Origin of the sequence: Dyella monticola (assembly GCF_003363155.1) — a bacterium.
GTDB classification, from domain to species: Bacteria; Pseudomonadota; Gammaproteobacteria; order Xanthomonadales; family Rhodanobacteraceae; genus Dyella_B; species Dyella_B monticola.
Genome location: NZ_QRBE01000001.1, coordinates 1 through 115,343, shown reverse-complemented (window position 1 = coordinate 115,343; position 115,343 = coordinate 1). Strand labels below are relative to the sequence as shown.

The following is a 115,343-nucleotide window of genomic DNA, read 5'->3' as shown; positions in this document are numbered from 1 at the left end:
GCCGAAAACAGCAGGCCCGTGTGGCTGGTTTCCACCACGCAGTGGGCGGCCAGACCCGGTACCCGGGTTTCCTCCACGGCCACGGTACCATCGTGCTCGCCCGTAATCGGGCTGAGCATCGCACCCAGGCCGATTGGCATGGAGCCGGCGATTACCCCAACCTCGCGCGGACCCTTCCAGGTCTCAAGGCCTACTTCCAGCAGATGACGGTTATGGCCCAGCAGGACCTCGCCGCCGCGCCCCAGGCGACCGAAGGCACGTGCCGCCGCGCTGCCTTTCAGCGGCGAGCCCAGGCACACGATGCGTCCGGGCGGCAGATCCTGGACTTCCAGGCAGGCGCGCAGCGCCAGCAGCCCCCCCAGGCTGTGACCCACCAGGTGCACCGGACCAGGCGCGTAATGGCGAATGTTCGCGTTCAGCCGCGCCAGAATGTGCTCCTGCGTTGCCGCCACGCTCATATAGTCGAAGCGATGGACGCGAAAGCCCTCTTCCATCAGGCGGCGATGCAACATGCCCAGCGCGAAACCACGCATCCACAGGCCGTGCAGCAGGATGACGTGTTCGGTCATGAGGTCGGGGCAGTCACACGATGATCGGCAAACTTGAAGGCCGTCATTCCCGCGCAAGCGGGTACGTGGGGAAGGCACATGGATATGCCCGGGCTTGAGAAGCGAGGAATCCATGTTTGCTTCGTGCGTGAAAGCATCATGGATTCCCGCCCCCGCGGGAACGACGGCTCAATGTAACCTCACTCCGGCGTTTTCACTGCGACGTGCAACTCTTTCAACTGCGCATCGCTGACCGGCGAGGGCGCATCGGTCATCAGATCCTGCGCGCTGGTGGTCTTGGGGAATGCGATCACGTCGCGGATCGATTCGGTACCAACCATCAGCGCTGCGATGCGGTCGATGCCGAAGGCGATGCCGCCGTGGGGCGGCGCACCGAGTTTCAGCGCCTTGAGCAGGAAGCCGAACTTCATCTGCGCTTCTTCCGCGCCGATGCCGAGCAGATCGAACACCGCGCTCTGCATGTCGGGGCGATGGATACGGATCGAACCACCGCCGATCTCGTTGCCGTTGAGCACCATGTCGTAACCGCGGCTCACGGCGATCCCAGCGTTCGCACGCAACTCGGCGATATCGTCCACCTTGGGCGCGGTGAACGGGTGATGCAGGGCGACGAAGCGCTTTTCTTCCTCATCGTATTCGAACATCGGAAAATCGGTAACCCACAGCGGCTTCCAGCTGTTTTCCACCAGACCGCGATCCTTGCCGACCTTCAGGCGCAAGGCGCCCATGAAATCGGTGACGGCTTTCCACTTGCCTGCGCCGATGAACACCATGTCGCCCGACTGCGCACCGGTGGCCTTGAGCACGGCATCGAGCGCCGCGTCGTCGAGGAATTTGGCGACCGGCGAGTTCACGCCTTCACGACCCTTGGCGAGGTCTTCTACCTTGATCCAGGCCAGCCCTTTTGCGCCGTACTTGGCGACGTAGTCGGTGAGCTGGTCGATCTCTTTGCGGCTGAGCGCGGCACCGCCCGGCAAGCACAGCGCGGCGATGCGGCCGGCCGGATCGTTCGCCGGCTCGGCAAACACTTTGAACTCAACGTTCTTGAGCGCGCCGGCAACGTCGACCAATTCAAGCGCGATGCGCAAGTCCGGTTTGTCGGAACCATAGCGGCGCATCGCTTCGTCCCAGGTCATGCGCGGGAACGGCTCGGCGAGCTCCACGCCCACCACCTCCTTGAACACGTGGCGGATCATCGCTTCCACGAAATCCTGCACGTCCTTCTCTTCGACGAAGGCGAATTCCATGTCGAGCTGGGTGAATTCCGGCTGCCGATCGGCGCGCAGGTCTTCGTCACGGAAGCAGCGAGCAATCTGATAGTAGCGGTCGAAACCGGCCATCATCAGGATCTGCTTGAACAACTGCGGCGACTGCGGCAATGCGTAGAACTGGCCCGGATGCACGCGGCTGGGCACCAGGTAGTCGCGCGCACCTTCCGGCGTGGCCTTGGTGAGGATGGGCGTTTCGACATCCTGGAACGCACGTGCATCCAGATAACGGCGCAGCGCCTGCACCAGCTTGATGCGGGTGCGCATCATGTGCTGCATGTCCGGGCGGCGCAGATCGAGGTAGCGGTAGGTCATCCGCATGTCCTCGTTGGGGTTCTCGTGCAGCGCGAAGGGTAGATCCTTCGCGGCGTTGAGAATCTCCACCTGCTCGGCCAGGAGCTCCACCGTACCGGTCTTGAGCTTGTCGTTGGCCGACAGGCGCTTGCGGATACTGCCGGTAACGCGCACGCAATATTCGTAACCCAGTTCGCCGGCGACAGCGAAGGCGCCCGCGTTTTCGCGCTCGATCACCACCTGGGCAATGCCCTCGTGGTCGCGCAGATCGACGAAGGCAACGTGACTCTGCAGGCGAAGGGTATTCACCCAGCCGCACAAGGTGACGGTCTGGCCGATCAGCGACTCGTTGATGAGGCCGCAGTAATGCGTGCGCATACGAAAAGGAACTCCGGGCCGCCGGGGCGGCGAATTGGGCATGGAAAAGGCCCGGAATCTTAGCATTCCCCCCGACATTGCGCCGCGCGGGGCGTCAGCCGGCGATTTGCTCCAGCGCCAGGTGGCGCGTGCGCGGGCCCATCAGCCCAATCACGGCCACCACGATCAGCATGGCCCCCGCGATCAACACGAACACACCCGCTGTGCCCGCCCACTTCAGCATGTCGGCGATCACGAAGGCGGTGAAAATCGCGGAAAAGCGGCTCCACGCATAGACGAACCCGACGGCCCGCGCGCGTATGGCGGTGGGAAACAGCTCGGCCTGATAGGCGTGATAGCTGTAGGACATGATGTTGTTGGCCAGGGTCAGCCCGATCCCAAGCAGCACCAGCAGCAGCGCCGTAGAGACCTGACTGAACAGCAGACCGCAGACGATGATGGCGCAGGCCATGGCGATGATCACGTGCTTGCGCTCGTAGCGATCGCCGATGCGCAGCCCGATCAGCGGCCCCACCGGTGCGGCAAGCGCGATCAGGCTGGCATAGAGCAGACTGCTGGTGACGGTGACGCCGCGGCCGATCAGCAACGTCGGTACCCAGTTGGCGAAGCCGTAGAAACCCACCGTCTGGAACAGGTTGAAGATCGACATCATCAGTACTCGCCGACGATACGGTGGCACGAGCATGCTCGCAGGGCGACGACGCACGAAGCCCGATTCCGGCAGAAGCAACGGCGCGGGCAAAGGCCGACCGTATTCCGCCTGCACGCTCTGCTCCAACGCGCGCAACACGCGGTCGGCTTGCTCCAGGCGTCCGCGCTGAGCAAGCCAGCGCGGGCTTTCGGGCAATCCGCAGCGAATCCACCAGACGAACAACGCTGCCGTTGCACCGATCACCACCACCCAGCGCCACCCATCCCAACCCAGCGGCGCACGCGGCACAAGCAGATAGGCGAGCAAGGCCACCACCGGTACCGCGGCAAAGCCGATCGCCTGCACGCAGGCAAACGCACGGCCACGAATCTGTCGCGGCACCAGCTCGGACAAATAAGTGCCGATGGTGACCATCTCCACACCCAGCCCAAGGCCGGCCACGAAACGCCACGCATTCAGTCCCGTCGCTGTGTGCTGGAACGCCATTGCCAGGTTCGCCGCGGTGTACCACAGCAAGGAAGCCGTGAAGACCGCACGCCGGCCGAATCGGTCGGCAAGAAAACCGCACGCCAAGGTCCCCACGAACAAGCCGCAAAACAGCGCAGCGATGAAGCTCGCGACGCCGTGGGTGCCGAACAGGCCGGGCGTGGTTGTGCTGAGCATGCCGCTCTTGACCAGGCCCGGCGCGACGTAACCGCTGTACAAGAGGTCATACAGCTCGAAGAAAAACCCCAGGCCGACCAGCCACACCCACTTCCACACGCTGCGCGTAGGCGGCAAACGGTCGAGTCGCGCGGCAATCGTCGCCGCGTCAAGGGTCTGCTGGTGCTCGTTTAAAGATGGCGTCATCCCTGACCGGCTCCGCTACGTCGCGCAATTATGCAAGATGAAACGCCGCCACATGCGGGCCTGCGCGCCGAGTTTAGCCAGCCGGCGCTGTCAGGTCGTAGACGATGAGGGTGTGGGCGCAGGCGCAGCAGTCGGTGTGGGTGATGGGCTGGCGCTTTTGTCAGCAGGCGAAGCCGTCGCCGTTTCGCCAGCGAGGTTGCGCTTCTTGTCGCCATTTTTCTTGAAGTCGGTCTCGTACCAGCCACCGCCGGCCAGCCGGAACTGCGGCGCACTCAGCTGCCGCTGCACCTGCGGTGCCGCGCAGCTCGGGCAATCGGACGGATCGGGATCGGACAGTTTCTGCAAGCGGTCAAAGCGATGGCCGCAAGCGTTGCATTGAAATTCGTAGATAGGCATAGGCAAAGGCCTCCGTTTAGCTGCCAGCGGAGCTCTGGACGACGGGAGTATCGGGACGAACCGGCCGAATTCAACGGCGGGCTCAGCGGACTGCCAAGACTACCAGCACTGCGACCTCGACCATTTCGGCCAGTGCGCCGGCGGTGTCGCCCGTGAATCCGCCCAGCCGTCGCAGGCAAGCCCGGCGCCCGAGCGCCAGCACCAACGCCGCCAAAGCCAGCGCCACTATCCCGCGCCAACCGAGCAGCACGCACCCCACCGCGCTGAGTACGAGCGCCGCCATGCAGGGCTGACGCGGCGCATCCGCCAGCGCGGCGCCCAGGCCGCCACTGCGAACATAAGGCGTGGTGAGAAACAGTGCCGTCAGGCTGGCTCGCGCCAGCCAAGGTGCCAGCAGCAGCGCCACCCAGGGCGCCGGGCCGAGGCTTGCCACCGCGGCGAACTTCAACATCAAGGTCAGCACCACCGCCACCACGCCGACCGGTCCGCAGCGCGGGTCCTTCATGATGGCCAGGGTTTTTTCGCGGTCACCCATGCCGCCGACCCAGGCATCGGCGGTATCGGCCAGGCCATCCAGATGCAAGGCCCCGGTGAGCGCAACCCACGCAGCAACCAGCATCGCCGCCGACAACAGCGAGGCCGTGTCGCGCAGCAGCCACGCCAATACCCCAAGCAGCAGCCCGAGCAGCAGGCCGACCAGGGGATACCACGCCAGCGAGTCGGCCCGTGCGCGCGGATCGTCGTACGCATGCGCCGGCACCGGCAGCCGGGTCAGAAAACCCATCGCGATCAGCAAACCGCGCATCACGCGCTCACCGCAACCGGCCACGACAGCGGATGCAGCGAGGCATGCGGTACCTCGATGCCGGCCATGTCGCCATAACTACGCCGCTCAACCAGGCAGCGCAGCAGGCGGATCGCGCCGCCATGCGTGATCACCAGCACGCGTCGCCCCGGTGGGTCCGAGGCGACGTCATCGAGTGCGGCGCAAAGCCGATCACGAAACGCTTCAAACGTTTCCGCGCCCGGCGGTGGACAGGCCACCGGATCGGCCCAGAACCGCGCGAGCGCATCACCCTGCTCTTGCGCAATCTGCTCAATGGGCACGCCTTGCCATGCGCCAAAATGGTATTCGGCCAGTCGCGCATCGATACGCAGTGGCCATCCACGCGCCAGCGAAAGCTCCCGCGCAAACGCGGCACAGCGTTGCAACGACGAGGAAACAATGGCATCCCATGCATGCCCTTCGACGGCGCCGCGTAACTGGCTCCAGCCCAATTCGCTCAAGGCGTCATCCAGCTGACCGCGATAACTGCGCTGTGCGGTATCACCATGCCGTAGCAATTGAATCTCGATGTTCATGCGGTGGATACGCCGGCTTGTTCGAACGTGGCCATGCCGTTGTGCAAAGCGCAGGCCAGTCGCAGCAACGGTACCGCCAGCGCGGCGCCACTGGCTTCGCCCAGCCGCAAACCAAGGTCGACCAGCGGCGCAGCATCCATCGCCGCCAGCAATCGCGCATGGCCGTGCTCTTTCGAACGGTGCGCGAACAACAACCAAGGGCGCACATCCGGCTGAATCGTCACCGCGACCAGCGCCGCGGCAGTCGTGATGAAGCCGTCGACCAACACCGGCATGCCCGCCTGCGCCGCGGCCAGATAAGCACCTGTCAACGCGGCGATTTCGAAACCACCCACGCAACGCAATTGCTCCAAAGCGTCCTTGGCAGTGCCGTGCAACGCCAACGCGCGCTCCAGCACCGAGACCTTGTGCTGGATGCCGGTCGCATTGAGGCCGGTGCCCGCACCGGCAAGGCAGGATGGCGGTTCATCAAGCAACGCACTCGCCAGCGCGGCGGCCGATGTGGTGTTGCCGATGCCCATGTCGCCACCGATGAAAAGCTGCGTATCGGCGGCCTTCGCCATGCGTACGCTTTGTGCGCCCGCCGCCAGCGCCGCCTCGAGCTGCGCGGGGGTCATCGCCGCTTCGCGGCAGAAGTTCGCGGTTGAAGGCGCGATGATCGCACGACGCACGCCGGGGATTTCGCCCGGATCGTTCACCGTGCCCAGATTCACCACATCCAGCGTTGCTTCCAGGCTGCGCGCAAGCACGCTGATGGCCGCGCCGCCGCTGGCGAAGTTGCGTACCATTTCGCCCGTGACCACTTGCGGAAACGCCGATATGTTTTCTTCCGCCACACCGTGGTCCGCGGCGAACACGCTGATCCACACGCGATCCACCGCCGGATGCTTCGTGTGCTGCAAGGATGCAAGCTGGATCGCAACCGCTTCCAATTGACCGAGCGACCCCGGCGGCTTGGTGAGTTGCAGTTGATGCGCATGCGCCGACTCGGCGATATCGGCATCAGCGTGGACACAAGGTGCGTAAAGCCAGTCGAGGCTCATGGGAGCGTTCCTTTAAGTGCAAGAGGTAAACCCGCGGCGACGAAAATAACGCGCTCGCTCACGGAAGCAATCGCCTGGTGCAGGCGCCCGGCCTCATCCACGAAGCGGCGCGTCAGTGCACCCATCGGGATGATGCCCAGACCCACTTCATTGCTGACCATGATCAGGTCACCGGGCAACTGCGGCAACGCTTCCAGCAACTGTGCGCGCTCGCGCTCGAATCGTTGCGGGTCGTCATGGGCGAGCAGATTGCTCAGCCATAGCGTGAGGCAATCGACCAGCAGGCAGCGAGCGTCGCCCGCGTTTTCGCGCAATACATCCGCCAGTCGCAGCGGCTCCTCGATGCACCGCCACTGCACTGGGCGGCGCGCGCGATGATGCGCGATGCGCGCCGCCATCTCACCATCCCCCGCTTGCGCGGTGGCGATGTAGAGGACATCCCGCTCACTGCCACCGGCAAGCCGTTCCGCCAGCGCGCTTTTGCCGGAGCGAGCACCGCCGAGTATCAAGGTACGCATGGCGTGACCCCCAGCCACCGTGACAAGCATGCCGTATCGAGGTGCTTTTCCACGACGTCCGCCAGTCGCTCGATGGACGCTTCGCGCAAGGCGCGCACATCCAACGCTGTGACGTGACGCAAGCCCGCCCACTGCAGCAACGCCGCCAACGCGCGCGGATGATCAAACACGCCGTGCAGATAGGTGCCCATCACGTTGCCATCGTGCGAAACGGCACCGTCGTCGCGGCCGTCGTCGAGTCGAGCGCAAGGATGCGCAAGCGCCGCACCACGGCTTATACCGCAATGGATTTCATAGCCCTGCACGGCGGCATCGGCAGCAGCATCGGCAAAGCTAAAGTGGCCCTGCACGCGGTGAAGCTGCTTGTACGGCGCAAGCGTGGTTTCCAGGTCTAGCCACCCCAAACCTTCGCTCGATCCGGGCGCGCCTTCAATGCCGTGCGGGTCATGCACGGCCCGCCCCAGCATCTGCAAACCAGCACAAATGCCCAATACTTTGCCGCCATAGCGCACATGTCGTGCGATGGCGGTGTCCCAGCCTTGCGTGCGCAGCCAGGCCAGGTCAGCACGCGTGGATTTCGAACCGGGTAGCACGATGAGATCGCACGAAGGCAGCACATCACCTGGCCCAATCATGCGCAGATCCACGTCCGGATGCGCACGTAGCGCGTCGAAATCCGTGTGATTGCTGATACGCGGCAACGCCGGCACCACCACGCGCAAGGATGCCTGCGGCTTCTCTTCGCGCGCACGCGGCAATGCATCTTCGGCCTCCAGCTGCAGACCATGCAGATACGGCAGAACACCTAGCACGGGCTTGCCTGTTTCCTGCTCCAGCCAATCGAGCCCCGATTGCAGCAAGGCAAGATCGCCGCGAAAGCGGTTGATCACGAAGCCGGCCACACGCGCCCGCTCGCTCTGGGAAAGCAATGCCAGGGTGCCGACAAGATGCGCAAATACACCGCCACGATCGATATCGGCCACCAGGATCACCGGGCAGTCCACCGCTTCGGCATAACCCATGTTGGCGATATCGCGGTCGCGCAGATTGATCTCGGCAGGGCTTCCCGCACCCTCCACGATCACCGCCTCAAACGCATCCACCAGCCGCTGGTGCGAAGCTAATACCGCGTCGAATGCGCGTCGTTTGTAGTCGTGATAATCGCGCGCATCCATATCGGCCACCGGCCGGCCATGCACGATGATTTGTGCACCGATGTCACTGTTGGGTTTGAGCAGCACCGGATTGAAATCGATGCGCGGCTCCAATCCGCATGCCTGCGCCTGCACCGCCTGTGCGCGGCCGATTTCGCCCCCATCACTCGTCACCGCCGAATTCAGTGCCATGTTCTGCGGCTTGAAAGGCGCAACGCGCACACCGTGCCGACGCGCCCACCGACACAGTGCCGTCACCAGCGTGCTTTTGCCTGCATCGGACGTGCAACCCTGCACCATCAACACGCGCGCGCTCATCGCATCACCTCACTCAATGCCGCATTGAGGCGATCGAATGCGGCATCATCCGCGGGCAAGCCGAAGCGAAGACTCGGTGGCGTGTCGAACAAACGCGTAAGAATGCCGCGCATAGCCAGCGCACGGTGGATGGCCGCCGCATCATCCCGTCGGCACCAATGGAACAATCCGCAGCCCGCCGTCGGTTGCAAGCCATGTCTGCTCAACACGCCTGCAAGACGTTCACCGGCATGCGCCAGGCGTGCGCGTGCCTGCGCCTGCCACAAACGATCGGCCAGCGCCTGTTGCAGTACATAGCGCGTGGGGCCACTCAATGCCCACGGACCGAGTGCCTCACGCAACTCGCCGAGCCGTTGCGGCGAGGCACACACAAAGCCAGCCCGCGCACCGGCAAGCCCGAAAAACTTGCCGGCCGAGCGCAGCACAATCAACCCTTCGCGCAAGGCATAGCGACACAGACTGTCTGCTGGCGTGAGATCCATGAAAGCTTCATCGATCACCAACCAACCGCCCCGAGCGGCGAGTTCGGCATGCGCGCGCAACAGCGCTTGCGGATCAAAGCGTTCGCCACCGGGGTTATTGGGATGAATCAGCACCAGCACATCCCATGCCGTGACGTCCGCCAGCAGGATGTCGGCAGGCAGGCACGTCACTTGGTGACCCGCGCGTCGCCAGGCATGCGCATGCTCAGCGTATCCGGGCGCAATGATGCCCACCCGGGCTGTCGGCCGCAGCCATGGCAACGCTTGAATAGCCGCTTGCGAACCGGCCACGGGCAAGACATGCGCTGCCTCGTAATACGCGCATGCCGCGTCGTTCAAGCCATCCTCATCTTCAGGAAGCCGTTGCCATATCGGCGGCGGTACATCCGGCACTGGCCAGCCGAATGGGCTGATGCCGGTAGAAAGGTCCAGCCACTGCGCTGAAGCAATACCGTATTCCTGCGCTGCGCGCTGCAACCGGCCGCCATGCTCAAGCATGCGCACTCCCCCACATGCCAAAGCCAATCAGCAATGCCACCACCAACCAAAGAACCACGCCACGACGCACCAGGCCCAATGCGCGTTCGATACTCATGGCATCGGCGCAAGCACCTGCACCGAGTTCCGGGCGCAAAACCCAGGCACCGTGATACGGCGCCGCTCCACCTAACTTGACGCGCAATGCGCCGGCACCGGCGGCCATCACCGGACCTGCGTTGGGGCTTTTCCAGCGGGGTGCCTGCGTGTGCCAGCAACGCACCGCACCATCGAAATGACCGCACATTGCGTAGGTAAACGCCGTAAGGCGCGCGGGGATGAAGTTCAGTACATCATCCAGGCGCGCCGAGGCCCAGCCGAATCGCGTGTAACGCGGCGTGCGATAGCCCCACATGGCATCGAGTGTGTTGGCCAACCGATACAACAGCGCGCCGGGTGCGCCCAGCACCGCAAACCAGAACAAGGCGCCGAACACCGCATCGGCGCCGTTTTCCAACACCGATTCGGTCGCTGCGGTGGCGACCTGCTCTGCGCTCAAGGCGGCGGTATCGCGGCTAACCATGCGCGAAACCGCTACGCGTGCTGCATCGAGATCATCCGCCACCAATGCGCTCGCAACCGGTTGCGCGTGTTCGCCCAGACTGCGCAAACCAAGCGCAGCGTAAAGCACGATGACCGCCATGCACCACGCAAGCCACATCGGCGCGTAGCGCTGAACGATAAGCAGCACAACCACGCAGGGCAGCACGGCAAGCGACCATGCGAGCCCCCCGCTTATGCGCCGGTCCGCGTAGGTGCGTTGCTCGATCCAATTCGCCATGCGACCGAACAACACCAACGGATGCGCGCGACGCGGCTCACCCCACACGTGATCGAGCAACACGGCAGCGAGCATGGCCAACACCGTGCTCATGGCAGGAACAGCCGCAGCGCGGCTTCGGGCTGGGAAGGAAAGTAGAAATGCACGAAGCTCGCGGTAAGCCGGCGATCGCGATAGACAGCTTCCTTGCAAGGACCCTCGTTCGGATTCAATGCATGGGCCAACGGCTGCGCATCGACAGTGGCTCGCGCGTAGTGGAAGGTATGCCCACGCAAGTCGCCTTCGGGCAGGTTCACGTGTTGCAAGCCCAAGGCGCTCAATCGCGGTTGTATCGTCGCACTCCCCGGCAACAGGCCGGCCATGTGTGCTTCGTTGCCATCACGATCGGCAAGCGTATCCAGCGCAAACAACAAGCCGCCGCACTCGGCCAGCATGGGCTTGCCCGCATCGCGATGCGCACGCAATGCAGCGTGCAGATCATGTCGTTGCGACAAGCTCTCCAGATGCAATTCCGGATAGCCACCCGGCAACCACACCGCGTCGCAATCGGGCAACGCATCACCGGCCAGGGGTGAAAAGAAGTGTAGATCAGCGCCCGCTTCACGCAGTAAATCCACGTTGGCCGGATAGATGAAGCAAAACGCATCGTCTCGCGCTATCGCAATGCGTTGCCCTTGCAGTAATCGCGGGCACACGCTCGTCACAGGCTGTTCGAACCTGACGGCTGGCGGCAACGCTGTGCTCGCATGCTGTGCCCAGGCATCCGCCAGCGCGTCCAGGCGCGCATCGATATCCGACAATTCGTCCGCGGAAACCAGGCCCAGATGTCGTTCCGGCAACCCAAGCCGTTCGTCGCGCGGCAACGCACCCAACCAATGCAAAGGAGCGGGCAGGCTCTCTTTCAACAATTGCGCGTGATACGCACTGCCGATGCGATTGGCCGCCACACCATACAGCGACAGCCCTTCGCGATAGTTCGCCAAGCCAAGTGCCAGCGCGCCAAAGGTCTGCGCCATCGCCGAACCGTCGATCACGGCCAGCACCGGCAATCCTAATTGCCGGGCAAGATCAGCGCTGGACGGCGCGCCGTCGAACAGTCCCATCACGCCCTCGACCAGGATCAGATCCGCATCGCCCGCTGCATCGAACAGACGCTTGCGCACATCCGATTCCGTGCACATCCATAGGTCGAGCTGATAGACCGATGTACCGGCCGCGCGGGCAAGCACCATGGGATCGAGAAAATCCGGCCCCGTCTTGAATAGCCGCACGCGTCGACCTTGGCGCGCATGCCAGCGCGCCAGCGCCGCCGTCACCGACGTCTTGCCTTGCCCCGACGCCGGTGCGGAAACCAGCAGAGCCGGCACCTGGCGAACACTCACAGCTCGATGCCTTTTTGCGCCTTGATGCCGGCGTCGAATGCGTGCTTCACCACGCGCATCTCCGTCACCGTGTCGGCCACGGCGACCAAGCCATCGGGCGCGCCGCGCCCGGTGATCACTACGTGCTGGCGCGGTGGACGCGCACTCACTGCGGTCAATACTTGCTCAAGCTGCACATACTGCTTGGTGAGCGCGATGTTGAGTTCATCCAGCAGCACGAAGTCATACGCGGAATCGGCCAGCATACGGGCCGCCACAGTCCATGCAGCCTGTGCCGCCGCGATGTCGCGTGATTTGTCCTGCGTTTCCCAGGTGAAGCCTTCGCCCATCACGTGGTAATCGAGCTGATCGCCGCCGAGGCGACGAAAGAACGCTTCCTCGCCGGTGGAGAAGGTGCCCTTGATGAACTGCACCACGCCGCATCGAAAGCCGTGGCCCAGCGCGCGCGCCAGCATGCCGAAGCCCGAAGAACTCTTGCCCTTGCCGTTACCGGTGTTCACCACCAGCACGCCGCGATCGATGGTGGCGCGGGCGATCTTGCGATCGACCAGCTCCTTCTTGCGCTGCATGCGCTCGCGGTGGCGCTCTTCCGGCGTCATGTCCTCGCGCGGTGGACGCTCGCTCATGCACGCACCTCGTCATGGTGGGCGCAGGAAACAAAGAACGCGTGGCACTGCATGTCGACACTCCTTAAGCACGTCATTCAGACATGCATCAAAACGCAAGGAGGACGACGACGGCGGCACCGGCACTGACGCAGCGGCCCGCGACATGGCCCTCCGCCCGTCCGGTTTGGAACGCCTGGCTACCGCAAGCCCACATTGCGTTCGAACAATGGTGGGCGTGGCGGAGCAGGTTCTGTGCCGAGGCCGGTCTCCGGACTTGCGAGCGAAGGGTTCATGCCTTCCGATCCACGCCTTCCCGTGCGCGGGCACAGTGGCCATATGCGGATCGTTTTGCTCGCCTACCGTTGCGGGGGCAGCTCCGGCTTGAGTCGCATGGATGTGCGGCGCACCGGATTCCCGTTTCAACCGCCGGCAAACACCGGCAGTCACCTCAGTCGCTGCATCTTAGAACCTGGCCACCCGTGCGCCTAGCCTGTGCTCTATACCGGCTCTACACCTACGGTTGACGATGCTCCCAGGTGGTGCGTTTGGGGGCGTATCTCGGCACAAGGGCGAGCCAACTACCCATCCTGCTTACATATTTCTGTTTGGACTTACCGAAGCCCAATCGTCCGTTGTCGACCAGCGCTGTTGTCACTAACCTGAAATTGTTGCTACGCAACAACCTTTTGCCCAGGGGAATTACCACGCAATGAAGAACGACAACCATCGGCCCCGTTCAGAGGGCCTTCGCACGAACGCCACGTCGATACTGACCGCCTCCCTCCTGCTTGCACTCACCCCCCACGCTGCCGCGCAGGACACTCCGCAAGCGTCCTCCCAACCCAGCAATGGCAATACGAAAAATCTGCAGGCGGTAATCGTCACCGGCACGCGTGCGCAGAACCGCACCGATAGCACCTCGCTGTCGCCGATCGATGTAGTGCCGGCTTCCGCCTTGCAGAGCACGGGTACCAATGAACTCTCCACCGCGCTGGCGCGCCTGATTCCATCGCTGAATTTTCCCCGCCCCGCCGCGACCGACACCACCGACTCGCAGCGCCCGGCGCAGTTGCGCGGCCTCGCACCGGATGAAGTGCTGGTGCTGGTCGATGGCAAGCGTTGGCACACCAGCGCAATGGTGAATGTGGACGGCACTATTGGCCGCGGCTCGGCGCCGGTGGATTTGAACACCATCCCGCTCTCGGCGATCGATCACATCGAAGTGCTGCGCGACGGCGCGTCGGCGCAATACGGTTCGGATGCGATCGCCGGCGTGATCAACATCATCCTCAAGCATGGTGCGCAAGGCGGTTCGGTCGAACTGGACGGCGGCCACTACCAGACCGGTGGCGGCAAGCAATGGCAGGGTTCGGCCAACGTCGGCATTCCGCTCAATGGCGACAAGGGCTGGCTGCGCATCAGCGTGGATGATGATCATCAGGATCCGACCAACCATGGCGGCGTGGATGTGCGCTATCCACAACTGGGCGAGAAGCAGGTATTCGGCGACCCCACCGTGAGCCAGCACAACCTGTTCCTCAATTCGCAGTACGACATCACCCACAACATCCAGTTCTACGCGTTTGGCAGCTATCACGAGCGCAACGCGATTTCCGATGAGCTGTATCGCAACCCGTATGGCTACCCATCGTCGGTGAGCACGCTGCTCAGCGCGCTCTATCCCGGCGGCTATCAGCCGCTGCTGCAGTCGCGCAGCACCGACGAATCACTCGTGGCCGGTGTGCGCGGCACCACCGCCAGCGGCTGGCGCTGGGATGTGAGTGCCAACTATGGCGGCAATCGTGTGTCGCTCGATACGATCAACACGGCCAACTATGCCTTCCTGCATGATTTCGGCTACACGCCCACGCATTTCTTCGACGGCATCGTGTCGTCTGCTCAGCAGGTGGCGGATGTCGACATTGCGAAGGACTTCAACCTGAGCTGGCTGCCCAACGCGGTGACGCTCGCTTTTGGCGGCGAATACCAGCGCAACACCTACTCGATCAGCGCGGGCGACCCCAGCTCCTATTACGTGGGTACATCCGGCCTGACGGGCGGCGCCCAAGGCTTCAGCGGCTACAGCCCGGTGAACACCGGCGCGTGGAGCCGCAGCGACGTGGCGCAATACGTGAGCCTGGAAACCAACCTCACCGACAAGCTCGGCACGTCGCTCGCCGTGCGGCATGAGGATTACAACGATTTCGGCAACACGGTTTCCGGTGCTTTCGCGGCACGCTACGACTTCACCGATCGCTTCGCCCTGCGCGGCAGTGTATCGAGCGGCTTCCGCGCGCCCTCGCTGGCACAGGAGGATTATTCGCAGATCGGCTCGTTGTACCTCACGCCGAGCAGTGCCGGCCCCGGTGTTGCGCCGGGTATCTATCAGACGGGCCTGTTGCCGGTAAGCAACCCGGTGGCGCAGTTGCTGGGCGCGCAGGCGCTGCGGCCGGAGCGGTCGCACAACTACACGGTGGGCGCGGTTTTCAATCCGATCGATCCGCTGACGCTGACGTTCGATCTCTATCAGATCAACATTTACAACCGCATCGTGCTGTCCAGCACGCTGAGCGGGTTGAACACACCGGTGGTGGTGGATTACCTGGCCGCCAACGGCATTACCGACGTGGCGTACAGCTCGGCGCAGTACTTCACCAATGCCGTGAACACGCGCACGCAAGGCGGTGACCTGGTCACGAGCTATCACTCCGATTTCGGCAACGCCGGCTCCCTCGATAGCACCTTGAGCTACAACTACAACCGCACTCAGGTGACGCACGTGGCCGCCAACCCATCGCAGCTGGATGCGTTAGGCCTGCAGCTGGAGCGTGTCACGTATCGCGATATCAAAGGCCTCCTGGCCAATTCCACACCACGCAGCAAGCTGATCTTCAATGAGAACTACACACTGGGCCACTGGGTATTCAACGGCAACCTCATCCGCTATGGCAGCTTCACCGCGTACAGCAACAGTACGTATCTGCTCAATCAGACCTACAGCCCGCAATGGGTGCTGGATGTGGCCGGCAGTTACAACTTGGACAACTGGACCTTCTCGCTGGGCGTGGACAACGCCACCAACAGCTATCCGGACAAGGTGATCGCGGCGAACAGCACCAACGGAACGATTCCGTATTCAGAATTTTCACCCGCGGGCTTCAATGGGCGTTACTATTACACCAAAGTGATCTATCACTGGTGATCCAACAAGCCCACTGCCAAGTACTCGTGCGATGCATGCACGCAAAAATCCCGGCCAATGAGCCGGGATTTTTTTGTGGTGCGTAGCGTACGTTCGAAAACTCTTTCCTTGCCTCAGCGTCATGCCGGCCAAGCCGGAATGACGAGCAGGTAATTTTTCGCCAGGGCGAGCCCTCACCCCGACCCTCTCCCCTGCCGGGAGAGGGAGTGGAATGGCGTTACGCGTGTTTGTGGAAAACCAGATGCCCACCTTCCGCAGCCACGGCAATGGTGTCGCCCGCCGCGAAGCGTCCTTCTAGAATTTCCCTCGCCAACGGGTTCTCAAGCTGCTGCTGGATCGCTCGCTTGAGCGGACGCGCACCGTACACCGGATCGAAGCCGACGTTACCCAGCAGGTCCAACGCCTTGTCGTCGATTTCCAGCTTGAGCTGACGTTCGGCCAAGCGCTTTTCCAGGTATGTGAGCTGGATCAGCGCGATCTTGCGAATCTGCTTTTTCTCCAGCGGACGGAACACCACCAGCTCGTCCAGGCGGTTGATGAATTCCGGACGGAAGTGCGCCTGCACCACGCCAAGCACCGATGCTTTCATCTGCACGTAGTCGGCTTCGGAGTCGCCTGCATTTTCCTGGATGAGCTGCGAGCCAAGGTTGGAGGTCATCACGATCACGGTGTTGCGAAAATCCACCGTGCGACCCTGGCCGTCGGTGAGGCGGCCGTCGTCCAGCACCTGCAGCAACACATTGAACACATCCGGATGCGCCTTCTCAACCTCGTCCAGCAGGATCACGCTGTACGGCCGGCGACGCACCGCCTCGGTGAGATAACCGCCTTCCTCGTAACCGACGTAGCCAGGAGGTGCGCCGATCAGGCGGGCCACGGAGTGTTTCTCCATGAACTCGCTCATGTCGATGCGCACCATCGCTTCCTGTGTGTCGAACAGGAATTCGGCCAGCGCTTTGCACAATTCGGTCTTGCCCACACCGGTGGGGCCCAGGAACAAGAACGAACCGTACGGACGATTCGGATCGGACAAGCCCGCACGCGCGCGACGGATCGCGTCGGACACCGCACGCACGGCTTCATCCTGACCGACCACGCGCTTGTGCAAGGCTTCTTCCATGTGCAGCAATTTCTCACGCTCGCCTTCGAGCATCTTGCTGACCGGAATACCGGTCCAGCGCGACACCACTTCGGCAATTTCTTCCTCGGTGACGCGATCCTGCACCAGTTTGAAATCCTGTTTTTCGGCGGCCTGCGCTGCAGCAAGCTGCTTTTCCAGCTCGGGCAGACGCCCGTACTGGATCTCGCTCATCCTGGCGTAATCCTGCCGCCGCTGCGCCGCCTCCAGATCGAGACGTGCCTGCTCAAGCTGCTCTTTGACCTTGGTTGCGCCTTGCAGTGCAGCCTTCTCCGATTTCCACACTTCGTTGAGATCGGAAAATTCGCGTTCCAGGCGTTCGATATCGGTATCCAGATCGGCGAGCCGCTTCTTGGAGGCCTCGTCGGTTTCCTTTTTCAACATCTCGCGCTGGATCTTCAGTTGGATCAGGCGGCGTTCGAGGCGGTCGAGCTCCTCGGGCTTGGAATCGATTTCCATGCGGATGCGCGAGGCCGCTTCATCCATCAGATCGATGGCCTTGTCCGGCAACTGGCGGTCGGTGATGTAGCGATTGGAGAGCGTGGCGGCGGCAACCACCGCCGGGTCGGTAATTTCCACGCCGTGGTGCACGGCGTAACGCTCTTTCAAGCCACGCAGAATGGCGATCGTGTCTTCCACGCTCGGCTCGCCGACGAACACTTTCTGGAAGCGACGCTCCAGCGCGGCATCCTTTTCGATGTATTTGCGATATTCATCCAAGGTGGTGGCGCCGATGCAATGCAGCTCACCGCGCGCCAGCGCAGGCTTGAGCATATTGCCGGCATCCATCGCACCTTCGGCTTTACCGGCGCCGACCATGGTGTGCAGCTCATCGATGAACAGGATGATCTGACCTTCGTTTTTGGCCAGGTCGTTGAGCACCGCTTTGAGGCGCTCCTCGAACTCGCCGCGGAATTTTGCACCGGCAATCAGCGCGCCCATGTCCAGTGCAAGCACGCGCTTGTCGCGCAAGCCTTCGGGTACTTCGTTCTTGACGATACGCTGCGCGAGGCCTTCGACGATGGCGGTCTTGCCCACGCCGGGTTCGCCGATCAATACCGGATTGTTCTTGGTGCGACGCTGCAGCACTTGCACCACGCGTCGGATTTCTTCGTCGCGGCCGATCACCGGATCGAGTTTGCCGCTCTCGGCGCGCGTGGTGAGATCGATGCAGTATTTCTCCAACGCTTGGCGCTGGTCTTCGGCATTTTCGCTCTGTACTTTTTCGCCCCCGCGCAATTTGTCGATGGCCGCTTCAACGTTGGGCTTGGTGGCGCCGGCGGCTTTCAAGGCGGCGCCGAGTTCGCCTTTGTCGTCCAGCGCGGCCAATACAAATAGCTCGCTGGCGATGAACTGGTCGCCGCGCTGCTGCGCGAGTTTGTCGGTGAGGTTGAGCAGGCGTGTCAGCTCGTTGCCGGCGTGGATGTTGCCTTCCTGCCCGCTGACTTTCGGCAGGCGATCGAGCAGTTCAAACACGCGCTGACGGAACGTCGGCACATTGACGCGCGCCTGCGTGAGCAGCGGCGCGGTCGAGCCGCCCTGCTGATCGAGCAGCGCCGCCATCACGTGCGCCGGTTCGAGCATATTGTTGTCGCGTCCCAGAGCCAGCGACTGCGCATCGGCCAGCGCCTGTTGGAAACGCGAAGTGAGTTTGTCCATTCGCATCGGTGTATCCCCAAAAGGTATTTGGCGGACGTGCCGCCACTGCCAGGAGAGATGCGGACTCGGCGGGGCGATTCAAGCGTGGGCGAGGGTTGCGTTAAGGCTATGTGGGCGCATGGTTTCCGCGAAATCCTCAGCGCTGCCTTACCGTCATTTCGGCGAAGGCCGGAATCCAGTTCAAATGCGTCGTGCGAAGCACGCAGCATTCAAGGATGCTGTGTCCTCCGGACGCAAATCGAGACTGGATTCCGGCCTTCGCCGGAATGACGATGAGGGGAATGGAGGCTTATGGCTCAAGCCAAATCAAGCTGGCGAACCGCCCGCTATGGACGCCTTCCCGGCGATAGGAATAAAAGCGTTCGTCCGCGTGCGTATCGAAGCCGCCACCGTAAATACGCGTGATGCCCGCCGCCGTAAGACGCAGCCTGGCGAGCGCGGCCAGATCGCACAACCAATGGCCGGGGCGCGTGGGCGTGAACGCGGATGCCGCATCGGCGGCATGCTGAAGAAAGGCCTTGTGCACTTGTTCACCCACTTCATACGAAGGGCCGCCGATACAAGGACCCAGCCACGCCAGCAGGCTCGCGGCCGGACGCTGCATTTGTTCGATCGTTTCCTCCAGCACCCCGGCAGCAAGCCCGCGCCAGCCCGCATGTGCCGCGCCGATCGTGCGGCCATCGTCCGTGCAAAGCAGCACCGGCAGGCAGTCGGCCGTGAGGATGGCGAGCACGGTACCGGGCAAGTGCGATACCGCCGCATCGGCCTCGGGTTCTTCGGGAGAGGGCAGTGGACCGAGATCGGCGACGGTGACGCCGTGCACCTGCCGCAACCAGCGCGGCTCCGCCGGCAACGCGAGCGACTGGCGCAATGCGCTGCGATTGCTGTGCACAGCCTGCTCGCCTTCACCGCTGCGCAACCCCAAGTTGAAGCGCCCGAATGGCGGCTGCGACACACCCGGGCCATCGCGCGTAGTGACCGCCGCATGCACACTGCACGGCGCAGGCCAGTCCGGAAATATCCAGGCGTCGGTCATCGTGGGCACGTGGGTTACTCGTCCTGTCCGTTGGCCGCCAGATCGGCGCGCAGCGCCCCGATCAAGGCATTCATATCGTCGGGGCGCGGCGCCTCGAATGCCATCGTTTCGCCGCTGACCGGATGTTCGAACGCCAGCCGCTCGGCATGCAGCGCCTGACGGCGGAAACCACGCAACGCGAGCACGAGTTCCGGCGTCGCCCGCTTGGGCAGTTTCAGGCTGCCGCCATAGAGCGGATCGCCTATCAGCGGATGGCCGATGTGCGCCATGTGCACGCGGATCTGGTGCGTACGTCCGGTTTCCAGGTTGCACTGGATGAGGCTGTGCACGCGAAAACGCTCGCGCAGGCGATAGTGCGTGACCGCGTGCTTGCCGTCGTCTTCATCGCGTACGGCCTGGCGCAGGCGATCGCTGTGATGGCGGCCGATGGGCGCATCCACGGTGCCACCGGCGATCAGCGCCCCCAGCACGATGGCCTCGTACTGCCGTGCAACGGCGTGGCGGGACAGCATGTCGACCAGGGCCGTGTGGGCGGGGAGTGTCTTGGCCACCACCATGAGGCCGGAGGTGTCCTTGTCCAGCCGGTGCACGATGCCGCCGCGCGGCAGTTCCGCCAGCTTCGGATCATGGTGCAGCAGCGCGTTGAGCAACGTGCCGGCCGGATTGCCGGCGCCCGGATGCACGACCAGGCCGACCGGCTTGTTCAGCACCAGCACGTGTTCGTCCTCATGCACGATGTCCAGTGCGATGGCCTCCGGCTGGCTGGACACTTCCGCCTCGAGCTCGGCCTCGAGGCGAACCTGCTCGCCGCCCTTCAGCAGTTGCCGTGGCGCCGCCGGAGCCCCATCCAGGGTGGCCGCACCGGCCTTGATCCAGGCGGTGAGGCGCGAACGGGAGTAGTCGGGGAACATCTCGGCCAAAGCTTGGTCGAACCTCCGGCCTGCTGCAGACAGGGGCACGACCGCCTCGTGGCGGATGAGGGAGCCGGTTGTTCTCATCCCTGATCCTCCGGCTGGGCGCCGGTTTCGGCTATGATCCCTTTTCGCTCAAACATCTGAACCTCTTACTCATGCGCGTAATCAAGCTGCCGGCCAACCCGACAACTGTTCTTAAAGTACTGATCGTGCTGATCCTGGCACTGACGATGAGCGCCTGCTCATGGTTCCGGCGCGGTGGCGACCCGCTCGACACCATGCCACTGCCGCAGCTTTACGCCAAAGCCCACACCGATCTGATCCACTCCGACTATTCGGCAGCCGAGAAAGCGTACCAGCGCCTGATCGCCCGTTTCCCGTCCGGCCCGTTCAACGAGCAGTCTCAGCTTGAACTGGCTTACGCGCAGTACAAGAACAACAAGCCGGACGACGCGTACTCCACGATCAACCGCTTCATCAAGTCCAATCCGCTCAATCCACATGTGGATTATGCCTATTACTTGCGCGGCTTGATCAATTTCGATCGCACGGCCGGCGTGATCGAGCGCACGTTCAGCAGCCAGGAAATCGGCAAGCAGACGCGCCGCGACCAAGGCTACAACCTCAAATCGTTCGATGATTTCGCCGAGCTGAGCCGTCGCTTCCCCGACAGCGCCTACGCCGCGGACGCACGCCAACGCATGATCTACCTGCGCAACGTGCTGGCGCAGTACGAAGTCAACGTCGCCGAATTCTACTTGCGCAACAAAGCCTATATCGCCGCCGCCGACCGCGCGCAGTACGTAATCGAGCATTACCAGGAATCGCCGCAGTCGGGCGACGCGCTGGCGATCATGTGCCGCAGCTATCTGGCCCTCAATCAGAAGCCGCAGGCCGAGCAGGTCCGTCAGGTGCTGGCGCTCAACTATCCGAACCATCCGTACCTGAAGGACCCGAAGTGGCCGCATGCGCCCTCGACCCTGCGTAAGATGATTCCGTTTTCAGGGCATTATTGAGTTCGTAGTTCTGCTCCATGCAAAAAAGCCGGTGCGCGTAAGCCACCGGCTTTTTTTATGGGCTGATTCGATTCATCTGGCTAACCAGCGCATCAATTCGCCGGCAACTCCGATCAGCCCGACTAGAAACTGTGCGTCGGCTGCAAGCGACCAATGGCCCAGGCCTACGTAAGGCAAGCTAACGACAGCACGCAAGGATTGCCCTGCATACAACAAAAAATGCTTTTTACACCATATGGCCCTCATCAAAACCCACCATGAGGGACTTTCGTATGGCAATCCCTGCACACCTTTGGCTTACTGACGAACGTGGTTCGCCCATCAAAGGGGAAAGCCGCGTTCTAAAACGCGAAGGAAGCATTGAAGTCTTGCGTTTTTCCCATGGCGTCCATAACCCATCCGATGGCGTGACGGGTAGCTTGCTGGGAACCCGCAACCACAGCCCGATCAGGATCGAAAAGGAATTCGACCGCAGCTCTCCCTACCTCTACAGAGCGGTCGCCGCAGGAATGCCGCTGCAAGTGGCCGAACTCAAATGGTACCGGCTGGATGAAGCTGGCAACGAGCAGGAGTACTTCAACATGAGGATGGAAAACGTGCGAGTGGCTTCCGTCGCCCCACTTATGCATCACGCGACAAATCTGAATACAACCACTTGGAAGTGGTAGAGCTTCGTTATCAAAAAGTCACCTGGAAATACTGCGATGGGAATGTGCAGTACTCGGATGATTGGCGATCGTTCTATTGAATGCGAAGACGATGCCAACTGTCATCTATGGCCGATATCACGCTTCCGATCAGCGCTTGCAGAATATGCTGCAGCATATTGCCGAAACAATTGGAAGGGACGTCCGAGTCACGAGCGCCGATCGAATCAACATCGTAAAAGGAAGTAGCGTAAACAGTCTGCACCTCATCAATGAGGCGGTAGATTTTCACGTTATTGGGCTAAGCGACGCAGAGGCATTTCGTGCACTGCGGGAGAATCGCGTTGCCATCTTTGGACCTGAAGTAGGCGATGACTATCGGTGGCAGCTTATTCAACATGGTCCTTACACCTCGACCGGAGGACCCCATCTTCATCTGGGTTATTCTCCGAAAGGAAAACCACCTCGTGTGAACTGAGGATTCCTTGTCGAAGGGTTAGCGCCAGGTCAGCGCTATACCATCGTAGAAGGAGCCTAGATTCACTCTCCCCCCACAGGAAAACTCCATTCCCCCAGAATGCCATGGTTTGTCCGAATGGTCACGGGCGCAGGACCGTAGCCACTGTCAGTCGCATCACCTATCGTTTCGATCGCTTCCTCGGGAAGATAACGACACTTGCCGCCTTTAATCAGTGCGTCCAGTACTGCTTGATTTGGCTTCTTTCCTTCATCACCAACTTTCCACACGTCTGCTGCCATCCATTTAACCATTGAGGCTTTTGTACGGCATACGGGAACAGGAGGATTTGGTTGGTAATGGGCTTGCGGAGCCATGGGTGCCATCGAAAGGACGTGATACCCCCACAGTTGCGTGACACCCTGGCTTGTTTGCACCGTTACTTTGGCCGGCCCCTTCCCGTTGTCCGTGGGGGTAGAGGCATCCTTTATGGCTTCGTCCGAAACCAAGAGACAATCATCGGCCCTGATCAGCTCGGTTATCAGCCTCGGGCTACCTCCGGAATCCATTACCTTGCGCATTGCGGCTTTGGAATGACAAACGACATCAGTAGGGATGTCATTGCTGTCTTGCATCTGGACGGGCTTTGTCGGCTCCTGTGCGCAAGCGATTCGCGCCGCACTGGATAAAGCCAAGGCAGAGAGAACTAAGTAGCTCCAATTTCTTTTCATATGCATCCTTTCATATGCATCCTTACCTGCCAAGGACGGCAGCAAGGACTGTCAACCGTCACTTCCAACCGGACGTAATCGGATACCGCCGCTCACGCCCGAACGCACGCGTGGTGACACGCGGGCCTGGCGCGGACTGCCGCCGCTTGAATTCGTTCGCCAGCACCAATCGCACCACACGATGCACCGTCGCCTCGTGGTAACCCGCCGCAATGATTTCCGCCTGCGATTGCTCTTCTTCGATGAAGCGGGCGAGGATCGCGTCCAGCTCGTCATAGGGCGGAAGCGAATCCTGATCGGTCTGGTTGTCGCGCAATTCGGCTGAAGGCGGACGCTCGATGACCGCGGGTGGAATCACCCATGCATCGCCACCGTGCTCGCGCTGCTCGACCAGGTTGCGCCAACGGGCGAGACGATAGACCTCGGTCTTGTAGACATCCTTGAGCGGCGCATAGGCCCCGCACATGTCGCCGTACAGGGTGGCGTAGCCCACCGCCATCTCGCTCTTGTTGCCGGTGGAGAGCAGCAGGCGGCTGTGCTTGTTGGACAGCGCCATCAGCATCACGCCGCGTGTGCGCGATTGCAGGTTTTCTTCGGTGACGTCCGGCGTCTTGCCTTCGAACAAGGGTGTCAGTGCGGTCATGAACGCCGCATACACCGGCTCGATGCCTACGGCGTGATACGCCACGCCCAAGCGCTCGGCCTGCCCGCGCGCACCGTCGAGCGAGAGCTGCGAGGTGTAGCGCATGGGCATCATCACCGCCGTGACGCGGTCGGGGCCGAGCGCATCCACGGCCAGCGCGAGCGTGAGCGCCGAATCGATGCCGCCGGAAAGGCCCAGCAGCACGCCGGCGCTGAAACCGTTCTTATCGATGTAATCGCGCACGCCACGCACCAGCGCGGCATAGAGCGTAGCTTCGCGCGACGTATCGGCCGCGACCGGCCAATCGCGCGCATGCAGCGTGCGGCTGGCGCTGTCGAAATCCGCCCATAACAACGCATCCACGAAGTTCGGCGCGCGCGCAGCGATGCTGCCATCGCCATTCACCAGCAGCGATCCGCCGTCATAGACCACTTCATCCTGGCCGCCGACGAGATTGAGATACACGAAAGCGCAGCCGGTTTCCTTGGCACGCGCCACCACTACTTCTTCGCGCCCAGCCTGTTTGGCGTCATCCCACGGCGAGGCGTTGATGACCACGATCAGTTCCGCACCCGCCGCGGCGGCGGCAGCGGCCGGCTCGGCCTGCCAGACGTCCTCGCAAATCAGATAGCCCACGCGCACGCCGTCGATGACCTCTACGGCGCTGGTGCGTCCAGGGCGGAAGTAGCGCTTGTCGTCGAACACACCGTAGTTGGGCAGGATGCGTTTGTGCGTGATCTGGGCAATCGCGCCGCCGCGCAACAGCGCCGCGGCGTTGTACACCTCGCCCAGGCTGTGCGGAAAACCGACAATGGCGGCCAGGCCGTTGGTGTCGGCTGCAAGCGCCTGGATGGCTTGCTGGCACGCGGCAAGAAAGCTGGGCCGCAGGAGTAAATCCTCCGGCGGATAGCCGCTGATGGTGAGCTCGGGAAACACCGCCAGCGCCGCGCCGCCAGCGCGGGCGCGCGTCATCAGCTCACGGACTTTGGCGGTATTGGCGGCTACGGCGCCAACGGGGAAATCGTATTGGGCCAGGGCCAGGCGGAGAACGGCCATGTCGTGCGTGTTCCAGTTTGACTGGGCGCTACATGGTAGTGGATGCGCCGCGTCACAAGGTGCTCCCGGCATAACCCCTCGGGGCTGGCGGTGTCATGAAAAACGTGGGAGGTCCGTCGCCGCGATGCGCGCGGAGAAAGGCTATGGATGACCCTGCGTCAAAGAGCGAGGAAAACCGGGAGTCGGTGGGCAAAGTCACTGGGGCCCCGGCGTTCGCTGGGGCGACGGCATCGATTTTTAACGCTTTAAAAGAAAAGGGCCGCATTTGCTGCGGCCCTTTCTTCTAATCGCTGTAAATCGGCCGATTACTTCTTCAGCAAACCAGCCAGCGTCTTGCCCAGATCCGCCGGGGACTTCACCGTGGTGACGCCCGCCTTCTCCAGCGCCGCGAACTTCGCCGCCGCCGTGCCCTTGCCACCGGAGATGATGGCGCCGGCATGGCCCATGCGCTTGCCGGCCGGAGCCGAGGCACCGGCGATGAACGACACCACCGGCTTCCTGACGTATTCGCCGATGAATTCAGCGGCTTCTTCCTCGGCGCTGCCGCCGATTTCGCCGACCATGATGATGCCTTCGGTCTGCGGATCGTCCTGGAACAGCTTCAGGCAGTCGATGAAGTTCAGGCCGTTGATGGGGTCGCCGCCGATGCCGATGCAGGTGGACTGGCCCAGGCCTTCGTTGGTGGTCTGGAAGACCGCTTCATACGTGAGCGTGCCGGAGCGCGAGACGATGCCGACCTTACCGGGTTTGTGGATGTGACCGGGCATGATGCCGATCTTGCATTCGCCCGGGGTGATGATGCCGGGGCAGTTCGGGCCGATCAGCACAGTTTCCGGATGCTGCGCCAGCACGTTCTTCACGCGCAGCATGTCGAGCACCGGAATGCCTTCGGTGATCGTCACGATCACGCGCACGCCGGCGTCGATCGCTTCGAGGATCGAGTCGGCGGCGAACGGCGGCGGCACGAAGATCACCGACGCATCGGCGCCGGTTTCGTCGACCGCTTCGGCCACGCTGTTGAAGACCGGCAGGCCGATGTGTTCGGTGCCGCCCTTGCCCGGGGTCACGCCACCGACCACCTTGGTGCCGTAGTCGATCGCCTGTTCGGCGTGGAAGGTGCCCTGCTGGCCGGTGAAGCCCTGCACGATCACCTTGGTGTTCTTGTTGACCAATACGCTCATGACTTAAAGCTCCTCACTTCGCGGCAGCCACGGCTTTCTTCGCCGCGTCGTTGAGATCGTCGGCCGGCGTGATCGCCAGGCCGGAGTTGGCCAACAGTTCGCGGCCCTTCTCCACATTGGTGCCCTGCAGGCGCACCACCACCGGAATCTTCAGACCCACTTCCTTCACCGCGGCGATGATGCCTTCGGCGATGAGGTCGCAGCGAACGATGCCGCCGAAGATGTTCACCAGGATGGCGCGCACCTTGTCGGAGGACAGAATCAGCTTGAACGCTTCGGTGACACGCTCTTTGGTGGCACCGCCGCCGACGTCGAGGAAGTTGGCCGGCTCGCCGCCTGCCAGCTTGATCACGTCCATAGTGGCCATGGCCAGACCCGCACCGTTCACCATGCAGCCGATGTTGCCGTCCATGGTCACGTAGTTGAGGTTGTGCTGTACGGCGGCTGCTTCGGCGGCGTCTTCCTGCGAGAGGTCGCGCATGGCGGCCAGATCCGCATGACGGAACTCGGCGTTGTCGTCGGAGTTGACCTTGCCGTCGAGCGCGGCGAGGTTGCCGTCCTCGAGAATGGCGAGCGGGTTGAGCTCGACCAGCGACAGATCCTTCTCGTTGAACAGCTTGTACAGGCCCAGCATGATCTTGGTGAGCTGCGAGACCTGCTTGGGATTGAGATCCATCGCGAAGCCGAGCTGGCGGCACTGGTAGGGCTGCAGGCCTTCGACGAAATCCACCACGATGGTGTGGATGTCTTCGGGCGTTTCCTTCGCCACCTGCTCGATGTCCACGCCGCCGTGCTTGGAAGCGATGAAGGTAACGGCCTTGCTGTCGCGGTCGACCAGGATCGACAGGTACAGCTCCTTGGCGATGTTGGTGGCGTCGGTCACCAGCACCAGGTTCACCGGCAGCGCGCGGCCGGCGGACTGGTAGGTTTCCATGCTCTTGCCCAGCATGCCTTTGGCGGCGGCATGGACGTCATCCAGGCTCTTGCAGAACTTGACGCCACCGGCCTTGCCGCGGCCACCTGCGTGGATCTGGGCCTTGACCATCCACTGCGAACCGCCCAGGTGCTTGGCGACATCGACGGCGGCGTCGGGGGAATTGGCGATTTTGCCCGGTGGCACGGCAATGCCGTACTTCGCGAACAGCTCTTTGGCCTGGTACTCGTGGAAATTCATTCGATACCTCGAGTGAATGGGGAAGGATCGAGCCTGCGCGGTAGCCACAGCACAGGCCTGGGAGAACGGACGGCGGTGATACGGCACTGCCGGCGTGCAGTGCGCCTCAGCCATGTCTGCACATGACCAAAACCGCGCAATACGGCCAGCTATTTTCGCGGAAGCGGGGTGGGATGGAAAGGGGCGTCCCGTTAAATTCGCCTTTCTCTCTCGCTGGAGAGACAATTGAGGTGCGGGGGCAATCTTGCGAAAGTGGCGTCTAAGCGCCGCCATTTCGGCGCAGCCCCGTGCAAGATTGGCCCCTCCCTCTCGTCCCCTCCACGGAGGGAAGAGAGGGAGGTAGCGACCACCGTCCTCGCGAGTGTTCAACCCGTGTCCAGCCGCGCGATCATCGATTCGCCCAATAGCACGACCACCCGCCACGAGCTGTTGTTTCTCAATTATTTCAGACTGGCCCAGGCGCTGGTCTACGTCGGGCTGGCCTTCACCCCCACCGGCGTGGGCTGGCCGCATTTGGACAACAGCAACCTCGCGCGCCTGGTGGCCGCCGGCTACCTATTGTTTGCGCTGGCGGTGGTGTCGATCACGCATCTGGCCAAGGCACTGGGCTGGCTGGGCATCCTGGGTACGCTGCTGGTGGATATCGTGGCGGCGGTGCTGGCGATCGCGGCGATGAACGACGCACGCATCGGCATCGCCATGATGCTGGCGGTGAACCTGGCCGCCGGCGCGCTGCTGCTGCCACTACGCCTGGCGCTCTTCCTGGCTGCGCTTGCCACGCTGGGTGTGCTGGGGCGAACGTTGTTCGCCACGCCCCATGCCGTCTCGGTCGACGATCGCGATTTTCTGGAGTCGGGCCTGTTCGGCATGGCCTACTTCGCGATCGTGGTGTTGTGCAACGTGCTCGGCCGCCAGTTGCGCGCCAGCGAGGCATTGGCCGAACAGCGCAGCATCGATCTGGTCAACCTGGCCCAAGTCAACGAACTGATCATCCGGCGCATGAAAACCGGCGTGATGCTGGTGGATGACGCCAACCGCATCCACCAGATCAACGAATCGGCGTGGATGCTGCTGGGCAATCCCTCCTCCGATCAACGCGACCTGGGACGCGTGGCGCCGGAACTGTCGCGCCGCCTGTATCACTGGATCACATCGGGCAAGCTCGACGAAACCGCCACACAACTGGCCGACGGCATGCCCGAAGTGGTACCGCGCTTCAGCCGCCTGGCGCCGAACGACGATTCGCTGGTGCTGATCTTCCTCGATGACACCTCGCTGGTGTCACGTCGCGCGGAAGAACTCACGCTCGGCTCGCTCGGCCGGCTCTCGGCGTCGATCGCGCACGAGATCCGTAACCCGCTCGCGGCGATTCGCTACTCCGCGCAGTTGCTGGCCGAGTCCAATGAGATCGGCACCACCGACCTGCGCATGGTGGAAATCATCAACAACCATTGCAGCCGTCTCAACGACATCATCGAGAACATCCTGCAATTGTCGCGGCGCGAACGCTCGCGTCCGGAGACGCTCAATCTCGGTGACTGGGCGCATGACTTCATCGAGGAATACAAGCTCGGCAACGACCTCGGCAACGATTCGCTGCGCGTGATCGACAACAGCGCCGGCCCCGTGGTCGCGGTGGCTGATCCGCAGCAATTGCATCAAGTCGTGTGGAACCTAGTGCAGAACGCCTTGCGCTACGGCCGCATGCCGGGTGAACCGGCGCGCGTGCTGGCGGTGGTGCGACATGGCGAACACGGCGTGCCGATTCTGGAAGTGATCGACCGCGGCCCCGGCATCGCACCCAAAGTCGCCGCGCAAATCTTCGAACCGTTCTACACCACGCACGAATACGGCACCGGCTTAGGGCTGTATCTGGCTCGACAGATGGCCGAAGCCAACCAGGCGGTACTGGAGTACGTGCGCGTGGCCGGTGGCGGAAGCTGCTTCAGGTTAGTGCTGACGCCGCCGGTGCGCATCGAGCCGGCGGTTTAGTCCTTTTTAAAAAACGAAGGAGCCGCTTATCGTTTTTTTTGCGCGACAGTACCAATAGCACCTCACCATTAAGACATAAATTATGGCGGAGGAAATTGAACTTATAACAATGCCAAGCAACATATCAAACAGCTCAATATCGTGAAATCCTATAGCGTGGGAAAATAACAAGTGAGTAATGCCCATACCATACCGGCATAAAGAGCAGAATCGGATAGATATATCGCGCAGAAAACAAGAACAGAAGAAAAAGTAAAAGTATCTTTAAAAGCCTACGGGCAAGAGGTGCCATACGCGACCACCTCAATCCAGCCATATGCATTTAGCCCAGTATTCCCAATCGCAATAACATTTGTGTGCAGCAGGGCTTTCCGAATAGCGTGGAAATCGGTATAACTTGGTAACGTGATGCATCCCAGTGAACGCCCATAGCCGCCCGCCGGATGCAGCCGAAAGTTACCGCGCCTGATTCCGTTTACCCGCGTGTAGTCATCAATCGAACCATCATCCCGATACAAGGCAAACCATTCGGAATGATGGGAAGACACCCCCTATGGAGCCGTTTCAAGCGTCTTTAGCCCACGCTATTACTTGAGACCTGACACCACCGGCAGGACGGTCAAGGATCCAATAGCGACCAGCCGGTATCGGCCCATTATCCCGAACAGCCGTACACCCTCCATCAGCGAAACCGATTCAACATGGTTGATTTCCGACATTCCGGCGATTTTCGTGTTCGGCATGCCTGGATTTATCCCCGTTACCTTTACGTTCTCAAAAAGCATAATGAAATACACTCGCTCGCGACCCGAGTCGTCGATTCTGTACCAGTGAAGCTCTGCTGATTTGAGAGTCTGCCCTTTTGCCACCGCCTTATAAAGATACGGCGATGACGCATCAAATTCCTTTTCGAGGCTCATTGGAGAATGCACGCGCGTACCGGTAATTTTTCCGTTATTGCTCGCGACGGGAAGATTCAGGCCATGGCTGAAGCCGATCACTTCTATGCTGCCTTCTCGCCCTGTAACCGTCGAAGACCCCTTGATCTCCGCACCACCATCATCTTTCAACCATAGATAGGCCGGAATTGCCATGCTCTTCCTCTTTAGGGTTGTAACGTCTGTTCGAGGAGGGCAACGATGGCAGTCATACAGCCGGCGCATATCAGATGTATCTAATTACCGCCTAAGCGCAGACCTCGCCCGCACTTCAGCGATTGCCTTGAAGGGAAGTCATGCCCCGGACAAAGCGCTCCGGCTGCGCCTAACAAAAGCTCGGCATATTTCAGACAACAGAATCAGGTAGCCCGCACCACCAACGTCGTCGCCATCATCTGCGACTGCACCGGCTGTCCGTGAATCATCGCCAGCACTTTGCGCGCGAGCAGCACACCGCCTTCCTGCCAGTTCTGGCGCACAGAGCTCAAAGGCGGCAGAAAACTTGCGCCTAAGGGCGTGTCGTCATAGCCGATAACGGAGACATCATTGGGTACGGTTTGCCCGAGTTCGACCAGTGCGCGGATCGCGCCCATGGCGAGCAAGTCGCTGCACGCGAAGATGGCATCGAAACGCACCTTGCGCGCCCACAGGGAGCGCACCGCATCCACGCCCGATTCTAGGGTGAAATCGACACGGCGCAGCAACAGCGGCTTGATGCCATGCCGTGTCAGTTCGTCGATAAAGCCGAATAGGCGTTGCGCCATTTCAGGGTGATCAGGATTGCCGATAAACACCGGATGGCGCCGACCGATGGACAGGAACCGCTCGGCCACCTCGACGCCACCCTGGTGATTGTCGCTACCGACCACGGTGTGGTTATCGCCACCGTCCCCGGCGGCGCCCCACACCACCATCGGTAATCCCAATTTGTCATAAAGCCGCACGGCATCCTGACGGGCGCCTTGGCCGAGCAGAATCAAGCCGTCGGCCGCCTGCACCGCTGCATGGGATGCGCCTTGGCGGGTTGTCAGCAAAACGCTGTATCCAGCCGAGGTAAGTTCCTGCGAAATGCCGCCCAAGAGCGACAGGGGATACGGGTCCCACATGGTGCGCTCGGTGCTCGGCTTCATTTCCACGATCACCGCGACTGTATGACTGCGGCGCAAGCGCAGGTTGCGCGCACTCACGTTCAACTTGTAGCCATGTTTGCGCGCCAGTGCCTGCACGCGCTCGCGCGTTTCGGCATTGACCAGCGGGCTCTCGCTCAATGCGCGCGAAACGGTGATCTTGGAGACCCCGGCCAGTTCGGCCAGATCAGCCATGGTGAGGCTGGGACGTTGCGCAAGAGGTTGTTTCTTCTTGGTCTGCGTCAAACGACGATCCCCTGGTAAATAACGTGTGCACTGTAATCGGGCATGTCCTGACAAGTGTGCCCGAGGCCGGCCCAGGGCTCCAATGCCACCACATTTCCGACACGCCCACGGTCGCATCATGTTGCGACGCAACGATGATATCGATATCTTGATATCGATATCATTCACCTCTTATGCTCGCGCCCCACAAGGCCGGACAGGCCCGCGAGAACACCCAAACACAAGATGCCAAGGGGAGAATGCGTGCACAGCAACGACGCACAAGCCATAGCCATGGAACCGGCGCACCAGGCATCTCCCGATCCCTGGCGAGTAGTGCATGCACGACGTCCAGCCGGATTTGAATTAGCCAAGTTCGAAAGCCTGTTCGCACTGGCCAATGGCACGCTCGGCGTGCGCGGTGGTCTGGAAGAAGATCGCAGCCCCACCCATGGCACATTCCTTACCGGCGTATGGGAACGCACGCCGATCGAATATCACGAGCGCTTTCCCGGCTTTGCGCGCAGCACTGACACGCGCATCCCGGTACCCGACGGCGTACGTATCGGCCTACGTTTGGGTGAAGCGCCGGTCCACTTGCGCGAAGGCGAATGGCTGGCGTTCGAACAGTGCCTGGACCTGCGCACCGGCTGCCTGGAAAGAGGCTTGCGCTGGCGCTCACCTTCCGGCAGCACGATCCAGATCGACGCCGAACGCATCGTTCCGATGCAGACCCCGAATCTGTTGTGCATCCGCTATCGCGTTACCTCCGTCGATTACAGCGGACCGATCACGCTGGAGTCGGAGCTCGTCGCCAGCATGAGTGCCGCCGAACAGGGCGACGACCCACGCATCGGCACGCGCATCAAGGGTGGCCTGAGCATCACTGCCGTCGATGCGGACCGCACGCTGGCGTCGATCTGCCAGCGCACGCAAAACAGCCATATCCGCCTGGCCTGCGGCCAGCGGCATCGCATGGTGCGCAATAACCTCGCCTTCGCTCGCGCCGTGTGCGACGAGAACGAAGGCGTGCAGCAGCACTATGTTGCAGAGTTGCGCCCCGGCGAAAGCGTGGTGCTTGAGAAATTCGTGGCTTACGCGTGGAGCCGTCCTGAAGGCGGTGATAGCGAAGCCGCCCTGCTCGATCAGGTGGCCATCACGCTCGAACGCGCGCTCACGCTGGATTTCGACACGCATCGTGCGGAACAGGCACGCGTCTACGCAGCGTTCTGGCAGGACGCGGACCTCGAAGTCCATGGCGACAGCGCGGTCGAGCAGGCATTGCGTTTCAATCTATTTCACTTGATGCAATCCACGCCGCGCGATGGCAGCGGCAGTGCGGCGGCGAAAGGTCTCACCGGCGAAGGTTACGAGGGTCACTATTTCTGGGATGCGGAAGCCTTCATCCTGCCGGTGCTCGCGCTCACATCACCCGAACGTGCGCGTGGCATGCTTGAGTATCGCATCAACACACTCGACCGCGCGCGCAACCATGCACGCGAAATGAACCACCCTACCGGCGCGCTGTATGCATGGCGCACGATCAGTGGCGATGAGTGCTCGGCTTATTTTCCTTCTGGCTCAGCGCAATATCACATCAACGCCGCTATCGCCTTCGCGATTCGCCTTTATGTGGAAGCCACCGACGACGTCGATTTCCTGGTGCGTGGCGGCGCCGAGATGCTGTTCGAAACCGCGCGCCTGTGGCACCACGTGGGCTACTACAACCCACGCCGCAACAATGCATTCTGCATTTGCCAGGTCACCGGTCCGGACGAATACACCGCGCTGGTGGACAACAACTACTACACCAATCACATGGCGCAGCAACATCTGCGTTATGCTGCATCCGTCGCTTCGCTGCTCGGCCGCGAAAGGCCGCAAGACTATGCGCGGATCGCTGCGACGCTGGAATTGTCAAACCGCGAAATCGCCGCGTGGCTAAGTGCTGCCGATGCGATGTATCTCCCCGTCGACCCGGTACTTGGCGTCTTTCCGCAGGACGATGATTTCCTCGACAAGCCGCGCCTCCCCATTGCACGCCCGGGCGAGCACGGCCAGCGTCCGCTGCTGTTGCAGTTGCATCCGCTGACGATCTATCGCCATCAGGTATGCAAACAGGCCGATGTGCTGCAAGCGTTCGTGCTTGCCGGCAACGACATCGACAAGGACAGCAAGCGACGCAACTTCGACTATTACGAGAGCGTCACGGTTCACGACTCCACCTTGTCCGCGTCGACCTTCAGCATCGTCGCCGCCGAAGTGGGTTATGCGCAGAAGGCGTATCGCTATTTCCTCGATACGCTGCGCGTGGATCTGGACAACCTGCACGGCAATACCTCGCACGGTGTGCACATGGCGGCCATGGCTGGAAGCTGGCTGGGACTGTGCTGGGGTTTTGGCGGCATGCGCGTAGTGGATGGACGCCCCTCGTTCGCGCCCACGCTTCCGGCGGCGTGGAGCGGCTACCGTTTCGGCGTGCGTTGGCGCGATCACCATGTTCGCGTCGCGGTGAAGAAAGATCGCGTGGAATACACGCTTACGGAAGGCGCACAACTGGATATTTTCCATCGCGGCACGATGGTGGCGCTGTATGGCGGTCACACGATCAACTTGCCGCTGCACGCCTCCGCTCGCCCCACGATGAAAGGCGTGATCTTCGATCTGGATGGTGTGATCGCCGATACAGCCATCGTGCATCACGCGGCCTGGAAACGACTCGCCGCGGACATCGGCATCGCCTTCGACGACCGCATCGGCGAACGGCTCAAGGGCGTCGATCGCCGAGGCTCTTTGGATATTCTCCTGGAAAAGGCGCCGCGCGCGTATTCCGAAGACGAGAAAGAAGCGCTCGCTTCGCGCAAGAACGATTACTACCGACAGCAGATCGAAACCTTCGGTCCGCAGCACCTGTTGCCCGGCGCGCGCAATGCCGTCGAGTCGGTACGACGCGCAGGCTTGAAAACCGCCCTGGCTTCGGCCAGCCGCAATGCACCGCTTTTGCTGGAAAGGCTCGGCATCGCCGAATTGTTCGACTACGTGGTGGATGCCAACCACATCGGTCGTGCAAAACCCGATCCCGAGATTTTCCTGGCCGCCGCGCGCGGCCTCGGCTTGGAGCCGAGCGAATGTCTTGGCGTGGAAGACGCCGTGGCAGGGATCGCCAGCATTCACGCTGCAGGAATGAAAGCTGTAGGTATTGGCCATGCGCAAGCACTGGCTGAAGCGGATCTGCTGCTGCCGAACGTTGCCGCGTTCGACATCGGTTTGTTCATAAGCGGCTAACAGTCGCGGTCACGCCGCGTCGTCACAACAAACAGTTGGGGAGAACGTTTGATGAAGACCAAGCCTTCCACACGCCTAGCATTATCGGCGGCCATCTCGGCCACGCTCATGTCCGGCGCGATCTATGCACAGGACACCGGGCAAACCCAGTCACCACCCGCCACGCAGTCAACCGCCACGCCAAGCTCCGCCCCGCGCGCACCGCAAGGGACCAACGCCAAGAACGCGCAAACCCTGCAACAGGTGGTGGTGACCGGCACCGCTACGTTTGGCGGTATCAAGAAGATCGACGCCGCCTACTCCATCACTTCGTTGTCCGCGCAGCAAATCAAGGAAGCCAATCCCAAGAGCGCGGCAGACCTGTTGAAAGCGTCGCCGGGTGTCTATCCGGAATCGTCCGGCGGCCAGACCGGTGCGAACATTGAAGTGGCCGGTTTCCCGGGCGGCGGCGACGCGCCCTACGCCACCTTCCAGCTCAATGGCAGCCCGCTGTATCCACTGGCGAGCCTGTCGTTCTTCGAGAACTCCTCCATGTTCCGCCTCGATGACACCATCGACCACGCCGAAATCGTGCAAGGCGGCACATCCGTGTTGTATGGCAACGGTCAGCCGGGCGTTACCGCCAACTTCCTGCTCAAAGAAGGTACGGATGTGCCTTCGGGTGATCTCGGGTTTACGTACGGCTCGGAAGACATGGAGCGTCTGGACGGCTTCTTCGGCTTCAAGATCGCCAACAACTGGTACGGCAGCATCGGTGGCTTCTGGCGTCGCTCCGATGGCGTACGCGACCCGCAATTCCCGTCCGACAACGGCGGCCAGCTCACCGCAACGCTGTCGCGCGACTGGGATAGCGGTTCGTTGATGTTCTACGCCCGTGAACTGAAGGACCACAACCAGTTCGTTACCGACACACCGATCTTAAACGCGAGCAAGGGTGACTTTTCCAATTATCCCGGCTTCAGCCCGCTGACCGGCACGTTCGGCAGCAAGGCCGATCAATACGAATTCATTCAAATGAATCCGTGCGGCACCCCTGGCTGCACGCCCGGTGGCCAGGACGTCAACCTCGCCAAGGGACGCGGCGCGGACATGCACATGTTTGGCGCCAACTTCGATTGGGATTTCGGTAACGGCATGTCGCTCTCGGACAAGCTGAACTTCACCGGCGGCCAGATGAACACCATTTCGTTCTTCAGCACCGGCGCCAACCCGACCACCTTGGGCGATTACATTGCCAGCGAAGAAACCGCCGACAAATTGCCGGCCGGACTGACCGCAACGGCCGTCTATACCAATAACGGCCAGGGCGCCGACATGAACCAGAACGTCACCACGCAGGGATTGTGGTACGTGCACAAGCGCATTGCTTCGGTTAGCAACGAATTCCACTTCAGCGCGGAACTGTTCGACGGCAACACGTTGACCGTAGGTAACTACAGTGCCATCTATAACGATCACGACACGTGGTACCTGGGCAACAACATGCTGCTGCAGGCAATCACCAACCCGAACCCGATCGCGGTCGATCTCACCAATGGCGTCAACACGTGGCAGCTGAGCAGCCCGCAGGGTTTCGTCAGTGGCCCGACCACAGCGATCTATCAGCGCTGGAATGGTTTCAACACCGCGTTGTTCGCCACCGACTCCTGGAAACTCGATCAATGGCTGTTCGATGGCGGCATTCGCTGGGAGCGGCAGCAAGATAGCGGTGGCATTGCCAACACCGCCACGGGCGACCTCGATGACAACCCGTACACGCTGTACAACAATGGCTCGCAATATCTGGTACCGGGTTTGAGTTACATCAAATACCAGAAGAGCGCGCCATCCTGGACACTCGGTGCCAACTATGAATTTACGCCCAGCATGAGCGCCTACCTGCGACTCAATGACGGCGTCCACTTCCCTGGCTTCGACGATTTGCGTGGCTTGCCCAGCACGCCGGTGGAAAAAGTGCACAACCAGGAAATCGGTTTCAAGTATCAGGCCGACTGGGTCTACCTCGACGTCAATGCGTATCACCGTATCTTCTTCGGTGTGCCCTATACCTATACCGATCCGCAGGGCCAGCAGATCTCGCTGCTCTATGGCAGCAGCACCAAGGGCGTCAACGTAAGCACTACGTTCAAACCGGTCGACCACTTCACGCTCACCTTGAGCGGCGATTACATGAATGGCCATTACACCAATACCGGCCTTGAGTCCTACACCACGCAAAGCGGCGCCGCCGCCTTCGCCAGCATGTACGGCAAAATGCTGCAACGTCAGCCGCGCGTGCAGTTCCGTCTAACGCCGGCGTATACGATGCCCACCAGTTGGGGCAGCCTGCGCGCCTGGATCACTTACGAGTACGTGGGCAACCGCTATGGCGACCTGATCGAGCAGCAGCCGCTGGGCTATTACTACGATCTGAGCTTTGGCGTGCAGGCGAACGTGGGCTCGCATTGGCAGTACAGCGTCCAGGGCACCAACATGACCAACCAGATCGGCATCACCGAAGGCAATGCCCGCCTGTTCGGTTTTGCCAGCTCTGGCGGCGTGATCCTGGCCCGCTCGATCGAAGGCCGCGAAGTGAACGGTCAGATCAAGTACAACTTCTGATCGCCCCGCAAGGCTCCCTCTCTTCGCCCAGAGAGGGAGTTGAAGTGAATCGTTAGCCGCCCTCCCCTCCTTTGGGCAACCATGGCCGGGCGCTCATCCGGCCATGGATTTTCCAGGGAAATGGGAACCGCACGGCAGCAGTTTTTTAGAAACGACCCGATCGAACAGTGGCCGCTGGGTACGTCTAGGACCCGAGTTTGGCGTACAGGCGAACGTTGCTCGCATTGGGTCTGCAGTGTTGCAGGGAACCGATATGACTCATCCGCTTGGCACTTGGGACAGTGGGCGCGTATCCGGTTTCGCCCGCGGCGGCGGCACGATGCGGGTTTGCTCACCTAAGGGCAGTGCAGTTCAACGGCGAGTCGGGTACAACTTCTAACCAGCCTGATTCAGTCGTACCTATTACATAAAGGACAGACCGTGAATCGATTCCGCATGATGGCCGCCCTTGCGCTGATCTATATGGTCTTCGCAATCCTGCTCAATAGCGTCGGGACGGTCATCCTGCAATCGATCTCTACCTTCGGCGTGGACAAGCCGCAGGCGAGCATGCTGGAACTGTTCAAGGATCTGCCGATCGCAGTTACGTCTTTTTTGGTTGCTTCGTTTCTTCCCCTGCTTGGCTATCGGCGCGCGATGATGGTCGCGCTGGGCATAGTTGCCTGCGCATGCGTGCTGATGCCGTTGTATCCGAGTTTCAAAACGACTGAGCTGTTATTCACCTGCGTGGGCGTGTCGTTCGCGCTCACCAAGGTGGCGGTGTATTCCTCCATTGGCCTGTTGACGAACGATCGTAGCGAACATGGACGGCTTACCAACACGATCGAAGGTTTGTTCATGGTCGGCGTGCTGGCGGCGGGATGGCTGTTCAGCGCGTTCGTCGATCGTGCGGATCCGGCCAATCCCGCATGGCTCAATGTGTACTGGGTGTTGGCGGTGATCTGCGTGCTGGTGATCGTATTGCTGGCAACCTCGCAGTTGGACGAATCGGCCGCGCGTACCGAGGAAACCAAGTCGATCCATGGCTCGATCCTGGAAATGATGCATCTGTTTCTGCGTCCGCTGGTGTACGTCTTCCTGGCCTCGGCCTTTCTTTACGTGCTGATCGAGCAGAGCTTCAGCACGTGGCTGCCGACGTTCAACAATGAAATTCTCAAGCTGCCCAACGCCATGAGCATCCAGCTCGCCACCATCCTTGCCGGCGCTACCGCCATCGGCCGGATCGCTGCAGGCCAGGTGTTGCGCCGCATGCGCTGGTATACGCTGCTGAACTTCTGCGTGCTCGGCATGGGCCTGCTGGTGATGCTCACGCTACCGCTCGCACAAGGTGTTGTGCAGCGCGCCCATGTCGGCTGGCTGAACGCACCGGCAGCCGCCTATCTGATTCCGCTGATCGGCGTGTTGATGGCGCCGATTTATCCGGTGATCAATTCGGTAGCGCTGAGCTCGCTGCCCAAGCCCTCGCACGCGGCGATGACCGGCCTGATCGTGATCTTTTCCGCGCTCGGCGGCACGCTCGGCTCGCGCATCACCGCCATTGTGTTTTCACGTTTCGACGGCATCCATGCGTTTTACTTTTCGCTGGTGCCGATGTTGCTGATCCTGATTACGTTGTTTTTCTTCAAGCGTGAAACCGATCGTGCCGGCATCACGACCGCCACCATCACCCTGGCCACCGAATGATTTGAGTGAATCCCATGCGTCACGCTGCACGGAAGACGTTTTCACGCGTTGCGGAAGGGGTCCGCAGGGCACGGTGATGACGATGCCGACACTCTCTCCCGCGCTTCTCGCCGCCATGCAGCAGGTCGTGCACATGTTGCAAGCCGGCGATCTTCGCCGTGCGCATGATCAACTGCAGTCGATTGTCGAGCAGCATCCCGATTACGCCGAAGCCTTGCGCATGCTCGGTGGCATCGAACAAACACTCGGTGATATCGATGGCGCCGAAGCGCTACTGCGCAAAGCCATGGCCGCCGATCCAGGCTGGGCGCCCACGTGGGCGTCGCTCGGCGAACTGCTGCTCAACAGCGGCCGCCCGGACGAAGCATTGCCCCTGCTACGGCGCGTGGCGCCGCGTCTGCCACACGCTGCCTTACTGCTCGCACGCTATTACAACGATCAACAACGTCCGGCTGACGCGCTGGCCGTGCTTGCGCCGTTATGCGGTGCCGGGTCCGTTCCCCCAGAGCTGACCGCGCAGCACATCGCCGCATTGGTCGCGCTTGGGCGGCATGACGAAGCCATCACCTTTTATCGTCAGCGGTCGGACGCCTCGCCCGACGATCCCGCCGCCGCACACGCATTGGCCATGGCGTTGACGGCGGCCGCAAAGCACAGCGAAGCCGAACGCGCCGCCCATCACGTCATCGAACGCGGGCACCGCACGGCTGCCGCGTATTTCACGCATGCAAACAGCCTCATTGCCCTGGGCAAACTCGAATCGGCCGAAGCAGCCCTGCGCGACTGCCTGCATCAGGATCCGCGGCATATCGAGGCACACGATCATCTCGCTCGGCTGGTATGGATGCGCACGGGTGATCGCGCGCACACCACAGCCGTACTCGATCAGGCCTTGCAGCGGTTCCAAGGCGATGAGGCGTTGCTCGCGGCCAAGGCAGCTATTTTGCAGGGCGCGGGCGATGCGCGCGGTGCGTATTTATGCCTGGCGACCTCGGCGACGCATGCACAGGCCACGCCGACGCTGCTGGTACGCGCCGGACTGGCCGCACTGGAATGGGACCCACCCATCGCGCTGGCACTGGCCGAGCGCGCATTGCAACGATCGCCCTCTGCGGCAGCCGCGCAAAACTTGCTGGCTGCCGCGCTGCTGGGCACGGGCGATGCGCAACGCGCGTTGAGCTACTGCGAAGCACTGCTGACCAACAACCCGGATGATCAGTATCTGATCGCACTGCAAACCACCGCGTGGCGTCTGCTCGGCGACGAACGCTACAGCGTGCTTTGCGATTATCCGCAGCTGGTTCGTGCACAAACCCTGCAAGCACCACCGCAGTGGTCGGATCTTCACGCTTATCTTGCCGACCTCAGACGCAGCCTGGAACGCCTGCACAATCCGCACGGCCATCCACTGTTGTTTCAATCGTTGCGCGAGGGCACGGAAACCACCGGTGACCTGACGCGCCACGCGGACCCCATCATCCAAGCATTGTTCGAGGCATTCGACGCGCCGATCCGTGCCTACCTCGCGCACATCGGCCACGGTTCGGACCCCTTGCGTCGCCGCAACCGCGGGGTTTATCGCTACAACGGTGCCTGGTCGGTACGGCTGCGCAGCGCGGGCTATCACACCAATCATGTGCACCCGCGCGGCTGGATTTCCTCGGCTTTTTACGTGGATCTGCCCGACGGCATGGCCGATGCCTCCAGCACGGATGGCTGTCTCGCGTTCGGCCAACCCAGCATCATGACGACGCCCGCTTTGCACACCCAATACATCATCCGACCCGAAGCAGGCCGGCTGGTTTTGTTTCCTTCTTATTTCTGGCACGGCACCGTCCCTTTCCACAGTGAGCAAACGCGCCTCACGGTAGCCTTCGATGTGGTTCCTGGAGAACCGGCATGACACGGCGGCACAGGCTGCTCGCGTGCCTGGTGCTGGTTGCCGGCAACGTGTTTGCGGCGACCGATCCGAGCTTTCTTCTCACCGCCTCATCCAAGAACTGGGCGAACTATTTCCCCGGCCAACTCGGCAATGGCTATGTCTCCACTCTCACCGCGCCGCGCGGCACCGAAGGCAATCTCGCCTATATGACGGCGTTCATGGATTACGCCCAGGGCGATGTGTCACGCCCCGCGGCGGTTCCGGGCTGGACCGGCATCGATTACAGCACCGGCTCCTCGCGTGCCGGAGAGTTCTGGTTGAACCAGGTGGATATCGATGGCCACCGCTTCCAGAACTATACGCAGACGCTAGATATGTATAACGGCGTGCTGACCACGCGTTACAACTACGTCGATGGCACTAAAGTCACCGGCATCGAAGTGAAGACCTTCGTCAGCCAGGCATCGCACCATCTGGCTGTGACACAGTTTTCGATCACGCCCGATTTCGATGGCGACGTAAAACTTTCCTTCCAGACTGACCTGTGGGCGCCTCATCAACCCCGCTTCGCGCTGGGCAAAATGGATGGGCCGCAGATGCAGGAAGCGGTGTTCGCCAACAATTTGAAGCTACAGCCGATTGCGCCGGCGACACCCGATCGCGCACCGCTGTGGTATCACGGCGATACGCACGTACTGAGCGCCGACGGCGACACGTCCGCCCTCACACTTTGGCTGCAGGGTAAGGCCGAACAAGGCGCACGCATGGCGCAAGCTGTGGCGCTTGGCGTCCCGAAGGACGCACATATCAGCCACGCCGAGCGCTATCGCAGCGACTACCGCCTGGCGCTGGATCTGCGCGTGGCTGTGCAAAAGGGTCGTACCTACACCTTCACCAAATACGTGGCGATGTCGCGCGATGGTTGGGGCGGCGCCGATGCCATGCAAAATCTGGCGCAGGCAACCGCCGCGCGCAACAAAGGTTTCGGCGCCTTGTTGGCCGAACACGAAGCGGCATGGCATACGCTTTGGCAGTCGGACATCGAGATCGACGGCGATCCGAAGGCGCAGCAGATGGTGCACTCCGACCTCTACTATCTACTGTCCAATGCCGCCCCCGACACGTCCTGGCCGATCGGTGCCTGCGGCATGACACCGGGCTACACCGGCCATATTTTCTGGGACAGCGACACCTGGGTTTTCCCCGCGCTGCTGCTACTGCATCCGGATCGCGCCAAATCGCTGGTCATGTACCGATCCCGCACCTTGGATCAAGCCGAGCAGCGCGCGCGTGCACGCGGCTTGCGTGGCGCGATGTATCCATGGGAAGCCGATCCGGACAACGGCAGCTCGCAAACGCCGCATTTTGCGTGGGTCTTGGACGAACGCGAAATCCACGTCAACGCCGACATAGCCATTGCTCAGTGGCAGTACTACGAGGCCACGCAAGACCGCCAGTGGCTGGTGCGGCACGGGTGGCCGGTGATTCGTGCGGTGGCTGATTTCTGGGCCAGTCGCGCCACGTACCACCCCGCCAAGCAACGCTACGACATCGACCATGTCACGTCGGTCGACGAAGACTACAGCGACGTACCCAACGACACCTTCACCAATGCCGGTGCACAAAAAGCGCTGCGCATTGCCGCGAAAGCCGCCGCCATCGTTGGCGAAAAACCTGATCCGCATTGGGCGCAGGTCGCCGATGGGCTTCACATTCCTTTCTCCAAGGAGGGCGACCATTACCTGGATTTCGATGAAACCGTCGCGCACGATCTCAATACCTGGGGCGGCAGCAGCCTGCCCGGCCTGAGTCTGCCGGCACTGGATGTGCCCATGAGCAAAGAGGTTCGCGCGCGCACCTATGACTACGCCATCACACCGATCAAGCAATCGCACCGCGAACCCAACAGCATGGGCTATCTGCCACTTTCCATCTCCGCCGCCATGGCCGGTTATACGCGTGATGCCGAGCGGTGGTTCCAAAGCTACGTCGACGCCGACGTGGTCAAGCCGCCGTTCAACGTACGCACGGAAACCGCCAGCAACAACACCGGCTATTTCATGACCGCCAGCGGGGGCTTTCTACAAAACCTGCTGTACGGGTTCACCGGCCTGCGCATCCAGGAACAAGGATTGGAGCAGGCATATCCGCCCATGCTGCCCGTGCATTGGACGGCAATGACGCTCAAGCACATCACCTTCCGCGGCAAACAGATGGACATTACGCTCAAACGCAATGCCAACGGAGAGGTCATACTCACGCGTCAGGACTTATGACGTAAACCCGTGAGCGGCAGCCAACCTGGCGCCGCTCGCTTCGTTTTGGGGAACCCGCATGAAACACCTCGATCACCGCACCCTCGCCAAATCCAGCGCAAAGCTCCTCACTTTCCTGCTCACGGCCTCGCTGGTGGCCACCGTTTGCGCCGCCCAGCAGCCCGACCCGGCCAAGACGCGCGCGTATATCGATAAAGCCTGGGCCACGCTCACGCGCTCGCAAACCGAATGCAAGTCGTTGGTCGATCCGAAGATAAGAACGCGACCGGTGCTTTATATCCCGGCCCAGTTCAAGGTGCCGCCCGAACTGCTGCAGACGCAGAAGCACTGCAATGTCGATATTCACACGCTGCCCAAGCCTATCGAACAGCTTGGCGACGTCGACGCCACCAAGCTGCCGGTGCAAGGCTTGCTGTATCTGCCGCATCCGTACGTGGTCCCCGGCGGCTTCTTTAACGAAATGTATGGTTGGGACAGCTATTTCATCGTACTGGGCCTGGTCGCCGACCACCGCATCGAGATGGCGCGCAACATGGTCGACAACGCGCTGTTCGAGGTGCAGTACTACGGCGGCGTGCTCAACGCCAATCGCACTTACTACCTCAGTCGTTCGCAGCCGCCCTTCCTCACCCAGATGATGGTGTCGGTGCTCAACGATCCGGCCAGCTTCGGTCATGCCGACGAAAAGCGCGCGTGGCTGGAAAAGGCTTATCCGCTTGCCGTGCGCAATCACGACATCTGGACGCGACCGGAACACCTCGCCGGCAACACGGGACTTGCACGCTACTACGACTTCGGCAGCGGCCCCGTGCTGGAAGCGCAAAGCAGCGAGTTCTATCTGAGTGTCATCAAATGGCTGCTTGCACATCCCTCGGAAAACCCCGGCTACCTCATCAAAGCATCCGAACATCCTGACGATGCCGAGGCCGCGCGCCTGAAAACCGAAAGCTGTGACGTGCGCGCTTCGAAAGTCTGTGCGGGCAACTGGATGGGTGGCTACCGCCTCACGGCCGACTACTACCACGGCGATCGCGCCATGCGCGAATCAGGCTTCGATACAAACTTCCATTACGGCCCCTTCGGTGGTTCCACCCACCATTACGCCGATGTGAGCTTGAACAGCCTGCTCTATCGCTATGAGATGGATCTGCACGACTTCGCGCAGCAGCTAGGCAAGACCGCCGACGCGGAGCACTGGGCGCGAGCTGCCGCTGCGCGCAAAGCCGCGATGAACACCTACCTCTGGCGGCCGGAGCTGGGCATGTACCGGGACTACGACTTCATTGCCGGCAAACCCAACGATGCACCCTATCTCACCACGTTCTATCCGCTTTGGGCCGGCGCTGCATCACCTCAGCAGGCAGCCTCCGTGCACGGCAAGCTTTCCATTTTCGAGCTATCCGGTGGCTTGGCCATGGACAACCGGCCCAGCGGCGCGCAGTGGAATGCTCCGTTCGGCTGGGCACCAACCAACTGGCTCGCCGTTGCCGGCCTGGATGCCTATGGCTTTCATGACGACGCGCACCGCATCGCAGCCAAGTTCAGCGCAACAGTGGATCGCAGCCTTGCAGCGGATGGCACCATCCGCGAGAAATACAACATGGCGCAAGGCAACGCCGATGTGAAAGTAAGCGCGGGCTACACCGCCAATGTGATCGGTTTCGGCTGGACCAATGGCGTGTACTTGAGGATGGAAGAAATTTTGAGCGGCACGAAGACGAAAGCGGCCGCTACGTCGGCACCTTCACCGTGATGTTCAACACTGCGATGTTTAAACCCGTCGCCCCCGGCACACGCGGAGAAGGGCCATGGATGGCCCTGTTTTGAGGAGCGAGGAAAACCAGGGCCTGGTGGCTTGCAGGGGTTCAGCGTTGCTGGGCCCCGGCGTTCGCCGGGCCGATGGGCCGTCAAACATCGCTTATTTTCGCGGCGCCACCATGCGCGATCCACTGGTGCAGCCGGGGTTGTCGCCGGCGTTGCTAGCCCGATTTCCGCTAATGCTGCTGATCACCGGCAGCCGCGACATGACCATCAGTTCAGTCCAGCAGTGGCTTGACAAAGCCGGCGCACAGACGGAGCTTCACGTAAGGGAGGTGTGGGACATTCGTTCTTTCCGATCCACAGCTGCCCGATTCGCAGGATGCGTATCGCGTGATCGCCCGGTTTTTCCTCAACCACCTTGGGCATTGACGTACATAAACCAACGGCGCTTTGCCACATGCAGGCAAGCGAGTATCCTGAACGGTAACCCACTTTCGCCTCCCCATCATGAGCCAACAGACCGTCCTGGTCATTGACGACGAACGCGATATCCGCGAACTCCTGACGATCACACTGGGTCGCATGGACCTTAAGGTCGACGCTGTCGGCACGGTCGCTGAAGCGCGTCAGGCGCTGTCCGAGCGAGGCTACGACCTGTGCTTCACCGACATGCGACTGCCCGATGGCAGCGGCCAGGAGATCGTCGAACTGATCGCCGCCGACTACGATGAAACGCCCGTCGCGATGATCACCGCCTACGGCAACGTTGACGCCGCCGTCACGGCGTTGAAGGCCGGGGCCTTCGACTTCGTCTCCAAGCCGGTGGACATCCAGATGCTGCGCCGGCTGGTGCGCACCGCGCTGAAGCTGGCCGAAGAGAAGCGCACCGGTGTCGGCGCCGGCCCCGTGGCAACCAACTCGGGCGAGCGCCTCATCGGTGACTCCAGCGCAATGCAGCAAGTGCGCAACACCATCGTCAAGCTGGCCCGCAATCAGGCGCCGGTTTACATCGCCGGTGAATCGGGCGTCGGCAAGGAACTGGTGGCACGACTGATCCATGAGCAGGGGCCACGCGCAAGCGGACCGTTCGTGCCGGTCAACTGCGGCGCCATCCCGTCCGAGCTGATGGAAAGCGAATTCTTCGGCCACCGCAAAGGCAGCTTCACCGGCGCGGTCGCCGACAAGGAAGGCCTGTTCCAGGCGGCCCACGGCGGCACGTTGTTCCTCGACGAAGTGGCCGAGCTGCCCTTGCACATGCAGGTCAAGCTGCTACGCGCGATCCAGGAAAAAGCCGTGCGCCCGATCGGCGCGCGCGAAGAGGTCGCGGTGGATGTGCGCATTCTCTCGGCCACGCACAAGAATCTCGCCGCCCTGGTGGACCAGGGCCAGTTCCGCCAGGACTTGTTCTACCGCATCAACGTCATCGAGCTGCGCGTACCGCCGCTGCGCGAGCGCCGCGGCGACGTGCCGCTGCTGGCCGAATACGTACTGCGTCAATTGGCCGCCAAGAGCGGCGGCGGTACGCCCGTACGGTTGCTGCCGGAAGCGCGCCAGGCGCTGGAGGATTACGACTTCCCCGGCAACGTGCGCGAACTGGAAAATATCCTGGAGCGCGCCGTGGCGATGTGCGATGGCGACCGCGTCGATGCCAGCGACCTGATGCTGCCGCAACGCCCGCCACGCCACGCGGCTGACATCGGGGCGGCTTCGCCGCACGGCCATCATGCGCCGCCGGCCTACGCGCAAGCTCAGCCATCCGCCAGCACACCGGCGGCGCAGACACCGTCCAGCGAACTGCCACTGGATGACTACATCAGCAACCTTGAGCGCACTGCGATCATGAAAGCGCTGGAGGAATCGCGCTACAACAAGACAGCCGCCGCGCGGAAGCTGGGCATCACGTTCCGCGCGTTGCGATACAAGTTGAAGAAGCTCGGGATTGATTGAAGCGCGCGCAATGAACACCCTCTCCCCTGCGGGGAGAGGGTGCAAAAAGCATTGCTAATGCCGCGGCTTTTCCTTGCCTTCGCGCAAGATGTCCTGCACCGCGCGCAATAGTGCTCGCGTGCCGACGGGCTTGTTCAAGCGGCGCACGCGGTTGCCATCGGGCATGCGCAATTTCGGTGAATCGGACAGGTCGTCCGCACGACACAGCACCACCACGCCGCTGCAATAGCCGTATTGGCTAAGCGCGGCCAGCGTACGCTCGCTGGTAAACAGGCTCATGTCCCCGTCCATCACCACCAGATCGGGCAGGCCGCAGGCTTCGATCCATTGCAGCGCGGCGGTACCGCTCTGGCTGCCATGCACTTCGTAGCCCCACGCATCGAGGGTGTCGCTGAGCAAGGTGAGCTGGCCGGCTTCTTCCACCACCAGCAAGACGTGTTCGGCATTGCCATGCAGCGCGGCATCGCCATCGCTGAGCTCAGGGGTATCGGAGGTGGGATGCAGCAGCGGAATGTACAGATCGAAACAGCTGCCTTCGCCCACGATGCTATCCATGCGCATCACGCCGCCATGGCTGTAGACGATGCGGCGGCAGGACAACAAGCCCAATCCGGTACCGCCGTCCTTGGTGGTGAAGAACGGCTCGAACAGCCGCTTGCGCACCTCGTCGGTCATGCCCATGCCGGTGTCAGTGACGGTGAGGCGCACGTAGTCGCCCGGCTGCGCATCTTCATGCTCCAGAAAGAATGCTTGCTCGAGCTTGGTCTTGCACGTATTCACGCGCAGGATGCCGCCGTTGGGCATCGCCTGGATCGCATTGAGGCAAAGATTGAGCAGGCATTGCTGCAGCTCGGTGTGGTTGCCGTCGAAGGTGAGCTGCGGATCGGCGACGTCGATGTCCAGTGTCACCGTGCGCGGCACGCTGCCTTGCAGAAGCAGCGACAGCGCATCGACCAGCGCTTGCACTTTCACCTGCTCGGCGCGTCGCGCACCCCGCGCGAACGACAGCATGGATTGCACCATTTCCAATCCGCGCCGCCCGCAATCGCGCACCAAGGCACCCAGGCGCGCCAGCCGCGGATCGTTCTGGTAATCCTGCAGACTGTCGCCGGCCAGCAGCAACGGCTGCAGCAAATTGCGCAAATCGTGGCTTAACCCGCCGGCCAGCATGGCGAGGCTTTCGAAACGCTGGATGCGAATCAGCTCCGCCTCGGCACGCGCACGCGCGCGCTGCTCATCCGCTTCTCGCATTGCACGGCGCACGGCGCTCGCCAGGCGCGCGGGATTCTGCTTGAGGATGTAGTCGGTGGCGCCTTCGCGCAGCGCCGCAATCGCCGCTTCTTCACCGAGCGTGGCGGACACGTAGATGAACGGGATATCCATGCTGTGATCGCGCAGCAGCTCCAGCGCGCGCTGCCCGGAAAAGCCAGGCATGCTCAGGTCCGATAGCACGATGTGCGGCGCGAAATCCTTCAGCGTCTGCACGTAGGCCGGTTCATCGTCGACCAGGCGTACGTCGTAATCGATGCCGTCGGCCTGCAGCTCGGTCAGGACCAGCTCCGCGTCAAGCGGGCTGTCCTCCACCTGCAGGATGCGTATCCGCGGCAACGAGCGTTGGAGATTGGACTTGTCCGGCATCCAATCATCATATGTCAATGCGCCGTAGACGGTAGGGTCCATGGGCATGCGTCTCACTGCGGGTCGGGCGATTGGTTCAAAACACCCCAGAACTGTCCAAGCGTGCGCACCGCCTCGAAAAATTGCTTCACATCCACGGGCTTGATGACGTAAGCGTTTACGCCCAGATCCCAGCTCCGCGCCAAGTCGCTTTCCTCCCGCGAGGAAGAGAGGATCACCACCGGCGTGCGCCGGAACTGGTCATCGGCGCGCATCTGCGTGAGCACGTCGAGCCCGTTCATGCGGGGCATTTTGATATCCAGCAGCACCACGATAGGGTCATCGCTGGTGCGGCCCTCGAAGGCGCCGCGCGCATACAACCAATCCAGGCAATCCACGCCATCTTCTACGTGCACCACCGGATTGGCGAGATTCGCCTCGCGCAGCGCGTCCAGCGTCATTTCGGCGTCGACGGGGCTGTCTTCGACCAGCAGGATGGGGCGCAGAGGGTTGTGCTTCATGGCGATGCCGTGGGTGGTTCGATGGCCGATAACGTGAAATGAAACCGGGCGCCGTTGCCTGGTTCGCCTTCCGCCCAGGCGCGGCCGCCGTGGCGCATCACGATGCGCCGGACGTTGGCAAGGCCAATACCGTTGCCGGGGAACTCGCTGGCTTTGTGCAACCGTTGGAATACACCAAAAAGTTTGTCTACGTAACGCATATCGAACCCTGCGCCGTCGTCGGCGACGGTGAATTCGTAGTCGCCGCCGTTACTGCGCTGCACGGAGACGTCAATATGCGCGACCTCGCGCTGGCCGGTGTATTTCACGGCGTTGCCGATCAGGTTCTGCCACACGGTGCGCAGCATGTTCTCATCGCCCACCACCACCGGCAGAGGGTCGATGCCCCAGACGATGCTGCGCCCGAGTACCTCCGATTCGGCCAGCGCACAGCTTTCTTCCACCAATGCCTGCATGTCCACCGCCTGCAGCCGCAGGGCACCACGGCCAAGGCGCGAAAAGACCAGCAGATCCTCGATGAGTTGCGCCATGCGATTGGACGCATCGCGGATCACGCCCAGGTAATGCAGCGCGGTGTTGTCGATGCCCTGGCCCAGATGCCCTTCCAGCTTCTGCGCGAAAGCGGTGATGTGGCGCAGCGGCGCGCGCAGGTCGTGCGAAACGGAATAACTGAACGCTTCCAGCTCGCGGTTGACCTCGGAAATCTGCGAAACCTTGTTCTCGAGCTGATGATTGAGTTCCTTCACCTGCTGCTCGACCAGTGCGCGTGCGGTGACGTCGCTGACGGTAAGCAGCAGCACGGGGCTCTCGCTGTCCTGCTGTTGCAGGCGGCGCGCGTTGATCACGGCATGGCGTTCCACGCCATCGATGGTGCGCTGAATCAGCTCGAAATCCCACAGTTCGCGATCGCGCAGCAGCACGTCGCGCAGGCGCTGCATCAGCACTTCATCGCTCCAGGCGCCTTGCCCCACATCTTCCAGGTAGTCGGCACGGCTCTCTTCGGACACGCCGTAGAGCTCGCTGAAGGCCGCGTTCACCAGCAGCGTGCACAAGTTGTGGTCCAGCAGCGCGATCGGTTCGCGCACGGCCTGCAGGATCATCTGCGAGCGCTGGATGGCTTGGCGTTCACGCGCTTCGGCCTGCGATCGTCGCCCGATCTGCCGCTCAGACACCACCACCACGATCATCAGCATCAGCAACTGCGCGATGGCGGTGAGCGTCAGCACGAGGCTGCTGTCGTAGGACTGTTTCCGGGCCGCGTCGTAGCGTTGCTGCAGCGTCTGCTCCGCGTTGGCGACGACCTTGTCAATGATGTCATCGATGCGGAACAACCCGTTGGCATCGCGCAGGGCCTGCTCGGCGCCAGCGCGATCATTGAGCCGATAGCGCTGGATCGCCTGATGCAGCAGCGCCAGGCGCCCGTTCTCCACCGCACCCAGTTGTTCCACCAGATGTTGCTGCGTGGTGTTGTCGCCGCTTATGCGTCGCAATTCGTCCAAGAGCCCTGGAATGGCCTCCTCGGCGCCCACTGCCACCGCTTCGGCGTGACTGTCAGGGTCATCGGCCAGCAAATGCTGGATCGCCGATTCGGCATCGTGCGTCTGATCGGCGATACGGTAAGCCAGTGCCTGGACTTCCGCCGAGCGGGTGACCAGCTCACCGGCCTGGAACGACTCCTGCGAGCTTCCCCGCGTGATCAGGTACGGCAACGCCACGATGACGATCACCGCGAGCAGCAAACCTCCGGTGCGCCAGGGTATGGCTGCCATTTGTCGCGCTCCCCCCGGAATCATCGACTGCCCTTGATCCTTACGTGCTTCGGCATGATGCATGCATTCTGAGCATGTTTTGCGCCCGCTTACCAGTGTGAGAGGGCTTCACTTACATGAAGACCTGCCTGGAGCGATTGCGCGGCCCGGCAAGCTAGTTTTCCGTCACCCAAAGGGTGAAGCACATCACAGGGCGCCTGCTTCCTGCCTGCGAGCGCGTCGGTCCTACACAGACAGACGCGCCCGCTACCGCACCCTACCGCGAGTAGGCGCTCATCGCCGCCGGACGTGCCGAAATGTCCCGGCCCCATGTCGTGTTCGGCTGCGCCTGCATCGTGAAGTGCAGCTCGCCGCCGGCAAGGATGTCCGAATGCTTCAGATACACCCGATCGAGCGGCTTGCCGTTGAGCGTGATCGCGCCCACGTAGGGGTGCGCGTCATCGAGCGGCGAGGCGGTAATCGTGAACGTGTGGCCATTGCTCAAATGAATGGCCGCGCGCGGCACGAACGGCCGGCCGATGGCGTATTCGTCGCTGGCGGGCGTGACCGGATAGAAGCCCAGCGCGGTGAAGATATACCAGGCGGACATCTGGCCCAGGTCGTCGTTGCCGATCAGGCCCGCCGGACCTGGACCGTATTCGTTGTCCATGATCTGCTTCAGGCGCTGCTGCGTTTTCCACGGCTCGCCGGCGTAGTCGTAGAGGTAGGCAATGTGGTGGCTGGGTTCGTTGCCGTGCGCGTACCAGCCGATCAGGCCGGTGATGTCTTCCACGTTCTTGAAGATGGAGGGATCGACCTTGGCGTCGAACAGCTCATCGAGTTTGTGCGTAAAGGCCGCATCGCCACCCATCGCCGTGATCAGGCCCGCAACGTCCTGCGGCACGTACCAGGAGTACTGCCAGGCATTAGCTTCGGTGTAGTCGTCGCCGTAGCCGGCGCTGGTGGGATCGAACGGTTCGCGGAACTTGCCGTTAGTCAGGCGCGCGCGCATGAACCCGGTTTTCGGATCCCACACGTTGCGCCAATTGGTGGCGCGCTTTTCGAAGGTGTTGAAGATGTCGTGCTTGCCCAGTGCCTTGGCCATCTGCGCGATGGCCCAGTCGTCATAGGCGTATTCCTGCGTCTTGGAACCACCCTCCACTTCTTTGTCGATGGGCACGTAGCCGATCTTCATGTAATCGGCCAGATCGCCGTAATCGCCATAGGTGGCGGTGGATACCATCGCCTTCATCGCCTTGTCGGCATCGAAACCGCGGATGCCCTTGATGTAGGCATCGGCAATAATCGCTACCGCGTGGTAGCCGGTCATGCACCAGGTTTCCAGGCCTTGATAGGCCCATACCGGCAACATGCCGAACGGGCTCGCCTGTTGTGAGGCGATCAAGGAGCGCACGAAATCGGTCATGCGATCGGGGTGCAGCAGGATCAGTAGCGGTTGCTGCGCGCGGTACACGTCCCACATCGACCAGCTCGAATAGAAATCGAAGCCATCGGCGTGATGCACCTGATGATCGGGGCCGCGGAATTCGCCGTTGACGTCCATCGCCAGGTTCGGCGCGATCATGGAGTGATAGAGCGCGGTGTAGAACTGCGTACGCAAGGTCTTGGAACCGTCCACGTCGATCGGCGCCAGCGCTTTGTTCCACGCCGCCGTGGCGTCGCTGCGCTGCGCATCGAAATTCCAGCCCTGACCATCCTGATCGAGGTTGGCAATGGCGTTGGCCTCGCTGATTGGCGAAATCGCCACTTTCACCAGCAACGGTTGCTTGAGCTGGCCGAAATCGAACACGCCCTCGAGCGCGCGGCCATTCTGTGCGTTGCTATCTTCCGGCTGATTGCCTGGGCCCTTGAAGCCGTTGTAGATGAGACCGGTTTCGCGGTTGTAGAGCTCGCGCGAGGTCATCGGCTGATTGAAGCGCATCGCAAAACACAGTTCACGGCCCGGTGCCCAGCCGCGCGTGGTGCGGCAACCGGTGACGGTGCCATCTGCGCGCACTTGCAGGTTCGACCACAGCACCTTGCCGGTGTAGTCGTAGATGCTGGGGCGCAGATCGAGCAGCAGGTGTGCCGGCTTGCCGGCCGGGAAGGTGTAGCGGTGCCAGCCCACGCGACGGCTGGCAGTGAGCTCGGCGCGCACGCCGTAGTCGCTGAGCGTGACGGCGTAGTAGCCCGGCTGCTCCACCTCTGTGTCGTGACTGAAGCGCGAGCGGTAGCCGCTGCCGGGCACCTTCTCGTCACCCGGATCGAGCTTCACGTCACCGGCGATCGGCATGACCAGCACATCGCCCATGTCCGAATGCCCGGAGCCGGAGAAGTGCGTGTGGGAGAAGCCCATGATGGTGGGATCGTTGTACTGATAACCCGCCGCCCATTTGTAGGCGTGCTTGAAATCGGGCATCGCCGTATCGGGCGAGAGCTGGATCATGCCGAACGGCACCGTAGCACCGGGGAACAGGTGGCCATCGCCCCCCGTTCCGATGCGCGGATCGACTTCGGAGGCGTGCGGATCGCTCGCCTGAGCTACGGAAGCGATGCCCAGCGATGTCATGATGAGCACACAGAGAGAGACGCGAATCAGGCATTGCTTCATGGGGATCGGGGCCTGTTAATGTGTTCGGTCAAGCGGATGTAGCGCCGCGAAGCGCCATGATTGGGCTTTTGTCCTTCCAGGGACAGGGCCGGTCGTGGGGTCGGGCGATTTGGATCGTTCCAAACGCCGGGCAAGCTACCATCTAGGGAGAGGGCTGGCATGCTGCAGTGCAGGATCACTAACGTGCCGGTTCGGGTACATTTGGATCGTTCCAAAAGCGAGGACCTGGCATAAATGGGGAATACACCGCCGGTCGGCCGCAAGGTCACCTTGAGCGATATTGCCGCGGGCTGCGACGTCTCGCGCGCCACCGTGTCGCTTGTCCTACGGGGCAGCCCGCTGGTCAACAAGCACACCCGAGCGCGCGTGGAGGAAGAGCTCCGGCGCCAGGGCTACGTCTACAACCGTGCCGCGGCCAACCTGCGGCGGCGTACGTCCTCGAGCATCGCACTGGTGCTCAACGACCTGGCCAACCCGTTCTTCGCTGAATTCGCGGCGGGCGTCGACGAAATTCTCGGCGACACCGGCTTTGTGACCCTGCTCGGCAGTACGGGCGAGTCGACCGAGCGTGAACTGGCCGTGCTCGGCTCGCTGATGGAGCACGGCCCGGCCGGCATCATTCTCTCGCCGGCCGAAGGCAGTGACGCGCAGCGGATTCTTTCCGCGGTGGGTTCGCAGATACCGTTGCTGTTGTTCAACCGCGAAGTGAGCGGCGATCTGGCCGCGTGCGATCACTGGGATCGTCTGTTTCTTGACAACCAACGTGGCGCGCGGCTTGCCACCGAACACCTCATCGCGCAGGGACACACGCGTATCGCGTTCTACGGCGGTCACTTGGGCTCCAGTTCGTGCCGCCAGCGCCGCGCCGGCTACACCGAGGCCATGCAGTCAGCCGGGTTGTCGGCGGACGCGAACGTGATGGTGGAATGCGTTCCCAATCGCCTGGATGCGGTGGCGCAGTGCGAGCAACTGTTCAAAGGCAAATCAGCGCCCACCGCAGCCGTCTGCTACAACGACGCGGTCGCGCTGGGGCTGATGCTTGGCCTGCATCAACGCGGCTTGCAGCCCGGTACGGATTTCGCCCTCACCGGCTTCGACGACATCGCCGAAGCCGCGGTCAGTGCGCCACCGCTGACCACGCTGGCGGTGACACCGCGTGATCGCGGCCGGCAAGCGGCGGAACTGATTCTGGAGCGCGTGCGCGATCCGTCGCCGCCGCCACGCCAGACCATCGCTCCCGTGCACTTGCTCGTGCGCGACAGCAGTTGCCCGCCTCACGCTTGATCCACGGGATTTAATCATGGCTTTTACCGCACCTACTTCGCCGTCTCCTGCTCTGTCGACGGACGTCGGCGATACCCGCTACACGTATTTTCCGCTTGCGCTCAGCGTGATTACCGCGGTGTTTTTCATGTGGGGTTTTCTCACATGCCTCAATGACATTCTGATTCCGCATCTGAAAGCAGTGTTCGAGTTGAACTACGCGCAGGCGATGCTGGTGCAATTCACCTTCTTCGGCGCGTACTTTCTGATGTCGCTGCCCGCGGGCCGGCTGGTTGCACACCTGGGCTACAAGAAAAGCATCGTGACCGGCCTGGTGATTGCCGGCATCGGTGCGATGGGCTTCTGGCCCGCGGCAGGTTTGCGTCTTTATCCCGCATTTCTTGGCGCATTGTTCGTGCTGGCTACAGGCATCACCGTGCTACAGGTGGCGGCCAACCCTTATGTAGCGCTATTGGGGCCTGAGAAAACCAGTTCCAGCCGCCTCACGCTTGCGCAGGCACTCAATTCGTTTGGCACCTTCCTGGCACCATGGTTCGGCAGCTTGCTGATTCTCTCCACGCAGGTGAAGAGCGCCACGGAAATCGCCGGCTTGTCCGCGACACAGCAGGCGCTTTACCGCACCCAGGAAGCGCAATCGGTGCAGACGCCTTATATCGGCCTGGCCGTGGTGTTGATACTGCTGGCGGTGTTCGTGTGGATATTCCGCCTGCCTCCGCTGGAGGAAAGCACCGAGAAGGCCGACACCGGCCATCACAGCCTGCTCGATGCGCTGCGCTATCGGCATGTCTTGTTCGGCGTGCTGGGCATCTTCTTCTACGTGGGTGCGGAAGTATCGATCGGCAGCTTCATGGTGAATTACCTGTCCGAGCCACAGATCGGCCACATGAGCGAGCAGCAAGCTGCCCATTACGTATCGTTCTATTGGCTGGGCGCCATGTTTGGGCGCTTCCTTGGTTCGTGGCTGCTGGCAATGCTGTCGCCGCGCAAGCTGCTGGCTGGTTTCTCCGTGATCAACATCCTTTTGCTGCTGGTCACCATGTCGACCAGCGGCATGTTCGCCGTGTACAGCATCGTGGTGATCGGTTTGTTCAACTCGATCATGTTTCCCACCATTTTCTCACTCGGTATCGAACGCATGGGTCCGCTGACGGGCAAGGCATCGAGCCTTTTGATCATGGCCATCGTGGGTGGCGCGCTGGTGCCGTGGCTGCAGGGACTGTTGGCGGACAACGTCGGCATCCAGCATGCATTCGTGCTACCGCTGCTGTGCTATGCGTACATCGTGTTCTATGGCTTGCGCGGTTCGGTGATTAACAAGGCACCTGTTGCCTCCCAGTGATGCGCGCCCTCGCGGGTAGGCCGGGAGAGATGCAACGCTCCTGGCACGGCACGCATCCACATCGATAACAACTGTTTTCCCTTTATTTTCGGTTCGGGGTTCTTGATGAAACGTTCCATCCTCTGCTTCGGCGAGGCTTTGATCGACATGCACGGCGAAGGCAGCGACGGCCACGGCTTTGCGCGGCATTTCGTTCCTTACGCCGGCGGCGCGCCGGCCAATGTGGCCGTTGCACTGGCCAAGCTCGGCAATCATGTGCGTTTTGCCGGCATGCTGGGCCTCGACCGTTTCGGCGACTTCCTGCTGCACAGCCTGCAGCAGGCAGGCGTGGATACGGTCGACGTCGTGCGTACCGGCGAGGCGAACACGGCGCTTGCGTTCGTCACATTGGATGGTCGCGGCGAACGCAGTTTTGCGTTCTACCGGCCACCTTCGGCGGACCTGCTGTTCCGTGCCGAACATTTCCGCCCGCAGGCCTTCAACGATACGGCAGTCTTTCACGCCTGCTCCAACAGCATGACCGATACGGATCTGGCCGAGGTCACGCTGATCGCCATGCGTCGCGCGCGGGACGCCGGCACGTTGGTCAGTTTCGACCTCAACCTGCGCCCCGCGCTATGGCCGCGCCATGTGGAGCCTCGCCCGCACGTATGGCCTGCATTGCTGTTGGCCGATGTGGTGAAGCTCAGCGCCGAAGAATTCGACTGGCTGGCGAACGAAGGCGAGGAGGTATTCCTCGAGCGTCTTTGGAGCGGCAACGCACGTTTGCTGATCGTCACCGATGGCCCGCAGCCTTTGCGCTGGTTCCATCCGGACGTGCAAGGCGAACTGCCATGCTATGACGTTCCGATGGTCGACAGCACCGGTGCAGGCGACGCGTTCGTCGGCGGCCTGCTGCATCAACTTGCCGAGCAAGGCATCACCGCATCCAACCTCGATGCCTGGGTCGCCACGCTGCCGCGCCTGCACGCGGCACTGCGTTATGCCAGCGCCTGCGGCGCGGTGGCGGTGACACGGCACGGTTCGTTCGCCTCCATGCCGCGTCCGGACGAAGTGGAACAATTCATGGAGACTTACGCATGACCACGCCGGCTCAACCGGATTTCCGTTCTGAAACATTTTTGCGCGGACACATCGCGCAGACGATGGCGTTCTACCATCCACGCGCTATCGATCCTGCCGGTGGCTTCTTCCACTACTTCCGCGACGACGGCACCGTCTACGACGCCAGCCACCGTCACCTGGTGAGCAGCACGCGCTTCGTCTTCAATTACGCCATGGCGGCGATCGAATTCGGCAAGCCCGAATACGTCGATGCCGTGCATCACGGCCTGCGCTATCTGCGCGAGGTGCATCGGAACCCGGCTACCGGCGGTTATGCGTGGACGATCCGCGACGGCAAACCGGAAGACCGTACCAATCATTGCTACGGTCTCGCCTTCGTGTTGCTCGCCTATTCCACCGCGTTGAAAGCAGGCATCAAGGAAGCCGCTGCGTGGATGGATGAAACCTGGCAATTGCTGGAGCGTTATTTCTGGGATGCCCAGGCCAGCCTGTATCGCGACGAAGCCGATGAGCATTGGCAGTTCAGCACCTACCGTGGCCAAAACGCCAATATGCACATGTGCGAGGCGATGCTCGCCGCGTACCAGGCCAGCGACGAGCCGCGCTATCTCGATCGCGCATTGACGCTCGCGCGCACCATGACACAACGCCAGGCGAAGCTTGCCGATGGGCTGGTCTGGGAGCATTACCATACCGACTGGACCATCGACTGGGATTACCATCGCGACGATCCCAAGCACCTGTTCCGTCCCTGGGGCTTCCAGCCGGGTCATCAGACCGAATGGGCGAAGCTGCTGATGATCCTCGAACCGCTGCTGCACGAACGCGGTCTTGAGGAAGCATGGATTCTGCCTACCGCACAGCATCTGTTCGATACCGCACTGAGCCGTTCGTGGGATACCGTCAACGATGGCATGTGCTACGGCTTCGCGCCTGACGGTAGCATTTGCGACGGCGACAAATATTTCTGGGTGCAGGCCGAATCGCTGGCCGCCGCGGCGTTGCTTTACGCACACACCGGCCATGCAAGCTACGACGCGTGGTACGAGAAATTGTGGGCCTACGCGTGGGAGCATTTCATCGACCACACCTACGGCGCGTGGTATCGCATCCTCACCCAGGACAATCGCAAATACAGCGATGAAAAGAGCCCCGCAGGCAAGGTGGACTATCACACCATGGGCGCCTGCTACGAGGTCCTGGCCTTGATCCGCAGTGGCGGCAAGCCCTGACGCCTGGTGACGCACCTGGCCACCAAGGCTGCAACGGTCTTCGTGGTCATGGTGCCAGCGGCGTACGTATCGCACGCGAAAAATCATCATCCGGCCCGGTGGCGCGCGCTCGCGCGGTGATGTCGCCCCGGGCAATCAGCTCACTGAGCGGATAACGTCGGTCCAGCGCACCGACTTCGTACAGGTAACTGGGCAGATAGGCCGTAAGCAGCAATCGATAGTCGTAGGCCAATCCGGGATCGATTTCCTTGGCCATGTCGTACACGATGGTCACGCAGTTGGACGTCACAGTGTTGTAGTACGCAGGCGTTGCCGCCAGCTCGTTGGCTTCATGCATGTAGGCAAGAAGCAGCGCGCGCATGGCTGATTTACTCATCCGCAAACGAAACAGGTGATCGTTTTCCATCCGCACATTGGTGCGGACGCGAATCAGATCCCGCTCGTCGGCGGCCACGATCGTGCGCTCGAAATGCTTGAAAAAGCCGCCGATGGACGAAAACGCCTGATTACGCCGACGGCGCACTTCCACCGAAAACACCAGATGAGAACCATGGTCGAAGCCGAACGATAGCAAGGCATGCACGATACCCGGCATGCCCCACGAGGAAAGAATCAGATCGGCGCTGATGAGGCGAGCGAGATCATAACGACGCGTTTCCCAATGGATGTCATAGTCGTCTTTGGAGCGCCACCGGAAATTGCGCACGTTGTAGAGCGTGACGAGCTTGCCTTCGACTTCGCCGGCAAGCGAACGCGCAACGTCATCCGCCCAATCACGATGATTTGACGGCATGATCGTGCGCCACCACGACAACAGCGCGATGAAAGCCAGTGCATACACGCCAAAGGCCACGCCGCTGCGGTGTACCGTTCCGATGATGAGCAGCGAAAACACGAAGAGCGCCCATGCCAGCGCCGACAAGCACCGCCCCACAATCCGGCCGGGAAACTGGTACCACAACGCCAGAGTGGCCCAGCCACCCGATAACAAGACGCCCATAATAAGCAGCACCCATAGGGCCCATCGCACCAACATCGTCACCTCCCGCACCGGCGCATGGATGATAGAACGGCAAGAACCCCCCATCCTGCGGCCGACAAACCCTGCTCCATAGAAAGACTCGCGCTGTAAGCAAACTTCTTTTTTCGCCAAAGCCCTGCCCGCTCACGTCCGCCCCGGGCTGTATCGATTGCGGCGACTGCAAATGAAAAATCATTAAAGTCAGTCGACAGTTTCGTAATTGTTTGTCAGCACTCTGTCCTATTCACTAGGCAAGCACCGAAGACCGGATATCGGGGCCCGCTTTACTTAACGCTTTTGCGGGGTCCGGCTTCTGAAGCGAAATAAAAACAGGTACCCCCTGGCGCACGCCAGCGGTGGCCTCGCACACAATGGGGAGTGACAAATAATGAAGGGTAGGATGCAAATTTCGCGTTTGCAGGAGGGGGTGTATCCGCCTTCCGGCATGGGGCTTTACAGCCGTCGACTGCCAGCCGCCGTCGCCTTGGGCCTGGCGCTGATGTATACGCCAACCATGACGCTGGCCCAGAGCGCCAATCAGGGACCCAGCACCGCGGCAACCGCGCCAGCGTCGGCCAGTGCAGCCACCGATGCCGGCAAGAAGAAAAAAGCCGACGAGCAGAAACAGATTCAGGATATGGCCGGCGTTACCGTGACCGGCATCCGTGCCAGCCTTGAATCGTCGCAGTCGCTCAAGCAGAACGCCAGCCAGATCGTCGATTCGGTCACCGCCACCGACATCACCGCCATGCCCGACCGCAGCGTGACCGAAACGCTGCAGCGCATCAGCGGTGTCACGGTCGATCACTACCTGGCCGATGACGACCCGGATCATCCGTCCGCCGAAGGTAGCGGCGTACTGATCCGTGGCCTTCCCTACGTGGCCAGCCTGCTCAACGGCGCCGAAAGCTTCTCGGCCAACAATGGTCGCGCGCTGAGCTTCGAGGACGTACCTGCCGAGCTGATGCAAGGCGTGGACGTCTACAAAAATCCGTCGGCGGAACTCATCGAAGGCGGCATCGGCGGCACGGTGGATCTGCGTACGCGCATGCCCTTCGACGCGCCCGGCCAGGTGGCCGCTTTCTCGACAGGCGTCAATGAAGGCGACACGTCCAAGAAGAGCAAGCCATCCGCATCGTTCCTGTACAGCAATCGCTGGAAGACCGAAAACCTCGGGGAATTCGGCGCGTTGTTCGATGTGTCCTACTCCGAACTGGCCTCGCGCACCGACGGCATCCAGGTCAACCCTTACGTGCTTGAACCGCAAAACAATCTTGGCAACTGTCCGTGTGAGCCCACCTCGTCCACCGGCAACGTGGCCATTCCGGGCGATATCAATTACTACGAAATGGACATGCAACGCAGGCGCACCGGTATTTACGCTGCCTTCCAGTGGCGCCCGACCAATAATCTGGAATTCGACTCGCGCTTCTTCCGTTCCACCTACAACCTTCAGTGGCAGGAGCATGAAGTCCAGACCAACGAGGGCAATTACTACAACATGATCCCGGTGCCGGGTACGTCGTTCGACTACGACAACGGCGTCTACGAGAACGGCGACATGGTGTCCGGTTCGTGGCAAGGAGGCGGCACGGGGCCTGCCAAGGCAACGCTGAACACGGGCTACCCGCCGATCGGCGGTCCGAATTACTACGCCCTCACGCGCGAGCAAACGCAGTTCGTCCGCACCACCGACTGGTCCAACACGTTCAAATACAACCTCACCGACAACATGATCTGGTCGGGCGAAGTACAACTCGTCAAATCCACCGCCAATGAAGTCGACTTCACGGTGTACGACCAGTTCTTCATGCCGCCTGCCGATGTAAACATGAACAGCGGCATCCCCAGCCTCACGCTGCTGAACAATACGAAATACGCCTACACCCCCTCGAACACCAGCAACCCCAACAGCCTGACCAACTACGCCAATTACTACCTGGGCGCGGCGCTGGACCACCTCGAGTACGACTACGCCATGATGCGCACCGTGCGCACCGATCTTGAATACAACTTCGATAACAGCAACTGGCTGCAGTACTTCCGTGTGGGCGTCCGTTTCACCAACCACGACACGTACAGCAACAACAACAGCAGCAGCTACAACTGGGGCCCCATCAGCCAGGACTGGGAAAGCGGCTACACCGGTCCCTCCTCACTGGACTGGACCAACAACGTTCCGGCGTGGATGAATCAGCAGTTCTCCTTCAGCGATTTCTTCCGTGGCCAGACCAAGCTGCCCAGCACGCTGGTGTTCCCCAGCATGGCGCTGGTGGGCAATTACTATGGCGCGATTTCTGCGTTGCGTGCGCTTGAGATGTCCGGCGGGGCGGGCGGATGGTGTCCGCAGATTTTCAGTGAGAGCGCAGGCGATGCATGTAACCCGGCCTCAGGCATGAGCGCCGACTATATGCACGAAGCGACCCAGGCCGCCTACGCCTCGCTGTACTTCGGCAACGACACGGCGCTGGGCATTCCCTTCGATGGCAACATCGGCGTGCGCTTCGTCCATACCAGCGTGAACGCGAACGGCTCCGTCACCTACCCCTCGTCGGACGCCATCCAGAATTCCGCGGGTATCACGCCCAGCGAGCGGGCTCTGTTCAACGGCGCCACGACACCGATCAACGGCGCGTATGACTACCACAACGTGCTGCCCAGCCTTAACCTGCGCTTCAAGCTGACTGACGACCTGCAGCTGCGTTTGGCCGCGTCCAAGGCGATAACCCGCCCGACCATCAGCCAGCTCAACTCGTACATGGTCATCGGCACATCGTGGAGTTCGCCCGGACCGGGGCAACAAGCACAGCTTGCCGGCTTCACCGCCACCACCGGCGGCAATCCGGACTTGAAACCGATGGAAGCCAACCAGTTCGACGCTGCGCTGGAGTGGTACTTCGCTCCCACCAGCGAGCTGTACACCACGCTGTTCAAGAAGAACATCTCCAACTACACCACCACCGAGGTCCATACCCAGACCATCGACGGTGTGCCGGTCGCCGTGAGCGGCCCCACCAACGCAGGCACCGGCACCGTCAAGGGTGCCGAAGCGGGCTATTCGCAGTTCTTTGACTTCCTGCCGGGCCCCTTGAAGGGTCTGGGCGTGCAAGCCAACTACACCTTCCTTGAGAGCAGCAAGATCTACGGCACCAACTCATGCGACCCGAACCACGGCAACGGCTCGTGCTCGACCGGCGACATCGTCACCAACCCGGGCCTGCCGATGCAGGGCTTGTCGCCGCACAACTACAACATCACCGGCATGTATGAATACGGTGACTGGTCGGCGCGCCTGGCGTGGTCGTGGCGCAGTCGCTATCTGATCACGCCGGTCGACTCAGGCGACACCTACCTGCCAATGTGGAACGCCGCTTCGGGCCAGCTCGACGCGTCGATCTTCTATCACATCAACAAGAGCATGCAGGTGGGTCTGCAGATGAACAACCTCACCAACACCGTGCAGAAGGTGCTGATGGGACCGACCACCTACATCAACGGCTATGTAGACTGGAACCTGTACACCCGCGCACTGTTCATGACCGACCGCCGTTACGAACTCGTGTTCCGCGCGAGCTTCTAATCAAGACCCGGACAGGCAAGCCGCTGGATGCTTGCCTGTCTATCGATGCTCGCTGGCGCACATGTGCGTGCCAATGGCAGCACCGCTACCTGCTTGCGACCATTGGCGGTCAAAGACGTTCTGTCGAGAACCGAACGTTCCAGTACGACACTGCGATCTAACTGTTGCCATCAAACCTGGAAAGCGGCGCCGAGATCAGGCAGTGGCTGCTCGGGCTGCGTTCGCCCGCTGGAGCGCAGTTGTTCCAGATATTGCTTGGGCGTGCAGTTGAACTCGCGCCGAAACACCGCGTACATGTATTGCAGCGAGATAAATCCGCTACGCACGGCGACGTCCGAGAGCGATATTTCCGGATCGGCCAACATTCGCCGCGCCGTCTCCAACTTATGCTCCAGGATCACCTGGTGCACGGATTTTTTCAGCTCGCGCTTGAAGTGCTCACCCAGCAACGTACGTGAAACACCCACGTAGCTGGATACCTGCTCGGTCTTGATCCCCATGCACGCGTACTGGCGAATGTAATGAAGCGCGCGCATCACATAGGGGCTGCTGATGCAGCGATGCCGACTGCTCGCCTGCACATTGATGCCCGCCGGCGCCACGAGCATGCGGGTGGCGGAGTAATCGCCACCATGCAACATCTGATGCAACAACCGCGCGGCAGTGCGGCCCATTTCCTCTGCACTTTGAATGACGGAGCTCGGGCGTATGTAGCTGAGCGTTTGCACGATGGGATCGTTATCGATACCTACAATGGCCACCTGCTCGGGAACCGGCACATCGGCCACGATGCATGCCTGCAACAGCTGCCGCGCACGCGCATCGGTGGCAGCGATGATGCCGATCGGCTTGGGCAGCGAACGTATCCATTCGACCACTTCGTTCTGCGCTCGATCCCAGCTATCGGCACTGGTCTCTAAGCCGAGATAGACGATGCCTTCCAGTCCGTCCTCGGCGGTCAGATTAAGGAACCACATTTCACGTTCATGCGCCCAGCGATTGCCGGGTGCAGGTGGCTTTCCGAAGAATGCGAAGTGTTGCAGACCGTGCTCGATCAGATGCTGATAAGCCAATTGCACGAGCTTGCGGTTATCGGTCGCCACATAAGGAATGCCAGGCGGATACTGCGACTCATCGGCATACGAACCGCCCACCGCCACGACGGGCATGGACAACATCGACACCGCTTCGGCCACCATCGGGTCGTCGAAGTCAGCGATGATGCCGTCACCGCGCCATTGGCGAATGCCAGCCGTACGGCTGCGGAAGTCCTCTTCCATAAACAGATCCCACTTCACGCGTGTGGACGTGACGTATTGCCCGATACCCGCGATGACCTGCCGGTCGTAGACCTTGTTGGCATTGAATAGCAACGCGATGCGATGAGGCGACATACAACGACCTTTAAGGAAATGGGATAGCGGCGGCTGGATTCCGATCAGGTTGGCAGGACGTTCCGATGATGGTAGAGCGATCCCCGCGCAAGTCCCCTGGTCAGAACATCACGACCGCTTACCACCAAAAGCCAGCCCCCAATATATATTCACTTGGCGCTGCGCGTGACACGTGGATAAGCCAAGGGTATGCGATAAGTGGCCGCCCCTTTGCAATTCAGGTCACACGACAAATTTGTATCGATTTAAATCAGGAATCAGGGCGATAGGCGCGCGCCTGGAGTCAGCAGGATATTGCGATCTTTCGGCGTCCGTGAAGCTTGGGTGAGAAGATGCGTCCGTTGCATTGGAACGCTTTCGCCGGACGCAGGTGGAAAACGAGGAAAACGCCATTGGGCTTTTCTCAGTCATGCTCCGATGACTTGACCGAAGCGTGTATCACAAATAGACGTCTATACGGATGGAAGTCATCTTGCCGCCTTAAACACGGAGGCAATTGAATCCTTCGCTATCGACGGCAGACATTTTGAAATACAAAAAAGCCCCTGAACGGTCAGGGGCTTTATCTTGGCAATCGATTGTTCTATCGCAGCCGTTCTTCAAAACGGGATATCGTCATCGTCAAACTGATTGCCCGTTTCCGGGGGTGGCGGGGACTGGCGCTGCGGCGCATTGCCATAGTCACCGCCGCCTTGCTGGCGCGGGTTGCCCCCACCTTGCTGGCGCTCGCGGTAGCCACCACCGCCACCACCACCGCCTTCACCACCCATGCCGCCGAGCATCTGCAGGTCGCTGGCGACGATGTCGGTGGAGTAGCGCTCCACACCGTCCTTACCGGTGTATTTGTCCGTGCGCAACGAACCCTCGACGTACACCTGGCGGCCTTTCTTGAGGTACTCGCCGGCGATCTCCGCCAGGCGGCCGAACAGTTTCACGCGGTGCCACTCGGTGCGTTCCTGCTTCTGGCCGCTCTGCTTGTCGGTCCATTGTTCGGAGGTGGCCACACTGAGGCTTGCCACCGCGGTACCGCCAGCGGTGTAGCGGACTTCAGGATCCGCGCCAAGGTTTCCGACCAGGATGACTTTATTGATGCCGCGGGCCATGAGATCCTCGAAACGATGCCTTAATCAGGGCTGGTCGGGCATGCTAGCACAGGGCCAGGACGTACATCTGGCGGGCTTTTCGCCGAGCGGCTGTCGGCATGGGGTGAAAATCCGCTCGGATCACACGTAATGCAGGCATCACCTCTATAATCGGGGTTCTATGTCCAACCCCACCCGCATGAACACTTCCGTCCTCCAGACCGTCGATCCCGCGCGCGACTTCGCCGGGGTACGTGCCCTCGCCGAAGGCGACATGCAGCGTATCGACGCCCTGGTCCGGCAGCGGCTGGCGTCGGACGTGGTGCTCATCAACCAGATCGCCGACCACATCATCGCCGGGGGCGGCAAGCGCCTGCGTCCGATGCTGCACGCCCTCGCCGCACGCACGGCCGGCTACGCGGGCGACAAGCACATCAAGCTGGCGGCGGTGATCGAGTTCATTCATACCTCCACGCTGCTGCATGACGACGTGGTGGACGAGTCGGACCTGCGCCGCGGCCGCAAGACCGCGAACGCGCTGTGGGGCAATGCGGCCAGCGTGCTGGTGGGCGATTTCCTCTATTCGCGCTCGTTCCAGTTGATGGTAGAGCTGGACGACATGCGCATCATGCGCATCCTGGCCGACACCACCAACACCATCGCCGAGGGCGAGGTGCTGCAGCTGCTGAACATCGGCAATGCCGATGTGGACGAGGCGGCCTATCTGGCCGTCATCGAACGCAAGACCGCCGTTCTGTTCGCTGCCGCCACCCAGCTCGGCGGACTGCTTGGCGGCCTGCCGGACGCCCAAGTGGCCGCGCTGCGCCGCTACGGCATGCAGCTGGGCTACGCCTTCCAGATCGCCGATGACCTGCTCGACTACATCAGCGATGCACGCACTCTGGGCAAAAACATCGGCGACGACCTCGCCGAAGGTAAGCCGACGCTACCGCTGATCTATGCGTTGCAGCGCGTAAGCGCCGAACAAGCGAACGAAATGCGTCATGCCATCGAGCATGGCGGACTGGGTTCACTCGACCACATCATCAACGCCATTCGCGAATCGGGCGCACTTGAGCGCACGCGCGAATGTGCACTCAGGCATGCTCGCGCCGCCCGAGAAGCCCTGGTATCGCTGCCGGCGTCGCCTTATCGCGATGCACTGGCGGCGCTGGCGGATTATTCCGTGCAGCGCACGTTCTGACTTGTCGCGAGTTTCTTGCTAAGTATGCATAAAAAAAACCCCGTGGTTTCACCCGGGGCTTTTTTAGGACCGATGTCCATCCTCAACCCTTGCCGGGCGTTTCCGGCGGAACGTTCAGGCGATACTCGATGCGCTTGAGGATATGCGACTTGATGGACACCAGCAGGTATTCGTTTTCCACGCCGTGAACCCACTCATAGCCGCCCAACGGCTTGTCCAGGTGGTAATGGTGATAGTTCTGGATGACATTGCTATCGGCCATGTATTGATCCGGCACAGGACGACCCGTGTGATACATCATCTCGCCGGCATGGCTGGCCGTTTCCGGAAATGCCTGCACACCGCCGACAAAAGCCATTGCGATCAAGCCGCTCAACAGGGCTTTGGAACACGTCTTCATACATGTCTCCCTCATCCACGCCGCGACTGTTTCCATACGGTTAGGCGCAGGGCATGACGTGCCGAAAAATCCCGGCTTACATCGCCATGCGATTTTTCCCCATCCGTACACACCGATCCGCTTATGAGGCCGGCCCGGTCAGGGTACGCCGTTGAATGCCGCGTGCAACCAATCGTGCATCAATCGATAGCTGCGCGCAGCCGCACGTGCATCGTACTTGCAGCCCGGCGAGTTCTCTTCGGTCTCGGTAAAGCAATGAACCGCGTTGCCGAGCACCACGAATTGCCAATCGGCCGAACTGGAGCGCATTTCGTCCATGAATTTGTCGGCATCGGGCATGGTGCCCTTGTCGTCGGCGCCATTCATGGCCAGCACGCGCGCCTTGATGTTCTTGGCAAGCGCTGGATTGTCCGTAGACAAGCCGCCATGGAAGGACACCACTGCCGCAACATCGGCACCGCTGCGGGCCAGATCGAGCACGGCAGTGCCGCCGAAGCAGAAGCCGATTGCCGCAAGTTTGCCGCTATCGATCGGTGCACTCGACGCCTGCGCCTTCAACTGTGCGAGCGCCTCAACGATGCGCTTGCGCATCAGCGCGCGATTGGCATACAGCGGCGCCGTGGCGGCTTTCGCCTGATCCGCATGACCCGGTTGCGGCCTGACGTTTTCGCCGTACATGTCGGTGAGCAGGATCACGTAATCCTTGCCCGCGATCATGTCGGCCTTCTTGATCGCCGTGTCGTTCAGGCCGTACCAGTTCGGCACCATGACCAGGCCAGGACGCTTGACATGGCTGGCATCGTCGTAGACCAGCACGCTTTTGAAATGGGTGCCATCCAGCGTCCACTCCACCGGACGATGCACCATCTTGGCCTGAGCGGCAAAGCTCAGGCAGGCGAGCAAAGCAAAGCAACCGACTCGAATGAAACGCATACACGATTCCTCGGTTTGTGAAGGGCAAGCAAAACTCGATCAACGCGTCGAGCGACGCGGCTAGAAACCGGCAGCATGCGCAGCAAGGCGACGCTTCAGCGGCAGCAGACGATCAACGATACGAACACCTAAACCACGCGCTGCCACCCACGGCGGGCCCTGCCATGCATAGATGCGCGCAAGCGCGTCGAAACCGTATGCATCGAGCGTGTCTTCGCTGCGCCGACGACGCGCATAACGACGCAATACCGATGGCAGGCCGATATCGCTGCCCGCATCGCGGGCAGCGACCAAGGTGTCGCGCAACTCGGCTACATCGCGCAACCCAAGATTCACGCCCTGCCCGGCCAGCGGGTGCACCACGTGCGCAGCGTCGCCAAGCAACACGAAACGCTCGGCGTGATACGTATTGGCAAGCTGGAGTTTCAATGGAAAAGCCGCGCGCCGCGTGGCGCCGGTGATGCGCCCGAGCCGAAAATCGCTTGCGATACCCAGTTCTGCGCGAAACGCCTCGTCATCGAGCGAAAGCACGCGTTGCGCCTCCTGCTCGGGCAGCGACCAGACGATGGAACTGCGTCCGTCGGCCAGCGGCAACAGCGCGAGCGGCCCGGTCGGCAGAAAACGCTGCCAGCAGGTGTGCGCATGCGGGCGCTCCGTGGACACGTGCGCGACCACCGCGCGTTGCGTGTAATCGCGGCCGCGCGTGGTGATACCGGCGCGCTCGCGCAGCGGGGACGTGGCGCCATCGGCGGCGACCAGCAGACGCACCGTTACACTTTCGTCATCGGCCAATGCCAGTGCGACACGATCAGCACGCGTTTCGAAGTCTTTGACAGTCGCTGGGCACAGACGCTGCACGCCGGCCGCTTCCAGCGCCTGCCAAAGCGTCCATTGCACGAGGTTGTTTTCCGCGATGTAGCCCAGTTGATCGCGGCCGTCATCGGCGGCGTTGAAATCGATGGCAGCGCCGTTCTGCGCATCCCACACGCACATATGCGCATAAGGGCACGCGCGCGCATCGCGAATGGACGTCCAGACATCCAGCTCGTCCAATAACCTGATCGAAGAAGGCGCGAGGCCGACCACGCGCAGATCGACATCATCCTCCGGCTGCCAGGGAGACGGTGGCCGTGCTTCCAGCAAGGCGGTGCTGAAGCCGGCGCGACTGAGCGCGAGTGCGGCCGCCGCCCCCACCATGCCGCCGCCGACCACGGCGATATCCAGCGCCGGTGCACGGCGTTGCGTCGCGGGGATGCTCCTCACGGCACACGCTCCAATACGGCATGCGGAGGTTCACCACGAAAGCCCATGCCGCGGCGAGCCAAGACCCGTTGCAACGGAGGCACGCGGTCATAGGCCAGCAGGGCGAGCGAACGAAAGGGTGCCAGCCACGCTTGCGGCATACAGGCGAAACGCACCAGGTCGTGGCTCATGGCCATGGTGCCTTCGCGATCCGGCGCGCGGCGCGCGGCGTAGCGTTCCAGCAGCGGATGCGACCCCGGATCGGCGGCCTGCGCAACCAGTTCGGCAAGCGTCAGGGCATCGCGCAAACCCAGGTTGAAACCCTGCGCGCCGATGGGATGCACCGTCTGCGCGGCATTCCCCACCAGTACGGCACGGTGCGCGATCAGGTTGCGCGCAGCGACCCGCCGGATGGCATAGGGATGGCGCTTGCCAGGACGACTCAACCGCCCCAGGCGCCAGCCGAAGCGGTGTTGCGCCAGCGCAATGAATTCGGCGTCGTTCATGGCCGCCACATCGGACGCCATGTCTGAGGCGACGGTGAGCACCATTCCGCAGCGGCGCTCCGCCAATGGCAGCATGGCGATGGGGCCTTCGTCGGAAAAGCGCTCCCACGCGCGGTTCGCCGGGTCCCGCTCCGGTGTAACGGTGCAGACGAAGAGCGTCTGCTGGTAGTCATGCACCTCGGCCCCGATACCTAATTGGGCACGCACGAAGGATTCGGTGCCGTCCGCCCCAACCAGCAAGGCGGCGTCGATGTGCTGCTCACCCTCCTGCGTGGTGATCTGCGCGCGCCAGCCGTCGTCGCATTGGGTAAGGCCGACCAGACTCGCCGGTGCCAGACGCACCAGACGCTGGCAGGCATCCAGTCGGCGCAGCAACGCGCTACCCAGTTCGCGCGCAGGCAAGGTCCAGCCGAGCGCATCAACACCGTGCGTTGCGGCATCCAGGCGAGCGCTACCGAATTCACCCGCGCGACTGACGTGAATATGTCGTATGGGCGTGGCCTGCGCAGCCGCCAGCGGCCACACGCCGATCGCATCCAAACCATTCACGGTGGCGCGGGCCAGCGCAAGGTTGCGCTCGTCGTAACTGGGCTGTGCATCCGCGCGCGGCGCGGCGGCTTCCACCAGGGTGACACGGCACCCGGCGGCATCCAGCGCGATGGCCAAGCTGGCGCCGACCAGCCCACCGCCGACGACCAGCACGTTGCCCTCAGGGCTGAAGGGAGGGGAGAGAGTCATGCGTGGATGATACGCGGTGCGTGTGTCACTCCGCATTCGGCTAAACTGAGCGTCTTCGTTAGGGAGTACTTCATGGCTATGACACAGACCCAGCGCCTTGGCATCTTCGCGGCGCTCGCCCTGGTGATGGCGGCAACGCGCGTGCATCTGTCACTGTTCCACCACGACATTTGGGATGCATCGTGGGGGGTGTTCTTCCTGGCCGGCTTCTGGTTGTCCGGCTCGGGGCGCTGGGCGTTCCCGTTGCTGATGGCCGAGGCGATCGTGGTGGATTACGTAGTGATCACGCACATGGGCATCAGCTTCTGGGATCACTACTGCGTGTCGCTTGGCTATTGGTTCCTGATTCCCGCTTACGGTGCGCTGTGGATCGGCGGAAGCTGGCTGGCCCGGCATCAACGCGGCCTCTCGCTGTCCATGCTGACCTTGACGGTTGCCGTGCTGTTGGTCAGCGAAGCGGCGTGCTACGTGATTTCCAACGGCAGCTTCTATTGGCTGAGCGCGCATGTGCCCTCGCCGAAGACGTTTACCGCCTGGTACGAAAACCTGGGCGACTGGTATTTGCCGTTCCTTCAGACCACGGCGGTCTACGTCGGCCTGGGTGCGGTGCTGCACGTGATGAGCGTGCAGCTTGCCCGCCTGTCGCAGCACAGCGGTCAGGCACAGCACTAATCGGCGGTTCGCAGCGTGGGTAACCGGCTTTCCAAGATTTACACCCGCACAGGTGACGATGGCAGCACCGGCTTGGGCGATGGGTCGCGTGTCGCGAAGGATTCCCCGCGCGTCGGCGCTTACGGCACGGTCGACGAGCTCAACAGCACCATTGGTATGGTGTTGGCCTGCGACGGCGTGGACGAGGCCGTGCGCGAAGCGCTCACCCAGGTGCAGCACGAGCTGTTCGACCTTGGCGGGGAGCTGTGCATTCCGGGCATGGCGATGATCGAAGATGCCGACATAGACCGGCTGGAGCAGGTGCTGGACCGCTTCAACGATCCACTGCCGCCGCTGAAAGACTTCATCCTGCCCGGTGGCGGCATGGCCGCCTCTTGCTGCCATCTGGCGCGCACCGTGTGCCGTCGCGCTGAGCGGGAAGTGATCGCATTAGGGCGTATGGAAGCCGTGCGCCCGCAGGCGCAGCGCTACCTCAACCGGCTATCGGACCTGCTGTTCGTGCTGGGCCGCGTGCTGGCTCGTGGCGGCGGCCACGGCGAAGTGCTCTGGCAGCATGAGCGCCGCCGCAAGCCGGCCGGCTAAGCACGCATGCTGCGGCTTTTCACCCACGCCATCTGCCTGCAGCACGATCCTGGCCAGGGACACGCGGAATGCCCAGCGCGCCTGCGCGCGGTGCTGGAGGCACTGGATCAGGATCGCTTCGCCACGGTGGATCGCGTGGAGGCTCCGCGCGCCACGCGCGCGCAGTTGGAGCGGGTGCATACCCCCGCCCATGTCGAACGGATCCTGGCGATCACACCCCTGGCGCAGACCGTCCGCCTGGACGAGGACACTTTAATGTCCCCAGCCTCCGCCGAGGCGGGCCTGCGCGCGGCGGGTGCGGTGGTCGCTGCCGTGGACGCGGTGATGACCGGCCAAGCCACACGCGCCTTCTGTGCGGTGCGGCCACCCGGCCACCACGCCACCCCCGATACCGCCATGGGTTTCTGCCTGTTCAACAACATCGCAGTCGGCGCCGCGCATGCCTTGGCGGCATATGGCCTCAAGCGGGTGGCAATCGCCGATTTCGATGTACATCACGGCAACGGCACCCAAGACATTTTTGAGCACGAGCCGCGTGTGCTGTTCATTTCCACGCACCAGCAGCCGCTCTATCCCGGTACCGGCAGCGCCGATGAGCATGGCGTTGGCAACATCGTCAACGCGCCGCTTTCGCCGGGCGAGGGTTCTTACGCATTCCGCGAGCTGTGGAACGACGTGTTGCTACCCAAACTGCATGCGTTCAAGCCGCAACTCGTGCTTGTCTCGGCTGGCTTCGACGCCCATCAACGCGATCCGCTGGCCAACCTGCAACTGCAGACCGAGGATTACGCTTGGATCACCGAGCGGCTGGTCGAGGTAGCGCGGGTACATGCCGGCGGAAAGCTCGTTTCCACACTGGAAGGCGGCTATGACCTGCAGGCCCTGGCGAGTAGCGCCAGCGCGCACGTCAGCGCGCTGATGGAATAGGTTCCGCTCCGCAGCGCGTGGCCTGCCCTACGGGGAGAGGGCGCCTTTATCGGGATCAAAATCCAGCGCAATGGAATTGATGCAATAGCGCAACCCGCTCGGCTTGGGCCCATCCGGAAACACATGTCCCAGGTGCGAGCCACACGCCGCGCAACGTACTTCTGTGCGATGCATGCCATGGCTTTCATCGGGCGCAAGCGTCACTGCCGTTCGCTTGATCGGTTGGAAGTAGCTCGGCCAGCCCGATCCTGAATCGTATTTGGCCTCCGAAGCGAACAACGGTGCGTGGCAGGCGGTGCAGACGTAGGTTCCCGCGTCCTTATGGCGGTACCACTTGCCGCTGAACGGCGGCTCGGTGGCGGAGCAACGGCATACGGCGTATTGCTCCGGACTCAAACTTGCGCGCCATTCTTCGTCGGTCTTGTCAGGTTTTGGCTGATTCATGCTCTCGATGCTCTGGCTGATCTGGCGTAGGTATCGGCAGTCCCTGCCTGTTCGCGGACCGCAAATGGCGCCTGCCGACATGGCAACCCGAAAGCTTGCGGACAGACTTAAGGTCGCTGGCGCCTGCAGGGGATTGAACGAGTATTTCCCATCCTCGTCAAAGACGCGTGCCGTCCACAGGGCCTTTCTGATAGCTTAACGCCCCTTCGTTCCCGATTGATTGCCTCCGTGAAGCCCAAGAGCCTGCCGCCCTCGCGTTCTCTGCCTCCACGCCGCCTGCTAGCAATCGCTGCTGCCGCCGCACTGTTTAGCAGTCAGGGCGCCCATGCTGCTTCCCAGACCAAGCATCCCAAAAGCACCCTCAATGGCGCGGAAGTGGTCTGCCCCTTGGGCACGTTCATCTGCACGCCACGCCCGGACAATTTCGCGCTCTGCCGACCCAACGGCCAGCTTGAGTTCTACGACCCGTTCCTGAGCAAGGATTCCTCACTGCGTCCCACGGCCAAGACTTACATCTCGGCCGATTACGTCCAGAGCCCTGATCAGACCATCTACCACCTGAGCGGCCATATAAAAACCATCCGCGCCGACCAGGAATTGCACGCGGACTTCGCCGACTACAACAGCGACACCAGCGATTACGACGCCCGCGGGAACGTGCACTACCAGGAATCGGAGCAGTTGCTCTCAGCCGACCACATTACCGGCAACACCGACAACAGCACGGGGCTAGCCACGGGTAACGTGCGCTTCCAGATGCTGAACTCGCACGGCAACGGCACCGCCGTGCGCGGACAGATGCTCGATGCGGATCACCATCGTTACACCGTGGCGACCTATTCCACCTGCGATATCGGCCGGCACATCTGGGAAATTCGCGCAAAACAGATCACCACCGATGACACCACCAACCGCGGTGTAGCGCGTGGTGCCACGATGAACATGTTCGGCGTGCCGTTCTTCTACTCACCTTATATGTCGTTTCCACTCAGCGACGACCGCCAGAGCGGCTTCCTGTATCCGTACTTTGAGCATACGGGTGAGGCCGGTTATCAGTTCAGGCTTCCGTATTACTTGAACCTGGCGCCCAATTACGACGCTACGCTGACGCCGCGCTATTACTCCTTGCGCGGTGCGATGCTGTCCGGCGAAGCCCGCTACATGTTCCCGAAGACGAACGGCATATTCGATTTCGAATTCATGCCGAGCGACAACTACAACGACCAGAAGATCACGCCGACATCGTTCGATACGCAGGGCCAGCAGCGCTATCTGTATCACATCCTCAACACCACCACTCTCTGGCCAGGATGGTTCGTCAGCACGAACATCCAACGCGCCTCCGATCAGAATTACCTGCACGATTTCGGCGATGACCTGTTCACCATTTCCACTGCGCTGTTGTATTCGAGCGTCTATCTGAATGGCGGCGGCAACTGGTGGAACGCTTCGTTCGGCGGCGACATGTGGCAGAACGTGGATCCGTCCGAACCCAACAGCGTGGAGCCTTACAAACGCCTGCCACGCGCCACCTTCAACATGGATATTCCATTCGCGCGCTGGTACGACTTCGGCCTGACCAGCGAAGCGGACGACTTCCACAAATTCGACAATGTGGAAGGCGCGCGATTGGATCTGACTCCGTACGTGGACGCGGATTTCCAGGGGCCGGCCTGGTTCTTCCGGCCCAAGCTCGCGTACCGCTATACCGCTTATTCGCTCGATTCGGGTTATCAGAACTACAGCTATTACGGGCCGATCAGCGCAGGTACCACCTCGCCATTCACACAGAGCAACCCCAGCCGCGCGCTACCGATTGTCAGCCTGGACCAGGGCCTGATCTTCGAACGCAGCACGTCCATGTTCGACACGAACTACACCCAGACGCTGGAACCGCGGTTGTTCTACCTTTATGTGCCGTACCGCAACCAGAACAATCTGCCCCTGTTCGACACGGGCCTGATGGATTTCGACGACTGGATGCTGTTCGCGCCTAACCAGTTCTCCGGCGCCGATCGCCAGATGAACGCGAACAACCTGACGGCCGCCGTCACCACGCGCCTGCTCGACGATGGCGGCGTGGAACGCCTGTCGGCCACGTTCGGGCAAATCCGCTACTTCACGCCGCAGTTGGTGCAGATACCCTGTTCCGGTACGGCCAGCGGCTGCTCACCCACCACCGACTGGGCCGGCTCCGACTACGTGGCCGAATTGAGCACTCAGTTGAACGACCAGTGGACGGCCAGCACCGAGTATCTGTGGAACCCCAACACCCGCCTCACGGACTTGGGCACGTTCACCCTGCAGCGTCGCCTCGGCTTCGACGGCATCCTCAACTTTTCCTACCGTTTCCGTCGCGGACTCTTGGAACAATACGACGTCTCGGCGGTCTACCCCCTCGCCGAGCGCTGGCGCCTGATCGGGGACTGGACGTATTCGGTGATGGATAAACGCACCGTGGAAGCACTGGCTGGCGTGCAGTACGAAGGATGTTGCGTGAAGATCAGCGTGGTGGCCCGCCACTATGTGAACGGCTACGACGGCGTCATCACCAACGTATCGCCGACCCAGCCCGGGCCAGGTAGCGATACCGCCGTCATGTTCGAGTTGGAATTCAAGGGCATGGGCGCCTTCAGTGGGCAGACGGACAGCATCCTGCGGCGTGATATCCTTGGCTATCAATAAGCGCGTCCAGCACGACTCGGACGCCCTCGGGAAAGCGGCCGGCCCGGCCGTTTTTCGGGACCGACACTAACCACCCCCCTTCGCCCCCGGCGACAGAAGGCTGTTCACTGATGAAGCAGATTTTTGCGTTATTCCTGCTGACGATCGTCGCGGCGATCCCGTCGCTAGCCCAGGCTCAGCTCCTTGCGCCGCCGCAGGATTCGAACACTTCTGGTCCGATCGACCGCATCGTCGCCGTTGTCGAAGACGATGTGATCTTGCAGAGCGAACTCAACGACGCCGTCGCCGCCATCCAGCAGCAGTACGCCAACCAGCCCGGACAACTGCCCCCCATCGACGTGCTGCGTCGGCAGGTGCTCGACCGGCTGGTCCTGATGAAGCTGCAGCTTCAACGTGCTGACGACCAGGGCATCCGCGTGTCCGACTCGGACGTCGACCAGGCCGTGCAGGCAGTCGCCGCACAGAACAAGATGACCCCCGACCAGCTGCGTGGGGCGGTGGAGCAAACGGGCATGAGCTATGCGGCTTACCGCCAGCAGCTCCATGACCAGCTCGTCGTGCAGAAGCTGCATCAGAGCGTCGTGCGCGATTCGGTCAGCGTGACGGAAAGCGAAATCAACAACCTGCTCAACAGCCCGACCTACAAGGCCGGCGAGGTGCATCTGGCACATATCCAGATCAGCATTCCCAGCGGCGCCAGCGCCGCCGACATTCAACAGTCGCAGCAAAAGGCCGAGCAGGCGCTCGCCGCCATCAAGGGCGGCATGACCTTCAAGGCGGCGGCCATCCGCTTCTCCGACGCCCAAGACGCGCTGGACGGGGGTGATCTGGGCTGGCGTCGCCTGGACGAAGTGCCGTCGGCCTTCGTCGATACGATCAGCTCCCTGAAACCGGGTGAAGTCAGCGGCATCCTGCATGGCCCGACGGGCTTTCATATCATCCAGCTCATCGATGAGCGTGCACCGTCCAAGCAGATGGTCACTGAGTTCCATGCGCGCCAAATTCTGATCCGTCCCAGCGAACTGGTGTCGCCCACGCAGGCCGAGCAGAAGGCGCAGGACATTTACAACCGCATCGTCAACAAGCACGCGGATTTCGCCAAGCTGGCGAAAGACGACTCCAATGACGACACCACTGCCAATAACGGTGGTGACATGGGTTGGTTCCAGCAAGCTGACTGGGGCACGCTGATTGGCGAGAAAGTGGCCGGCATGAAAGACGGCGAAGTGTCACAGCCGTTCCAGAGCGAAGCGGGCTGGCACATCGTGCAACGCCTGGGCACACGCAGCAGCGACATGACCAGCCAGATCGCACGCGATCAAGCGCGCCAGGCCATCGGTAACCGCAAGGCCGATCAGGCGTACGAAGACTTCCTGCGCGAGCTGCGTTCCAGCTCGTACGTGAAGATTCTCGTGCCGGAGCTGGAAGAACCCAGCGCAGACACCACCAAGGCGTCGTCGTAATGGCGATGCCGCACGGGTAAGCGGTGAACAGGCGCGCGCTTCCACGGCTTGCCCTTACCGCGGGCGAGCCGGCCGGTATCGGGCCCGAGTTGCTTGTGCGATTGGCCGCCACATCGTTGGCGGCCAATTTCATTGCGATCACGGATAGGCAATTGCTGGAACGCGCGGCTGCGCGTTGCGGGCTCGCCGTGCAACTGGACGAGGATGATGGCAGCGATGTCCATCACCGCCCGGCCGGCGTACTACGCGTTCGTCACATTCCGTTGGGCAACGCTGAAGTACCTGGCCACCCCGATCCGCACAACGCACAGCACGTGCTCGCCACCCTGTCGGAAGCCGCGGACGGCGCTTTGTGCGGCCGTTATGCCGCCATCGCGACGGCGCCGCTGCAGAAATCCTCGATCAACGACGCAGGCATTCCTTTCAGCGGTCACACCGAGTTCTTCGCCGAACGCAGCCACACGAACGTGGTGATGATGCTGGCCAGTCCCGAGCTGCGCGTGGCGCTAGCCACCACACACCTACCCTTGCACGCGGTATCGGCGGCCATCAATGCCGACTCGCTGGAACGCACGCTGCGTATCGTGCACAAGGAACTAAGCACTAAATTCGGTTACGCCCAGCCGCGTATTGCCGTGCTCGGGCTCAATCCGCATGCCGGCGAGGGTGGCCACATCGGGCGTGAGGAAATCGATGTCATCGTGCCGGTGATGAACCGATTGCGCGCCGAGGGTATGGCGCTGCTCGGCCCGCTGCCCGCCGATACGGCCTTTGTCCCTGCCCAGCGCGCACGTTATGACGCGGTGCTGGCGATGTACCACGATCAAGCACTGCCCGTGCTCAAGAGCGAAGCGTTCGATCGCACGGTGAACATCACGCTCGGCCTGCCTTTCATTCGCACCTCCGTCGATCATGGCACCGCGCTCGATCTTGCCGGCACAGGCAAGGCTGATCCTTCCAGCCTCATCGCCGCGACGCGCATGGCGATGGACCTTGTCTTGCGTCGTAGTCCATGAACGCCCCTGCCCGCCCCAAAAAAAGCTTCGGCCAGCACTTCCTGCACGAGCGCCGTTACATCGAACGCATCGTCGCAGCGATATCGCCACGACCGGAAGATTTCCTGGTGGAAATCGGCCCTGGCGAAGGCGCGCTGACGTTTCCATTGCTTGCAGCCGCCGGCAAGCTCACGGCCATCGAGCTGGATACCGATCTGATCCCCCGACTCCAAGCACAGGCAGCCGGTGCTGGCGAGCTGTCGATTGTGCACGCCGATGTGCTGAAGGTCGACTTCACCGCCATGGCACATCGTGCCGGCATGTCACACCTGCGTGTTGCCGGCAATCTGCCGTATTACATTTCCAGCCCCATTCTCTTTCACTGCATCGAACACGCGGCGGCCATCACCGACATGCATTTCATGCTGCAGAAGGAAGTGGTCGATCGCATGGCCGCCGAACCGGGCAGCAAGGTCTACGGGCGACTCTCGGTCATGTTGCAATTGGCGTGTCGCGTGGAGCCCTTGTTCGACGTGCCGCCGGGCGCATTCCGTCCACCGCCCAAGGTGGACTCCTCCGTGGTGCGGCTGGTGCCGCTTGCCGCCGATGCACGCCACGATGCAGATCCTGCACGCGTGTATGCCATCGTGAAGGCGGCCTTCGCCCAGCGCCGCAAGACGCTCAGCAATGCGTTGCGCCAGCTGATGGATGCAGACGCCATTCGACTGGCCGACGTCGATCCCAAGGCCCGCGCAGAGACCCTGGCGCCCATGGATTTCGTGAGGCTGGCGAAGATCGGGGAAGAAAAGGCGATGAACGTGGATAGCTGATTCATCCGCACGATTCCACCTCAGACTCGCACCAAGATCTGACACGTCGCGGGCGGTCGCAGCCCCTTCGCTCTGCCCGTTTCCGGCCGTCAAGTCCCGCTACAATGGGCACATGAACGACAAATCCCCCTACACGATAGACGTGCAGGTGCAAACCCGCTTCGTCTCGGACCAATCCGCCCCCAACGAAAACCGCTACGTCTTTGCTTACACGATCAAGCTGCACAATGCGGGCGGGGTGCCTGCGCGCCTGCTCACTCGTCACTGGGTGATCACGGATGCCAACGGCAAGATCGAGGAGGTGCACGGTGAAGGCGTGGTAGGTGAACAACCGTGGATGAGACCGGGCGACGACTACGAATACACCTCCGGTGCCGTTCTGGAAACAGCCGTTGGGACCATGCACGGCAGTTATCAAATGATGGCCGACGACGGCACACGCTTCGAAGCGCCCATTCCGCCGTTCACGCTATCCATTCCCCGCACGCTCCATTGAGCAAGGATCGCCCATGACACGCACGCGGCAGACTTCCCGGGTTACACGCTGATGGCCGTTTACGCGATCGGCGATATCCAAGGCTGCTATCCGGAGCTGCAGCATTTGCTTGAAAAGCTGCGCTTCGATCCGTCCTGCGACCGACTTTGGTTCTGCGGTGATCTGGTCAATCGAGGTGGCCAATCGCTGGATACACTGCGGCTGGTGCACAGCCTGCGCGACAACGCGGTGGTCACCCTCGGCAATCACGACTTGAGTTTGCTCGCCATCGCGCAACGCAAACAGGACGCGCAGGCACGCGTGAACCCGGAATTACGCGAAGTGTTGTTTGCAGAGGACGCACCCGTCCTGCTGGATTGGCTGCGCCAACAGAAGCTGCTGCATCACGACGAGACTCTTGGCTGGACCATGGTGCATGCGGGACTGGCCCCGAGCTGGACCCTCAAGCAAGCGCAGCGTTGTGCGGCGGAAATCGAGCGTGAACTCTCCAGCCCGCGCCATCCACGCCTGCTGAAAAATCTGTTTGGTAATCGACCCGCAGCATGGAGCAGTCGACTGCAAGGCATCGAGCGGATGCGCGCATCCATCAATACGCTCACCCGCATGCGCTTTTGCGATGTCAACGGCCGTATAGATTTCGAGGGCAAGGGCGCACCCGGCACGCAAAAGCCAGGTATGTATCCCTGGTTCGAAGTACCCGGCATACGCAAGCGCGATACGCGCATCGTTTGCGGCCACTGGTCGGCACTGGACCGCTTTGTCGGCATGGGTGTCTATGGCATCGACACCGGCTGCGTCTGGGGTGGAAAACTCACCGCGCTGCGCCTGGATAGCGAGGATCCGCAATACATCACCGTCAATGCACAGCCGCATCGCAAACGCATGCCGGGCGAGGATTGAGCTTTATTGCACTTGTTTCGAGGTCGCCGACGTATCGAATCCAGCAGCCAACCGTCACCCTGGCAAAAGCCCGGGACATGAGTCTTTTATGGATAGCTTGCCGACCTGAAAGTCACCGCACCCCGGCTTTCGCCGGGGCGACGGTTCAAGGCACTTAGCTCAACTGCCCGTGGCAATGCTTGTATTTCTTGCCCGAACCGCAAGGGCACGGATCGTTGCGGCCCACTTTCGGCCCAGTAACCACCGGTTCCGCCGCGACCGCAGCGTGCTGCGATGCTGGCGCATCCATACCCAGGGCACCACCGGCCGGCGCACCGCCACCGCTGGCCTGCATCTGGCGCGCCATGCGTTCGGCCAGGCGCTGCTGCTCGGCTTCCATCGCGGCCACTTCCTCCTCGCTGCGAATGCGGATGCGTGCCAGCATTTGCGTCACTTCGGTCTTGATGCGCGCCAACATCTGGGAGAACAGCTCGAACGATTCTTGCTTGAACGCCTGCTTGGGATCTTGCTGTGCATAGCCTCGCAGATAAATGCCCTGGCGCATGTAATCCATGCTGGCAAGATGCTCCTTCCACGCATTGTCCAACACGCTAAGCATGATGTGCTTTTCGAGTTGGCGCATGGTTTCCGGGCCGATCTGCTTTTCTTTGCCCTGGAACAACTCGTCCAGCAGCGCACGCACATGTCTCAGCATCACCTCGGCGTCGACGTCAGACTGCTGTTCCAGCCAGGACTTGAGCTGAGTCGAAATGCCGAAATCGCTTTCCAGCTCGCGCTCGAGCCCGGGGATATCCCACTGCTCGTCGATGCTGTCGGCCGGCACATAGCGACGCACCAAGTCGCTGACCACGTCTTCGCGGATATCCGCGATGGTGGCTGAGACGTCGTCTTCTTCCAGCAATTCATCGCGCTGACGATAGATCACCTTGCGCTGATCGTTCGCGACGTCGTCATATTCGAGCAGATTTTTACGGATATCGAAGTTGTGCTGCTCGACCTTGCGCTGCGCCTTTTCGATCTGCCGGCTGATCATGCGATCTTCCAGCGCCTCGTCTTCCTTCATGCCGAAGCGCTTCATCCAGCGCACGAGGCCTTCGCCGCCGAAGATGCGCAGAAGGTTGTCCTGCAGCGACAGATAGAAACGCGACGAACCGGGGTCGCCCTGACGGCCGGAACGGCCGCGCAGCTGATTGTCGATACGGCGGGATTCGTGGCGCTCGGTGCCAACGATGTGTAGGCCGCCGGCAGCAATAACCTGCTCGTGGCGTTTCTGCCATTCGGACTTGGCGCGCGCGCGATCGACCTCGGTTGTCTCTGGCGGAAGTGCCGCCAGCGCGGCTTCCAGGCTGCCGCCGAGCACGATGTCGGTACCGCGGCCGGCCATGTTGGTGGCAATGGTGACAGCGCCGGGCGTACCAGCCTGCGCCACGATGTGCGCTTCGCGCTCGTGCTGCTTGGCGTTGAGCACTTCGTGCGGGATCTTTTCCTGCCGCAGCAGGTTGGACAGCAGCTCGGAGACGTCGATCGATGCGGTACCTACCAATACCGGCTGGCCGCGCTTGTGGCAATCCCTGATGTCCTCGATTACCGCCTTGTACTTCACGTCCTGGCTAAGGAACACCATGTCCGGGTTGTCTTTGCGGATCATCGGCTTGTGGGTGGGGATCACCACCACTTCCAGGCCATAGATCGTCTGGAACTCGTACGCTTCGGTGTCGGCCGTGCCGGTCATGCCGGCCAGCTTCTTGTACATGCGGAACAGGTTCTGGAACGTCACCGTGGCCAGCGTCTGGTTCTCGCGCTGAATCGGCACACCTTCCTTCGCTTCGACCGCTTGATGCAGGCCATCGGACCAGCGGCGACCCGGCAGCGTACGGCCGGTGAATTCGTCGACGATGATCACCTCGCCATCGCGCACGATGTAATCCACGTCGCGCTGATAAATCGCGTTGGCGCGCAACGCGGCGTTGAGGTGATGCACCACGGCGAGGTTGCGCGCGTCGTACAGGCTGCCTTCCGGATCGATCACCTTGACCTGTTGCAATAGCTCTTCAGCATGCTGCATGCCCTCTTCGGAGAGGTGCACCTGCTTCTGCTTTTCATCGACCCAGTAATCCCCCGGGCCATCTTCCAGTTCCTGGCGCGTCATGCGCGGCACGATCTTGTTCACCGCGATGTAGAGCTGCGGCGAATCTTCGGCCGGCCCGGAGATGATCAGTGGCGTGCGCGCTTCGTCGATCAAGATCGAGTCCACTTCGTCGACGATGGCGTAATGCAGGCCGCGCTGCACGCGCTGGTCCTTGGACAACGCCATGTTGTCGCGCAGGTAATCGAAACCGAATTCGTTATTGGTGCCGTAGGTGATGTCCGCGGCGTAGGCAGCATACTTGTCGGCCTGATCCATGCCCGGATACACCACGCCAACCGTCATCCCCAGGAAGTTGTACAGCTTGCCCATCTGGGCAGCGTCGCGCCTGGCGAGGTAATCGTTGACGGTCACAACGTGCGTGCCCTTGCCTTCCAGCGCGTTCAGGTAGACCGGTGCGGTACCGACCAGGGTCTTGCCTTCACCGGTGCGCATTTCGGCGATTCTGCCCATGTGCAGGACCATGCCGCCGACCAGTTGGACGTCGTAGTGGCGCATGCCGAGCACGCGCTTGGCGCCCTCGCGCACGACGGCGAAGGCTTCGGGCAGAACCTTATCCAGCGCCTCGCCCTTGGCGATGCGCTGCTTGAACTCCTCGGTCTTGCCACGCAGGGCCTCGTCGCTGAGCTTCTCGTACTCAGGTTCCAGCGCATTGATGCGCGCGACGGTTTTAGAGAGCTGGCGCAGTACGCGTTCGTTACGGCTGCCAAAGAGGCTCGTCAGGGCACGGTTGAGCATCGATCTTCCGGATCAGGAAACTAAGGGAGCCTGCCGGAGCTAACCCGGACGGGCAAAGGCCTGATGATACTAGGGTCCGCCGGGTATCCCAAACGCGGGGATCGCGGCCGGTCCCACCCAGGGGTGGCGGTACGGCGGCACGCTTTCAAGGGTGCCGACGACCTGGTGCGAGCGTTCGCTCAGCGGTGGTTCTTGACGTACGCCAGCGGGTTGACCACGCGGCCGTTGTGCCAGACCTCAAAATGCACGTGCGAACCGGTAGAGCGGCCGGTGGAGCCGGCCTCGGCGATTTCGTCGCCGACACGAACGTGCTGGCCGGGATGCACCAGCAATTTGCTGTTGTGCGCATAGCGCGTCATGTAGCCGTTGCCGTGGTCGATTTCCACGACGTTGCCGTAACCATTGCGCACGCCGGCATACGTGACCATACCCTCGGCGACGGTATGTACGGGGCTGCCGTAAGGTACTGCGATATCCAAACCGGTATGGCGCGCGGCGAGGCCATCAAAAGGATCCGTGCGCACGCCGAAATAAGAAGAGATGTAGCCATCCGCCGGCATACCGGTCGGCTTGAGATTCGAATCGATGCGGGCATTGAGCAGCAGGCTTTGCATGGCGCTCAATTGCGCCTGCTGCGTCTCGAATTGGGTTGCCAACTGATTGATGCCAGCGTCCAGCGTCTGCGGCAAGGCATAGGCGCTGCTGCCATCGGTCACTTCCACACCACCCACCGGCGGCGGCTGATCGAAATTGAATTCGTTGTTGTCCAGCTTGCCGACTTGCACCAGCCGCTCACCCAAGGCGTTGAGTCGGGTGGCCTGGGCTTGAAGCTGGCCGAGCTTGATGGCGAGCGCATCCATTTGCCGATGCGCATCGTCACGCAGGTCGCCCAATTGCTGGTTCTGGGTCTTTATCTGTTGATGCAACGCGTTGATTTCAGCCAGCGCACGATCGCGCGGACTTGCTACCGCCAGCGCAAACCCCGCGCCGACGCTCGCCAAAGCCAACACCATCGCGGCGCCCATGCCCCATACACGCCAGCGAAGACGCGGGTTGGTGAGATCCAATGTTCTGGGCACCTTCCCTGCACGTGAGACGAGTATGATTTGCATGTCATTACCGGTTCGAAGTTTTTTTACTGATGCAGCGCGACGTACCCGCCTCCCACCGCACTGGCCATGGACTCCAATCCATCGCCGATGTGGGTCCTGTCGCAGCGCTGGCTCAAAAGGCCGGCAAGCTGGAGGCATTGGACCGCGCACTGCGCCAGACGTTGCCACCACCTCTGCGCGAACAAGTCAGATTCGCGAATTTCCGTGGTGACCGCCTTGTTTTCCTGGCTTCCTCACCGGCCTGGGCATCGCGCCTGCGCCTGCAACAGGCACAGATCCTCGCTGCCGCACGCGCCATCGGCGCCAATGCCAGCTCAGTCACCGTGAAAGTGGCCCCCCTTCCTCCGCCAGACCCGCCGCCGGAGCAATCAAAACCGCTTTCTGCCGCCGCGGCGCTTCACCTGAAGGCCGCTGCGAGTTCCATCCATGACCCGGAATTGCGGGCAATGTTCCTCGAACTGGCGTCCATCGCCGAACCTGCTGATTCCGACCTTTCCGCGACGCCCTGAGCTGCACGCGTCTGGACCGGGTAAGGCGAGCAATCGCCCGCGCCGGTGCGGAAGCCGGTTTTATACCATGGGATACCCCACCCCGGTCTCTATGCCGCGTGGTCATAACGTGAACCGTCGTCCGTACAAAATGTGATTTAGATCACAAAATAAGACGAAGCCCACAAAAATAAACAGACCGGGCTCCTTCGAACCCGGTCTATTGGTAGGTGTACAGGCTGTTTTAGATGGCCTGGGCGGGGTGAGCGTAGGAGATCGGCGCGGTAGCCGGGTCGTCCTGGTAGCTGACCTCTTCCCACGCGGTCACGTCGGCGATCAGCGCGCGCAACAGCTTGTTGTTCAACTCGTGACCGGACTTGTGCGCATAGTACGCGCCGATCAGGCTGTGGCCGAGCAGATACAAGTCGCCAATCGCGTCGAGAATCTTGTGTTTGACGAACTCGTCTTCGTAACGAAGACCGTCTTCATTGAGCACGCGGTAGTCATCGAGCACCACGGCGTTGTCCATCGAACCACCAAGCGCGAGGTTATGTTCGCGCAGCATTTCGATGTCGCGCATGAAACCGAAGGTACGTGCGCGGCTCACTTCCTTGACGAAAGAAGTGGTGGAGAAATCGATCTCGGCACGCGACGTGCGCTTGGAGATGATCGGATGATTGAACTCGATCGAAAAACCAACCTTGAAGCCTTCGAACGGCTCAAAACTGGCCCATTTATCGCCTTCCTGCACCTTCACCGGCTTCTTGATGCGGATGAAGCGCTTCGGCGCGGACTGTTCTTCAATGCCCGCCGATTGCAGAAGGAACACGAACGGACCGGCACTGCCGTCCATGATCGGCACTTCGGGTGCGGACAGATCGACATACGCATTGTCGATGCCCAAACCCGCCATCGCCGACAACAGGTGTTCCACGGTCGAAACACGTACGTCTCCGTTGACTAACGTAGTGGACAAACGTGTGTCACCCACGTGATCGGGACGCGCGTGAATCTCAACCGGAGGACTGAGATCGGTGCGACGGAAAACAATGCCCGTGTTCGCTGCCGCCGGACGCAACGTCATATAGACCTTGTCGCCGGTATGCAGACCGACGCCGGTGGCACGGATGATGTTTTTCAACGTACGCTGCTTAATCATTTATTGGGTACCTATAGGGGCAGCAGCCAATTCGAGTTGGGATGCTAACACAGTCTTAACCTGCGAAAAAACAAACCGTACCGTACAGTCCGGCCAACCCTTCATTTTCCTTTCATCTAGTAATGCGAGTCATTCGCATTCCAATGCTGCAAGCACTACAGGTAGATCAAGCACTTGCGATTTGACACAAAACCCCGCGCCGGGGACGGGAAAAGTCCGGCAACGGGATTTTGGACCTGTAGCATGGATTCACCTCCACGCCCGCCGATCGTGCGCCATCCTTGAGGGCGCACTGTCTATCGCATTCAAACGCACGAAAGCGACATTCGCCGACGCTGGTCAGGCCCCCTATCGCAGCCGGCGCGCCGGCGGCAATCCGTCAACGGACACGGAGGATACCCCTCCTCGCCCGGTGCAGGAAACTCTGACACGTTAGCGTGTCGTTAGTTCATGCTCTTCACATTTCTTCACACTTATTAATACGCCTCAATCGGCCTGGCGACGCAAGAAGGCCGGAATATCCAGGTAGTCGAAGCTCGGGTCAGCGCTCTTGGCGGCGGCGTCGCCCCCGCGTGGATTGCTGGCCACCCCTTCTGGGTGCGCGTAATCGACCACTTCGTTGCCGGTCCCGGTGCGCAGCACCATCGGGCGAGGCCGCTGACGCATCTCCACCTGCTGGGTGACAACCGGGCGAACCGGCTGGCGGGCCGTGGCCCGGTTCAGACCTGTGGCAACCACCGTCACGCGCACGTCGTCCTGCATTTCCGGATCGAGCGAGGTGCCGATCACCACCGTGGCGTCTTCGCTGGCGAAGTCGTGGATGATGCGGCCGATCTCGTCGAATTCGCGCATGGTGAGGTTCGGGCCGGCAGTGACGTTCACCAAGATGCCGCAGGCACCGTTGAGGTTGACGTCTTCCAGCAGCGGGTTGTTGATCGCCGCTTCGGCGGCCGCTTGCGCGCGATCGTCGCCGCGGGCGGTGCCCGAGCCCATCATCGACAAGCCCATTTCGCTCATCACGGTGCGCACGTCGGCGAAGTCGACGTTGATCAGGCCAGGGGCGGTGATCAGGTCGGCAATACCTTGCACGGCGCCGAGCAGTACATCGTTGGCCGCCTTGAACGCGTTGAGCAGCGTCACTTCACGACCGAGCACCGAGAGCAGCTTCTCGTTCGGCACCGTGATCAGCGAATCGACGTGCTGGGACAGGTCTTCGATACCCTTCAGCGCAACCTGCATGCGGCGGCGACCTTCGAACGGAAACGGCTTCGTAACCACGGCGACGGTCAGGATGCCTTTTTCTTTGGCAAGTTGCGCCACCACCGGTGCCGCGCCCGTGCCCGTGCCGCCGCCCATGCCGGCGGTGATGAACACCATGTCGGCGCCTTCGAGCATTTCCTCGACGCGCTCGCGATCTTCCAGTGCAGCCTGACGGCCTACCTCCGGATTGGCGCCCGCGCCCAGGCCCTTGGTGACGTTGGCCCCAAGCTGCAGGTGTATGCGACCGCCGCAGCCCTTCATGGCCTGCGCATCGGTGTTACACACCACGAACTCGACGCCTTCGATGTTGGAATTGAGCATGTGCGCCACGGCGTTACCGCCGCCGCCGCCCACGCCAATGACTTTGATCACCGCATTGGGTGCCAGTTTTTCGACCAGTTCAAACATTTCCCGTCCTCCGTAGAGCTTCGTTGTCGTTGTAACCGCGGTCGGACTCCTGTCTTTCCGTGGTGGTGAGCGAACCTCCATTCGCCCGAGCTGCGCCTCCTGCGCCGCCTGACCCTTCGTTTCTAAAAATTCTTGGTAATCCAAGTACGCAACTTATCGACCAAACCACCGACGCTGCCGCCGGCCGGACCACTCACACGCATGCCACCGGAACGCGCGCCATGCAACAGCAAACCCACACCGGTGGAATGCAGCGGATTGGCGATTACCTCGCCCAACCCGACCACATGTTGTGGCACGCCCACGCGCACCATTTTGTGGAAAATTTCCTCGGCCAATTCGAGTGCGCCTTCCATGCGCGCCGCGCCACCGGTAAGCACCACCCCTGCCGCGACCAGGCTGTCGTAACCGGAGCGGCGCAATTCGTCCTGCACCATTTCGAAGATTTCCTCGTAACGCGCCTGCACGCTCTGCGCGAGCGACTGGCGCGCCAGGCGACGTGGCGGACGATCGCCCACACTCGGCACCTGGATGGTTTCTTCGGCATGCGCAAGCTGAGCCAGCGCGCAGGCGTATTTGATTTTGATTTCTTCGGCATGCGCAGTCGGTGTATGCACGCCGTAGGCGATGTCGTTGGTGACCTGATCGCCGCCCACCGGCAACGACCTGGTGTAGCGGATCGCGCCTTGCGTGTAGATCGCGATATCCGTCGTGCCGGCGCCGATATCGACCAGGCACACACCGAGCTCGCGCTCATCGTCGGTGAGCACCGATTTGGCGCTCGCCACCGCCGAAGGCACCAGTTCGTCGACGGACAGGCCGCAGCGCTGAATGCACTTGCTGATGTTCTGCACCGCCGCCGCCGCGCCCGTCACAAGATGCACGGACGCCTCCAGGCGTACCCCGCTCATGCCTACCGGCGAGCGGATACCGTCCTGACCATCGATGCGGTATTCCTGCGACTCCTTATATAAGACCTTTCGATCGGCAGGAATCGCCACTGCGCTCGCCGCTTCCAGCACCTGATCGAGATCGCCGGGCGCCACCTCGCGGTCGCGGATGGCGGCCGTGCCATGCGAGTTGCGCGTCTCCAGATGGCTGCCGGAAATGGAGGCGTAGACCGAGCGGATGTCGCAGCCGGCCATCAGCTCGGCTTCCTCCACGGCGCGCTGGATCGAATGGACCGTCGATTCGATGTCCACTACCGAGCCGCGCTTCATACCGCGCGAAACGTGCGAGCCGATGCCGATCACCTCGATCGGTTCGCCCGGCTCGTATTCGCCAACAATCGCCACCACTTTCGAAGTGCCGATGTCGAGGCCGACGACCAATTGCTTTTCAGTTTTGCCTTTCATGTGCGTGGCATGCCTCCGGCAGTCGGGGCGGCCGTCGCTTGCGGCCATTTCACGGCAAAGCCGTTGGTGTAACGAAGATCGGCGTACACGAAAGCCTGGTCATGACCGGCAACCACCTCCGGATACACGTCGAGGAAGCGGCTCAAACGGCGGCCGGCCTGATTGCGATCGCCGACGACAATCTGGGCGCCTGAATCGGTGGCGACACTCCAGCTTCCGCGCTCAGTCAACGTCACGCCGCTGATTTTCAGATGCGTGCCAATGAATGCTTTCTGCGCATCGGCAAAGAAGCTCACCACCTCGGCAAGGTGATCGTCCGGACCGCGCAGATCGGGGAGCTGGTTGTAATCGGCCGCATTCGGCACGGTAAATACTTTGCCTTCGCGACTGATCAGCTGATCGCCGTTCCAGCGGGCGAACGGCTGCCGTTCGTATACGCGCAGCAACAGGGTGTCGGGCCAGCGCTTGCTCGCTTCCACCGATTCCACCCACGGCAATGCCGCAACCGCCTTCTGCACGGTGTCCAGATTCAGGGCAAAGAAGCCCTTGCCCAGACGCGGCTGCACGACGGCGCGGATCTGCTCGGCACTCACGTGCTTGAACTCGGCCTGCACCGTCAACTGCGTCACCGGCCAGCGATCGGCGGCAAACCAGCCGTTCAACACACCGACAATCGGCAAGACCACCAGTGCGATGGCCAGGCACCAGGCGACGAGGCGGATGCTTCCCCTCATGCATCCTCCCTGAAGCTGGTTTCGAGCACGCGCCAGCACAGTTGCTGGTAATCGATACCTGCCACGGCAGCGGCCTTCGGCACCAGCGAATGCGAGGTCATGCCCGGGGCGGTATTTACTTCCAACAGCCAATTGCGGCCTTCGCGATCGCGCATCACGTCCACGCGGCCCCAGCCCAGGCAACCCAATGCGTCGAATGCTTCCAGCGATAGCGCACGCAACGTGGCTTCCGCCTCACCGTCCAAGCCCGGGCAGATGTAACGCGTATCCTCGGCAATGTACTTGGCGTTGTAGTCGTAGAACGCGCCCTTGGGCACGATGTGGATGCTCGGCAACACCTGGCGACCGAGAATGCCCACGGTGAGCTCGTCGCCCACGATCAGCGTTTCCATCAGCAGATCGCCAGGATATTTCTGCGCCAGGGCGACGGCGGCATCCAGGCCGCTCTCCTCGAACACGCGTGTGACGCCCACGCTGGAACCTTCGCATGCAGGCTTTACGATCAGCGGGAAGCCGATGTCTTTCGCAGCGGCATGCACATCGGCGCCACGCGGCAGCGCCACGAACTTTGGCGTCGGCAAACCGAGCGATTGCCAGACGCGCTTGGAACGCGTCTTGTCCATCGACAGCGCTGAACCGAGCACACCCGAACCGGTGTACGGCACATGCAGCGATTCCAGGGCACCCTGCAGCACGCCATCTTCGCCACCGCCGTGCTGGCCGTGCAGGATGTTGAACACGCGTGCGAAGTGTCCGGCGCGCAGTGCATCAAGCAGTGCGGGAATGCCATCGATCGCATGCGCATCCACACCGCGCGCTTGCAACGCTGCCAACACGTTGCGGCCGGAATCGAGCGACACCTCGCGCTCGGCCGAGCTGCCGCCCATCACGACGGCGACGCGACCAAACTGGGCGGGGTCAGTAATTTTTTTCATGTATCGCTCGTCCTCAAATGACCCGTTTGCGCCAACTCCACTGCCGCGGTGCCGATATCGCCGGCGCCCAGCAACAGCAGCAGGTCGCCGTCGCGCAACAGCGTCGGTAGGGTGTCTTTCAATTCGCGCGGATGGCTGATCAATACCGGATCGACCTTCCCGCGCGCGCGCACTGCACGCGCCAAGGCGCGGCCATCCGCACCCGCGATCGGCGCTTCACCGGCCGGATAGACGTCCGTCAGCACCAGCACATCGGCCTCGGCAAGCACATTGGCAAAATCATCGAGCAGATCCCGCGTGCGGCTGTAGCGATGCGGCTGAAAACCGACGACGAGCCGACGCATCGGCCAGCCACCGCGCGCCGCAGCAAACACGGCGGCGATCTCACGCGGATGATGACCGTAGTCATCGACCAGCATCGCCTTACCTTTATCCAATGCAATCTCGCCACGACGATGAAAGCGGCGGCCCACGCCTTGGAAGTGCGCCAAGGCATGCGCGATCGCCTCGGCTTCCACGCCGAGCTGCCAACCGATCGAAGCGGCAGCCAGCGCATTGAGCACGTTGTGCCGGCCGGGCAAATTGAGCGTGACAGGAATCGGCTTGCTCAGACCCGGCAGCGACAGATCGAAATGCATTTCGAAGCCGCTCTGACGTACATTCGTCGCGCGCACGTCGGCGCGCTCGGCATCGATACCGTATGTCATCACACGGCGAGCAGTGAGCTTCGCCAGCTCGGCCACTTCCGGATCGTCCACGCACAGCACCGCCAATCCGTAGAACGGCAGGCGATGCAGGAAATCCGAAAACGCCCTGCGCACCAGCGCAAAATCACCCTGGTAGTTTTCCAGATGATCGGCATCGATGTTGGTGATGACCGCAATCACCGGTGACAGCAGCAGGAACGAACCATCCGATTCATCCGCTTCGGCGACGATGTACTGGCCGGTTCCCAAGCGCGCATTTGCACCGGCGGCATTGAGCTGACCGCCGATGACGAAGGTCGGGTCGTAATCGGCTTCGGCCAGTACGCTCGCCACGAGACTGGTGGTGGTGGTTTTACCATGCGTACCGGCAATGGCGATGCCGCGCCGGAAGCGCATCAGTTCGCCAAGCATTTCCGCACGAGGGATCACTGGAACGCGCGCCTCGCGGGCGGCGACGAGTTCGGGATTGTCGGTCTTGATGGCGCTGGAGGTCACCACGACATCGGCATCATCGATATGCGCTGCGGCGTGGCCGATGCGCACATCGATACCGAGCTCGCGCAAACGCTGCGCCGTGGACGATTCGCTGCGATCGGAGCCAGACACCGCATAGCCGAGGTTATGCAGTACTTCGGCGATACCGCTCATGCCAACACCGCCGATGCCGATGAAATGCACGCGACGGAAGGTGCTCATCAAATCTTCGTGGGCGAGCAGGCGACGCGGCGTCATGCAGCCACCTCCACGCAGGCGCGTGCGATATCCGCCGCCGCATCCGGCTTGGCCAGTGTGCGTGCAGCCTGTGCCATGGTGAGCAACGTGGCGCGATCACCCAGCAATGCAGCCAGACGCTGCGCCAAATCTTTCGTATTCAAATCACATTCCTGAATCAGTTCGGCCGCGCCCGCGGCGACCAATGCCTCTGCGTTGCGGGTTTGATGGTCGTCCACCGCATGCGGGAACGGCACCAGCACTGCACCCAGCCCGCATGCCGTAAGTTCAGCGAGCGTCAGCGCGCCTGCTCGGCAGACGGCGAGATCGGCCCAGGCGTAGGTGCCGGCCATGTCTTCGATAAACGGCACGATGCGTGCGTCGACGCCGGCATCGGCATACGCTTTGCGCGCCTCGTCGATGCCGCGATTGCCACATTGATGTAGCACGTCCGGCCGGTCTTCCAGCGGCATTTGCGCGAGCGCCTGCGGCACGGACAGATTCAATGCGCGCGCACCCAGACTGCCACCGAGTACCAGCAAGCGTGGTTTACCGCTACGTTCCGCCATGCGCTGCACCGGCGAGGACAACGAGGCAATCGCACCGCGCACCGGATTGCCCACCCACTGGGCGTTCGGCAGCGCATCGGCAAAGCCCGCCATCACACGCCGCGCGTGCGCAGCCAGCTTGCGATTGGTGAAGCCTGCCACGCGGTTCTGTTCGTGCACCAGTAACGGACGATGCAACAGACGTGCTGCCACGCCGCCAGGACCGGCGACGTACCCACCCATCGACAACACGCTGCGCGGCTTCAGGCGATGCAAAACAGCAAGCGACGACAGCAATGCGCGCATCAACATCAACGGTGCGAGCAACCGTGTTTTCAAACCCTTGCCACGCAAACCGCCCACGGCGATGGTGTGCAGCTCAATGCCATGTGCAGGCACGACCTTGGTTTCCATGCCCCCTTCCGCGCCCAGCCACACCACCGGCACGCCCTGTGCGCGCAGCGTTTCGGCCACGGCAAGACCGGGAAAGATGTGACCGCCGGTACCGCCAGCCATGATCAGCACGGGAGCGTTCGCGCTCATGCCGCCACCGCCTCGCGCTCACGCGTGCCGTTCGGGTTTGCATCCGGTGCTGCGGCTGCCGGCATGCGCGTAGCCATCTGCCGCGCATCGAGCGCGCGATTGATTTCGTACGTCGCGCGCAGCAAGACGCCCGCCATCGCACAGGTCAGCGCGATGGACGAGCCGCCGTAGCTGATCAACGGCAAGGTGAGGCCTTTGGTCGGCAGCGCGCCCAGATTCACGCCGATCGACACCATTGTCTGGAAACCAATCATTAGCGAGATGCCGAACGCGATGTAACCCGCGAAGCGCTGGCCAATTTCCACGCCTTTCAAGCCGATGTATAGCCCCCGCCATACCACCAGCGTAAACAGGCACATCACGCCGATAATCCCGGCCAGGCCAAGCTCCTCGCCAATGACCGCGAAGATGAAGTCGGTGTGTGCTTCCGGCAGATAGGAGAGCTTCAACACGCTCGAACCCAAACCCACCCCAGTCCATTCGCCACGCCCGATCGCCATCAACGATTGCGTGAGCTGGAAGCCATCGTTGAACGGATCCTTCCACGGATCCATGAACGAGGTGAGACGCTTCATGCGATAGCTTTCGCTGGTCGCCGCAATCGCCAGCAGCGGCATCAGCGGCATGCCCATGATCATCAGGAAGAGAGGACGCGCCCCGCCCAGCCACACCAACGCGATCGTCACCGCGATCACCAGCGTGGCCGAGCCGAAGTCGGGCTGGGCCAGCAGCAGCAGCACGATCACGCCCGATACGGCGATCGGCTTGACCAGGCCAAGGAAGCGCGTCTCGATGCTTTCCCGATGCCGCACGAGGTAACTGGCCAGATACACCACCAGGATCAACTTCACCGCCTCCACCGGCTGGAACGAGGTGACGATCAGATTCAGCCAGCGCCGCGCGCCATTCAGCCGCATGCCAAGATGCGGCACGAACACCGCCAGCAGCATGATGAAAGCCAGCAGCATCAAGAAGAACGCGTGTTTCTCCACCACCTTCAGCTCGGTGCGCATCGCGACGCCGGCCACCAGCAGGCCGAGCGAGAGATACATGAGGTGGTGCTTGAGGTAATAGAACTGGCCCAGGTGCGAGCTGTCAGCCACAGCAATCGAGCTCGACGTCACCATTACGACACCCACGCAGGCGAGCCCGACCAGGGCCACCAGCAACGGCAAGTCGAACTTGCCGCGCGGACCCTGTCGGCGCTTTGCCTGGGTTGTGTCGAAACCGAACATGTCTCAGCGCACCTTCAACGTTGCCAAGCCGATGAGCACCAGCACCACGCTGATGATCCAGAACCGCACGATGACCCGTGGCTCGGGCCAGCCTTTCAATTCGAAGTGGTGATGGATCGGCGCCATGCGGAAGATGCGCTTGCCGGTCATCTTGAAGCTGGCAACCTGCATCATCACCGACACCGTTTCCATCACGAACACGCCGCCCATGATCAGCAGCACGATTTCCTGCCGCACGATCACCGCGATCGCCGCCAGCGCCGCGCCGATGGCCAGCGCGCCGACGTCGCCCATGAACACCTGCGCGGGATACGTGTTGAACCACAGAAAGCCCAGGCCCGAACCGGCTAAAGCACCGCAGAAAACGGACAGCTCGCCTGCGCCGGGAATCGATGGAATGCCCAAGTATTCGGAGAAGACGCGGTTGCCGGCCAGATACGCGAACACGCCCAGCGCGCCCGATACCAGCACGGTCGGCATGATCGCCAAACCATCCAGACCATCGGTGAGGTTCACCGCGTTGGAGAAGCCGACGATCATGAAATAGGCGATCACCACGAAGAACACGCCCAGCGGCACGGCCACGTGCTTGAACACCGGCACATACAACGCCGTTTCCGCTGGCAAGGTAGCCGTGTGAAACAGGAACCACGCCGCGCCCAAGCCGAACACCGATTGCCAGAAATATTTCCAGCGCGAGGCCAGTCCACGGCTGTCTTTCAATACAAGCTTGCGGTAGTCGTCATAGAAACCGATCGCGCCGTAGCAAACCAGCACCGCCAACACGAGCCATACGTAGCGATTGCCCAGATCCACCCAAAGCAGGGTGGCGATGGCGACGGAGAGCAGGATCATCACACCACCCATCGTGGGCGTGCCCGCCTTCGACAGATGCGACTGCGGGCCTTCCTTGCGCACTACCTGGCCGGCCTTGAGTGCGGCGAGCTTGCGAATCAGCGCAGGGCCGAACAGCAGCGATATCGCCATCGCGGTCAACGCCGCCATGATCGTGCGGAAGGTGATGTACTGGAACAGATGCGGCGTGGAGAAATGCCGGGCGAACCATTCGGCCAGTTCAAGCAGCATGAGGCGCACCCTCCCCTGGCCGGTTGATTTTCAATGCAGTCACTACGTGTTCCATACCCGCCGAGTGCGAGCCCTTCACCAAACACGTAACGCCAGCGTGCAGTTGGGCACGCAACGCGTCGGTCAGCGCTTGTTTGTCGGCAAAATGTTTTCCGCCGGCACCGAAGGCCTCGACCGTTGCTGCGCTCAACGGCCCCACCGCAAACAGCTTTTCGATACCGCGTTCACGCGCATGGTGGCCGACACCGGCATGCAATGCGCGCGCATCCGCGCCCAGCTCCGCCATATCACCCAGCACCAACCAGCGCTCACCGCTGGCGATGGCGAGCGTGTCGATGGCTGCGTGCATGGAGCTGGGGTTGGCGTTGTAACTGTCGTCGATCAAGGTCCAGCCGTCCGGCATGGCGATGCGCGTCAAGCGACCCTCCACAGTGCTCGCTTGCTCCAGGCCCTCCACGATCGTGTCGAGCGGTACATCCAGCGCCAGCGCGATGGCGCTTGCGGCCAGCGCGTTGGCAACGTTGTGGCGACCGGGCAATGGCAGATGCACATCCGCGTCGCCATGCGGCGTACTCAGCACGAAGTGCGATCCGTCGACACGCTGCTCGAGAATTTCAGCGCCGACATCGGCCTTGTGAGCCAAACCGAAGCGCAGCACACGGCGTCCGCCGGCCAAGCCGGTAAAGAAGCTCGCAAACGCATCGTCGGCATTGATCACGGCGACGCCGTCGGCCGGCAGTGCGCGATACACCGCGCCCTTGGTTTCGGCCACCATTTCAATCGTACCCATCCGCTCAAGATGCGCTGGCGCGATGAGATTCACGAGGCCGATGTCGGGCCGTGCGATGGCAGCCAGATATTCGATATCACCCGGTTTACCCGCGCCCATCTCAAGCACGGCGTATTGGGTGTCTTCCGGCATCCACAACAGGGTGAGCGGCAAACCGATCTCGTTGTTGAAGCTGCCAGTGTTGACGTGCGTGCGCCCATGCCGCGAAAGAATCGAGGCGGTGAGCGTCTTGACGGTGGTCTTGCCGTTGGAGCCGGTAATACCGATCACGCGTGCATTGCGTTGCGCGCGCACGGCGCTGGCCAGATCGCCCAGTGCGAGCTCGCAGTTTTCCACTTCCACCTGCGGCAATTCGCTTTCAACACGATGCTCGACCAAGGCGGCCACCGCACCGCGCGCTTTCGCGTCGGCAAGGTAGGCGTGACCGTCCACGCGTTCGCCTTTGAATGCCACGAACAGGTCGCCCGGCTTGACCTTGCGCGAATCGATCGCGACACCCGTCACGCTGGCATCGGCACCATGCAGTCGTCCGTGCGTCCACAAGGCAATGGCGCTCGATTGCATCATGCGCGCTCCTCCAAGATGGAGCGGGCGGTGGCCATATCGTCGAAGGCACGCTTGCCCCTGGCACCCTCCTGGTACGTTTCGTGACCTTTGCCAGCAATCAAAACAACATCTCCGGTGCGCGCCATGGTCAGCGCGGCGCGGATCGCGGCTTCGCGATCACGCTGCACGGTGGCTGCCTGCGGCCGGGACATGCCGGCCAGAATGTGCGCGACGATGGTGTCGCCGTCTTCGCCGCGCGGATTGTCGTCGGTGACGATGGCCATATCGGCCACGCGTTCGGCGATTTCGCCCATCTGCGGGCGCTTGCCCGCATCGCGCTCGCCGCCACAGCCGAACACGCAGATCAGTTTTGCCTCGCAATGCGCACGCAACGCGGTGAGCGCCTGTTCCAAGGCATCCGGCGTATGCGCGTAATCGATCACCACCAGCGGCAAGCCATGCACGCCGCCGATGCGGTTCATGCGTCCGTTCACCGGCTCGAGCGCCTCGACCGCTTCGATGACGCGCTCGAAGGGTTCACCCAACGCGCTCAGGCAGCCGATCACGGCAAGCAGGTTCGCCACATTGAAACGACCCAGCAGCCGACTGCGGATCGTCTGCACGCCCCACGGCGTGCGCAGCTCGAAGGCGATGCCTTCGGCGGAGGCAACGATGTGGCTGGCCGCGAAGTCGGCGCGTTCATCGCCCGCGCTGCTTGCGCGCCATGTGTACACGTCACGGGCGAGCTTGCTGGCCAATTCGCTGCCAAACGCGTCATCGATATTGATGACCGCGGCCTTCAGGCCAGGCCACGCAAACAACCTCGCCTTGGCGGCGCCATAGGCTTCCATGGTGCCGTGGTAATCCAGATGATCGCGCGTCAGATTGGTAAACGCCGCCACTTCGAATGCCGTGGCCGCAACGCGCCCTTGTTCGAGCGCATGCGACGACACTTCCATCGCTACGTGGGTGGCGCCATCGCGGCGGAATCCGGCAAACAGCTGCTGCACAGCGATGGCGTCGGGTGTGGTGCGCTCGCCTTCACGCAAGTTGCCGTGCAGCCCAGCACCCAGCGTGCCGATGGTGGCGGTGCGATGCCCCAGATGCGTCAGCGCTTGCGCGAGCAATTGAACCGTGGAGGTTTTACCGTTGGTGCCGGTGACGCCGATCACCCGCATCGACTCGGAAGGGCGTCCGAAGAAGCGCGCAGCAATTTCCCCGACGAAGGTATGCAGACCATCGATCCACACCACCGGCACACCCGGATCTTCCGCATCCTGCGGGGCCGGCGCTTCGGCCAACACCACGGTCGCGCCGCGTTGCACCGCCCCACGCACGAATTCGATGCCATGGCCACGCGTGCCGCGCAACGCGAAGAACGCATCGCCGCTGCGCACCTGGCGCGAATCGAGTGCAAGGCCGGAAACGACGAGAGGCCCCGCGGCCCTCGTTTCGGCGATACCTTGCAGCAAATGATCGAGGCGCAGGCCGGTCATGGTTCGACGGCCTCCACGGCAGATTGATCATCCTGCGGATTCTGCGGCGGCGCCGTACCAGCGAGGCCGCCACCAGCCTGCAACGGACCGCCTGCGTACCAGCGGCCGATGTTGTCCGGCGGCACATCGAGCAAGCGCAATGCGCCCGTCATCACGCTGGAAAATACCGGCGCGGAAACCAGGCCACCGTAATAGATGCTGGACTTGGGATTGTTGATCACCACCACCCCGACCAGGCGCGGATGGGTGGCAGGCACGATGCCGGCGAACAGCGAGTTGTAGTTGTTCTTGGCGTAGCCACCCGCTGAAGCAAGATGCGCGGTACCGGTCTTGCCGGCGACGATGTAGTTGGCGATCTGGGCGCGCGTGGCAGAACCACCGGGCGCGGTGACCGTCTCGAGCATGTCCACCAGCTCGTGCGCAATCGTCGACGAAATGACCTGCTTGCCTTCATCGCCGCCGCCTTTGATAAAGGTCGGCGTGTGCATCATGCCGTCGTCGGCCAGCGTCGCGTACGCCACCGCCAGTTGCAGCGGCGTGACATTAAGACCATAGCCATAACCGATGGTGGCCTTTTCGATCGGCCGCCAGGTGTGGCCCGGCCTGAGCAAGCCTGACGATTCGCCGGGGAAGCCGCTGCCGGTGCTCTCGCCGAACCCGAATGCGCGGTACGTGTCGTACAGAAACTTGGTATCCAGCGACAGTGCGATTTTCGCCGCACCGATATTGCTGGACTTGGTGAGCACGCCCGTGGGTGTAAGCATGCCGTTGCCGCCCGACTCCACGTCACGAATATCCTTGCCCATGAAATACCAATGACCGTTGCCAGTATCGATCAACGGTGCGGTGGGCGTGTACTTGCCGCTGGACAGGCCAGCTGCCATGGTGAACGGCTTCATGGTGGAGCCCGGCTCCACTACGTCGGTCACGGCACGGTTGCGACGCTGCGCGGGCTGGCTGCCGGTGACGGCGTTGGGGTTATATGTGGGCAGGCTCACCATGGCGAGGATCTCGCCGGTGTGCACATCCATGATCACCATTTCGCCCGAATCGGCATTAAGCGTTTGCAGCTGTTGCTTCAGCTCGCTGTAGGCCAGGAACTGGATGCGGCGATCGATGCTCAGCGTGAGGTTCTGCCCCGGCTGCGGCGCATGCACCTGCTCCACATCTTCGACGATGTGGCCCATGCGATCGCGAATCACGCGCTTGGCGCCCGGCTTGCCGGCAAGCCAGTTATCGAAGGCGAGCTCCAGGCCTTCCTGGCCGTGATCATCGATATTGGTGAAGCCGAGCACGTGCGCGGTCACTTCGCCGGACGGGTAGTAGCGCTTGTACTCACGCTGTCCGTTTACGCCTGGAATGCCCAGTGCCAGCGCAGCTTGCGCTGCCTCCGGGTTCATCTGCCGGCGCAGGTAGGTAAATTCGCGGTCGGCGCGCTGCTCCAGGAACGACTTCACATCATCGGCCGACGTGCCCAGCGCCTGCGCCAATGCGGGAATGCGATCAGGATTGTCCAGCACTTCCGAAGGCACACACGTGATGGACACCATCGGTGTCGACACCGCCAACGGCTCACCGTTACGATCGAAAATCGTGCCGCGCGATACCGGAATCGGCACCACCCGCAGGAAGCGCGCATCGCCTTGCGTCTGATAAAACTGCTTCTGCACCACTTGCAGATCGAACGCTCGCGCCACCAGCCCGAGCGAAGCCACACCGAGCACACCCATCACCAACAGCATGCGTCGCCGCGTGGTGGGGCCGGCAACCTTGTGACGTGAACCTGACTTGGTGGCGATCTTCGGTAACCGGTTCATTGCCGCACCAACTGCACGTCCTGCGGACGCGGTGCGAACATGCCCAGCTTGGTGCGCGCTTCGCTATCGATGCGGCGCGGCTCGGCCCAAGTCGCCTGCTCCAATTCGAGCTGGCCGAATTCGATGTTCAGCGCATCGCGCTGACTTTGTAACTGCGAAAGCTGCACGAACAGCGAGCGGCTCTGATGGCGCGTCCACACCACCGCAATCGCGCTGACCATCACGGCGGCGAGCAGCAACAGCAGCGAGAAGACGCCGACACCCTTCATGCCTGCCCCCCTTCGGCCAGTTTTTCCGCCACCCGCAACACCGCCGAACGCGCGCGCGGATTGGCCGATTGCTCCGCCTCGGACGGAAACTGCGCCTTGCCGACCGCAGCGAGCCGAGCAGGTGCTGCAGTCACCGGCGGACCGCGGCGACTGCCCTGCACGCGACCGGAGTGATCGCGGATGAATTGCTTCACCTTGCGATCTTCCAGCGAATGGAAGCTGATGATCGACAGGCGACCGCCTGGGCTGAGCCGTTCGAGTGCCACTTCCAGGCCGCGCTGAAGCGCTTCGAGCTCGCCGTTTACGCGAATGCGCAACGCCTGGAACGTGCGCGTGGCCGGGTGCTTGCCGGGTTCGCGTCGGCCGAGGAGGCGTTCGACCAAGGCCGCCAACTCGCCGGTGCGGGTGATGGGCGATTCCTTTCGGCGCTCCACGATAGTGCGGGCGATCTTGCGGCTGAAACGCTCCTCACTGTACATCCAAAGCACATCGGCGATCTCGCGCTCGTCGGCATGGGCGAGGAAATCCGCCGCGCTTTCTCCTTGCGTGGGGTCCATGCGCATGTCCAGCGGCGCATCCCCCATAAAGCTGAAACCGCGCGCGGCCTCATCCAGTTGCGGCGAGGAAACGCCAAGATCGAGCAACACGCCATCGAGACCGGCGGCGGTTTCGTCCCATTCGGCGAGCGTGGAGAAATTGGCGTGGCGGATCGCCACGCGCGGATCGCCGGCGAAGGCTTTTTGCGCGGCGGCGATCGCTTGCGGATCGCGATCCATCAGCAACAGGCGGCCCTCGGGACCGAGGCGCGACAGCACGGCGCGGGCGTGACCGCCGCGTCCAAAGGTGCCATCCAGATAACGCCCGCCTGCCCGCACGGCGAGACCCTCCACCGCTTCATTCAGCATCACCGGGATGTGCTGAGGCTCAGCCATGCCGCCGCACTCCCGCTCTTGTTTGCATCCGCCTGCGCGCCCGGACCGTCATCGGTCAGAGCCGCAGGTCCGCCATGTCGTCGCTGATTTCGTCTTCGCCGATGGTCTGGCGGATCTTGGCCAGGTGGGCCTGTTCGCTCCAAAGCTCGAACTTGTTGCCCATCCCCAGCAAGACCGCTTTTTTCTCGATGCCCGCCGCCGTGCGCTGACTGGCCGGCAGCAGGATGCGCATGGCGCCATCCGGCTCCACCATCGCCGCCGCACCGACCAGCTTCATCTGCAAGGCACGGTGCACGGCCTTGACGCTCGGCAAGGCGTTCACCTGATCGCGCACCCGCTCCCATTCGGCGTGTGGGAACAGCCAGAGGCAGCCCGACTCGAACGGGTTATAGGTGATCACCAGCCGATTGGCGCACGCCTCCGTAACCAGTTCCCGATATGCGGTCGGGATGGCCAGCCGGCCTTTGTCATCGACGGTGATGGCGGTTTCGCCCTGGAACACGGCCTAGGAACTCCCACGAAATCCCACGATTTCACACAGGGTCCCACGATAGTCTCGCCCTATGAGACTGTCAAGAAATTTTTGCTTGTGAATCAAAGAGAAAGGCAACAGTGTGGCCAAATTTCCAGCGATTTCTAGGAAGCTTCCCGAGGTGCTTGATCGCTGTGGATTTTTTGCTCAGACGAGCCCTTTCCTGACAGGCCCCTACAGGCGTTGGCTGACACGCGCGGATGAATCGATCGTTCATTCGTGCGAACCGGCCCGGTGCACCACCCCCGACGACCGGGGGATGGCAGCACCTGCGCCAGGAAGAGGTGGAGTCGGCCTATAAGCCGGGTTCTGTACGCCTTGCGGCGCGACAGTCATTCCTCTCGGCCAGGCGTCACCGCCTGGCTCCAGCAACCTACCCGGGAACAACGCGGGCCGCGTTATCGTTCCCCTATTTGGTCTTGCTCCGAGTGGGGTTTACCGTGCCACGCGACGTTGTCCCCGCGTGCGGTGCGCTCTTACCGCACCATTTCACCCTTACCTGTGCCCTTGCGGGCCATCGGCGGTTTGCTTTCTGTTGCACTGGCCGTCAGCTCACGCTGCCCAGGCGTTACCTGGCACTCTGCCCTGTGGAGCCCGGACTTTCCTCGACGCGCACATGGCGCGACGCGACTGCCCGGCCGACTCCGTCGCGCATTATAGCGGCCTCGCGCTGGTGCATCAGCAAAAAAACATGGAAAAACCCGGGCAAAAGCTGCCGTTCAGCCTTCCCCCTTGTCGCCGTAAAGCAATTTGCGCGGCGCGCCGGTGATGGCCGCCGCCAGCTTCGCCGCCTTCGCCGGCGGCAGTTCGTCACGCAAGATCGCGAACACACGCTGGCCTTCGGCCACTTTCGCATCGGTTTCTTCGCCGCGACCGGCAACGAGAATCACGCACTCGCCACGCTGCTGATCGGGGTCACTCACCACGCGAGCCGCCAGTTGCGACAGCGGCTCGCCGATGACGGTTTCGAACATCTTGGTGAGTTCGCGCGCGAGCACGGCTTCGCGCTCGGCACCGAACACATCGCGCATGTCGGCGAGGCTTTCGACAATGCGGTGCGACGATTCGTAAAAAATCAGCGTGCGCGGATCACCCGCAAGTTCTTCCAGCCGGCTGCGGCGCGCGGCCGTTTTAGGGGGAAGAAATCCCTCGAACACAAAACGATCACTGGGCAACCCCGCCACCGAAAGCGCCGCGATGGCCGCACACGCGCCTGGCACGGGCATGCAGCGGATGCCCGCCTCGCGCGCCGCACGCACGAGTCGAAAACCCGGATCGCTGATCAGCGGCGTGCCTGCATCCGAAATCAATGCAATGGATTCGCCGTGCTCCAGCCGACGCACGAGGGACGCCACCGCTTCACGTTCGTTGTGCTCATGCAGTGCCACCAACGGCGTACCGACATTGTGTTGCAGCAGCATGGGGCGGCTGTGCCGCGTGTCTTCGGCGGCGATCAGGGCGACGCTGCGCAAGATTTCGATGGCGCGCAGGGACATGTCATCGCGATGACCGATCGGTGTTGCCACTACCCACAGGCAACCCTTCTCATTATTAGGCATGGCTCAGGATGCTCCGGCTCATTTGCGCGGGCGTTGCCGGCGCGATTCATTCGCAGATCACCTCGCCATCGGGAGGGCATGGTGAGCCACCCATCGCGGCGAAGCCATGATGCGATCGGCTATCATCGCGCAATTGCCACCAGGGATGTGCCCTAGGAGTCAACCGAACCCATGCGCCCGCGTCGTCTTGTTGCGTCTGGACTGCTTATTTCGCTGGCATTGAGCGCCTGCGCGCCTGCCGTGGCCCCGCGTTCGCCCGCCGAGATCGCCGCGGCGCAAAGTGCCGCGAATCTGGCCAATCAGGGGCAGTTCGATCGCGCCGCGCAGGCTTATCTTGCCCTCGCTGCGCAAACCTCGAGCCGCGCCGATCATTACAAGCTGCTGGCTGCTGAAGCCTATCGCGAAGAAAACGCGCTCGATCGTGCCGCTCCCATCGTCGCAGGCATCGACCGCGACCAGCTCACCGACGATGAATCCGTGCGCCTGGATCTCCTGCGCGCGGAGATCGCACTGCATCAGCGCGACCCCGCCACGGCGTTGCGCCTGACCACACAGCCCAAGCTCAACGTTCCGCCGGACTTGCGTCCACGTTTGTTGATACTGCGCGCGGATGCGCTTGCCGGCACCGGCGATCTGTGGGGCGCAGCGCGTAATCGCATCGAACTGGATGATGTATTACACGGCGCCGATCGCGAACAGAACCGTAATCAGGCCCTGGACCTGCTCGCCAAGCTCGGCGCCGACCCACTCAAACAGCGCGCCTCGGCCATGCAACCGGGCGATCGCATGCTGCCGTGGGTAAACGAAGCGTTGGGTCGCCTCGGCGTCACCGTGGCGCAAACGCAGCCCAATCTCAACCAGGCTGTCGGCACGCTCGTGCCGGGCACCGGGGCCAGCGTGCGCGAAGGCTACAAGATGCCTGCGCACGTCGCGCTGCTATTGCCCAGCAGCGATGGTCTCACGGCCGCTTCCAACGCTATTCGCGAAGGTTTCTTCGCGGCGTATTTCCAATCGTCCGACACCCACGCACCGCGCGCGGCGATTCGCGTGTACGACAGTGGCGGCAACGCCGCCAGCGCGATCAAGGCCTATAACCAGGCGGTCACCGATGGTGCACAACTGGTGGTGGGGCCGCTGACGCGCGCAGAAGTGATGGGCGTGCTTGGCCAGGCTTCACTGCCGGTTCCAGTGCTTGCGCTCAATCATTCGGACAACAAAACACTGCCCGCCGGCACCGCAAGCCAATTTGCGCTGATGCCCGAAGACGAAGGCGCACAGGCGGCCGATCACATGATCGAGCGCGGCGTGCACAACGCCTACGTCATCATTTCGGGCGATGATTTCGCCAAGCGCTCTGCCGCCGCATTCAAGGCGGAACTGGAAGCCAAGGGCGGCCAGATCGCCGGCAGCGCGCAGCTTCCAGCGACGGGCGTCAATGACGGCGACGCCATCAATGCATTGAATGCCGGCAGTGCGGGCTCCGATGCAGGCATCTTCATCAGCATGCGCGTGGAGCAGGCTCGTCTGCTTTTGCCGCAGCTGCGCGTGGCACGGATCAACCTGCCAGTATTTGGCACGTCGCACATCTATAGCGGTAGCGACAATGCTGCTGCCGATCGCGACCTGGAAGGCGTGGAGTTCTGCGACGCGCCGTGGCTGTTCGACGCGCAGACCGGCTTGCCCAGCTACCACGACGTCGCATCGCAACTGCCCGCCGCACGCGATGGCACCGCGCAACTGTTTGCCTTCGGCATGGACGCATGGAACCTCGTGCCCTACATCGACTGGCTGCGCAGCCATCCGGGTAGCTACCTGCCCGGTGCTTCCGGCCAGCTTGCATCCGATACGTTCGGCAACGTCAAGCGCGTGCTGAGCTGGCTGAAATTCCAGGACGGCCTGGCGCGCCCGACCAACGGCAGCCTGGACATGGACAGTGCGCCGGCGGCTGCCGGCAGTGCACCCGCGCCGGCGAGCAGCGCACCCATGCCCGCCGCTCAACCCAACGGTGGTTGATGCGCGCGGCGGGAGCGGCGTTCGAGCAACGCGCATGCAAAGAACTTGAGCATGCGGGGCTGGCAGTGCTTGCGCGCAACTACACCACGCGCTACGGCGAACTCGATCTGGTGATGCGCGATGGCGATACCGTGGTGTTTGTGGAAGTACGCCATCGCGTGCGCGCCGGTTATGGCAGCGCCGCGATGTCCATAACGGCATCCAAGCAGGCCAAGCTGGTGCAGACGGCACAATTGTGGCTCGCGGCCAACCCCAGGCATGCGCAACAGGCTTGCCGCTTCGATGTGGTGACCTACGACGGACCGGGCGAAAGCGCTAAAATGGAGTGGTTGCGTGGTGCGTTCGAAGCGGCGTAAGTGAGCGCGATCAAAAAGCCATGACACTTCCAAACCACTTGCTCGGCACCCTGCATTCCCTTTTTGGCGAAAGCGGTTGCTCCACTCGCGAAGCCGAACGCCTCGCCTACGCCTACGACAACTCCCGCCGCAACGCCCTGCCGGATGCCGTGGTCTTTGCCCGGGAACACACGCAAATCGAAGCGCTGATTCGCGCCTGTCGTGAACATCGCGTACCGATGATCGCGCGCGGGCGCGGCACCAATACCACCGGCGCGACCGTGCCGGTGGAAGGTGGGGTGGTGGTGAGCTTTGAGCGCATGAATCGCATCCTGCGCATTGACCCGGACAACCGCCTGGCCGTGGTCGAGCCGGGTGTATTGAACGGTGACCTGCAACGCGCACTCGCGCCGCATGGTTTCTTCTGGCCACCCGATCCCACCTCATCGCCCTGGTGCAGCATCGGCGGCAATCTCGCCTGCAATTCGGCCGGGCCTCGCACGGTGAAATACGGCAGCCCGCGTGAAAACACGCTCGGCCTGCACGCCGTGGCGGGTACGGGTCAAAGCTTCCGCTGCGGCACCTATACCAGCAAAGGCGCTACCGGTTACGACCTCACTCGGCTGCTCATCGGATCAGAAGGCACGCTCGCCCTGATCACCGAAGCCACGCTCAAGCTGACCCCGAAACCATCCGGTTTACGCACGCTGCGTGCAACGTATCGCGACGTGAGCAGCGCCGCGCACGCCGTGGCGCGCATCATGGCGCAGCCGGTCACGCCCTGCGCGCTGGAATTCATCGATGATGTCGCCTTGAAGCTCGCACGCGATCACGGTGGCGACGATGTGCCACTGGCGGGCGCGATGTTGATGATCGAAGTCGACGGCGAACCCGCTACCCTGCCCTCCGCCGTCGAGGCCGTATCGCGTGCGGCCCGCGGCGAAGGCCTGGAAACGCTGCACGTTGCGCAAACCGCGGAAGAAACGCAGGCACTATGGTCGGCGCGCAAGGCTTTGTCGCCGGCACAACGCACCATTTCGCCGAATAAGATCAACGAAGACGTGGTCGTACCGGTCAGCCGTCTGCCCGAACTCGTCAACGGTATTGGTGAATTGTCGCGCAAGCACAACGTACTCATCGTCACCTTCGGACATGCCGGCAACGGCAATCTGCATGTCAACCTGCTGCCGCGCGATGACGCCGAGCGCCAGCGCGCGCACGCCTGCCTGGCCGATGTATTCGCGTTGGTGATCGCGCTGCAAGGCACTCTCTCCGGCGAACACGGCATCGGCATGGTGAAGCGATCTTTCATGCCGCTTGCATTGGAAGCAGGCACACTGGATTTGATGCGCAGCGTGAAGCACGCCTTCGATCCGGATGGCATTCTCAATCCAGGCAAATTGCTGCCGTGAAAAAAGCCAGCCCGTTCGACCGGCTGCTTACCGAGATCCGCGCATGCACATTGTGCGCAGCACACTTAGCGAATGGCCCGCGTCCTGTGCTGCAAGTCAGCGTGTCGTCACGGCTGCTGATCGTAAGCCAGGCACCTGGACGCAAGGTTCACGCGACCGGCATTCCGTTCAACGACGTCAGCGGTGATCGTTTGCGCGCATGGCTTGGCATCGATCGCGACACGTTTTACGACGCGCAACGTATCGCCATCGTGCCCATGGGATTCTGCTTTCCCGGCAGCGGCCGCAACGGCGACCTGCCACCGCGCCCTGAATGCGCACCCACGTGGCATCCACGCTTGCTACCGCATTTGAAGCACGTGCAATTGACGCTGGCGATTGGGCAATACGCACAAGCCGGCATTCTGGGCGCCCAATGCGGCCCTTCGCTCACCGATACGATGCAAGCCTGGCGCACACATCGGGCGCATGGCGTGCTACCGCTGCCGCATCCCAGCCCCCGCAATCAGCTATGGCTCAAACGCAACCCGTGGTTCGAAGCAGAGCTGTTGCCGGTGCTGCGTAGTGAGGTCAAACACATCCTGTTGTAGTGGACGTGACCGTCTCTCGCGCCATCGCGCGCAGTTGTCTGAGAATTTTTTTGCGGCCAACGCGATTTCCCGGAAAACCTCATCTGGGCCGTACGTCATTGCGGCCCGATTCCGTTACACCGCGCGCTTAGAAAAAATCAGGTGCAAACCGAACAGCATGAATACGGCGCCCGCGCAGCCATCGATCCAACGACTGATGCGCAGATAGCCGCGGCGCATCACCGGCAATGCAAAACAACCGGCGACGAAGGAAAACCACAGGAACGTTTCCAGCACCACCATCGCCCACAAGCCCCAGCGCGCGGTCGATGACACGCCGACGCCGACGAATGCCGAAAAGATACTGCCGAAGTAAATCACTACTTTCGGGTTGGCAAGGTTGGTGAACAAGCCGTTGCGCAGGGACCGCCATGCACCGACAAAAACCTGCACTGGTTCCGGCTTCACGTCCGCCGAGGGCTTGGCCAGCGCGCCGCGCAGCATCTTGATTCCCATCCAGCACAGGTACAAACCACCGGCGATGGCGATCAGTCGCTCCAGCCACATCACCTTGTGCAGCAGCAATTGCAGGCCCAGCAGCGCCAGCGCGGCCCACATCGCAACGCCAAGCGTGATACCGGCGACACCGGCCATGGCTTCGTGGCGGGAGCGGCTGACGGCCGTCTGCGAAACGAAAAAGAAATCCGGGCCCGGACTCATCAGGGCGATGATCTGGACGATCGCAATAGTGATGAATTGATTCATGGAAAACGCTCCGGCGAAGCGAGCCAGTGTAATGCAGCGCCCGGCTCTCACACCTGCCGCGGTGAACCTTGCCGCCCGCCCAGGGCTTCCTCTACGCTGCCGACGCTTTGGCGTGGGGATCGTCCCCTGGCCTGTTTTAGGGGAAAAACCAGCCCATGAGCCTGAAGTTGCGACTCATCGCGATGAATTTTCTGCAGTACTTCGTCTGGGGAGCCTGGTTGATCACCATCGGGGCCTACTGGTTCCAGACACGGCATTGGTCAGGCGAGGAATTCGGGGCGATTTTCTCAACGATGGGGCTGGCCTCGCTGTTCATGCCCTCGATTTTAGGCGTGGTGGCGGACAAGTGGATTCGCGCCGAACGTCTCTACGGCTGCCTGCATATCCTTGGTGCGGCCATCCTGTGCATCGTGCCCATGGTCAACGATCCACGCACGTTGTTCTGGGTGATGTTGGTGAACATGATGTGCTACATGCCCACCATCTCGCTGGCGATTACGGTGGCGTACAACGCATTGAAGCGCGATGGCGCCGATGTGGTGCGCGTGTATCCGCCGATCCGCGTGTGGGGTACGGTGGGTTTCATCGCTGCGATGTGGACGGTGAGCTTGCTGCATCTGGAAATCACTACCGGCCAGTTTTACGTCGCCGCCGCCGCGGCCCTGGTGCTGGGCATCTATGCCTTCACGCTGCCGCCGTGCCCACCGCGCCTGCGCGGATCGGATCATCGCTCGTGGGTGGATGCACTGGGTCTTACCTCGTTCGTGTTGTTCAAACAGGCGAAGATGGCGGTCTTCTTCATCTTCGCCATGCTGCTGGGCGCCGCGCTGCAATTGACCAATGCCTACGGCGATACGTTCCTGCACGATTTCGCGCACGTGGCGGCATATCAGGATCTGGTCGCGGTGCGTTACCCCGCCATCATCATGTCGACTTCGCAGGTATCGGAAACGCTGTTCATCCTGGCCATTCCGTTCTTCCTGAAACGCTTCGGCATCAAGACGGTGATGTTGATAAGCATGCTGGCGTGGACGCTGCGCTTTGGCCTGTTCGCCTTCGGCAACCCCGGCGACGGACTGTGGATGATCGTGTTGTCCTGCATCGTTTACGGCATGGCGTTCGATTTCTTCAACATTTCCGGCTCGCTGTTCGTCGAAAGCCAGAGCGATCCGGCCATCCGCGCGAGCGCGCAAGGGTTGTTCATGCTGATGACCAATGGCATCGGCGCCGTGCTGGGCAGCTCCCTCAGCGGCGTGATCATCGATACGTATTTCACGCGTCCCGATCGTTCGCTGGAGTGGCACGGCATCTGGCTTACCTTCGCGGCGTATTCGCTGGTGGTGGCCGTGTTGTTTGTCGTCCTGTTCAGGCACAAGCACGTGCCTGAGGTGATCCAGGGCGTCCCTGCGCACTGAAGCGCGGCCTGCCTTCTTCCCTTGCACGCAGGGGAAGAAGGCTTCGGCGGTACAATGGGTCAATGCAGATCGGCCCCTACCGCATCGACCCGCCCGTGGTGCTCGCCCCCATGGCCGGAGTCACCGACAAACCCTTTCGCCTGCTGTGCAAACGGCTGGGCGCGGGGCTTGCCGTGTCGGAGATGACCACCGCCGATCCACGCCTGTGGCAAACGCGCAAATCCCTCCAACGGATGGATCATGCGGGCGAACCGGAACCGGTCAGCGTGCAGATCGCTGGCTATGACCCGGGCATGCTGGCAGAAGCGGCGCGTTTCAACGTCGCCAATGGTGCGCAGATCATCGACATCAACATGGGCTGCCCGGCCAAGAAAGTCTGCAACGTGTGGTCCGGTTCTGCACTGCTGCAAGATGAGCCACTGGTGGCACGCATCGTGAAGGCCGTGGTGGACGCGGTGGACGTGCCGGTCACCCTGAAAATCCGCACCGGCTGGGATCGCGCGCATAAGAACGCGCTGACCATTGCGCGCATTGCGCAGGACAACGGCATTACTGCATTGGCTGTGCATGGCCGCACGCGCGCCGATAAATACGAAGGCGAAGCGGAGTACGAAACCATCGCGGCCGTAAAGGCGGCCGTAAGCATTCCGGTGCTGGCCAACGGCGACGTCACCACACCGCAACAAGCTCGGCACGTGCTCGATGTGACGCACGCGGATGCCGTCATGGTCGGGCGCGGCGCGCAAGGACGCCCGTGGATTTTCCGCGAGATCGCTCATTACCTGGCAACGGGCGAACAACTTCTGGAACCGTCGCCTGCCGACGTTTCAACCCTTCTCATCGGTCATCTTGAACACTTGTACGCGTTCTACGGCGAACATACCGGCGTGCGCATCGCGCGCAAACATCTGGGTTGGTACGCGAAAGATCGCCAGGAAAACGCCGCGTTTCGCGATGTGGTCAACCGTGCCGAGCATGCGCACGATCAATTGCGCCTGACGCGTGAGTATTTCGAAGCGTTGCAGGAAACCTGGCGGATCGCCGCCTGAGCCCCGTCGCCGGAGCGGCGGTTTGAGGTTTTTTCCTAGGCTGAAGGCCGCAAACCCTTGCGTCGCTGAAACAGGCATCATGCGTGGATCATTTCACTGACCTCGCCATGTTTCGCCGCATGTATTCGCTCGTATTTCGCATCGCCTTGTTGCTAAGCCTCGTAGCGTTGCTCAGCGGCTGCGAAGCGAGCCTGTTTGCCAGCCTGAATGCCACGGATCGCCGCGCCGGCATCACCACGCAGGCAGGCGTGGTGTTCGACGCAGAGCACCACCTCAAACTCGACATCTATCGACCCGCCAGCGCGACGCGCGCGCCTATCGTGGTGTTCTTCTACGGTGGCAGTTGGGTGCGCGGCGAGCGTGCGTGGTATCGCTTTGTCGGCACGGCGTTGGCATCGCATGGCGTGATCGTGGTGATTCCTGATTACCGCAAATATCCGCAGGTAAAGATGGACGGCTTCATGCAAGATGCCGCGCGTGCGGTGGCGTGGGCGCATGATCATGCTGGCGAGCTGGGCGGCACGCCGGATGATGTCTTCGTGATGGGTCACTCGGCCGGTGGACAGATCGGCGCGCTGCTGGCGACCGATCCGTCCTGGCTCGCGCCGCACGATTTACGCCCCGACGAACTGGCCGGCTTTATCGGGCTCGCCGGCTGTTACGACTTCATGCCGATCCCGGCGAATGAAAAGGACATGCTAGGCATGTTCGGACGCGATGCCGCCGCCCAAGCCCGAGCGCAACCGGTCCGCTTCGTACGTGGCGTCGAGCCGCCCATGCTGTTGCTGCAGGGCAACGCCGATCAGGAGGTCGAGCCTTCCAACGCCGTGTCGCTGGCGCGTGTGCTTCACATGCATCACGACGATGTAACCCTGCGGCTGTACCCGGGCGTGGGCCATAACGCGCTCGTCTTTGCCCTGTCCCGGCCGTTCCACACCGATGCGCCCACGCTCGACGATGTGCTGCGCTTCATCCACGCGCATCCGATGGCCAGCGTGCGCTGAACGTGTGTTCGCTGTAGCACCGATCCGTTCACCGCGACCGGCAAGACCGACGCCACACGGTCGAAGGTATACGCCGTGGACAGCAGGCCGTACGTAGCGGTCCGAAGCCACGTTCTTTTTGCCCCCGTCCGGGCACGGATAACGAGCTATTGAGCTCCCTGCCCGCCCGCTGAACCGGCCCTCACCCCGTCATACGGGGATGCCAGACTAGACGGTGAAACGCAGGGCTAGTGCGTGTATCATGCGCAATTCCCTTTCCATCTCTTTATCCGTAAAGAAGGATATAAGCCGCGATGAGCAACTACCTCTTCACCTCCGAGTCGGTCTCCGAAGGCCATCCGGACAAGGTCGCTGACCAGATTTCCGACGCCGTACTGGACGCCATCCTGGCCCAGGACCAACGCGCCCGCGTGGCCTGCGAAACCATGGTGAAGACCGGCGTGGCCATCGTCGCCGGCGAAGTCACCACCAGCGCCTGGATCGACCTTGAAGCGCTGACCCGCAAGGTGATCCTGGACATCGGCTACAACTCCAGCGACGTCGGTTTCGACGGCGCCACCTGCGGCGTGCTGAACCTGATCGGCAAGCAGTCGCCCGACATCAACCAGGGCGTGGATCGCAAGAAGCCCGAAGAACAGGGCGCCGGCGACCAGGGCCTGATGTTCGGCTACGCGACCAACGAAACCAAGGATTTCATGCCGGCGGCGATCTACTACTCACATCGCCTGGTGGAGCAGCAAGCCAAGGTGCGCAAGGCGAAGAAGTCGGCGCTACCGTGGCTGCGCCCGGATGCCAAGAGCCAGGTCACGCTGCGCTATGAAAACGGCGTGGCCACTGCGATCGACGCCGTGGTGCTCTCCACCCAGCACGACCCGAGCGTGAAGCACAAAGATCTGGTCGAAGGCGTGCGCGAGTACATTTTGAAGCCCGTGCTGCCGTCCAAGCTGCTACACAAAAACACCAAGTTCCATATCAATCCGACCGGCAAGTTCGTCATCGGCGGCCCGGTGGGCGACTGCGGCCTGACCGGCCGCAAGATCATCGTCGACACCTATGGCGGCTGGGCCCGTCACGGTGGTGGCGCGTTCTCCGGTAAGGATCCCTCGAAGGTCGACCGTTCGGCCGCTTATGCTGCCCGCTACGTGGCCAAGAACATCGTGGCCGCCGGCATCGCGGACCGCTGCGAAGTACAGGTGAGCTACGCTATCGGCGTGGCCGAGCCGACCTCGATCTCGGTGACCACGTTCGGCACCGGCAAAATCAGCGATGACAAGATCGAAAAGCTGATCCGCAAGCATTTCGATCTGCGCCCGTACGGCATCATCAAGATGCTGGATCTGATCCACCCGATGTACCAGCAGACCGCCAGCTACGGTCATTTCGGCCGCTCGCCGTACGAAGTAAAAGGCCCGGATGGCAAAACCTTCACCGCGTTCTCGTGGGAGAAGACGGACAAGGCCGAAGCGCTGCGCACGGACGCCAAGCTCAAGTAAAAAACGCTCTTTTGCTGCTTTGGCAGCTTTTCAGCAAACGGACCGCTTATGTGGTCCGTTTGCGTTTAAGGCGCATGAAAACGCCAGATCATGCCACGTGATTTAAGAATGTGAAAAATGCCCGCGCATAGCAAAAATAATCAAAAATGAATTGCGGCAACGCTATAAATTAAAATTATTTTCACCCCTACTTCATTAATATCACGGTACCTTACACGGGCCACAAACAGCTCGTTCACGTTTGTGCAAGCTCTATCGGTGCGACTTCGAACATACAGTCCTTCTGGATCTCGGTTCATTTGCCGAGCAGCCATGCAAAGGGGGCGTTGTGAAAGGTACCGATGCATCAAAGGGGATCGATCGGCACGCGACGGTAAGCGATGCAAGGTCTGAGCGCGCTCCGCGCGGCACGTCTCTCATCCAACGAGACTTCCTGATTTCCATTCCCCCGTTTGCCCTTGCGACGCATGCAAGCGAATCGCGGTGCTGCTTGCACCCGCAATCAACATTGCTAGTCCTCTGAGTCAGGAAAAGCGCGCGGCACCCGTGTGCTGACGCGTTAGCTGCCTAACCGCGCAACGTGTAATCGATGCGACAGGGAAAGGAGGGATGACCGTGTTGCCACGTTCAATTCTCACAGCAATCACTGTTTGCTTCCGTCTCAATAGCGCCAAGCAAAAAATACCTCACCATCTTGCGCGACCATCGCACATGCAACTGTGCATGGGTGTGCTGATGACCATGCTGGCCTGCGATGTTCATGCGCAGGCCGTGATATACGCCAACGGCACCAATCTCACCGCTTCCGGCACGATTACCGCAACCAATCAGAACGCCCTGTTGGCTGTAAACAAGGGCACCATCACCGGAAACAACACACTTAACGTTACCGTCAATGGCACCAATACCTTTTCATACGGCGCCAGCGCTATCGGGGTCGGCAGCCTCATTACGTTGAACGGTGGGACGTTCGTCGATAACAACCCCACGAGCGCCGATCTGGACGTTCGACAAGGCGCAACGATCAACGCCACCGGTGTTGCGTTCAGAACCACCGGCTACAACAGCCCTGGCGCCTATATTGCCGATCCGGGAAGCTCAGCCACGTTGACCAATGACAGCTTCAACACGGCAGGCCAGTACTCAAACGGTGTGGACATTACGCAGGGGAACGCCACCCTCAGTGGCTCCAGTATCAAAACGACCGGGGTCGGCTCGTTCGGGGTGATCAGTCAAGGTTCGGGAGCGATAGCGACCGTGACCGGTGGATCGATCACCGTGCTTGGCGCGGTGTCAGGTGGATATGGCAGCGGTGTCGCTGCTGAAAATGGTGGCTCACTGACGCTACAAGGTGGCGCGATCGTCAACGTATATGGTGCCAGTGCCCCCGGCGCACTCGCATCGGCAGGTACGCAGAGCTGGCCCCGGAAAACTGAACAGCCCGATAGGTGGATTTCCTGCTCAATGAGGCGATGATAATCGCCGTAGAAGGAGCAGATCGATGGCAAG

Annotated in this window: 91 protein-coding genes, 1 other RNA gene and 1 riboswitch (1 of these 93 running past the window's edge); of the genes, 37 read left to right on the top strand and 55 right to left on the bottom strand. The window is 61.8% G+C overall.

The genetic code is table 11. From position 1 onward, the window contains the following. The 13 genes from DWU98_RS00465 to cobO all read right to left on the bottom strand — a co-directional run. On the bottom strand, positions 1–569 hold the 5' portion of the coding sequence (locus tag DWU98_RS00465; RefSeq protein ID WP_115493521.1) for an alpha/beta fold hydrolase. 73 nt of this gene lie to the left of the window's left edge; only the first 569 of its 642 coding nucleotides appear in the window; the start codon lies at positions 567–569; its stop codon lies beyond the left edge, outside the window. A gap of 179 nt (positions 570–748) precedes the next feature. Beyond that, the gene (gene aspS, locus DWU98_RS00460) at positions 749–2,509 is read right to left on the bottom strand and encodes an aspartate--tRNA ligase (RefSeq protein WP_115493520.1); all 1,761 of its coding nucleotides are present in this window, start codon (positions 2,507–2,509) and stop codon (positions 749–751) included. Positions 2,510–2,603: 94 nt separating this feature from the next. Next, on the bottom strand, positions 2,604–4,010 hold the full coding sequence (locus DWU98_RS00455) for an MFS transporter (RefSeq protein WP_115493519.1): 1,407 nt from the start codon (positions 4,008–4,010) through the stop codon (positions 2,604–2,606). 90 nt (positions 4,011–4,100) lie between these two features. Then, entirely contained in the window at positions 4,101–4,406 is a 306-nt protein-coding gene (locus tag DWU98_RS00450) for an FmdB family zinc ribbon protein (RefSeq protein ID WP_115493518.1), read from the bottom strand. A gap of 82 nt (positions 4,407–4,488) precedes the next feature. Further along, positions 4,489–5,214, bottom strand: a complete 726-nt coding sequence (locus tag DWU98_RS00445; protein ID WP_115493517.1) for an adenosylcobinamide-GDP ribazoletransferase — start codon at positions 5,212–5,214, stop codon at positions 4,489–4,491. Beyond that, entirely contained in the window at positions 5,211–5,768 is a 558-nt protein-coding gene (locus tag DWU98_RS00440) for a histidine phosphatase family protein (protein WP_115493516.1), read from the bottom strand. The genes DWU98_RS00445 and DWU98_RS00440 overlap by 4 nt, the downstream gene beginning before the upstream one ends. Continuing rightward, entirely contained in the window at positions 5,765–6,811 is a 1,047-nt protein-coding gene (gene cobT, locus DWU98_RS00435) for a nicotinate-nucleotide--dimethylbenzimidazole phosphoribosyltransferase (protein ID WP_115493515.1), read from the bottom strand. The genes DWU98_RS00440 and cobT overlap by 4 nt, the downstream gene beginning before the upstream one ends. Continuing rightward, positions 6,808–7,329: a bifunctional adenosylcobinamide kinase/adenosylcobinamide-phosphate guanylyltransferase gene (cobU, locus tag DWU98_RS00430; protein ID WP_115493514.1), complete on the bottom strand. Its 522-nt coding sequence runs from the start codon at positions 7,327–7,329 to the stop codon at positions 6,808–6,810. The genes cobT and cobU overlap by 4 nt, the downstream gene beginning before the upstream one ends. Next, the gene (locus DWU98_RS00425) at positions 7,317–8,801 is read right to left on the bottom strand and encodes a cobyric acid synthase (RefSeq protein ID WP_115493513.1); all 1,485 of its coding nucleotides are present in this window, start codon (positions 8,799–8,801) and stop codon (positions 7,317–7,319) included. Before DWU98_RS00425 ends, cobU begins: the two co-directional genes overlap by 13 nt. Further along, positions 8,798–9,781 carry a threonine-phosphate decarboxylase CobD gene (gene cobD / locus DWU98_RS00420; RefSeq protein WP_115493512.1) on the bottom strand — a complete coding sequence of 328 codons (984 nt, stop codon included), beginning with the start codon at positions 9,779–9,781 and terminating at the stop codon, positions 8,798–8,800. The genes DWU98_RS00425 and cobD overlap by 4 nt, the downstream gene beginning before the upstream one ends. Further along, positions 9,774–10,694, bottom strand: coding sequence for an adenosylcobinamide-phosphate synthase CbiB (gene cbiB / locus DWU98_RS00415; RefSeq protein ID WP_115493511.1), 921 nt, complete (start codon positions 10,692–10,694; stop codon positions 9,774–9,776). Before cbiB ends, cobD begins: the two co-directional genes overlap by 8 nt. Next, positions 10,691–11,983, bottom strand: a complete 1,293-nt coding sequence (locus tag DWU98_RS00410; protein WP_115493510.1) for a cobyrinic acid a,c-diamide synthase CobB — start codon at positions 11,981–11,983, stop codon at positions 10,691–10,693. Before DWU98_RS00410 ends, cbiB begins: the two co-directional genes overlap by 4 nt. Beyond that, on the bottom strand, positions 11,980–12,582 hold the full coding sequence (cobO, locus tag DWU98_RS00405; RefSeq protein WP_115494112.1) for a cob(I)yrinic acid a,c-diamide adenosyltransferase: 603 nt from the start codon (positions 12,580–12,582) through the stop codon (positions 11,980–11,982). The genes DWU98_RS00410 and cobO overlap by 4 nt, the downstream gene beginning before the upstream one ends. 251 nt (positions 12,583–12,833) lie before the next feature. Further along, a riboswitch (cobalamin riboswitch) is annotated at positions 12,834–13,057 on the bottom strand. Between the two features lie 243 nt (positions 13,058–13,300). Here cobO and DWU98_RS00400 point away from each other — a divergent pair. Beyond that, a complete protein-coding gene (locus tag DWU98_RS00400; protein WP_115493509.1) occupies positions 13,301–15,793 on the top strand; it encodes a TonB-dependent receptor plug domain-containing protein in 2,493 nt (830 codons plus the stop codon). 217 nt (positions 15,794–16,010) lie between these two features. Here the strand turns inward: DWU98_RS00400 and clpB are convergent, their stop codons facing one another. The 3 genes from clpB to rluD all read right to left on the bottom strand — a co-directional run bounded on the left by clpB (position 16,011) and on the right by rluD (position 20,624). Continuing rightward, positions 16,011–18,596: an ATP-dependent chaperone ClpB gene (gene clpB, locus DWU98_RS00395; RefSeq protein ID WP_115493508.1), complete on the bottom strand. Its 2,586-nt coding sequence runs from the start codon at positions 18,594–18,596 to the stop codon at positions 16,011–16,013. Positions 18,597–18,879: 283 nt separating this feature from the next. Continuing rightward, positions 18,880–19,626, bottom strand: a complete 747-nt coding sequence (pgeF, locus tag DWU98_RS00390; protein WP_115494111.1) for a peptidoglycan editing factor PgeF — start codon at positions 19,624–19,626, stop codon at positions 18,880–18,882. 14 nt (positions 19,627–19,640) lie between these two features. Beyond that, positions 19,641–20,624, bottom strand: a complete 984-nt coding sequence (gene rluD / locus DWU98_RS00385) for a 23S rRNA pseudouridine(1911/1915/1917) synthase RluD (RefSeq protein ID WP_115493507.1) — start codon at positions 20,622–20,624, stop codon at positions 19,641–19,643. Between the two features lie 71 nt (positions 20,625–20,695). Between rluD and DWU98_RS00380 the strand changes: the two genes are divergently transcribed. The 3 genes from DWU98_RS00380 to DWU98_RS22515 all read left to right on the top strand — a co-directional run bounded on the left by DWU98_RS00380 (position 20,696) and on the right by DWU98_RS22515 (position 22,681). Continuing rightward, positions 20,696–21,556, top strand: a complete 861-nt coding sequence (locus DWU98_RS00380) for an outer membrane protein assembly factor BamD (protein ID WP_115494110.1) — start codon at positions 20,696–20,698, stop codon at positions 21,554–21,556. Positions 21,557–21,828: 272 nt separating this feature from the next. Continuing rightward, on the top strand, positions 21,829–22,224 hold the full coding sequence (locus DWU98_RS00375; protein ID WP_343126342.1) for an Hcp family type VI secretion system effector: 396 nt from the start codon (positions 21,829–21,831) through the stop codon (positions 22,222–22,224). 91 nt (positions 22,225–22,315) lie between these two features. Continuing rightward, positions 22,316–22,681 (top strand): D-Ala-D-Ala carboxypeptidase family metallohydrolase, encoded by a 366-nt coding sequence (locus tag DWU98_RS22515; RefSeq protein ID WP_115493506.1) that lies wholly within the window; start codon positions 22,316–22,318, stop codon positions 22,679–22,681. Positions 22,682–22,743: 62 nt separating this feature from the next. Here DWU98_RS22515 and DWU98_RS00365 read toward each other — a convergent pair whose 3' ends face one another. The 4 genes from DWU98_RS00365 to sucC all read right to left on the bottom strand — a co-directional run bounded on the left by DWU98_RS00365 (position 22,744) and on the right by sucC (position 27,445). Beyond that, a complete protein-coding gene (locus DWU98_RS00365; protein ID WP_147293167.1) occupies positions 22,744–23,391 on the bottom strand; it encodes a hypothetical protein in 648 nt (215 codons plus the stop codon). Positions 23,392–23,449: 58 nt separating this feature from the next. Beyond that, positions 23,450–25,090 carry an NAD+ synthase gene (locus DWU98_RS00360; protein ID WP_115493504.1) on the bottom strand — a complete coding sequence of 547 codons (1,641 nt, stop codon included), beginning with the start codon at positions 25,088–25,090 and terminating at the stop codon, positions 23,450–23,452. Between the two features lie 305 nt (positions 25,091–25,395). Beyond that, entirely contained in the window at positions 25,396–26,271 is an 876-nt protein-coding gene (sucD, locus tag DWU98_RS00355) for a succinate--CoA ligase subunit alpha (protein WP_115493503.1), read from the bottom strand. A gap of 13 nt (positions 26,272–26,284) precedes the next feature. Then, a complete protein-coding gene (gene sucC, locus DWU98_RS00350) occupies positions 26,285–27,445 on the bottom strand; it encodes an ADP-forming succinate--CoA ligase subunit beta (RefSeq protein ID WP_115493502.1) in 1,161 nt (386 codons plus the stop codon). Positions 27,446–27,817: 372 nt separating this feature from the next. On the opposite strand from sucC, the gene DWU98_RS00345 reads away from it, so the two are divergent. Further along, positions 27,818–29,437, top strand: coding sequence for a sensor histidine kinase (locus DWU98_RS00345; RefSeq protein ID WP_115493501.1), 1,620 nt, complete (start codon positions 27,818–27,820; stop codon positions 29,435–29,437). A gap of 272 nt (positions 29,438–29,709) precedes the next feature. On the opposite strand, the gene DWU98_RS22510 is transcribed toward DWU98_RS00345, so the two are convergent. The 3 genes from DWU98_RS22510 to DWU98_RS00330 all read right to left on the bottom strand — a co-directional run bounded on the left by DWU98_RS22510 (position 29,710) and on the right by DWU98_RS00330 (position 31,697). After that, on the bottom strand, positions 29,710–29,985 hold the full coding sequence (locus tag DWU98_RS22510) for a tlde1 domain-containing protein (RefSeq protein WP_425480186.1): 276 nt from the start codon (positions 29,983–29,985) through the stop codon (positions 29,710–29,712). A 39-nt stretch (positions 29,986–30,024) separates the two neighbouring features. After that, positions 30,025–30,531 (bottom strand): Hcp family type VI secretion system effector, encoded by a 507-nt coding sequence (locus tag DWU98_RS00335; protein ID WP_115494109.1) that lies wholly within the window; start codon positions 30,529–30,531, stop codon positions 30,025–30,027. Between the two features lie 203 nt (positions 30,532–30,734). Further along, a complete protein-coding gene (locus DWU98_RS00330; protein WP_115494108.1) occupies positions 30,735–31,697 on the bottom strand; it encodes a LacI family DNA-binding transcriptional regulator in 963 nt (320 codons plus the stop codon). A 294-nt stretch (positions 31,698–31,991) separates the two neighbouring features. Between DWU98_RS00330 and pgmB the strand changes: the two genes are divergently transcribed. The 7 genes from pgmB to DWU98_RS00295 all read left to right on the top strand — a co-directional run bounded on the left by pgmB (position 31,992) and on the right by DWU98_RS00295 (position 47,162). Continuing rightward, entirely contained in the window at positions 31,992–35,012 is a 3,021-nt protein-coding gene (gene pgmB, locus DWU98_RS00325) for a beta-phosphoglucomutase (protein WP_230474601.1), read from the top strand. A gap of 51 nt (positions 35,013–35,063) precedes the next feature. Continuing rightward, positions 35,064–37,613: a TonB-dependent receptor gene (locus DWU98_RS00320; protein WP_115493499.1), complete on the top strand. Its 2,550-nt coding sequence runs from the start codon at positions 35,064–35,066 to the stop codon at positions 37,611–37,613. 435 nt (positions 37,614–38,048) lie between these two features. Beyond that, positions 38,049–39,296, top strand: coding sequence for an MFS transporter (locus DWU98_RS00315; protein ID WP_115493498.1), 1,248 nt, complete (start codon positions 38,049–38,051; stop codon positions 39,294–39,296). Between the two features lie 82 nt (positions 39,297–39,378). Continuing rightward, positions 39,379–41,199 carry a tetratricopeptide repeat protein gene (locus DWU98_RS00310; protein ID WP_158544915.1) on the top strand — a complete coding sequence of 607 codons (1,821 nt, stop codon included), beginning with the start codon at positions 39,379–39,381 and terminating at the stop codon, positions 41,197–41,199. Beyond that, a complete protein-coding gene (locus DWU98_RS00305) occupies positions 41,196–43,454 on the top strand; it encodes a glycoside hydrolase family 65 protein (protein ID WP_115493496.1) in 2,259 nt (752 codons plus the stop codon). The genes DWU98_RS00310 and DWU98_RS00305 overlap by 4 nt, the downstream gene beginning before the upstream one ends. 58 nt (positions 43,455–43,512) lie before the next feature. After that, a complete protein-coding gene (locus DWU98_RS00300; protein WP_115493495.1) occupies positions 43,513–45,207 on the top strand; it encodes a trehalase family glycosidase in 1,695 nt (564 codons plus the stop codon). Positions 45,208–45,722: 515 nt separating this feature from the next. Next, on the top strand, positions 45,723–47,162 hold the full coding sequence (locus DWU98_RS00295; protein WP_115493494.1) for a sigma-54-dependent transcriptional regulator: 1,440 nt from the start codon (positions 45,723–45,725) through the stop codon (positions 47,160–47,162). A gap of 54 nt (positions 47,163–47,216) precedes the next feature. Here DWU98_RS00295 and DWU98_RS00290 read toward each other — a convergent pair whose 3' ends face one another. The 4 genes from DWU98_RS00290 to DWU98_RS00275 form a co-directional block, all read right to left on the bottom strand. Next, complete coding sequence (locus DWU98_RS00290; RefSeq protein WP_196239461.1) at positions 47,217–48,800, bottom strand: response regulator; 1,584 nt, start codon at positions 48,798–48,800, stop codon at positions 47,217–47,219. A 53-nt stretch (positions 48,801–48,853) separates the two neighbouring features. After that, positions 48,854–49,300 carry a response regulator gene (locus DWU98_RS00285; protein WP_115493493.1) on the bottom strand — a complete coding sequence of 149 codons (447 nt, stop codon included), beginning with the start codon at positions 49,298–49,300 and terminating at the stop codon, positions 48,854–48,856. Next, a complete protein-coding gene (locus DWU98_RS00280) occupies positions 49,297–51,069 on the bottom strand; it encodes an ATP-binding protein (protein WP_115493492.1) in 1,773 nt (590 codons plus the stop codon). The genes DWU98_RS00285 and DWU98_RS00280 overlap by 4 nt, the downstream gene beginning before the upstream one ends. A 256-nt stretch (positions 51,070–51,325) precedes the next feature. After that, positions 51,326–53,659, bottom strand: a complete 2,334-nt coding sequence (locus tag DWU98_RS00275) for a GH92 family glycosyl hydrolase (protein WP_115493491.1) — start codon at positions 53,657–53,659, stop codon at positions 51,326–51,328. A 234-nt stretch (positions 53,660–53,893) separates the two neighbouring features. Here DWU98_RS00275 and DWU98_RS00270 point away from each other — a divergent pair, with 234 nt between their 5' ends. The 4 genes from DWU98_RS00270 (at position 53,894) to DWU98_RS00255 (ending at position 58,579) form a co-directional block, all read left to right on the top strand. Then, positions 53,894–54,943: a LacI family DNA-binding transcriptional regulator gene (locus DWU98_RS00270; protein WP_115493490.1), complete on the top strand. Its 1,050-nt coding sequence runs from the start codon at positions 53,894–53,896 to the stop codon at positions 54,941–54,943. A 16-nt stretch (positions 54,944–54,959) separates the two neighbouring features. After that, positions 54,960–56,282 (top strand): L-fucose:H+ symporter permease, encoded by a 1,323-nt coding sequence (fucP, locus tag DWU98_RS00265; protein WP_115493489.1) that lies wholly within the window; start codon positions 54,960–54,962, stop codon positions 56,280–56,282. Positions 56,283–56,387: 105 nt separating this feature from the next. Beyond that, a complete protein-coding gene (locus DWU98_RS00260) occupies positions 56,388–57,365 on the top strand; it encodes a carbohydrate kinase family protein (protein WP_196239444.1) in 978 nt (325 codons plus the stop codon). After that, positions 57,362–58,579: an AGE family epimerase/isomerase gene (locus tag DWU98_RS00255; protein WP_115493487.1), complete on the top strand. Its 1,218-nt coding sequence runs from the start codon at positions 57,362–57,364 to the stop codon at positions 58,577–58,579. The genes DWU98_RS00260 and DWU98_RS00255 overlap by 4 nt, the downstream gene beginning before the upstream one ends. Before the next feature lie 46 nt (positions 58,580–58,625). Here the strand turns inward: DWU98_RS00255 and DWU98_RS00250 are convergent, their stop codons facing one another. Then, complete coding sequence (locus tag DWU98_RS00250) at positions 58,626–59,615, bottom strand: Lnb N-terminal periplasmic domain-containing protein (RefSeq protein ID WP_115493486.1); 990 nt, start codon at positions 59,613–59,615, stop codon at positions 58,626–58,628. A 385-nt stretch (positions 59,616–60,000) separates the two neighbouring features. Between DWU98_RS00250 and DWU98_RS00245 the strand changes: the two genes are divergently transcribed. Beyond that, positions 60,001–63,180, top strand: coding sequence for a TonB-dependent receptor (locus tag DWU98_RS00245; protein WP_230474600.1), 3,180 nt, complete (start codon positions 60,001–60,003; stop codon positions 63,178–63,180). Between the two features lie 170 nt (positions 63,181–63,350). Here DWU98_RS00245 and DWU98_RS00240 read toward each other — a convergent pair whose 3' ends face one another. Both DWU98_RS00240 and ssb read right to left on the bottom strand, forming a co-directional pair. Continuing rightward, a complete protein-coding gene (locus DWU98_RS00240; protein ID WP_115493485.1) occupies positions 63,351–64,574 on the bottom strand; it encodes a XylR family transcriptional regulator in 1,224 nt (407 codons plus the stop codon). A gap of 599 nt (positions 64,575–65,173) precedes the next feature. After that, entirely contained in the window at positions 65,174–65,677 is a 504-nt protein-coding gene (gene ssb / locus DWU98_RS00235) for a single-stranded DNA-binding protein (protein WP_115493484.1), read from the bottom strand. Between the two features lie 178 nt (positions 65,678–65,855). On the opposite strand from ssb, the gene DWU98_RS00230 reads away from it, so the two are divergent. After that, positions 65,856–66,860 carry a polyprenyl synthetase family protein gene (locus DWU98_RS00230; RefSeq protein ID WP_115494105.1) on the top strand — a complete coding sequence of 335 codons (1,005 nt, stop codon included), beginning with the start codon at positions 65,856–65,858 and terminating at the stop codon, positions 66,858–66,860. 82 nt (positions 66,861–66,942) lie between these two features. Here DWU98_RS00230 and DWU98_RS00225 read toward each other — a convergent pair whose 3' ends face one another. The 4 genes from DWU98_RS00225 to ubiH form a co-directional block, all read right to left on the bottom strand. Beyond that, complete coding sequence (locus DWU98_RS00225; RefSeq protein WP_158544914.1) at positions 66,943–67,260, bottom strand: RcnB family protein; 318 nt, start codon at positions 67,258–67,260, stop codon at positions 66,943–66,945. 138 nt (positions 67,261–67,398) lie between these two features. Then, a complete protein-coding gene (locus DWU98_RS00220; protein WP_115493482.1) occupies positions 67,399–68,193 on the bottom strand; it encodes a dienelactone hydrolase family protein in 795 nt (264 codons plus the stop codon). 60 nt (positions 68,194–68,253) lie between these two features. Next, complete coding sequence (locus tag DWU98_RS00215; protein WP_268990222.1) at positions 68,254–69,456, bottom strand: UbiH/UbiF/VisC/COQ6 family ubiquinone biosynthesis hydroxylase; 1,203 nt, start codon at positions 69,454–69,456, stop codon at positions 68,254–68,256. Continuing rightward, positions 69,453–70,679, bottom strand: a complete 1,227-nt coding sequence (gene ubiH, locus DWU98_RS00210; protein WP_230474599.1) for a 2-octaprenyl-6-methoxyphenyl hydroxylase — start codon at positions 70,677–70,679, stop codon at positions 69,453–69,455. The genes DWU98_RS00215 and ubiH overlap by 4 nt, the downstream gene beginning before the upstream one ends. Positions 70,680–70,751: 72 nt before the next feature. Between ubiH and DWU98_RS00205 the strand changes: the two genes are divergently transcribed. From DWU98_RS00205 to DWU98_RS00195, 3 genes are read left to right on the top strand one after another with little or no spacing between them, the layout of a single operon-like run. Then, on the top strand, positions 70,752–71,351 hold the full coding sequence (locus tag DWU98_RS00205; RefSeq protein WP_196239443.1) for a hypothetical protein: 600 nt from the start codon (positions 70,752–70,754) through the stop codon (positions 71,349–71,351). A gap of 15 nt (positions 71,352–71,366) precedes the next feature. Next, complete coding sequence (locus DWU98_RS00200; RefSeq protein WP_115493478.1) at positions 71,367–71,933, top strand: cob(I)yrinic acid a,c-diamide adenosyltransferase; 567 nt, start codon at positions 71,367–71,369, stop codon at positions 71,931–71,933. A gap of 6 nt (positions 71,934–71,939) precedes the next feature. Beyond that, the gene (locus DWU98_RS00195; RefSeq protein ID WP_115493477.1) at positions 71,940–72,860 is read left to right on the top strand and encodes a histone deacetylase family protein; all 921 of its coding nucleotides are present in this window, start codon (positions 71,940–71,942) and stop codon (positions 72,858–72,860) included. Between the two features lie 27 nt (positions 72,861–72,887). Here DWU98_RS00195 and msrB read toward each other — a convergent pair whose 3' ends face one another. Beyond that, complete coding sequence (gene msrB, locus DWU98_RS00190; protein WP_115493476.1) at positions 72,888–73,304, bottom strand: peptide-methionine (R)-S-oxide reductase MsrB; 417 nt, start codon at positions 73,302–73,304, stop codon at positions 72,888–72,890. A gap of 228 nt (positions 73,305–73,532) precedes the next feature. Between msrB and DWU98_RS00180 the strand changes: the two genes are divergently transcribed. The 6 genes from DWU98_RS00180 (at position 73,533) to DWU98_RS00155 (ending at position 80,673) form a co-directional block, all read left to right on the top strand. Further along, positions 73,533–75,989 (top strand): LPS-assembly protein LptD, encoded by a 2,457-nt coding sequence (locus tag DWU98_RS00180; RefSeq protein ID WP_115494104.1) that lies wholly within the window; start codon positions 73,533–73,535, stop codon positions 75,987–75,989. A 110-nt stretch (positions 75,990–76,099) separates the two neighbouring features. Continuing rightward, positions 76,100–77,452, top strand: a complete 1,353-nt coding sequence (locus DWU98_RS00175; RefSeq protein ID WP_115493474.1) for a peptidylprolyl isomerase — start codon at positions 76,100–76,102, stop codon at positions 77,450–77,452. A 23-nt stretch (positions 77,453–77,475) separates the two neighbouring features. Then, positions 77,476–78,468, top strand: a complete 993-nt coding sequence (gene pdxA / locus DWU98_RS00170; RefSeq protein WP_115493473.1) for a 4-hydroxythreonine-4-phosphate dehydrogenase PdxA — start codon at positions 77,476–77,478, stop codon at positions 78,466–78,468. Next, complete coding sequence (gene rsmA / locus DWU98_RS00165; RefSeq protein WP_115493472.1) at positions 78,465–79,277, top strand: 16S rRNA (adenine(1518)-N(6)/adenine(1519)-N(6))-dimethyltransferase RsmA; 813 nt, start codon at positions 78,465–78,467, stop codon at positions 79,275–79,277. Before pdxA ends, rsmA begins: the two co-directional genes overlap by 4 nt. Before the next feature lie 112 nt (positions 79,278–79,389). After that, the gene (gene apaG, locus DWU98_RS00160) at positions 79,390–79,773 is read left to right on the top strand and encodes a Co2+/Mg2+ efflux protein ApaG (RefSeq protein WP_115493471.1); all 384 of its coding nucleotides are present in this window, start codon (positions 79,390–79,392) and stop codon (positions 79,771–79,773) included. Between the two features lie 51 nt (positions 79,774–79,824). Beyond that, the gene (locus tag DWU98_RS00155; protein WP_115493470.1) at positions 79,825–80,673 is read left to right on the top strand and encodes a symmetrical bis(5'-nucleosyl)-tetraphosphatase; all 849 of its coding nucleotides are present in this window, start codon (positions 79,825–79,827) and stop codon (positions 80,671–80,673) included. A gap of 154 nt (positions 80,674–80,827) precedes the next feature. Here DWU98_RS00155 and secA read toward each other — a convergent pair whose 3' ends face one another. Next, on the bottom strand, positions 80,828–83,557 hold the full coding sequence (gene secA, locus DWU98_RS00150; protein WP_115493469.1) for a preprotein translocase subunit SecA: 2,730 nt from the start codon (positions 83,555–83,557) through the stop codon (positions 80,828–80,830). A 179-nt stretch (positions 83,558–83,736) separates the two neighbouring features. Further along, positions 83,737–84,669: a M23 family metallopeptidase gene (locus DWU98_RS00145; RefSeq protein ID WP_115493468.1), complete on the bottom strand. Its 933-nt coding sequence runs from the start codon at positions 84,667–84,669 to the stop codon at positions 83,737–83,739. A 29-nt stretch (positions 84,670–84,698) separates the two neighbouring features. On the opposite strand from DWU98_RS00145, the gene DWU98_RS00140 reads away from it, so the two are divergent. Then, the gene (locus tag DWU98_RS00140; RefSeq protein WP_115493467.1) at positions 84,699–85,178 is read left to right on the top strand and encodes a DciA family protein; all 480 of its coding nucleotides are present in this window, start codon (positions 84,699–84,701) and stop codon (positions 85,176–85,178) included. A 223-nt stretch (positions 85,179–85,401) separates the two neighbouring features. Here the strand turns inward: DWU98_RS00140 and lpxC are convergent, their stop codons facing one another. From lpxC to rsmI, 17 genes are all read right to left on the bottom strand, one after another. Further along, positions 85,402–86,316: a UDP-3-O-acyl-N-acetylglucosamine deacetylase gene (gene lpxC, locus DWU98_RS00135; protein ID WP_115493466.1), complete on the bottom strand. Its 915-nt coding sequence runs from the start codon at positions 86,314–86,316 to the stop codon at positions 85,402–85,404. A gap of 486 nt (positions 86,317–86,802) precedes the next feature. After that, positions 86,803–87,984 (bottom strand): cell division protein FtsZ, encoded by a 1,182-nt coding sequence (gene ftsZ / locus DWU98_RS00130; protein ID WP_115493465.1) that lies wholly within the window; start codon positions 87,982–87,984, stop codon positions 86,803–86,805. Positions 87,985–88,106: 122 nt separating this feature from the next. Beyond that, a complete protein-coding gene (gene ftsA, locus DWU98_RS00125; protein ID WP_115493464.1) occupies positions 88,107–89,339 on the bottom strand; it encodes a cell division protein FtsA in 1,233 nt (410 codons plus the stop codon). After that, positions 89,336–90,073, bottom strand: coding sequence for a cell division protein FtsQ/DivIB (locus tag DWU98_RS00120; RefSeq protein ID WP_115493463.1), 738 nt, complete (start codon positions 90,071–90,073; stop codon positions 89,336–89,338). The genes ftsA and DWU98_RS00120 overlap by 4 nt, the downstream gene beginning before the upstream one ends. Continuing rightward, positions 90,070–91,008: a D-alanine--D-alanine ligase gene (locus tag DWU98_RS00115; RefSeq protein WP_115493462.1), complete on the bottom strand. Its 939-nt coding sequence runs from the start codon at positions 91,006–91,008 to the stop codon at positions 90,070–90,072. Before DWU98_RS00115 ends, DWU98_RS00120 begins: the two co-directional genes overlap by 4 nt. Beyond that, complete coding sequence (murC, locus tag DWU98_RS00110; protein WP_115493461.1) at positions 91,005–92,447, bottom strand: UDP-N-acetylmuramate--L-alanine ligase; 1,443 nt, start codon at positions 92,445–92,447, stop codon at positions 91,005–91,007. The genes DWU98_RS00115 and murC overlap by 4 nt, the downstream gene beginning before the upstream one ends. Continuing rightward, entirely contained in the window at positions 92,444–93,517 is a 1,074-nt protein-coding gene (murG, locus tag DWU98_RS00105; RefSeq protein WP_115493460.1) for an undecaprenyldiphospho-muramoylpentapeptide beta-N-acetylglucosaminyltransferase, read from the bottom strand. The genes murC and murG overlap by 4 nt, the downstream gene beginning before the upstream one ends. Then, positions 93,514–94,752, bottom strand: a complete 1,239-nt coding sequence (ftsW, locus tag DWU98_RS00100; protein ID WP_115493459.1) for a putative lipid II flippase FtsW — start codon at positions 94,750–94,752, stop codon at positions 93,514–93,516. Before ftsW ends, murG begins: the two co-directional genes overlap by 4 nt. 3 nt (positions 94,753–94,755) lie before the next feature. Then, positions 94,756–95,838 carry a phospho-N-acetylmuramoyl-pentapeptide-transferase gene (mraY, locus tag DWU98_RS00095; protein WP_115493458.1) on the bottom strand — a complete coding sequence of 361 codons (1,083 nt, stop codon included), beginning with the start codon at positions 95,836–95,838 and terminating at the stop codon, positions 94,756–94,758. After that, a complete protein-coding gene (locus DWU98_RS00090; RefSeq protein WP_115493457.1) occupies positions 95,828–97,195 on the bottom strand; it encodes a UDP-N-acetylmuramoyl-tripeptide--D-alanyl-D-alanine ligase in 1,368 nt (455 codons plus the stop codon). Before DWU98_RS00090 ends, mraY begins: the two co-directional genes overlap by 11 nt. Then, the gene (locus tag DWU98_RS00085) at positions 97,192–98,670 is read right to left on the bottom strand and encodes a UDP-N-acetylmuramoyl-L-alanyl-D-glutamate--2,6-diaminopimelate ligase (RefSeq protein ID WP_115493456.1); all 1,479 of its coding nucleotides are present in this window, start codon (positions 98,668–98,670) and stop codon (positions 97,192–97,194) included. Before DWU98_RS00085 ends, DWU98_RS00090 begins: the two co-directional genes overlap by 4 nt. Beyond that, positions 98,667–100,487, bottom strand: coding sequence for a peptidoglycan D,D-transpeptidase FtsI family protein (locus tag DWU98_RS00080; protein WP_230474597.1), 1,821 nt, complete (start codon positions 100,485–100,487; stop codon positions 98,667–98,669). Before DWU98_RS00080 ends, DWU98_RS00085 begins: the two co-directional genes overlap by 4 nt. Continuing rightward, positions 100,484–100,756, bottom strand: coding sequence for a cell division protein FtsL (ftsL, locus tag DWU98_RS00075; RefSeq protein ID WP_115493454.1), 273 nt, complete (start codon positions 100,754–100,756; stop codon positions 100,484–100,486). Before ftsL ends, DWU98_RS00080 begins: the two co-directional genes overlap by 4 nt. Continuing rightward, complete coding sequence (rsmH, locus tag DWU98_RS00070) at positions 100,753–101,688, bottom strand: 16S rRNA (cytosine(1402)-N(4))-methyltransferase RsmH (RefSeq protein WP_115493453.1); 936 nt, start codon at positions 101,686–101,688, stop codon at positions 100,753–100,755. The genes ftsL and rsmH overlap by 4 nt, the downstream gene beginning before the upstream one ends. Positions 101,689–101,743: 55 nt before the next feature. Further along, entirely contained in the window at positions 101,744–102,190 is a 447-nt protein-coding gene (gene mraZ / locus DWU98_RS00065; RefSeq protein WP_115493452.1) for a division/cell wall cluster transcriptional repressor MraZ, read from the bottom strand. Between the two features lie 312 nt (positions 102,191–102,502). Further along, positions 102,503–102,866, bottom strand: an RNA gene (gene rnpB / locus DWU98_RS00060) — RNase P RNA component class A. A gap of 73 nt (positions 102,867–102,939) precedes the next feature. After that, a complete protein-coding gene (gene rsmI / locus DWU98_RS00055) occupies positions 102,940–103,779 on the bottom strand; it encodes a 16S rRNA (cytidine(1402)-2'-O)-methyltransferase (RefSeq protein ID WP_115493451.1) in 840 nt (279 codons plus the stop codon). A 171-nt stretch (positions 103,780–103,950) separates the two neighbouring features. Between rsmI and DWU98_RS00050 the strand changes: the two genes are divergently transcribed. The 4 genes from DWU98_RS00050 to DWU98_RS00035 are packed head-to-tail and all read left to right on the top strand — an operon-like array spanning position 103,951 to position 108,129. After that, on the top strand, positions 103,951–105,792 hold the full coding sequence (locus DWU98_RS00050) for a penicillin-binding protein activator (RefSeq protein WP_115493450.1): 1,842 nt from the start codon (positions 103,951–103,953) through the stop codon (positions 105,790–105,792). Further along, positions 105,792–106,148, top strand: coding sequence for a YraN family protein (locus tag DWU98_RS00045; RefSeq protein WP_115493449.1), 357 nt, complete (start codon positions 105,792–105,794; stop codon positions 106,146–106,148). Before DWU98_RS00050 ends, DWU98_RS00045 begins: the two co-directional genes overlap by 1 nt. Before the next feature lie 20 nt (positions 106,149–106,168). Next, the gene (locus DWU98_RS00040; RefSeq protein WP_115493448.1) at positions 106,169–107,539 is read left to right on the top strand and encodes an FAD-binding oxidoreductase; all 1,371 of its coding nucleotides are present in this window, start codon (positions 106,169–106,171) and stop codon (positions 107,537–107,539) included. Next, positions 107,536–108,129, top strand: a complete 594-nt coding sequence (locus DWU98_RS00035) for a uracil-DNA glycosylase family protein (protein WP_115493447.1) — start codon at positions 107,536–107,538, stop codon at positions 108,127–108,129. The genes DWU98_RS00040 and DWU98_RS00035 overlap by 4 nt, the downstream gene beginning before the upstream one ends. 114 nt (positions 108,130–108,243) lie before the next feature. Here the strand turns inward: DWU98_RS00035 and rhtC are convergent, their stop codons facing one another. After that, positions 108,244–108,873 (bottom strand): threonine export protein RhtC, encoded by a 630-nt coding sequence (gene rhtC / locus DWU98_RS00030; RefSeq protein ID WP_115493446.1) that lies wholly within the window; start codon positions 108,871–108,873, stop codon positions 108,244–108,246. A gap of 155 nt (positions 108,874–109,028) precedes the next feature. Here rhtC and DWU98_RS00025 point away from each other — a divergent pair, with 155 nt between their 5' ends. The 5 genes from DWU98_RS00025 (at position 109,029) to DWU98_RS00005 (ending at position 115,310) form a co-directional block, all read left to right on the top strand. Then, complete coding sequence (locus DWU98_RS00025; protein ID WP_115493445.1) at positions 109,029–110,288, top strand: nucleoside permease; 1,260 nt, start codon at positions 109,029–109,031, stop codon at positions 110,286–110,288. 62 nt (positions 110,289–110,350) lie between these two features. Beyond that, positions 110,351–111,337, top strand: coding sequence for a tRNA dihydrouridine synthase DusB (dusB, locus tag DWU98_RS00020; RefSeq protein ID WP_115493444.1), 987 nt, complete (start codon positions 110,351–110,353; stop codon positions 111,335–111,337). Between the two features lie 83 nt (positions 111,338–111,420). After that, positions 111,421–112,341, top strand: a complete 921-nt coding sequence (locus tag DWU98_RS00015) for an alpha/beta hydrolase (protein ID WP_230474596.1) — start codon at positions 111,421–111,423, stop codon at positions 112,339–112,341. Positions 112,342–112,634: 293 nt separating this feature from the next. After that, positions 112,635–113,834, top strand: coding sequence for a methionine adenosyltransferase (gene metK / locus DWU98_RS00010; RefSeq protein ID WP_115493443.1), 1,200 nt, complete (start codon positions 112,635–112,637; stop codon positions 113,832–113,834). A 609-nt stretch (positions 113,835–114,443) separates the two neighbouring features. Continuing rightward, complete coding sequence (locus tag DWU98_RS00005) at positions 114,444–115,310, top strand: hypothetical protein (RefSeq protein ID WP_147293166.1); 867 nt, start codon at positions 114,444–114,446, stop codon at positions 115,308–115,310. The last annotated feature ends 33 nt before the right edge of the window (positions 115,311–115,343 follow it).

What these genes read in the sequence shown, in the direction of transcription:
- aspS (WP_115493520.1), bottom strand. Translation starts at nt 2,509, where the DNA reads ATGCGCACGCATTACTGCGGCCTCATCAACGAGTCGCTGATCGGCCAG.
- DWU98_RS00455 (WP_115493519.1), bottom strand. Translation starts at nt 4,010, where the DNA reads ATGACGCCATCTTTAAACGAGCACCAGCAGACCCTTGACGCGGCGACG.
- DWU98_RS00450 (WP_115493518.1), bottom strand. Translation starts at nt 4,406, where the DNA reads ATGCCTATCTACGAATTTCAATGCAACGCTTGCGGCCATCGCTTTGAC.
- DWU98_RS00440 (WP_115493516.1), bottom strand. Translation starts at nt 5,768, where the DNA reads ATGAACATCGAGATTCAATTGCTACGGCATGGTGATACCGCACAGCGC.
- cobT (WP_115493515.1), bottom strand. Translation starts at nt 6,811, where the DNA reads ATGAGCCTCGACTGGCTTTACGCACCTTGTGTCCACGCTGATGCCGAT.
- cobU (WP_115493514.1), bottom strand. Translation starts at nt 7,329, where the DNA reads ATGCGTACCTTGATACTCGGCGGTGCTCGCTCCGGCAAAAGCGCGCTG.
- DWU98_RS00425 (WP_115493513.1), bottom strand. Translation starts at nt 8,801, where the DNA reads ATGAGCGCGCGCGTGTTGATGGTGCAGGGTTGCACGTCCGATGCAGGC.
- cobD (WP_115493512.1), bottom strand. Translation starts at nt 9,781, where the DNA reads ATGCTTGAGCATGGCGGCCGGTTGCAGCGCGCAGCGCAGGAATACGGT.
- cbiB (WP_115493511.1), bottom strand. Translation starts at nt 10,694, where the DNA reads ATGAGCACGGTGTTGGCCATGCTCGCTGCCGTGTTGCTCGATCACGTG.
- cobO (WP_115494112.1), bottom strand. Translation starts at nt 12,582, where the DNA reads ATGACGCCGGAAGAGCGCCACCGCGAGCGCATGCAGCGCAAGAAGGAG.
- DWU98_RS00400 (WP_115493509.1), top strand. Translation starts at nt 13,301, where the DNA reads ATGAAGAACGACAACCATCGGCCCCGTTCAGAGGGCCTTCGCACGAAC.
- clpB (WP_115493508.1), bottom strand. Translation starts at nt 18,596, where the DNA reads ATGCGAATGGACAAACTCACTTCGCGTTTCCAACAGGCGCTGGCCGAT.
- pgeF (WP_115494111.1), bottom strand. Translation starts at nt 19,626, where the DNA reads ATGACCGACGCCTGGATATTTCCGGACTGGCCTGCGCCGTGCAGTGTG.
- rluD (WP_115493507.1), bottom strand. Translation starts at nt 20,624, where the DNA reads ATGAGAACAACCGGCTCCCTCATCCGCCACGAGGCGGTCGTGCCCCTG.
- DWU98_RS00380 (WP_115494110.1), top strand. Translation starts at nt 20,696, where the DNA reads ATGCGCGTAATCAAGCTGCCGGCCAACCCGACAACTGTTCTTAAAGTA.
- DWU98_RS00375 (WP_343126342.1), top strand. Translation starts at nt 21,829, where the DNA reads ATGGCAATCCCTGCACACCTTTGGCTTACTGACGAACGTGGTTCGCCC.
- DWU98_RS22515 (WP_115493506.1), top strand. Translation starts at nt 22,316, where the DNA reads ATGCCAACTGTCATCTATGGCCGATATCACGCTTCCGATCAGCGCTTG.
- DWU98_RS00365 (WP_147293167.1), bottom strand. Translation starts at nt 23,391, where the DNA reads ATGAAAAGAAATTGGAGCTACTTAGTTCTCTCTGCCTTGGCTTTATCC.
- DWU98_RS00360 (WP_115493504.1), bottom strand. Translation starts at nt 25,090, where the DNA reads ATGGCCGTTCTCCGCCTGGCCCTGGCCCAATACGATTTCCCCGTTGGC.
- sucD (WP_115493503.1), bottom strand. Translation starts at nt 26,271, where the DNA reads ATGAGCGTATTGGTCAACAAGAACACCAAGGTGATCGTGCAGGGCTTC.
- sucC (WP_115493502.1), bottom strand. Translation starts at nt 27,445, where the DNA reads ATGAATTTCCACGAGTACCAGGCCAAAGAGCTGTTCGCGAAGTACGGC.
- DWU98_RS00335 (WP_115494109.1), bottom strand. Translation starts at nt 30,531, where the DNA reads ATGGCAATTCCGGCCTATCTATGGTTGAAAGATGATGGTGGTGCGGAG.
- DWU98_RS00330 (WP_115494108.1), bottom strand. Translation starts at nt 31,697, where the DNA reads ATGGCTGATCTGGCCGAACTGGCCGGGGTCTCCAAGATCACCGTTTCG.
- DWU98_RS00320 (WP_115493499.1), top strand. Translation starts at nt 35,064, where the DNA reads ATGAAGACCAAGCCTTCCACACGCCTAGCATTATCGGCGGCCATCTCG.
- DWU98_RS00315 (WP_115493498.1), top strand. Translation starts at nt 38,049, where the DNA reads ATGATGGCCGCCCTTGCGCTGATCTATATGGTCTTCGCAATCCTGCTC.
- DWU98_RS00310 (WP_158544915.1), top strand. Translation starts at nt 39,379, where the DNA reads ATGCCGACACTCTCTCCCGCGCTTCTCGCCGCCATGCAGCAGGTCGTG.
- DWU98_RS00305 (WP_115493496.1), top strand. Translation starts at nt 41,196, where the DNA reads ATGACACGGCGGCACAGGCTGCTCGCGTGCCTGGTGCTGGTTGCCGGC.
- DWU98_RS00300 (WP_115493495.1), top strand. Translation starts at nt 43,513, where the DNA reads ATGAAACACCTCGATCACCGCACCCTCGCCAAATCCAGCGCAAAGCTC.
- DWU98_RS00295 (WP_115493494.1), top strand. Translation starts at nt 45,723, where the DNA reads ATGAGCCAACAGACCGTCCTGGTCATTGACGACGAACGCGATATCCGC.
- DWU98_RS00290 (WP_196239461.1), bottom strand. Translation starts at nt 48,800, where the DNA reads ATGCCGGACAAGTCCAATCTCCAACGCTCGTTGCCGCGGATACGCATC.
- DWU98_RS00285 (WP_115493493.1), bottom strand. Translation starts at nt 49,300, where the DNA reads ATGAAGCACAACCCTCTGCGCCCCATCCTGCTGGTCGAAGACAGCCCC.
- DWU98_RS00280 (WP_115493492.1), bottom strand. Translation starts at nt 51,069, where the DNA reads ATGGCAGCCATACCCTGGCGCACCGGAGGTTTGCTGCTCGCGGTGATC.
- DWU98_RS00275 (WP_115493491.1), bottom strand. Translation starts at nt 53,659, where the DNA reads ATGAAGCAATGCCTGATTCGCGTCTCTCTCTGTGTGCTCATCATGACA.
- DWU98_RS00270 (WP_115493490.1), top strand. Translation starts at nt 53,894, where the DNA reads ATGGGGAATACACCGCCGGTCGGCCGCAAGGTCACCTTGAGCGATATT.
- fucP (WP_115493489.1), top strand. Translation starts at nt 54,960, where the DNA reads ATGGCTTTTACCGCACCTACTTCGCCGTCTCCTGCTCTGTCGACGGAC.
- DWU98_RS00260 (WP_196239444.1), top strand. Translation starts at nt 56,388, where the DNA reads ATGAAACGTTCCATCCTCTGCTTCGGCGAGGCTTTGATCGACATGCAC.
- DWU98_RS00255 (WP_115493487.1), top strand. Translation starts at nt 57,362, where the DNA reads ATGACCACGCCGGCTCAACCGGATTTCCGTTCTGAAACATTTTTGCGC.
- DWU98_RS00250 (WP_115493486.1), bottom strand. Translation starts at nt 59,615, where the DNA reads ATGTTGGTGCGATGGGCCCTATGGGTGCTGCTTATTATGGGCGTCTTG.
- DWU98_RS00245 (WP_230474600.1), top strand. Translation starts at nt 60,001, where the DNA reads ATGCAAATTTCGCGTTTGCAGGAGGGGGTGTATCCGCCTTCCGGCATG.
- DWU98_RS00240 (WP_115493485.1), bottom strand. Translation starts at nt 64,574, where the DNA reads ATGTCGCCTCATCGCATCGCGTTGCTATTCAATGCCAACAAGGTCTAC.
- ssb (WP_115493484.1), bottom strand. Translation starts at nt 65,677, where the DNA reads ATGGCCCGCGGCATCAATAAAGTCATCCTGGTCGGAAACCTTGGCGCG.
- DWU98_RS00230 (WP_115494105.1), top strand. Translation starts at nt 65,856, where the DNA reads ATGAACACTTCCGTCCTCCAGACCGTCGATCCCGCGCGCGACTTCGCC.
- DWU98_RS00225 (WP_158544914.1), bottom strand. Translation starts at nt 67,260, where the DNA reads ATGAAGACGTGTTCCAAAGCCCTGTTGAGCGGCTTGATCGCAATGGCT.
- DWU98_RS00220 (WP_115493482.1), bottom strand. Translation starts at nt 68,193, where the DNA reads ATGCGTTTCATTCGAGTCGGTTGCTTTGCTTTGCTCGCCTGCCTGAGC.
- ubiH (WP_230474599.1), bottom strand. Translation starts at nt 70,679, where the DNA reads ATGACTCTCTCCCCTCCCTTCAGCCCTGAGGGCAACGTGCTGGTCGTC.
- DWU98_RS00205 (WP_196239443.1), top strand. Translation starts at nt 70,752, where the DNA reads ATGGCTATGACACAGACCCAGCGCCTTGGCATCTTCGCGGCGCTCGCC.
- DWU98_RS00195 (WP_115493477.1), top strand. Translation starts at nt 71,940, where the DNA reads ATGCTGCGGCTTTTCACCCACGCCATCTGCCTGCAGCACGATCCTGGC.
- msrB (WP_115493476.1), bottom strand. Translation starts at nt 73,304, where the DNA reads ATGAATCAGCCAAAACCTGACAAGACCGACGAAGAATGGCGCGCAAGT.
- DWU98_RS00175 (WP_115493474.1), top strand. Translation starts at nt 76,100, where the DNA reads ATGAAGCAGATTTTTGCGTTATTCCTGCTGACGATCGTCGCGGCGATC.
- rsmA (WP_115493472.1), top strand. Translation starts at nt 78,465, where the DNA reads ATGAACGCCCCTGCCCGCCCCAAAAAAAGCTTCGGCCAGCACTTCCTG.
- apaG (WP_115493471.1), top strand. Translation starts at nt 79,390, where the DNA reads ATGAACGACAAATCCCCCTACACGATAGACGTGCAGGTGCAAACCCGC.
- DWU98_RS00155 (WP_115493470.1), top strand. Translation starts at nt 79,825, where the DNA reads ATGGCCGTTTACGCGATCGGCGATATCCAAGGCTGCTATCCGGAGCTG.
- secA (WP_115493469.1), bottom strand. Translation starts at nt 83,557, where the DNA reads ATGCTCAACCGTGCCCTGACGAGCCTCTTTGGCAGCCGTAACGAACGC.
- DWU98_RS00145 (WP_115493468.1), bottom strand. Translation starts at nt 84,669, where the DNA reads ATGCAAATCATACTCGTCTCACGTGCAGGGAAGGTGCCCAGAACATTG.
- DWU98_RS00140 (WP_115493467.1), top strand. Translation starts at nt 84,699, where the DNA reads ATGCAGCGCGACGTACCCGCCTCCCACCGCACTGGCCATGGACTCCAA.
- lpxC (WP_115493466.1), bottom strand. Translation starts at nt 86,316, where the DNA reads ATGATTAAGCAGCGTACGTTGAAAAACATCATCCGTGCCACCGGCGTC.
- ftsZ (WP_115493465.1), bottom strand. Translation starts at nt 87,984, where the DNA reads ATGTTTGAACTGGTCGAAAAACTGGCACCCAATGCGGTGATCAAAGTC.
- ftsA (WP_115493464.1), bottom strand. Translation starts at nt 89,339, where the DNA reads ATGAAAGGCAAAACTGAAAAGCAATTGGTCGTCGGCCTCGACATCGGC.
- DWU98_RS00120 (WP_115493463.1), bottom strand. Translation starts at nt 90,073, where the DNA reads ATGAGGGGAAGCATCCGCCTCGTCGCCTGGTGCCTGGCCATCGCACTG.
- DWU98_RS00115 (WP_115493462.1), bottom strand. Translation starts at nt 91,008, where the DNA reads ATGAAAAAAATTACTGACCCCGCCCAGTTTGGTCGCGTCGCCGTCGTG.
- murC (WP_115493461.1), bottom strand. Translation starts at nt 92,447, where the DNA reads ATGACGCCGCGTCGCCTGCTCGCCCACGAAGATTTGATGAGCACCTTC.
- murG (WP_115493460.1), bottom strand. Translation starts at nt 93,517, where the DNA reads ATGAGCGCGAACGCTCCCGTGCTGATCATGGCTGGCGGTACCGGCGGT.
- ftsW (WP_115493459.1), bottom strand. Translation starts at nt 94,752, where the DNA reads ATGTTCGGTTTCGACACAACCCAGGCAAAGCGCCGACAGGGTCCGCGC.
- mraY (WP_115493458.1), bottom strand. Translation starts at nt 95,838, where the DNA reads ATGCTGCTTGAACTGGCCGAATGGTTCGCCCGGCATTTCTCCACGCCG.
- DWU98_RS00090 (WP_115493457.1), bottom strand. Translation starts at nt 97,195, where the DNA reads ATGATGCAATCGAGCGCCATTGCCTTGTGGACGCACGGACGACTGCAT.
- DWU98_RS00085 (WP_115493456.1), bottom strand. Translation starts at nt 98,670, where the DNA reads ATGACCGGCCTGCGCCTCGATCATTTGCTGCAAGGTATCGCCGAAACG.
- DWU98_RS00080 (WP_230474597.1), bottom strand. Translation starts at nt 100,487, where the DNA reads ATGAACCGGTTACCGAAGATCGCCACCAAGTCAGGTTCACGTCACAAG.
- ftsL (WP_115493454.1), bottom strand. Translation starts at nt 100,756, where the DNA reads ATGAAGGGTGTCGGCGTCTTCTCGCTGCTGTTGCTGCTCGCCGCCGTG.
- rsmH (WP_115493453.1), bottom strand. Translation starts at nt 101,688, where the DNA reads ATGGCTGAGCCTCAGCACATCCCGGTGATGCTGAATGAAGCGGTGGAG.
- rsmI (WP_115493451.1), bottom strand. Translation starts at nt 103,779, where the DNA reads ATGCCTAATAATGAGAAGGGTTGCCTGTGGGTAGTGGCAACACCGATC.
- DWU98_RS00050 (WP_115493450.1), top strand. Translation starts at nt 103,951, where the DNA reads ATGCGCCCGCGTCGTCTTGTTGCGTCTGGACTGCTTATTTCGCTGGCA.
- DWU98_RS00045 (WP_115493449.1), top strand. Translation starts at nt 105,792, where the DNA reads ATGCGCGCGGCGGGAGCGGCGTTCGAGCAACGCGCATGCAAAGAACTT.
- DWU98_RS00040 (WP_115493448.1), top strand. Translation starts at nt 106,169, where the DNA reads ATGACACTTCCAAACCACTTGCTCGGCACCCTGCATTCCCTTTTTGGC.
- rhtC (WP_115493446.1), bottom strand. Translation starts at nt 108,873, where the DNA reads ATGAATCAATTCATCACTATTGCGATCGTCCAGATCATCGCCCTGATG.
- DWU98_RS00025 (WP_115493445.1), top strand. Translation starts at nt 109,029, where the DNA reads ATGAGCCTGAAGTTGCGACTCATCGCGATGAATTTTCTGCAGTACTTC.
- dusB (WP_115493444.1), top strand. Translation starts at nt 110,351, where the DNA reads ATGCAGATCGGCCCCTACCGCATCGACCCGCCCGTGGTGCTCGCCCCC.
- metK (WP_115493443.1), top strand. Translation starts at nt 112,635, where the DNA reads ATGAGCAACTACCTCTTCACCTCCGAGTCGGTCTCCGAAGGCCATCCG.
- DWU98_RS00005 (WP_147293166.1), top strand. Translation starts at nt 114,444, where the DNA reads ATGACCGTGTTGCCACGTTCAATTCTCACAGCAATCACTGTTTGCTTC.